The sequence below is a fragment of the Ruegeria sp. CDSA033 genome, assembly GCF_059612305.1.
This window is the reverse complement of record NZ_JBXWQI010000009.1, coordinates 1-112030: the sequence shown is the minus strand read 5'-3', so window position 1 is coordinate 112030 and position 112030 is coordinate 1. Positions and strand designations below refer to the sequence as shown.

The window sequence follows — 112030 nt, the reverse complement described above, 5'->3', positions numbered from 1 at the left end:
GATAAAGACCTGCCCCAACCGATCGAGATCAGTGTTCAGCGGAATACGCTCGGACGACCGCGAGCGGCGAATCCTGAGTTTTGGATGTGACCCCGCCAATGCGCTGGAGACCGCCCGATCAAGGATCGAACCAAGGGTATCCCCACCCATATTCAGGCTCACACGACCACTTTCCAGAACGCTCAGGTCCAGCAAATCGTCCAGCAGGCGAGTCAGCCGTAGCGCCTCATCATGGATAATCGCGGCATAGCGCGTTTGCTCTTCGGCACTCAGACCGTCCGTATCGCGCATGATCTCGGAAAAGGCTCGGATTGAGGTCATCGGCGTCCGCAATTCATGGCTGACCTGACTAAGGAACCCGTCTTTTTGTTCCGAGATCTGCGTCAGCTTGGTATTCGCCTCCCGCAATTGGCGCGCGGTACGGCTGAGCTCGGCGGATTTGGCCTCAAGCTGGCTGGAATATTCCAACAGTTCCGCCGACTCGTCAGCCACCGCAAGCAAGTCCTCAACCGAAACGGACGATCCACCGACAATCTGCCCGATCATCGCATGGGCCGTGGCCGCGCCGACCGAGCCGCTGAGTTCACGTTCCAGTCTTTCCAAAAAACCCGGCGTGGGTTCCGGCAGGCTTGTCCGTCCACCCTGTGCTTCGGCCTCGTGCTGAAAGAACTCCTGCGCCGGGCCAGAGCCCAGAATGCGCTGTGTCATGATCATCAGGTCTTCGCTTTGCGCCACCGACCCGGTCCAACCAGCAGGTGAGACCGAGTGGTCAAAAACATTGACGAACTGCGCGCCCTGAAGACGCTCCAACGGGCTGGGAAAGCTCAACAATGACGCGGCGCAGAACGCAGCCGTATTCAATGCCAACGACCACATGACCGAGTGGACCATGGGGTCCATTCCTTCGATCCCGAAAAGGGCCCTTGGGCGCAGCCAGCCCCACCCGAAGGGACCGTTCTGCAACACCGAGTCGGGCATTATTGCCCCGCCCATCCCCGGTAGTAACAAGGTGTAAATCCACAGCACAAAACCAACCGTCAGCCCCACCAACGCCCCGGTTCGCGTGGCCCCGCGCCAGAACAACCCTCCTACCAGCGCTGGCAGGATCTGGGAAATGCCCGCGAAGGCCACCAGCCCGATCGACGCCAGTGCAGCCCCACCGCCCGACAAGCGGTAGTAATAGTAACCCAGCGCCATGATGACCGCGATGGACACGCGCCGCGCCATCAGCACCACGTTGCGCACATCACCCGAGACCGAACCCGCCCCCCCTTGCGTGCTTAGCCAGATCGGCATGACCAGATGGTTCGACACCATGGTCGACAGCGCCATTGCCGTCACGATGACCATAGACGTGGCCGAGGAAAACCCGCCGATAAACGACAGCATCGCCAGCCAGTCGTTCCCCTGCGACAAGGGCACCGTCAGCACGAACAAGTCGGGATTCGAGCCTTCGGGCATCAAATCCAAACCCACGACGGCGATGGGCACGACAAACAGGCTCATCAACAGCAGATATAACGGGAAAGCCCAGGCAGCGGTTCTCAGATGCCCCTCATCCGCATTTTCAACGACCATCACCTGAAACATCCGCGGTAAACAGATGAAAGCGGCAGCCGAGAGGAAGATGAAGGTCGTCCAACGTCCGGCATCCACATTCCATTGCCCGATTTCTGAGGCATCGATGCGATCCATCATCGGGCCGATCCCACCCGCAACCCCCCAAACCACGAAGACACCAACCGCAAGCAAGGCGAACAGTTTGACGACCGATTCCAACGCAATGGCGGTGACCACGCCGTGATGACGCTCATTCGCGTCCAGATTTCGAGTGCCAAATAGGATAGCAAATACCGCCAGGCCCGCAGCTACCCAAAACACACTGGAACCTTCTCGGTAGAGGCCCGAGGGATCAGCCTCGGCAAAGATGGAAAAAGACAGTGTAATGGATTGCAGCTGCAACGCTATGTACGGCGTTCCGCCCAAAACGGCCAGAATGGTCACGCAAATGGCCAGCGTGTTGGATTTTCCATATCGCGACGAAATCAAGTCTGCGATGGATGTTACCCGCTGGGTGCGTCCGACCCGCACGAGCTTGCGCAACCCCCACCACCAGCTGAGCATCACCAGCGTCGGCCCAAGGTAGATCGTGACAAACTCCAACCCGGACCGTGCAGCATTCCCAACGGCGCCGTAAAAGGTCCAGGCCGTGCAATAAATCGACAGCGACAAGGTATAAATCAGCGGAGACCGCAACCACGCCCCTCGGCCAGCGGCCGCCATCCGGTCAGCGGCAAAAGCCACCCCGAACAACAGAACGACATAGCCGAGGCAAACCAGGATCAGAACGTTTAGTGTGGCCATCAATCCGACTCTGCCTCGGCATCGTCACTTACAACCATTCGTCTGGCTGCAAATCCAAAGATCAGGCTGAATACGATCAGCAAAGCCCAGCACGTGAAGATATACAGAATTGCTGAAGACAGCGGCACACCATCTTCAGATGAGCCTTGGCTTGGCCACAGCAGGGGAATGGCAACAAGAGCGGCCCCCAGAATAGGCAATAAGCGCGCGGCATCCATCAACCTGCGGCGGCGATAGCTCTGACGCTCGAGAAATAGCGAAGGCCGGACCCCTTGGGGTTTACGATCTTCGCCCGTGTTCATGACCGCGTTGCCTGCGCGTGCAGGTCTCGCACCGCTGTCAGCACTTCGGCGTTGGAAAACGGTTTGGTCATAAAGCGGCTGACCCCGGCATTTTCAGCCATTTCCCGGTCGCGCGATTGCCCGCGCGCGGTCAGCATCAAAACGGGCAAATGCTGCATGCCCTCAAGCTCGCGCAGGTTGCGCAAAATCTCCATCCCGCTTTTGCCGGGCAGCATAACGTCCAGTATGACCAGATCAGGATTTGCGCCCTGGATGACTTCTATCGCATCCGACCCTTCTGCGTGCGTTTCAACGTGCCATCCCTCGCGGGTCAGCAAAAATCGAATGGCCTCAGCGATGTTGGGCTCATCCTCAATTAACAGAACCTTGCGGCTCATATGTTCCATCCCTCCCCATGACAGGTTCTGTCCGTGAACCTGTCGGCGTCAGCTTAAGCCTTCTGTCAGGAAACTGTCAAAAACCTTCGCTCAAAATCGACGGCTCGCGGCGCGATGCGCAGGCGTCATTCGGACAGACCCGGCAGCTTGGGCCGACCCGGGTCGCGGATTGCGCGCTCGGAGCCCCCTCGTCCACCGCTCGGACAAGCATGACTGAATGATAGGCGGGCGCATCGTCATATCCTGAAACCGCCTGCGGCCACGCGTAGGCATAGCAGTCGAACTCGGCCGCCGTTCGCCCCAATTGCACAACACGTTTGCGGATCGGAACCAATGGTCTGTTCAGCGCCTGAAAGATGGGCCAGAACGGGCAGGCTTCGCCAAAGCGTGGCATGGCGAAACCCGGCACGGATTTGCTGAACAGGATACTGCCCGACGCGTCACAGACCACAAGCCCGGTTGGCCGCCCCAGATATCCTTCGGGCAATGTCGCCAGCCGCCGCAGGACTGTCGGAATATCTACTGAAAACCGTGCCGCCAGAGCCAGCGGATCAGGCTCGGCCTCGGTCAGCGCCTTCTGGACGTCGTCCAGGGGCATGGCTCTGACATCTGCGGCGTAGGTATCCAGATATCCCTTGGTCACAGTCCGCGCTGCCGCCGATTCAATCGCGCTTAGGTCAATGTCCGCGCCGCTTCCGCCTGCTTCGATCTGCGGGAAATGGTGGCTGTTGGCTTGAAAAAAAGCCTCAGCATCCTCCGAGGGCACACCGCGACGGTCGTCGGCCGCGTCAGAATCATCCAAATATGCCACCAGAGACTTGGAACTGTCGGCCAGCCGTTCAGCATCCTGGTGCAGGTTACGGTGGAACCGATCGCGCCACTCGGGCTCGATTTCCTGCGTGTCGGCCAGAATCCCTGCCGTTGAACGAATGGCAGCGGCCGTTGACAGCACCTCGTGCATCGACGCGGCAAGATGTGGATCATGCGTCAGTCGGTCGGACAGAGTTTCAACCGTGCGCTCAAGTGAGACGACCCGGCGATGCATCTGCGCCAGAACTCCGGCCCACCCGGGAAACCGGCCTGCGAACTCTTCCAGCGCATCCACTTCGGCCTGCTGTCCAACCGCATCTGCGGCAGCCTCGCGCAGCGCCGAAATCAGCGTAGCCTCAATCCCTTGGGTGAGCAGCGAAGGCTCAACAGACAGCGCATTGGCGATATCCACCAGCAGCTTGCCCCCGATCCGGCGGCGATTGTGTTCGATCAAATTCAAGTAAGACGCCGAGATCCCAACTTGACGCGCAAGCTCGGCCTGCCGCAGACCTGAGATTTGTCGTCGCTCGCGAATGCGGCTACCCGTCAGCGTGTCGCGCATGTTCCATCACCCAATTTGATCCATTCTTTTCAAAACTCCTATTAAATTTCTAGAACTTAAAGGCCAATTTTCATAGCCCATTTACAGCATTCACAACTGTGATTATGGATGGCCCTTGCCTTCCACCCCACCAATCTGTGCCCAATCTGCCAAATCTGAATCCACCCTCTTCTAATTTTCCCGAATTCCTTGCACGATAGCCGGATGAGCGACCCAGCTTTCGAATATGCCCCTATCGGATTGGTCGAGTTGGAAAACCGCATCATCCGACGCTGCAATCTGCAATTCGCCCGCACCTTTGGCGGCGAGGAAGCAGAGTATCGCAATATGCCTCTGCTGCACCTCTACCCCTCGGTCGCGGATTGGGAGAGGATTGGACAGCGCGGCCTGAAAGCGATGCAGGACACAGGATATTATACCGACGAACGGGTCATGCGCCGACGCGACGGGGACTTGTTCTGGTGCCGTGCACGCGGACGATCCCTGACACCGGACGACCCGTTTCGCCATGGCATCTGGAGCTTTTCCGACATCTCAGAAGACCGCCCGCTGGTCGAACTGACAACCCGCGAACGCGAAGTTGCGATCATGTCCTGCCGTGGCCTGTCCGCCAAGGAAATCGGCGTCGAGCTGGGGCTGAGCTATCGCACAATCGAGGCTTACCGCGCCCGTTTGCTAGAGAAGTTCGGCGCACGCAAACTACCGGAACTTGTGGCAAAACTCTCAGGCATGCCCCTCTAATCCGTTTCCCCCTCGAAATATTGGGCAAAACCCCCATCTGACATGCCGAGACTGCGCTTTTCATGACCGTGCGCATAGCTTATAACGCTGCGTAATCAGACCAAAGCCCGCGAGAACAGACGGGCCAAAGGGGAACCGTCGAGGACACTCATGACAGATACCAAACACGAAGCGGATGTGGCATTCATCAAGGCACTGGCCGAACTGCTGCGCGAAAATGACCTTACCGAACTGGAAGTCATGCGCGAATATGGTGACGACGACAGTTTGAATGTCCGCGTCAGCCGTATGTCGCAGGTCGCGCCCGCCCCTGTTCAGATGGCCGTACCGGCAGCGGCACCAGCACCCGTGGCAGCAGCCGCTGCACCTGTCGAAGCCCCAGCGGCACAGGAAGATCCGGCCAGCCACCCGGGCGCTGTCACCTCGCCCATGGTAGGAACCGTTTATATGCAGCCCGAACCGGGCGCACCTTCCTTCATCAGCGTGGGCGCATCGGTGTCCGAAGGCGATACTCTGCTGATCGTCGAAGCGATGAAAACCATGAACCACATTCACGCGCCCAAATCCGGAACCATCAAACGCATTCTGGTCGGTGACGGTGATGCGGTGGAATTCGGCACCCCTCTGGTCATCGTTGAGTAAGGCGGTCCCATGTTCGACAAGATCCTGATTGCCAACCGAGGCGAGATCGCCCTGCGGGTCATCCGCGCTGCCCGCGAGATGGGGATTAAGACGGTCGCCGTCCACTCCACCGCCGATAGCGACGCGATGCATGTGCGCATGGCGGACGAATCGGTCTGCATCGGCCCTCCGCCCAGCCCGCAAAGCTACTTGTCGGTGCCCGCGATCATCTCGGCCTGTGAAATCACTGGCGCACAGGCGATCCACCCCGGCTATGGCTTCCTGTCCGAGAATGCCGAATTCGTGCAGATCGTCGAAGACCACGGCATCACCTTTATCGGCCCCACCGCCGAGCACATCCGCGTCATGGGCGACAAGATCACCGCCAAGGACACGATGAAGGCGCTGGGTGTGCCTTGTGTTCCGGGTTCGGACGGCGGCGTGCCAGATCTGGAAACCGCCAAGAAAATCGGCGAGGAATTTGGTTATCCCGTCATCATCAAAGCCACCGCTGGCGGCGGCGGTCGCGGTATGAAAGTCGCGATGAGCGCGGATGAGATGGAAAGCGCATTTATGACCGCACGTGCCGAGGGCAAAGCCGCCTTTGGCAATGACGAGGTCTATATCGAGAAATACCTGACCACGCCCCGCCATATCGAGATCCAGGTCTTTGGAGACGGCAAGGGCAAGGCTGTGCATCTGGGCGAACGCGACTGCTCGCTGCAGCGCCGCCACCAGAAAGTGTTTGAAGAGGCACCCGGCCCCAGCATCACCCCGGAAGAACGCGCCAAGATCGGTAAAGTCTGCGCGGACGCTGTGGCCAAGATCAACTATATCGGTGCCGGAACCATCGAGTTCTTGTATGAGAATGGCGAGTTCTACTTCATCGAGATGAACACCCGCCTGCAGGTAGAACACCCAGTGACCGAGGGCATCTTTGGTGTCGATCTGGTGCGCGAACAAATTCTCGTCGCAGCTGGCGAACCGATGTCGTTTGGTCAGGACGATCTTGTGATCAACGGCCACGCCATCGAGGTCCGGATCAATGCAGAAAAGCTGCCGAACTTCTCACCCTGCCCGGGTAGGATCTCGGCCTTTCATGCCCCCGGCGGTCTGGGTGTGCGGATGGATTCGGCGCTGTATGATGGGTATTCGATTCCACCATATTACGACTCGCTGATTGCCAAGTTGATCGTACATGGCCGCGACCGAGCCGAGGCGCTGGCACGACTAGATCGCGCATTGGGCGAACTGATCGTGGACGGTATCGATACAACCGTGCCGCTGTTCCATGCGTTGCTGCAAGAGCCGGAAATCCACAACGGTGATTACAACATTCACTGGCTGGAACACTGGCTTGCGGCGAATATGGCCCAATAAAACCAAGGGACCAGAGGGCACTTGCGCTCTGGTCCCCGGGTATCGCGCATGAGCCTGACCCCTGAACTTTTGCTACACGGCTATTCCATTGGAATTTTCCCGATGGCCGAACACCGCGATGACCCGGAACTGTTTTGGGTCGATCCCAAGTTTCGTGGCGTTTTTCCGTTAGATGGCTTTCATATCTCGCGCAGCCTCGCACGCCGCATTCGAAAGTCCGGCTTTTCCATCAGCATCAACCGCGATTTTGCCGGAGTGGTCGATGGCTGCGCTGATCGGGCAGACACCTGGATCAATGCAGAATTGCGCCACCTTTATCAGCAACTCCACCTCGCGGGCCGGGCCCATTCGCTGGAGGTCTGGGATGAGGACGCACTGGTCGGCGGCGTTTATGGCGTTACGCTGGGTGCGGCGTTTTTCGGCGAAAGCATGTTTTCCCGTCGAAAGGATGCCTCGAAAATAGCGCTGGCCTATCTCGTGGATCGCTTGCGCCAAACCGGGTTTCGCTTGTTTGACACCCAGTTTCTGACCGCTCATCTGGCGTCTCTGGGAGCGATCGAGATTCCGCGCACGCAATATCGGAACACGCTTGAAGAGGCGATCAATGCCAGTGCAGATTTCGTGGCAGCAGTGCCTCAGTCGCCCGATGCAGTGATACAGCGCATCACCCAGACGTCATAACGCGCATGGTCCAGCGCGTTCAATGCGGGCGACGTGGCAATCATCCAACCGTCAAACAGTTGATCTGTCCTGCCTTTTTCCCAGATCGTCAGATAGGCAAACGCATCACCGGTTGGGTTGTCCGCTGGATAGCGACAATCGCCCAAGGCCACATCCAACCCAAAAACCGGCAGTGTCTGACCATTCCGCATTTCAACATCGACGGTCTGACCGCTGACCTTGTCCAAACCACGCAGCATTGCGCCAGGACCGGATTGGGCTTTTTGCTGGGCCGTGGCACCCGTCGCGACCAGCAACGCTGCAATCAAGGCAAATCGCTTCATTCGCTTCCGTCCCCGGCGACAAACTTGACCAGCAGGGAAATCAGACTGACGGCACCTTGCGTATCTTCGACCTGATCGCCCGCTTCAAAGTAGAACGGCGAACCACCCGGCATAACCTCGACAAAGTTGCCGCCCAGCAGCCCTTCGGATGAGATGACAATCGCGCTGTCGTCCGGCACCAGAATTCCGTCAGAGATCGAGAAGGTGGTATCGGCGCGATAGGTTTCGGGATTCAGGTCTACACCGGTTACAGTGCCAATCTTGACCCCAGCAAGGCGTACGTCGGTGCCGACGCCTACCCCTTCCAAGGAACGGAAAGAGGCGCCCAGTTCATAGCCGCCACTGCTTTGCGACAGGCCGGTGGATTGGCTGGCGTAAACGCCAAATGCGACGGCACAGGCTAAGACGACCCCACCGACCAGAACTTCGGTTGCATTATAACTCGACATTGCTCGCCTCGTGTTATTCCGGGCTCCAGGCCTCGTAGTCCTTACGCTCGACCGGGTCCGGGCGGCGCAAAGAACCTGCTGGCGCATAGGCCAAAGCAGAGCCTGTCAGGTTTTCCTGATGCGGTTTTTCCCAGGATTTGTGTTTCAGCGGTTTGTCCGTCGGCGGCTCATCCCAGGTGCGGTGCAGCCAGCCATGCCAATCCGGATCAACCCGGCTCGCCTCAGCCTCACCATTGAAAATCACCCAACGTCTACTGTCGTCAGCATTGTGGTAAAACACGTTGCCTTCGTCGTCTTCACCGACCTTGATACCCTTACGCGATGTGTAAATCTGCGTGTTCAATGTGGATCCGTTCCACCAGGTCACGGCCCGCAAAAGACTGTTCAGGATTCCCATCAGTTGCCTCCGGCATTTCTGTACCCGCAGATATGGACCAAAGGCGTCCCAAGGTCCAGTGTCACGAGAACCGCACGCCTTATTTCGGCAGAACCGCGGTCACTTCAATCTCGATACGGTCTTTTGGCGTTATGAGATTGCATTCGACAACTGTCGCTGCAGGTGGGTTGTCACCAAATGCGTCAACCAACAACGGCCAGCAAAGTTCAAACTCATTCATGTCCGGCAAATAGTAATTGACCCGAACCACGTCCGCAAAACCGGCTCCTGCCTCGGCCAGCGCTTTTCCAATAGCCTCCAGGGACGATTTGCACTGTGCCACGATATCATCGGGCACGTCATCACCTTGGGCACAGGTTCCGGCCACGAAGACGAAGCCATTTGCAACCACAGCGCGACAATAGCCAACCTTGGCCTCGAATTCTCCGCCAGATGAAATGCGCCTGATTTTCATGCTTCCCTCCAAATGAAAACGGCGCGGTCAATGCCGCGCCGTCTTGGTAATTCTTGTTGTGCCTTATCCTGCCGAAGCTGATTCCGCGGCATCCGCGTAGATGATCAGGGGCTGCTTGTCAGACGACACCGCCTCTTCGTTCACCACCACTTCGGTTACGTTCTTCATGCCCGGAAGTTCGAACATGGTGTCCAGAAGGATATCTTCGAGGATCGAGCGCAACCCGCGCGCGCCGGTTTTGCGTTCAATGGCCTTCTTGGCGATCGACTTGAGCGCATCATCGGTAAAGGCCAGCTCCGCATCTTCCAGTTCGAACAGACGCTGATACTGCTTGACCAGAGCGTTCTTGGGCTTTGTCAGGATGGTCACCAGTGCATCTTCGTCCAGATCTTCCAGCGTAGCCAGAACCGGCAGACGTCCAACGAATTCCGGAATAAGGCCGAACCGCAAAAGATCCTCGGGCTCGAGATCCTTGAAAATCTCCCCCACGCCGCGTTCATCATTGTCTCGTACGTCCGCGCCAAAGCCCATGGCCGAGCCTTTACCGCGCTGTGCGATGATCTTATCCAAACCTGCAAAAGCACCACCGCAGATGAACAGAATGTTCGTGGTGTCCACTTGCAGGAATTCCTGCTGCGGATGCTTGCGCCCGCCTTGCGGCGGCACACTGGCCACGGTGCCTTCCATCAGCTTAAGCAGCGCCTGCTGCACACCTTCACCCGATACATCGCGCGTGATGGATGGGTTTTCGGATTTGCGCGTGATTTTATCGACCTCGTCGATATAGACGATGCCGCGCTGCGCGCGTTCAACATTGTATTCGCTGGACTGCAGCAGCTTGAGAATGATGTTTTCAACATCCTCACCCACATACCCGGCTTCGGTCAGTGTAGTTGCGTCTGCCATGGTGAACGGCACGTCCAGAATACGCGCCAGCGTCTGCGCCAGCAGCGTCTTACCGCAGCCGGTTGGGCCGATCAGCAGAATGTTGGACTTGGCCAGCTCAATATCGCTGCCGGCCTTTTGGGCGTGGTTCAGACGCTTGTAGTGGTTGTGCACAGCAACCGACAGAACCCGCTTGGCGGTGGCCTGACCGATAACGTAATCGTCCAGCACCTCACAAATGTCTTTGGGCGTCGGAACGCCATCGCTGGACTTCAGGCCGCTGGCCTTCGTCTCTTCGCGGATGATGTCCATACACAGTTCGACGCATTCATCGCAGATGAAAACGGTCGGGCCGGCAATCAACTTGCGCACCTCATGCTGGCTCTTGCCGCAGAAGCTGCAGTAGAGCGTGTTTTTGCCGTCACCGCCTGAATTCGTCGCCATGTTCTACCTTTCGGGCTTCGTCCCTGCGGTCCGTGTCGGACCGCGCATGCCACATGTTGGTGCAGCTTAGGCCACCACCGGGGCGGCTACAATCTCAAAAATGGCCCCCACGCCTGGGACGTGGGGAGATATTCTTAGGCCTCGTCACCGTCCATTTTGGCGCGATTTTCGACGATTTCGTCGATGTGACCCCAGTCTTTCGCCTCTTCCGGGCTCATGAAATTGTCACGGTCCAGCGCTTTTTCAACCGCCTTTTTGGTCTGACCTGTATGACGCACGTATATGTCATAAAGGCGATCCTTCAGCTTTTGCGTCTCGGCCGCGTGAATCATGATGTCGCTGGCCTGGCCCTGATAGCCACCGCTGGGCTGGTGCACCATGATCCGGCTGTTGGGCAGCGAGAAACGCATTCCCTTCTCGCCACCGGCCAGCAAAACCGACCCCATCGAGGCTGCCTGACCGATTACCAATGTCGAACATTTGGGCTTGATATACTGCATTGTATCGTAAATCGACAAACCGCTGGTAACCACGCCGCCAGGCGAATTGATGTAGATCGAGATTTCTTTGTTTGGATTTTCGGCCTCGAGATGCAGCAATTGCGCGACGATCAGGTGGCTCATCCCGTCGTGGATCGGACCGTTGATGAAAATGATCCGCTCTTTCAGAAGGCGCGAGAAAATATCATACGCGCGTTCACCCCGGCTGGTCTGCTCGACGACCATGGGAACGAGCGTATTCATATAGGTGTCAACGGGATCGAACATGAGAACCTGCCTGTTTTGCTATGGATCGGGACATTACCCGAAGAAACGTTACCCGAGTCTTAGTGTCGGCACGGGGGGGCTGCAAGGGGGGCTCAACAGATCGCACTCCAACCGTCCAAAATAGGTGGATAGTCTGATGTCGAACGCACCGAGGCCGCCGATGTCAATGCGCGGTTTGATGCTCTAAACAATAAGTTCCCCTTTTCCCATCACGGCATTTTGATCCATGCATATGGAAATTCATGCACAGAACGTGTAGCAATGCGAACCGCTTTAGCGAACCACTCACAAAAGTGCCCACTCACAAAAGTGCCCCCACACCAGGGCCCAAAAGGAAAACAGCAATGGCATTGCCTCAGATTTCACAGAATATGACGTCTGACGATTTCGACCGGATGGCGGGAAATGCGACCCGCGCATCGAATTTCCTCAAGGCGATCAGTCACGAAGGCCGATTGATGATCTTGTGCCATCTAGTCTCTGGCGAAAAATCCGTGACCGAGCTTGAGGATCTACTGTCCGCACGACAGGCTGCTGTTTCGCAGCAGCTGTCCCGCCTTCGTCTGGAAGGCCTTGTGATTCCCCGACGCGAAGGCAAAGCAATTTACTACCGTCTTGCTGATGACAGACCGCGCCGTATGCTTGAAGTGGTGTACGAGCTGTTCTGCGCGGGCGATAAGGACTGATTTCGTTCATCTTTCCACCGCACCCGACGCGCAAGTCCAATCTTTTCGATCGGAACGATCCGTCGTCGGTGCGGCCACGCCCCACCTTCACAATCCATGCGGTCAATTGGCTCGGCAGCTTCGTGTTTCTACGCCCGGTGCAAGCACGGTAAAATACTGGTTCCAGCAAATAAAAGCTGCTACGCCATGTATAGAAAATCAAATGGAGGTACTGATGATCCGAGCAATTCTAGTAGGGCTGGCAGTGTTTACCCTTGCAGCGTGCGAGACGACCAAGGGTGCAGGCAAAGATATCGAAAAAGCAGGCGATGCCATCCAGGAAGCCGCGACTGACGTTCAGCAAAATATCTGACGCAATTCAGGATGTTGTGAAGGCGCAACTTCCACATACAAGATATGGTTGAAGATTGCAGCCAACCAAGGTACACTCCTTGGCACAGGTGCATAGACGCGGCATTGCATATCTGACACTTCGGGGTTCTTGTGCATCCACAAGAACCCCGTTCCCGTTTTGCGGGGGGGGCAGAGTGGTAGCCTGGATAGACCTGAGAAAAGGAAAAGGCGTCAGGTGCGCAGACGCGGTCCATGCATGTACCCTCACGGATACTCCTGACGCCTTGCCGGGTCGATGCATCCGAGGGACGCCCCGATCCAGTTGCCCTGACCCTGTTACAGGCCACGGCCGCTGCTCGGCATCCTAAGATGCTTTGCAGCACGCATCGACCTTCTGAGAGTCTGATCGTCTGACCCGGGTCTGACACCCAATTCAGCTGACCATCCACCGGTAAGCCTTTGCACATAAAAGCCAATCCTAAGACTTGCCTTTATTGCCTCGACCCCCTTTGGCCTTTGCGTCCCACCCTGGTTCCTAAGAACCGTTGCGGTAATAGGACTGTTACATCCGGGTCATGTTCCGACAAGAAAATAGCACTGCAGCATGAGAATTAGGCGGGGATAAAGTGTTGATATCCGCCGGGAGAAAATTGTGGATAACTCCGGAAATCGAAACGCCGTGCGGCCTTGGCAATGGAAAACGCTGAATTCGACGAAATGACCCGATTTTCCTGACTTTCTGCACCTGCAAAGGCCATTTCGTTGCCAATTACGGGAATTCACAGCCTCAGAGCATCGAATCAGGCAGATCCGCGTTTGGCTTTGCCTGGCCAGAGATGATCAGAGTAACTGGGGCCGGACAGCCCTCAGACCGCAAGCAAAGCCGCGCTGAAGGTTCGCGAGACCCTAAACCACTTATGCCAGGGAACGCCGCAATCCGGCACCGTGTGTTCAGGGCCCTGTCGCTTGCAGCCGAGATGCCGCCCGACCCGTCCCCCCTGAGGAGACGCTGTGTCCATTTATGAGAAGCGTTCCGACCCGACCGAGTTTACCAATTACGCGCGGCACCTCAGTGCTCCCTGTACCCCCTAAAGCCGATCGGGCCGGAAACGCTTCAGTTCACCTGACGTTCGAGCACAACGCTGTACGTTGTCCCGCGACGCAGGCTACGGAAATCCGCGTAAATCTTGCCGTCCTGATAGCGCGCATCCACCAACGCATTCACACCCACCTGCGGATCGGCCGAGCTTTCGACGATGCCGATGGTGCCTGACCCATCCAGACTGATGGTGCCGGTGGCGTCAAACACGCGCCAATCTGTGCCAGCATCCGGTCGCCACATGCTGGGCCCCCAGAACAGGTTGTCCTGCTGCTGCTGAATATCCAGAAGCCACTCTCCCTGATGAAAGCGCGGCGCGTCTCCGGTGGCCACCCGAGACGGGGAGACCTTGGTATAGGTGCCCGTCCAGGCACCGCGCAGATCGGGTGTGGTCTCGGCCATCGAGGCCGTGGCAAGGCTGAGGCTTGTCGCCAGAGCGGCTGCTCCGGCAGTCATATATCTGGTCATGGGCTCTCCTCCATAGTTCAGGGCCGTTGCTGGCCTGTTGAACAGATTGGAAGGAAGTGCGCGGGTTGCAACTTACCTAAGGGAAACTTCACAAACCGGTAATGTTTGCCTCAGGCCCAGGCCAGCGCGGTACCGAGGATGACCAGTCCAATGCCTGCCGCTTCGCGATACGAAAAGTTTTCGCCAAACAGAAAGAACGAGGCGATGGCGATCAGAACAACCTCAGCCCCCAGAATACCGGTATAAATGATGCCCAATCGCTCCTCGCGCAGCGCGGCAAGCTCCAGCGTTGCTCCGGCCAGCAGGGTCGCAACGATCAGCAGGCCGAGACCTACGCCGGGGAGTTTCCACCAGAACTTCATCGAGATCATGGCCACGGAATAGAGACCCGCCGACCCGAGGGCGATAAGGGGGATCATGGATGTGGACATCTGCGCCTCCTGCTGAGGTTGCCGTGGGGTCAATCTTAGCAGGTGGGAGGGGTTGGGGCTGTGAGGTGGGTCACAACCTTCGGCTAGAACACAATCGCGATGAGTTCGGCCAGTCCGATCAGGCAGAGCAGTGCATTCGACGTCAGGACCAGCCCTTTCAAATTCCGCGCCTTTAGCCCACGGGCGAAACTGGTCTGCGCAAATTCTTCGGTCATGTCATCCCGCAGGTTTTCAACGTCTTCCAACGCGGTCTTGCCCGCCAGAACGCCATAGGCCGTCACCGCAATCACCAACACAATCAACGGCAGAGCAAGCCCTTCGGGCCCAAACCCGATGATCGCGGCGATAGCGACATAGGCAAAGATCGAGGTGCGCATGATGTCGTAATAGTGGTCGAGACGGCTCATCGAAATCTGAGAACGCAGCTGTGGGTCCATAACTCTTCCCCCTATGAAAAACTTGTTTGGAATGAGGGGAGTGTATCACTTTTTGCGGGATATAAGAAACTTGGAGGCTGGGCTGGATTGAGGGCAGCGCTGGCCCGAGGGGGTGAGGCCCGTCTCGGAAATGGTCCAATGGACCGATGCAAGGCCGAACGGACGGAACCGCGAGGCGCAAACGCGCTTGCAACGGTCGATCAGCAGAACTGAGGGCCGCGACCGACCCAAGGGGTGACGCAAACGCGCCGCCCCATGGGGGCGGGTCGGCGCGGCCCGGCGGTGCCGCCGGGCGGGTGAGTTGATCGAAAGATACCTGATTTGAAAGTAAGTAGTCGGAGTTAGAGCATAGTTGCCCAAAAGTTGGTAAAAACTGAGAGCCATGATAGCAAATTACTTATTGCTAATTCAGTTTGGAGCGAATCTCATGCGGATATTCACCGCTATTCTATTTATACTAACTGCGTTTCCATGCGTAGCAGACGAAGAAAACCTGCGTACAGAGGCGCTTCGGTCAAGCATCGCAATATGTAGCCAAGGAAAAGTGGAGCGGAACTTCGCAGACGCCGATGTTGAAGGGTTTGTAAGTGCACTGTGGCGAAACCTAGGTGGCGCGGCGGCAGATGCTCAAGTTGGCTATGGTCAAGAGGAAATAGGCGCGATCTTGGACAAAACAATTTCTGAGGATAAGGCATTCGAAGTTCACGAATTATATCAAAAATGCCTGATTGAATTTATTCTCCCACTCGTTAACGGCAATCTGGATGCGATCCCTACCATTCAGGAAACACAATACTATGTTCTAATTGGACGCTCAGCGACGGTCGTAGAAGACCTAGTTCTAGCTGAGATCAGCTTGTCAGGAAAAAGAAACAACGGCTATAGTTGGTTCGAGCTCGAACCTGCTTCATTTAGAGGCATGGCCAAAGCTGATACAGACGGCAATACTGCCGTCTACAAGTTAATTGATACGGGCGGACTTCAAAAATTCAACTTAAACCGCGAAGACAACTACAACCTTCTGTTTACGTTTGAGAAAATCGCAGGGACGCCACCAGACATTGAAGGCGCTAGCCATTTTAGTTTCACCGGAGTGTTGAACTTCTTTGTCAACAACAACTCAAAAAGTGGCTACCAACTGGGAGTTCGAAAAATGCCTGTTAGTTTCTAATTAGCTGTCCATTTTTAAGGCGCTAATGAACGCCTCCTGCGGAATATCGACCTTCCCGAACTGGCGCATCTTTTTCTTCCCCGCCTTCTGCTTGTCCAGCAGTTTGCGTTTCCGCGTGGCGTCGCCGCCGTAGCATTTGGCGGTTACGTCCTTTCGCAGCGCCGACAGGGTCTCGCGCGCGATGACCTTACCTCCGATGGCGGCCTGGATCGGGATTTTGAACATGTGGCGTGGGATCAGATCTTTCAGCTTTTCACACATCGCCCGGCCCCGCATCTCGGCCCGGTCGCGGTGAACCATGGTCGACAGCGCATCGACCGGTTCGTCATTGACCAGCACCGACATCTTGACCAGCGCGTCCTCGGTATAGCCGGTCATCTGATAATCAAACGAGGCATAGCCCTTGGTCACCGATTTCAGGCGGTCGTAGAAGTCAAAGACAACCTCGTTCAGCGGCAGGTCATAGACGACCATGGCACGGCTGCCCGCATAGGTCAGGTCCATCTGGATACCGCGGCGGTCCTGACACAGTTTCAGCACGTCACCGAGGAATTCGTCCGGCACAAGGATGGTCGCCTTGATGCGCGGTTCCTCGATATGGTCGACCTTGGACGGGTCGGGCATGTCGGCGGGGTTGTGCAGCTCGATCATCTCGCCGTCTTTCATGTAGACGTGATAGATCACGGAGGGCGCGGTGGTGATGAGCTCGATATCATATTCGCGTTCGATGCGGTCGCGGATGACCTCAAGGTGCAGAAGCCCGAGGAAGCCGCAGCGGAAGCCAAAGCCAAGTGCGGCCGAGGTTTCCATTTCAAAGCTGAAGCTGGCGTCGTTCAGGGCCAGCTTGTCGATCGCATCGCGCAGGTCTTCGAATTCGGAACTGTCGACGGGGAACAGGCCACAGAACACCACCGGTTGGGCGGGTTTGAAGCCGTCCAGCGCGATTTCGGTGCCGTTGCGGTCATTGGTGATGGTGTCGCCGACACGCGTGTCGCGGACCTGTTTGATCGAGGCGGTGAGAAAACCGATCTCACCGGGGCCAAGGCTATCGACCATTTCCATCTCGGGGCGAAAGACGCCGACGCGGTCGACATGGTGCAGGGTGTTGTTCGACATGAACTTGACCCGCATGCCCTTTTTCAGCGTGCCGTCCATGATGCGGACCAAAACGATGACGCCGAGATAGGCATCGTACCACGAATCCACCAGCATCGCCTTGAGCGGCGCATCAAGCGTGCCTTGCGGCGCGGGCAGATGGGTGACGATGGACTCCAGTGTCTCGTGGATGCCCTGCCCGGTCTTGGCGCTGACCTGAATCGCCTCGGACGCGTCAATGCCGATCACATCCTCGATCTGTTCCGCCACGCGGTCACAATCGGACGCAGGCAGGTCGATCTTGTTGAGCACCGGCACGATCTCATGATCGGCGTCAATGGCCTGGTAGACATTCGCCAGCGTCTGCGCCTCGACGCCCTGCGTCGAGTCCACAACCAGCAGCGATCCTTCGACCGCGCGCATCGACCGCGAGACCTCATAGGCAAAGTCCACGTGGCCGGGTGTGTCGATCAGGTTTAGCACGTATTGCTCGCCATTGTCGGCGGTATAGTCGATGCGGACGGTGTTGGCCTTGATGGTGATGCCGCGCTCGCGCTCGATATCCATGCTGTCGAGCAGCTGTTCCTTCATGTCACGATCCTTGACCGTCCCGGTCTCTTGGATGAGCCGGTCAGCAAGGGTGGATTTGCCATGGTCGATATGCGCGACGATGGAGAAATTGCGGATATGAGCGAGGTCTGTCATGGGTTGGGGATATGTAGGGGAATCGTGGGTTGGTCAAGGTGGTACGTTTAGTGCGTTTAGGGCCTAGTTGGACCCAATGGGATTGAAATGTCAGAAGTTGACTACGTTGAGCTGTTTCGCTCAGAATTTGAGAGGAAAAGTGTCCAAAAGTGTATTGGAGTGTCGTTACGAGCGGCACTTAGGGATTTGCCGCCAGTCAGCTTAAAAGGTAATGCTGATGCAACTAGGGGCCTGTTGTTTCCGAGCTTACGATTGTTGATAGCATCTATCGTCCATTGGCGATTTGACTGCCAAGAGTCGTTTGAAGCTCTCGGACGAACGCTCAAGACGATCAAGCCTGGTGATCTCCTGCTAAATGACAACTCGGCACACTTAGCAGCACAAGCGGCCCTCATTCGCGACGCCGAAACTGCCAGAAGAACCGCCGCAGAAACAATAAACTCCTTTGCTCAAGCAGTGGATTCAGATGAGTTTCTTTATGCAATGGCGCCGGGGAATAGGTCGACGAAACGGGCGTCCGACAAGGCTGCAGAAATTTTAACAATGCAATGTCTTAGTGATCTCAACACGCCCTCTGATCAGGTTTTTGATCAGCCGCTTTGGCGTGAAGAGGTGCGACTGGTTGTTCCTTTGGACGCCCGCGATAGGTTCGAGGAGTTTTTTCGAGGCCAAAGCTTTCAATTCTGGCGAGAATGGCGTCAGGGTTTCATTGATGGTCAACCTCTAGATTGGGAGCTTCAAAGGCGGGTTGCCTTGGTTGAGGACAGCATCTGGAGCGCAGGGCCCGAAGCTGTCGCCTATGAAATCGAACGGATTCGAACCCGGTTGGAGGTCGAAAGAGCCTTATCTGGCCTGATCGATGACCCAAACATCCAAACCTCTGCGCGCCTCGGTATTGGAGGGAACAACCCTCCTGAGAGCATTTACGATGAGCGTTTAACCGGCCCAATAACATTGATCTGGGAAGCCGCCGAAGAACTCTCGACTGCTTTGGAAGAGGAAAATCCGCCTTCAGAGTGGATTAAAGCAATCTTAAAAAAGCTCAAAGCAGGGTTGGCTGATCTGCTCAAATGGAGTGCTCTAACAGTCAAGTTGGCGGTAGGTACAGTTGTCGTGATAAGCTCCAAGAGTGTCACGACCGCTGTAGTGGATACATATATTGCTAAACATCCAGAGAAAATTGGGGGGTTAATAGAAGCTTTAGAGCGGTGGCTGCCCTTTTTATCTTGAACGGCGCCGGGCTGAAGCCCGACCTACAGGTATTGGGGGGGTAAGGTATCGTTGCCGTCTCGTGTATTCACTTTTTCGAACCACCCAATTGATCCAGACTCCACTTTGATTCATACTCCGCCGCAGACCGAGAGGGGCATCAGACCCGTCCGGGCAGGCAAAAACGAGGCATGAGCATGAAAAAGTTCCTCTTAATCGCATTCTGTGCCACGTCGATGGTGGCGGTGGCTCCGGTTGTGGACGCGGCGCAGATCAAACGGGCGTGTCTGGCGTCTGACCGGTCGGCAGCGACGCGGGATCGGTGCAGTTGCATTCAGCGGGTGGCCAACCAGGCGTTGACCCGCAGCGATCAGAAGACCGTTGCCAAGTGGTTCCGCGACCCGCATCAGGCCCAAGAGCTCAAGATGTCACAGACCGCGCGCGACGATGCGCTGTGGGATCGGTATCGGAACTTTGGCCAGATGGCGCAGGCGATCTGCAACTAGGCTGATCAATCCTTGACCTGACCCGAACTGCGCCCCAGAAAGGCGCAGCGAAAGGGATATCTGATGGTTATGAAAGGGCTGACCCTGCGCGGCCTCGAAGTATTCGAGGCGCTGGCGCGGACGGGATCGGTGGCGCAGGCTGCCGAAATCACAGGGCTCAGCCAGCCGTCAGTGTCCCAGCAGTTGCGCAATCTGGAAAAGGCGGTGGGCACCGATTTGGTGGATCACGCACGACGTCCAATGCGTCTGACCCAGGCCGGGCGCAGCTTTCTGGCCCGCGCGCAGGCGGTTCTGGCCGAGCTGCAGATGGCCCAAAGCGAGCTGACCGTGATGGACCTGGGTCACCTTGCAACCCTGTCTGTTGGCCTGATTGACGATTTCGACAATGACCTGACCCCGCGACTGGCCACTCTGTTGGCCGAAAGTCTGACGCGGTCAAAGTTCAAACTGATCACACTGCCCAGTCTCGACCTGTTCGAAGAACTTGAGGCGCAGCGCCTTCAGCTTGTGGTGTCAGCCCATAGCGGCGAGGTGCTGGAAGGCGTTGTTGAATACCCGCTGGTTCGCGATCCCTTCATTCTGGTGACGCCCAAAGGGGCCGAAAACGCCATGCAGGATCTGCCCTTCCTACGCTATGCCCGCGAGCAGTTGATCAGCCGCCAGATTGAGGCCCATCTGGCGCGCCAGCAGCTGGAATTTGAAGAACGGTTCGAAATCGGTTCACATCTGGCGCTGATGGCAATGGTCGCGCGCGGCCTCGGCTGGGCGATCACGACGCCGCTGGGTTATATGCGGGCGGCGCGGTTCCATGACGGGCTTGAGGCACACCCTGCCCCGATCGGAGATGTTTCGCGGACGATTTCCCTGTTCACCCGCACCGACTGGTCGGGTCAGGTTCCGCAAGAGGTCGCAGGCATGATGCGCCGCCTTATGGGCAGCCAGATTGTTGACCCGGCCCTTGCACAATTGCCGTGGTTGAATACTCGCCTAAAACTGATGAGCTAGCTGCGCAGATGCGCGTCGAGACCTTCGACCGCTGCCTCGATTAGATCCAATGCTCCAGCGAAGTCACGGGTATAGTACGGGTCCGGGACGTGGTCTGTGCCGATATGTGGTGCAAAATCCGTCAGCAGACGCACTGGGGTTTCGTTCCCGGCTGGCCTCAATGCCTCAATATCCGCGAGGTTGTCGGCATCCATCCCGATGATCAGATCGAACCTGTCGAAATCCGCGGGCACAAATTGGCGCGCCCGCAAATCATCCAGTTTTATGCCACGCGACAGAGCTGCCATTTGCATCGGCCCATAAGGTGGGTCGCCAATGTGCCAGCCAGAGGTCCCGGCACTATCGGTAGCGTGATGCGGCGCACGGGCGCGAAAGGCGCCCTCGGCGGCGGGAGAACGGCAGATATTGCCCAGACAGACGAACAAGATACGGTGGGTCATGAACCACGGTGTAACGCGAAGGGCCAAGATGGAAAAGATCGTCATTCTGACAGGGGCCGGGATTTCCGCCGAAAGCGGGTTGGGCACGTTCCGCGACGAGGGCGGTTTGTGGGCCCAACACCGGATCGAAGACGTTGCCACGCCCGAAGGGTTCGCGCGTGATCCTGCGCTGGTGCACGGGTTTTACAATGCCCGCCGCGTACAGGCCGCCGAAGCGCAACCTAACGCGGCCCACGATGCACTTGCCCGACTACAGCAGGACTGGCCAGGCGAGGTTGTGATCGTCACACAAAACGTTGACAGCCTGCACGAGGCAGGTGGCGCGCAGGATGTGATCCACATGCACGGAACGCTGGCCGGAGCGCTTTGCGCGGCCTGTGGCCACCGTTGGACGGCACCGCCCGAGATGGCCGTGGGCGAGCCCTGCCCCGCCTGCGCGTCCCCCACTGCGCGTCCGGATGTGGTCTGGTTTGGTGAGATGCCTTATCACATGGATGCCATCTATGATCATCTGGCAGGCGCAAGCATCTTCGCCGCCATCGGCACTTCAGGTCAGGTCTATCCCGCCGCGGCTTTCGTGCACGAGGCCATGATGTCCGGAGCAAGAACTGTCGAACTGAACCTCGAGCCGTCGACCGGCGCATCCAGTTTCGACGAAGTCATACTGGGCCCCGCAACAGAAGCCGTTCCGCGCTGGGTTGATCAGATCCTGAACTCGCAGTAGGGCGATACCCGCAGACAAGCGGCGAATTTCCTTGCTATACTAGGGCCCTAACAACCCGAGAGGTCCCCATGACAGACCCAAAAAACCAACAAGGTGAAATCCTTGACGATGACAGGCTCGATACGCGTGGCGCCCTTGGTGATCAGCTAACAGACCTGTGGTGGACATTCCTGCTGCGCGGAATTCTGGCCGGTGCGCTCGGGATCGCAGCGCTATTCTGGCCGACGGGCAGCATCTCTTTGCTGATCCGTCTGGTGGGCCTGCTGTTGGTCCTCGATGGTGGCCTGACGCTGCTGGGGTTTGGCCGGCGTGGCCTGATCGGCGGTTTCGGCATTGGGGCGCTTCTGATCGGGCTGATCCTGCTGATCTGGCCGGAAGGCGTCGCGCGCCTCGCGTTCTTCCTGCTGGGTGCCTGGGCTTTGATTGTCGGGATTGGCTCGTTGATGGCGTGGCGGCAATTGCCCGATGCACATCCGGACGCATCCACCATGCGCAACTCCGGCATTGTCGCGCTGTTGATCGGCCTTGTTTTATTGTTCTGGCCCGGCAGCGGCATGGTGGCGCTCGGTTGGGCGATTGCCTTCTCGGCGCTGGCTGTTGCTGCCGTGATGCTCTGGCTGGCCATGCGCTTCAAACGCGCCCATGACCGCGTGGCGATGCGGGTGGTCAACCGCTGAACCTTTTCCACAACGACAACAGGCCGGGAATATCCCGGCCTGACGCATAGATGACGGTCGCAGCGCGGCCCGAATTCAGGCGCAGCTCTAGTTCGAATGCGAACCGTGACCGCCGGTGTCCTTACGCTCCAAATCCACCGGAATTTCGATCTCGACTTCGCCTGCTGTCTCGAAGATCAGCGTAACGGGAACCATTGCATCCTGCTCAAACGGGGCTGTCAGGCCCATGAACATCACGTGGTCGCCACCGCGCTTCAGCATGTGCGTTTCACCCGCCGGGATGGCAATGCCCTCTTCGACATGGGTCATTTTGGCAACGCCATTTTCGTCGACAATATGGGTGTGCAGCTCGACCCGAGCTGCGGCGTCCGATTCCACGCCGATCAAACGGTCATCGGTCGCGCCGGTGTTCTGGATCATCATGAAGGCTGCGCCAGCTTTGGCTGTTTTGCCAGATGAACGGGCGTATGCGTCATCAACGGTGATGGTGTCCTGCGCAAAAGCAGCGGTAGCAATGGTTGCGGCGGCAAGGGTGGTCAGCAGTCTGGATGTGAGGGACATAGCGCCTCTCCTGTAGTTTGGTGTTTGATAAGAATTTGTATGAATCAAACACTTGCAGGAGGTGCCCGGGCTGGTTGAGACGGTATAGGCAGAGCAATCAGATTCTCCGCCATACGCGACGGCATGGGTCGGTCGATTCCCGGGGCTACGGGCAAGGACGGCTCCGCAATGCTCACCGCACCTAACAGGGTCAACGCATAATCCGGACAGAAGTGCGGGGCCTTTGTCGGCTGCCCTTCGGCATCCATAAAGACCACAACCGGCCCCGAGCCGGTGCACAACACCATATGTCCGACCGCCCGGTCCATACCACGTGATGCAGCAACGCCCTGCCCGGTCAAAACGACCAGCAGCGACAGCACAAACGGCAGAACTTTGTTCAGAACGGGTTTCATCCTGTCCCCGATATAGGCCAGAGACAAAACGGGCTTCAAGCGCAATCAGACACGCCTGAAGCCCAGGGCCGGGAGGACAATGTCAGCGGTCCAGTTCCGGACGCTTGACGGACCCTTTTGTCAGGCTTGTATGCAGCCGATTCACCCGACGCTGCATCCGCAGACATGCCCCAAACGTTTTGCCGAAAAAGCCGGCCAGTAGGGAGAAAGAAGGTAATGATTTGAACGACATGAGGTTGAACTCCGCCAGATGAATATGCCTAAACATAATACGGGTAGAGCAAACGGTATGTGAACAATTTCACCCAATGCGAAAATTTAATTCCAAATTGAGAACAGCACTCTGCACAAAACGAAAAAGCCCTGCACCAAAAGGTACAGGGCCAGAATTCTTGCAGGAAAAAGGTCTTAGGCCGAAGCTTGCGCCTTGGCGATTTCCTTTTTCACTTTCAATGCGTTGTTGGACAGCTCATCGTCCTTGGCTTTCGCCAGGAACGCGTCCAGACCACCACGGTGGTCCACCGAACGCAGGGCAGCCGCCGAGATGCGCAGCTTGACGCCACGGCCCAGCGTTTCCGACTGCAGCGTAACATCGTTCAGGTTGGGCAGAAAACGACGACGAGTTCTGTTTTTGGCATGGCTGACATTGTTGCCAGTCATCGGGCCTTTTCCGGTCAGTTCGCAGCGGCGCGACATGGTTTCTTCCTTTGTTTCTGGAGGCCAGGCATTACACCCTCGGCCAAATCACAAGGGGCACAACCCGAAGTCGCGCCCGAAAACTGGTTGGATGCATGTAGTGGGAATCACAGACGGGGTCAAGCCATATGCCAAGGATTCACAGCACCAAGTTTTCATTTAGTTCTCCCAGCCATTTCAGGGCGTGATTTTCCAACTCAGGGCGACCTGTTTTTGCCGCTACGGCCGCCAGACGCGCCCAGTAATGGGGGCTTTTCAGTCGTGCTGCACGATGCAAATGCGCATACCCCGCCTGTATGAAAGTTGCCGCTGACCGGGGTTCCGAAAACTGTCCCGGATCAGACACCCGGTGGCGAAAGGTGACATACAAGCGAGACTGACCTGGATTGAAAAGCGTGGCACGCAGTCGATTTCCATCAAAAATCCGACATTGCTGCATTCTTCAACTGCCCTTTTTTGACCAGAATCGCCTGCCTGATCGGGTTATTTCATTCAGTCACGTATTCAGAGCGGGTTCTACATAACTGCTTTTTTGGGATTTAAACATCCAAGGGGCATTTCCCTATATGTCATAGCCCTGCAGCAGTGGCTTTTCATTCTTCAGGTGCCGAGCCACGAGGCGCGCTTGTTGGGGGCCTTTGGGGATGTACCGGGCCGGGTTGGGATTGTGGTTCATATCCGCCAATTCCGGAAAGATATCGAATATTTCACGTCGGGCTTCCAGGCTAAGGGTCTTGAGCGCCTCAGGCCCGGTAAACAGGCTTTCGCTTGGGGCGTTTTCGGCAAAGATAACCTCGTGCCTGTCAAAAAGCAGGTGGTAATATTCGACACTGTTCACCGTATCATCGACGAATATCCCTGGCAGCGCGGTCAGTTTTATCGCTGGGATCAAAACTTCGGGCTCACCAAACATCCGTTCAGCGATTTTCGACTGCACCAGCATTCTGTGCTGCCGCGACACCAGCAGATCCCGTTTGGGCAAACCGTTGCCCAACGCGCCAGCCAATATGCGGACGGGGCGACGTTTCGGAGCGCCTGCCAATGCCACTGAGTCAAATTTGCGGCGCCCGATCCAACGGATCGGCTGCATCCCGTTGCCCTGCGTTGGGATCATATCCCCCTGCCGAAGATCCTGAATAAGGACCGGACCACGTTGCGCCTGAATTACTGTATCACGGGTAAAGCACAAGAAACCTGTGCCGGATTCAAACCCGCTATAGTTGACCACGATCCCCGAGGGCAATTCGAAGCTGCCGCTGGACAGCGAATAGGATTGCCCGACAACAACGGTGAACGTTCCGAAATTTGCGTCGGTTACAACTGTGCCCACCGGAAGGTTCAGCGCGTCCTGCCCGCCGCCGCCCTGAACATCCCCGGCGACTTGGGTTCGGATAAAGTTCAGGGTGTCATTGCCTTGCCCCAAACGGATATTTCCGACACCTACGTCAAAAACCGTGACAGTATCCGCATCGCGGCCCGCATTGATCTGCCCATCGATCTGAGCGTTGAACACGGTGATTTCATCATTTCCGGCGTTGCCGCGTACACTCCCGGAAATAGTACTGCTTACAATCGTGATCTCATCGTCACCGCCACGGGCGCGAATATCATCAATGGGCGTGCCTTGGGGCGTGCCGTTCAGCGTACCTTCGTCGCCGGTGACTTCGATATCGTCGTCACCATTTGTCCCACGTATATTGGGCATGTACGGCTATCTCCGACGCGTTCATTTGTTGACTTGCGCAACAACGAGACTATCGCCTTCCTCTCGAAATAGCACAATCAGGAATTGTATCCTTGCCCATAATACATGATTTTGGCGCACCCTCCACCTCTGACGCTAAAAGGCGTCTAGTGTGTTGCCAGGATACTAAGCATTCGTTCCGCAGCCGCCGTCGGGCTGAGATTGCCTGCACCAACATCGGAACCAAGGCGATCCATTTCTGCGCGCGCGGTCGGCGTATCCAACCGAGATAGCAGCGCGTAACGCACCTCCTGATCGAACCAGAACCGCGCCTGTGCCGCGCGGTTGCCATCCCAGTGGCCGCTTTCACGCCGCCAGCCTGACAGGGTGGTCATTTCGTCCCAGGCTTGGTCAAGCCCATGTTCCTCGACCGCCGAAACGGTCATCGCTTTGGGAAAACCTTCTGGGTCCTGCTGGCGTTTTCGCAGCAGGCGCAAAGCCCCCGCGTAGTCGGCACAAGTGCGGGTGGCCGTGGCTTTCAGATCCCCATCCGCCTTGTTGACAAGGATCATGTCGGCCATTTCCATGATGCCGCGTTTGACCCCCTGCAATTCATCCCCGCCCGCAGGCGCAAGCAACAGAAGGAACAGATCCGACATTTCTGAAACGACGGTCTCGGATTGCCCGACCCCTACGGTTTCAATCAGCACGACGTCGAATGCCGCTGCCTCGCACAAGGCAATCGCCTCACGTGTACGGCGAGCCACGCCGCCCAAATGGGATTGGCTTGGGGATGGGCGGATAAAGGCGTTCTTCTCGCGACTCAGCCGCTCCATCCGGGTTTTGTCGCCCAAAATAGAACCACCTGAACGGGTCGAGCTGGGGTCGACAGCCAGAACCGCAACGCGCAGGCCCTGCTCGATCAGCATCATGCCAAAGCTTTCGATAAAGGTGGATTTGCCCACCCCCGGAGTACCGGACAACCCAACGCGCAGGGATTGCCGCCCGGCTTTGGCCAAATGCGCCAGCAATTCAGATGCCTGCGCCCGATGATCGGCGCGGCCACTTTCTACCAGAGTGATTGCCCGGGCCAGCGCACGCCGGTCTCCGTCCAAAATCTTATCACCTAGGCTGTCCATATCCATTCCGACCCCGATCTTTTGCGGCACGACTACTTGCCGCCCCGACGGGTGATTTGTCCAGACCGGACCGCGCAGGAAACCTGCCCGATACCTGCATTTCGCAACTATGTGTTGCTGTTGATCCTCTTTGACCGGACCGCCGCTGGCTCTATGCCGCAGCGGCGCGATCATCGTCATTGGGAAACAGCGGAACTGGACGTTGCGCCGTGGTTGGCTGATAAAGCGCCAATGACAACACACCTGCCCATTGATGACGCCATCCCCGAATTGCTTGACGCCCTGAAGGCCAATGGCCGGGCCGTTTTGCAAGCCCCTCCGGGCGCAGGCAAGACAACGCGGGTGCCTCTTGCGATGCTCGAGGCCGGGTTGCGCGACGGCAAGATCATCATGCTCGAACCCCGAAGGCTTGCTGCGCGTGCCGCGGCAGAGCGGATGGCTGAAACACTGGGACAACGTGCAGGCGAAACCGTTGGTTACCGCGTGCGGGGCGATGCGAAAACCTCAAAAACAACCCAAATCGAAGTGGTGACCGAAGGTATTCTGACCCGAATGCTGCAATCTGAACCGGATCTGCCCGGCGTCGGCGCAGTGATTTTTGACGAGTTTCATGAACGATCTTTGAACGCGGATCTGGGACTTGCCCTGTGCCTTGAGGTTACGGGCGCACTACGCGACGACCTGATCCTACTGGCCATGTCCGCAACCCTGGACGCCGAACCCGTCGGCCAACTGATGGACGCGCCGGTGGTGACGTCCGAAGGGCGCAGTTACCCGGTTGAAACCCGTTGGCTGGACCGGCCACTGGGTGCACAGGCACGACGGCTGGATGCACTAATAGATCTGGTCGCCAAGGCCGAGCGTGAAACCGAGGGCGGCATGCTCGTGTTTCTGCCCGGCGAGGGCGAAATCCGCAGGGCCGAGGCCGCGCTATCCAAACGGTTGCCCGGCAATTGCGCAATTAAACCTCTGTTCGGCGCAATGCCCTTTGCCGCCCAGCGCGCAGCGATCTCGCCAGCCGAGACAGGGCGCAAGGTCGTGCTCGCAACGTCAATCGCCGAGACCTCGCTGACCATTCCTGACATCCGCGTGGTTGTGGATATGGGTCAGGCGCGCCGGGCGCGGTTCGATCCGGGTTCTGGCATGTCGCGGCTGGTCACGGAACGGGTGACGCGGGCCGAAGCAACCCAACGCGCAGGTCGTGCGGGGCGCGTCGCCGAGGGCGTGTGTTACCGGCTTTGGTCCAAAGGTGAAGAAGGTGCGCTGGCCGCCTACCCCCCTGCCGAGATCGAAGCGGCCGACTTGACGGGCCTTGCGCTGGAACTGGCGCTTTGGGGGGCCGAACCAGATGACCTGGCCTTTTTGACACCGCCACCCGAAGGAACGATGGCCGAGGCCCGCACATTGTTGAACATGCTGGGTGCCTTGGATGCCAGGGGGCGGATCACCGACCACGGACGGGCCTTGGCTGCGCTGCCGCTGCATCCTCGGCTGGGGCATATGCTGGTGACGGCCGGGACCGGTGCCGCTTCGCTGGCGGCGCTGATGGCGGAGCGGGATCCGCTAAAGGGCGCTCCGGTAGATCTGCTGCTGCGGCTCGAAGCGTTGCGTGATGCCCGCGCCTTTCAACGCAACCGGGTGTGGCAGATCAACATGGGCGCGTTGGAACGGATCAAAGCCGAAAGCAAGCGGCTGAAAACACGAAGCAGCAAGACAGACCTGAGCCCAGCCGCTATGGCCGCATTGGCCTATCCCGATCGCATTGGGCAACGCCGCAAAGGCGATGTGCCGCGTTACGTTCTGTCCGGCGGCAAAGGCGTCGTGCTGGACAGCGGTGACACATTGGCGGCCGCGCCGTATCTTGTTGTGACAGATACGGACGGAAACCCGCGCGAGGCCAAGGTGCGCATGGCCGCACAAATCTCAGAGCGTGAAATCCGGGACCTGTTCGCGGATCAGATCGAATGGGTAGACAGCTGCGCGTGGTCGAAACGCGAACGCCGGGTCATTGCGCGCACGCAGGAACGCCTTGGCGCGATCACTCTGGATGACCGTATCTGGAAGGACGCGCCGGACGAGGCCATCGCCCGCGCCATGCTGAACGGAGTGCGTGATCTGGGATTGCGGCTGGACGGGGCCGCGGCACGATTGGCGGCACGGGTGGAACTAGTACGCGCCGAAGGGATCGACCTGCCGGACTTTTCATTGGGCGGGCTGATGGGTGCTTTGGACGACTGGCTGCTACCCATGCTGTCAGGTCAGCGCAGTGCAGACGACTGGAAAAAGTTCGACCTGCTGCCCGCCCTGCGCGCGCGGCTGGACTGGGTCCAAACGCAGGAATTGGACCGTCGCGCGCCGGGATCGTTTGAAACACCGCTGGGCCGCAAGGTGCCGATTGATTATGGCGGGGCGGCGCCCGAGATTTCGGTCCGCCTGCAGGAACTGTTCGGTGTCACCCGGCATCCGGTTATCGGGGGCGAGGCACTCAAGATCACTCTGCTGTCGCCTGCACGGCGCCCAATCCAGATCACGCGCGATCTGCCGGGATTTTGGGCCGGATCTTACGCGGATGTGCGCAAGGACATGCGCGCGCAATATCCCAAACACCCCTGGCCCGAGGATCCGACGCAGGCCGATCCAACCTTGCGGGTCAAGCGGCGTAGCTGACGTTCGTTTGCTTCAGAAAACGCGTTCGTTCAATAGATGCATTGAAGCCCTGCCTTATAGTTGTTATGTCACGTTTCCTTGAACCTTAGAAAAGTACTGGCACTTAATAGATGGCATCTTGGCTGAACAATATCTGGGAAGAAGTTGGCAAACCCTTCTTCCAACGCCCACACAGGGTACAGTTTGCAGCCTTGTGCGTGCGCGGAACCGGCGACGACAAAAAAGTTCTGTTGATCACCAGCCGTGGCACAGGTCGCTGGGTCATCCCAAAGGGATGGCCGATTGACGGCATGGACGGGGCCGAGACTGCCAAAGAAGAAGCATGGGAAGAAGCCGGTGTAAAAGTGAAACACCTGGGTCGCAAGGCGGTGGGCCATTTCACCTATGACAAGATCCTGGATGACGGAACGGCCCAACCCGTGCGCACCAATGTGTATCGCATAGATGTCAAAGATCTGGCCGAGGAATTCCCCGAGGTCAGCGAGCGTGAACGGCGCTGGTTTTCGCCGAAAGAGGCCGCAGAGCTGGTGCAAGAGCCGGAACTGCGCGAAATGCTGCGGCAAATGTAACGCTTTCGCAACAAACTTCTGTGAGGCCGGTTGCCACAAGACCTGCCAGCCGTTAACCGCGCCGGTTAAACCGTATCACCCACAGAAAACCGATGTCGAACACGAACGAAAAAAACCGCTGGCAAGCCCTGGACAGCGACCTGCACCGAATTTCCCGCCTTGAGCATGCGAACGTGCACGTGGCGCGGCCGTTGCTTGCGCCGGGCATCGCTCTGGCATTCATAGTTATCGCCGGATTGATTGCTGCGATACTATTCGGCCGGGCAGACGGCGGGCTGATCGTCATCGCGGCTGCCGGTTTTGGTGCCTACATGGCAATCAACATCGGTGCCAACGACGTTGCCAACAACATGGGCCCTGCGGTCGGTGCCAACGCCCTGACCATGGGTGGGGCAATCGCCATCGCCGCAGTCGCGGAAAGCGCGGGCGCCCTGCTGGCCGGCGGAGACGTTGTCTCGACCATCTCCAAGGGCATCATCGACCCTGCCTCAGTCCAGAACAGCAATGTCTTTATCTGGGCGATGATGGCGGCGCTGATCTCATCGGCGATGTGGGTCAACCTGGCAACTTGGGTCGGCGCGCCTGTTTCCACAACCCATTCGGTCGTGGGCGGCGTGATGGGGGCTGGTATCGCTGCAGCAGGCCTTAGCGCGGTCAGCTGGGGCACGATGAGCGCGATTGCCGCCAGTTGGGTGATCTCTCCGGTCCTGGGCGGCGCGATTGCTGCCGGATTTCTGGCGCTGATCAAGGCGAAAATCCAGTATCAGGACGACAAGATCGCTGCAGCCCGTCGCTGGGTTCCTATTCTGGTGGCTGTGATGGCTGGCGCATTTGCGACATATCTCTCTGTCAAAGGCCTGAAGCGGATCGTGAAAATCGATCTGGAAATCGCGCTACTGATCGGTCTGACCTCGGGCATTCTGGCTTGGGCCGTGACCGTGCCTTGGGTTCGACGTAAATCCGAAGGGCTGGAAAACCGCACCAAATCTTTGAAAGTTCTGTTTGGGTTGCCTCTGGTCATCTCAGCCGGGTTTCTGAGCTTTGCACATGGTGCCAACGACGTCGCCAATGCTGTCGGCCCGCTGGCCGCGATTGTGCACGCCGCTGAATTTGGCGATTTTGCCTCGAAAGTCACGATACCGACATGGGTAATGGTGATCGGTGCCTTTGGGATTTCGTTCGGCCTGTTCCTGTTTGGCCCCAAGCTGATCCGGATGGTGGGTAGCCAGATCACCAAACTGAACCCGATGCGTGCATTCTGCGTCGCTTTGTCGGCGGCAATCACAGTGATTGTTGCAAGCTGGCTTGGGCTGCCGGTCAGCTCGACCCACATCGCGGTGGGTGCGGTGTTTGGCGTCGGATTTTACCGTGAATGGAATCAGGATCGCCGACGCAAGCAAAGTAATGATCGCCGCCCGCCCGAGTTGCGTTTGGCCCGTGAAGAGCAGCGGCGGCGCAAGCTGGTGCGGCGGTCGCATTTCATGACCATTATAGCCGCCTGGGTGATTACCGTCCCAGCGGCGGCTACAATGTCAGCCGTGATCTTCTGGATTTTGACTGCGTTCACCTGAATGTGGTCAGATCAAGGGAAGATCTGATCCGGTGACAGACTTACATCCGGCTTTTGTTCGATCAGAGCCTGTACCCTAGCGCAAATCGGCGCAGGCCGCCTATGTTGCTTGCCCAGTCGGACAATCTCACCTTGCAGACTGTCGATTTCCGTCACGCGCCCCGCCGCGAGGTCATAGGCCATCGACGTGCGCGCGCTTGGGTCGATGGTCAGCATCCGGGCCGCGATCCGCGTGAATAACGGCGTTGGCAGACGCAGGATATGCGGCGTCATCCAAGCGGGCAAAGGCGTGGTTGATGCAACAGGGTCGCCTGCGGCCTGAAGTACCCCCAAAGCCTCGGCCATCTGGTCGGCCATCAGGCGACGCCACTTGCGATCCAGCAATTGATCCTTCAACGTCAGCCCCGACAACGCGTTCAATGCGTTGTTCAGGTTGATGACCAGCTTACCCCATTGCACGGCTTCGATCTCGTCGCTTTCGGTCACCGGCAGGTTAGGTGAGCTAACTGCCTGCCCCAAACCGCCCGAGCCGGACTGGATCACGATATAGCCAGAAGTGGCGCGGTGAAAGCTGGCGGGCTGGGGCGGCACTACGTTGAAGGGCACCATTCCCGCGCGAACGTCATGATCCGGAAGCGCCGCCCGCAGCACCCGGGCGTTTTCCATCCCGTTCTGCCAGGACAACACCGGCGCAGAGGCCGGGGCGAACCGCGCGATCTGTTCTGCCATATCCGCCGTGGCCGCGGCCTTGACGGCCACGATCACCAACTCTGCGTCTTTCAGGCAATCCGGGGTTTCGGACATCGTCAGCGTCTCGGCCGCCACATGTAGATGCAGGCCGGAAAAATCAGTGACAGTCAGGCCCTCCTCACGAATTGGGTCCAGAATGTGTGGGCGGCCCAACAGCGTGACCGAATGACCGGCATCAGCCAGGAAAGCTCCGCAATAACATCCAATGCTGCCCGCGCCTGCGATTACGATCTTCATGACAACCCTCCCGTTGAGGCGAGGATTGCCGGTATCGCAAGTTCGGACAAGGCCCCCTGACGTCTGGTTAACGTGCCCGTCTTGGGCTTGTGCGCTCCAACTCGTCGGAAATCGGAATGAACTCCTGATCATCGCCCGGGGGCAGGTGGAAGGCACCGTTGGCCCAATCCGCGGCTTTCCATTCGCGAGTGGCGTTTTCGATTTTTTCCTTCGAAGAGGACACGAAATTCCACCAGATATAGCGATCCTCGTTCAGTGTGGCCCCGCCCAGCAGCATCAACCGCGCGCCAAACGGACCCGCCTTGACCGAAAGACGATCGCCCGGGCGGAACACCATCATGCGACCTTCCTCGAACGCGTCGCCCGCAATCTCGACCGACCCCTGAATGACATAGACCCCGCGATCTTCGTGGTCGTCGGGCAAAGGAAAGGCGGCGCCGGGTTCAAGTTGCACGTCCAGATAGAAGGTTTCCGACAGCATCGTCACCGGGCTGGTTTCGCCATAAGCCGAACCAAGGATTAGCCGGGCTCTGACGCCATTGTCTTGGATATGCGGCAGCGCAGCCTGCTTGTGGTGCTCAAAATCCGGGGCCATGTCCTCGTACACCTCAGGCAGTGCAATCCAAGTCTGAACACCGAACAGGCTGTGCCGCTTGGCCCGCGTTTCCTCACTGGTACGTTCCGAATGGGTCACGCCGCGACCGGCCACCATCCAGTTTACCTCACCTGGATAGATCATCTGATGGGTGCCAAGGCTGTCGCGATGCTCGAACTCGCCCTGATACAGATAGGTCACTGTACCCAAGCCGATATGAGGGTGCGGCCGTACGTCGATGCCACCGTCGGTGATGAACTCGGCGGGGCCCACCTGATCAAAAAAGATAAACGGTCCAACAAGCTGACGTTTGAGCGAGGGCAACGCGCGCCGCACCTCGAAACCGCCCAGATCACGGGCACGAGGAATGATCAGCGTCTCCAGAGGCGAATTCTCAGGGTGTTGGGTGGGGTTCCAACTCATGACTGCTCTCCTGTGATCGGTCCGTTCAGTTCATTGATACAGAATAGGCCTGACAAACCAGTCATTCAATTTGCAGGAATGCACAGAACTGGTGCGAGCCCGGTCCTTAAATCAGACAAGACCCAGCCCGCGCGGCCAAAGCTGCGGGAAAAACGCCCCATCAATTCGATCACCTTCACGATATCCTTCGGCTTCGAACTGCGCCCGTTCATCCTTGGCCCAATCCCCCCGATACCGGAGCCTGCCATCCGGAGCGGTCATCCGCAGCGTAAAACGGCGTACGGTTTCCGTTGGGGTGACTGATGACAGCCCACCGTGCAAGGTGCGCATGTCGAAGAAGATGCAGTCGCCCGGATTCATATCCCATTGCAAAAGATCGAAAGCGCCCGGATCGGCATTGACGTCTGGCGGCGGGTGATAGGTCAGCCCCGCAACCTCGGTGGGTTCGTAGCTGGGATGCCCGTCGGCGAACCTGACCCGCATGAACAGCTTGTCCCAAAGATGCGAGCCTTTGACGAAGGCGATGCCGTTTTCCTTGGTCACGGGTTCAAGCGGCAACCACAGGACGCACATCGTGCCTTCGAAGTCGAAATAGGACAGGTCCTGATGAAACGGTGGACGCGAAATTGATCCAGCCTCGCGCAGGAACCAGTTGTCCATGACAAGATTGATCGATAGTGCACCCAGCAACTGTGCGGCAAGCGGAGCACAAGGTGAGTTGTGAACGAATTGCGTGAATTGCGGGATTTTATTCCAAGCCCAGTAGTCCTCGAAATAGGCAGGTGCGCGAGGATCCTTGGTATGGCGGGTGAAATTATCGGTTGGGCGGGCCAAATCCGCGTCGATGCCGTCTCGCAAAAGTGCCAGCCAATCCTCTGAGAACCTGGAGCGCAGCACAACCGCACCGTCGCGTTTGAACGCCTTGATTTCTTCGTCTGAGACAACGTCTTCGACAATCATATTGCAGGACTCCTCGAACTGACGGATTTCAGGATGGCACCCGCGCGGGGGCACGGTCAAAGGAATTCACAATTTGTCACCCCCCGCCGCGCGACCCCTCGGAAACTGAAACAATCGTGCTATCTTTCCGCTCAAAGAATGCCCGGCATCGCCGAGGCGTGGTGAAACGTTTGAAAAGAGAGGTTTGTATGGCTGGTGTTACGTTCTCTCGTCGTTCTTTGATTTTGGCGTCTGGGGCCGCTTTGGCAACGGGTGCGACAGGCCTGTTGGTGCCAGCGCGCGCAAGTGGCATGGCCCCCACCGCATCCATGCGCGGAGGGTCCAACAATTACCGTCCCGGCGCGCCCATCGTTGACCGGATTGGCGGCGGCGGGTTCTGGATGACCGGAACAGTGCGACGCGCCGGGGACGGTGCCCCCCTGCCCGGTCAGCGCATCCAGATCTGGGCGCATACGACAGAAGGCCACGAACGCGATCCGCAGAGCCACGGCGCAACTCTGACCGATGCCAATGGCGAGTTCCGACTGGAGATGCCGCAGATCGTACCCGCCTTTGGCCAGCCACACGGCCATCTAGCTTATGACAGTGGTGAGTTCGAAACGGTTTTCCTGCGCCCAATCATGGGCAGTTCCAAGGACAAGACCTTGGCCGCGCATTTCGTTCTGCAGCCTGCCTAACCACAGTGCGTCGAAGCCCAGTAATCTGGACCTTTGTGATCCTAGCCATAGCCGTACCGATTATCGCGGCGGCGGCGAGCCCTCAGCTGGCATGGCGTGAACCGATCTACATCACGGCCGGATTTGCCGGTGTTATTTCAATGTGTCTGCTGTTGATGCAGCCGCTACTTGCGGGCCGTTTGTTGCCGGGGCTGACCCCGGTTGCCAGCCGCCATTGGCATAGGTGGTGTGGGCTGGCATTAGTTGCAGCCATTCTGATCCATGTCGGTGGTTTGTGGATCACCAGCCCGCCCGACGTTATTGACGCTATGTTATTTGTATCACCGACACCGTTTTCGGCATGGGGTGTGATAGCGATGTGGGGCGCGTTCTTGGTGGCCTTGCTGGGTCTTTTTCGTCAGCGCATGGGCCTGCGGTTTCGGGTCTGGAGATTGGGGCATACGGGACTTGCGACCGTTACCATCATCGGCAGCGTTGTGCATGCCCTGCTGATTGAAGGTACGATGGAGGTCACGACCAAATGGGCACTATGCGGTCTGGTCGTGTTGGCGAGCGTCGCGACGCTCGCCAAATTGCGGATTTGGGATATCAGGCGCCCCACCTGAACAACACAGGATCTGTGACAACCGGACACTGGCTATGGCCCGGCCACCCGTTTCGCGTAGGAAGCGCGGTTCATCTGAACGTCTTGCACTGTGATACTGCCAACCTCGGGCAAGGCCGCCGACAGAACCTCTAATATGGCCACGGTAAGCTCAGAGCGCGTCGCCTCGTCACGCCCCTGCATCAGCAGAAGCGTGGCATGGACGAAGCTTTGGGGATCAGTGCCGATACGGTAGTATTCTACCGGTGTCGCGCGGATTTTTATCGTTTCAGCGTCGAATTCACGATGTTCAGCCAGCAAGGCAAATAGCTGATCGCAAATTGCCTGAACATCATGGACCTGCTCTATGCCTTTCGAAAACTCCAGTGTGACATGGGGCATGATGGACTCCGTTCAGACGCCCAGACACCAGCGCATCACGGCCTTTTGCGCGTGCAGACGGTTTTCGGCCTCATCGAAGATGACCGAGTTGGGGCCGTCCATCACTTCGGATGTCGCTTCTTCTTCGCGGTGGGCAGGCAAGCAGTGCATGAACAGCGCGTCCGGTTTTGCGTGTGACATCAGCTCGGCGTTGACCTGGTAGGGACGCAGCATGTTGTGGCGGCGTTCCTTGGCGGACTGGGAATCGTGCATTGAAACCCAGGTATCAGCGACCACCAGATCGGCACCCACAACCGCTTTATACGGGTCTCGTTCGACCACGATTTTCGAGCCCTTTTGACGGGCAAGCCCCATGAACTCTTCTTCCGGATCAAGCTGGGCCGGGCCGGTAAAAGTGAAATCAAACCCGAACTGACCCGCAGCATGCAGGAACGAGGCGCAAACATTGTTGCCGTCGCCGGTCCAGACTACTTTCTTGCCCGCAATCGGGCCGCGGTGTTCCTCAAACGTCAGCACATCCGCCATGATCTGACAGGGATGGGTGCGGTCAGTCAGGCCGTTAATGACCGGCACGTCCGAATATTCCGACATCTCGGTCAGAATGGTCTCATCGAAGGTCCGAATCATGATCATATCGACATAGCGCGACAGGACGCGGGCGGTGTCGGCGATGGTTTCGCCGTGGCCCAGTTGCATGTCTTTGCCCGACAGCACCATGGTCTGCCCGCCCATCTGGCGCACACCCACGTCAAAGGACACGCGCGTTCTGGTGGATGGTTTTTCGAAGATCAGCGCGACCATGCGGTCTTTCAGAGGCTGTTCGTCATCAAGTGCTGCCTTTGGGCGGCCCAGGCGCGCCTGTTTCATAGCGCCCGCCTGATCAATCATGGTCCGCAGATCGCCCGCGTCGGTTTTATGGATATCGAGAAAATGGTTCATTTCTGTTCACTTTTCATTCGGGTGTGTCTTAGGCCGAGGCCATTGACTCTTCGACCTGCGCAGCGGCTTTGTCGAGGCGGATCACGGCCTGGGCGATGTCATCCTCGGTCAACGTCAGCGGCGGAAGCAGGCGGATCACGTTATCGGCGGCTGGGACGGTAATGACCTCATTGTCATAGCCGGCGTTGACCATGTCGATATTGGGCGCTTTGCACTTCAGGCCCAGCATCAGGCCGGTTCCGCGCACTTCTTCGAAGACCTCCGGGTGCTCGGCGATTAGTCCTTCGAGCTTCTGGCGCAGCATGCCGGCCTTACGGTTGACGCCATCCAGGAATGCTGGTGTCGCCACCTGATCAATTACCGCGCAGCCCACGGCACAGCCCAGCGGGTTGCCGCCATAGGTAGAGCCATGCGTGCCTGCCGTCATACCGCTGGCGGCATCTTCCGTGGCCAGAACAGCACCCAGAGGGAAGCCGCCGCCGATGCCTTTGGCGACCATCATGATATCAGGGGTAATTCCAGCCCATTCATGGGCGAACAGCTTGCCGGTACGGCCTACGCCACATTGCACCTCATCGAGGATCAAAAGCAGGCCGTTGTCATCGCAAATCTGGCGCAGGGCCTTGAGTTCGGCGTCTGGAACCGGACGGATGCCGCCCTCGCCCTGCACGGGTTCGATCATGATCGCGGCGGTTTTATCGGTGATCGCATTAGTGACGCCATCGAGGTCGCCAAACGTGACATGAACAAAGCCCGGCAGCAGTGGACCGAAGCCCTTGGTCATCTTCTCAGACCCGGCAGCGGCAATACCAGCCGACGACCGGCCGTGGAACGAGCCATCAAAGGTGATGATCTCGACCCGTTCAGGCTGATCCTTGTCATAGAAGTACTTGCGGGCCATTTTCACGGCCAGTTCGCAAGACTCGGTGCCCGAGTTTGTGAAGAACACGGTATCGGCAAAGGTGTGCTCGACCAGTTTGTCGGCCAGCGCCTGCTGCTGCGGGATGTGGTAGAGGTTTGAAACATGCCACAGCGCGTGCGCCTGCTCGGTCAGGGCATTGACCAGTGCGGGATGGGCATGGCCCAGCGCATTCACGGCGATCCCAGCGCCCAGGTCCAGAAAACGTCGGCCATCCGCCTCGGTCAGCCAGGCGCCCTCACCCTTCACGAAAGTCAGGGGCGCGCGGTTATAGGTCGGCAGAACGGACGGGATCATGGGATCATCCTTTTCAGGTAGTTTGAGCCTTGTGAGTGATACACTCGGCCTGTGTTCGTCAACTGATTTGGTAGAAATTGCGCCGATTTGAACAGCGCAAATAGATCAAAGAGGCCGGTTACGCGGCGAAGCGTCGGCGTCGGAGTCGCAGGATATGTGCGTTTTTGATCATAAGCCGCCGTATAGCGCTGCCCGAAGCATCTGAAAACCCTGAAATTGGCAACCAGCGAAAATACTTGGCGCGACGCATTTGCCGCTTGCCATTTGACATGCGCTGACGCACCGCTGACATATGTTTGTCGCCAAAGCCCACAATCCGCCTCTTGCGGCCGTGCTGATCACCGCCGCCAGTGCGTTGCTGGCCGGGACCACCCTGCTGGCCAAAGCCTTGGGGACGGACACGTTGGGTCCCGCGCTGCATCCAATGCAGATCAGCCATGGGAGGTTTCTGTTTGCCTTTATCGTGATCGTCACCGCCGTCGGCGTGATGCGGCCGCGCCTGCAGCGTCCGCATTGGGGCCTGCATATTGGGCGTACAAGTTTCGGCTGGGTCGGGATTACGCTGATGTTCGCCTCGGTCGCGTTCATTCCGATCGCGGATGCGACGGCGATTTCCTTTCTGAACCCGGTCTTTGCAATGGTGTTGGCAATCCCGCTGCTGAAAGAAGGCGTCGGCCCTTGGCGCTGGCTGGCGGCAGCGGTGGCGTTGGCTGGGGCGCTGATACTGTTGCGCCCGACACCCGATAGCTTTCAGCCAGCAGCCCTGTTGGCACTGACGGCAGCCGCAGTCATCGGGATGGAGCTGATATTCATCAAGAAACTCTCCGGTCGAGAAATCCCGATCCAGATTTTGCTGATCAACAACGCAATGGGCCTGACGATTGCCTCTGTCGCGGTGAGCTTTGTTTTTCAGATGCCAACTCTAGAACAATGGGCAGCGCTGGCGGGTATCGGCGCGCTGATGGCCTGCGCGCAGGCGTGTTTTGTGAACGGCATGGCCCGGGCAGACGCCTCATTTGTTGCCCCGATCAGCTATGCGACGCTGATTTTCGCCGCTTTCTACGATTTCGCGATATTCGGCGTGATTCCGGACAGGATCAGTATGATCGGCTCAGCCATAATTCTGACCGGCGGACTCATTCTTGTCTGGCGAGAAGCGCGGGCGCGGCAGGCCTGAAACTCTAAAAAGTTTTTCTGACATAGGCCGGGGGCGACCTGTATGTCGCAAACTCCGAAGAACGCGGATTGATCCGGCGCAATGTAACCTCAGTTGATTTGAGAGTTTACCCATGCACGAACGCCGTATCCCCGAATGGGTGCGCCATGCCCCAGCACCTTCAGTCCGCGATTTCGGCATCCTGGCCGGATTCGAGGCCATTGTCCGCGGCATTCTGATATCGGTCTTTCCACTGGCCATGTACCGAGCATTGGGTGATGCGTCTTCGGTATCTTTCCTGTATTTTCTGGTCGGCGTTATCTCGTTGATTGCGGGGCTGATGGTGCCGTTCCTGATCCGCTTCATACCGCGCAGATGGGCGTACACTGTTGGTTGCCTCATGTTCATCGGCGGTGCCCTTCTGGCGATTGAGGGCAGCCCGACGGCAGTGGTCGGTGCGCTTGCCCTGAACACGGTCGCGACAGTGGTCACATTTATTTGCTTCAATGCTTATGTTCTGGATTACATCAGCAAGATCGAGCTGGGCAAATGCGAGACCAGCCGCATGTTTTACAGCGCCCTCGGCTGGGCAGGCGGCCCGATGGCCGGCGTCTTATTGCTGGAGGTATGGCCCCCTGCCCCCTTTGTCATCAGCGCGGTGGCAGGCGCGGTCATGCTGATCCAGTTCTGGCGCATGCGGTTGGGCAATGGCAAGTTGATCACCAAGGCGCGAGGCACCGCGAAAAACCCGCTGGCCTTTCTGCCGCGCTTCTTTGCGCAACCCCGTCTGGTCGCGGGATATCTTTTCGCCATGATCCGATCCTGCGGCTGGTGGATCTACGTGGTGTATCTACCCATTTTCGCCATTCAAAACGGGCTGGGTGAGCAACTGGGCGGCATCCTTCTGTCCACCACCAACGCGATGCTGTTCGCGGCTCCGCTGATTCTGCGCTGGGTGCAGGGGCGTTCGATTCGCACAGCAGTCCGCGTGGGTTTTGCTGCCTGCGGAACCTGCTTTGTCACCGCTGGAGCCATCGCGGGTTGGCCGGTCGCGGCGGTTGCGGCGTTGGTTCTTGGGTCCATCTGGCTTATCGTTCTGGACATTTGCGCCGGTCTGCCTTTCCTCATGGCAGTGAAACCGTCCGAGCGCACCGAAATGTCAGCGATATATTCCAGCTACCGCGACGTTTCCGGCATTCTGACACCCGGAGTTGCATCACTGGTCCTTCTGATCTCACCCGTCGCCGGGGTATTCGCGGTCGGAGGGTTGGCTCTGTTCGGGGCCTGCGCCGTGGCCGCAAACCTGCACCCGCGACTAGGAAAACCCCGAATGACCTTTCAGCCCGGCTCCTTAGCCGAGACGGTTTAAGCCTTTAGGCGATACCCCGTCCGCAACATCTGCCAAGTCAGCGCGCCGACCAGCAGCGTGGCGCCAGAGCAAACGGCAATTCCCAACCAGGGTGAACTGTCGGACACGCCGATCATCCCATAGCGCAGGCCGTCGATCAGATAGAAAACCGGGTTCACATGACTCACCCGGTTCAGGATCGGAGGCAGCGCCTGGACCGAGTAAAACGTACCCGACAGGAAAGCCAATGGTGTCACGATGAAGTTCGTGATGGCCGCCATCTGATCAAACTTGTTGGCAAAAATACCGGCGAACAGGCCCAAGGCCCCCATGAATGCGCCACCCAGAACAACGAAGATCAGGGCAAACAACGGGTTCTGCGGGTAAATCCCCAAAACCAAAGCAAGTGCGACCGCAACCACACAAGCGATCAGAACACCCCGCGCGACGCCACCGGCCAGATAGCCCAGCAGGATCTCAAGCGGGGACAAAGGCGGCATCAACGTATCGACAATATTCCCCTGCACTTTGGCGATCACCATCGAGGATGAGGTGTTGGCGAACGCATTCTGGATAACGGTCATCATCATGATGCCCGGCGCCAGAAAGGTCAGGAACGGCACCCCCATCACATCCGGACGCCCCGGACCGATGGCGATATTGAAGATCAGCAGGAACAGCCCGGCCGTCACAAGCGGCGCCAACAGGGTTTGAGTCCAAACCGCCAGAAACCGCAGCGTTTCACGCTGGGCCAGCGTGTAAAGCCCCATCCAGTTAACTGTTCCGAAACGCCGTTCGCTCTGATCTGCGGAAATCTGCATCACCTGCCCTCATCCTGATTCGAGAACCGCTTGTAACTCGGCTCGCAGTGATTAAAATAGGGGGCTGAGACGAATTCCCAAGGCGGCCCGAATCCGGGGCCGCTTTCCGCTTTTGAAAGGCAAATGATGTCCTGGACTGACGAGCGCGTAGAACTGCTGAAGAAAATGTGGGGCGAGGGCCAGTCGGCCAGCCAGATCGCCAAGGAGCTGGGCGGCGTGACCCGCAATGCGGTGATCGGCAAGGTGCACCGTCTGGGTCTGTCGAACCGCGCAACCGGTGCCTCGCCGGCCAAATCCGAACCCAAGGAAAAACCGGCACCCGCGCCCAAGGCCGAGACCAAGCCAAGGCCAGCGCCCAAGACCGAACCGGCGCGCCCGGCCCCGGCACCTACAGCTGAAGCAAAACCTGCTGTTCCGGCCCGCCGCCAGATCATTCCGGCCGGTCAACCGTTGCCGCCACAGCCATCGGCCAATGAAATCAGCCCCGAGGCATTGGCCAAGGTCAACGAGGTCGAGAAAAAGGCCAAGAAGCTGACGCTGATGGAACTGACCGAGAAGACCTGCAAATGGCCAGTAGGCGACCCCGCGACCGAGGATTTCTGGTTCTGCGGCCTGCCGGTTGAAGCGGGTAAACCTTATTGCGAAGCGCATGTTGGCGTGGCCTTCCAGCCAATGAGCTCGCGTCGCGACCGCCGGCGGTAGAAGTTTAGTTATGCACGTTGCATTTACGGCGTGGCGTATCCAATTTTTTTAGCTGCCCACCCGCTGAAAGACGGGTGGACAGTTAATTTTTTGACCAGAGAGATTTCGCTATTCAGCCGAATCTAAAATACAAAGCACTGTTTGGTGCCTATGCCGTGCTGATCTTTGCCGCCTACATGCAGCCCGTAGATCCGTTTCTGTTTGAAGCCAAAACGGACAGGAAAGCGCTGCTTTTGCTCTTTCAAATCCTACTCCTAATCTTGTGGCTCATACCCGCTATACCCGCATTCATCGGCGGCCTTGCTTTGTTGGGAAAGTGTCCTATCCCGCGACTTCTTGCCAGAATTCTTGCGGGTTTCTCATTCGTTCTGGGGCTGTTTCTGACCCTAGCATCTGGCGTTTTTGGACCCTTTTCTGACACTCAAGCCTTGCACGGTATCAGTTTGACCCTCGCCATCGCATCCAGCTTTCTCATCTGGTCCGGTCGCGGGGGTAAACCGCAACCTTCATGGGCGGCAAAGGTTGGCATATCGGTTTCAACCCTGACTGCGCTTTGGTCTTTGTTTACGGTTCCAATGGTTCTTGTTCAGGCGCGCATGATCTCAAATGGCGCGCCATATTGCATCGCTGTACATGCAGAGAATTCTCCAATTGAAGACCTGTACGAATTGCGCGGATTTTCGTTCTACACAACAAAGACCGGATACAAGTCCACATCCGTTTGGTACTTTCACGGTTTGATGGTGGTAAACTATCCCGAAGAGCAGAGGGTGTTTAACTGGTCGCCAAGACATTGGCGTTTCGATCTTGTTGAACGTCCGGATAAACTGATCGAACCGGTCAGAAATGTCTGCGTTCCGAAGTAAGTTCTACTGCGCAGGATGCGACGGCAAATCCGGCATCGGCACCCAGCGTGGCAGTTCATCCGGCGAGACCGAGACATGGAGCTTTTCTGACCGGTCGCGGCCCACTTTGCGGTGCTTCCGCAGCAGGAAAATCTTGCCCCAGCCACGCCACGTTCCAACAGAACGGGCGGAGGTATCCGTCGGGAACCGATCACGCCAGCCTTCGGGCAAAGGCAAACCGTGCAACTCGGCCTTATCCAGCATCCAGACCAGAGAAATGTTACTGAGGGGACGGGCCTCTTCAAAGCCGTTCAACTGGCCACCCACATCGCCGTGAGTGCCACGGAACCAAACCTGTTCGACATGGCCTTTGAATTCGGGGGTACATTTCCACAGGACCGGCTCGAACACTTCGCGAGTCTCGTCCAGTGCCATTGCGTGGTACCCGTGGCGCGTCGCCGGTCCAAGCTGGTGGGAGTGAAAGGCGTGACGCTCTTCGGCCCAGCGCCACAGCAGCGGCAGACGCATGCCCAGCGCTTTGACCGTATCCCAGACGCCAACCATCTCAATCGCCACATCTTCGTGACAGAATTGCCTCCGGAACTCGGCCGCAGCCGACCCGCTGGCATTGCATTCATAGTGCCGGTAGGCCTGTTTGATGTTGCGCACAGTGGCATGTTCGGCCTTGAGCAGACCGATCATGTCAATCACACCAGCCAAGCTGCGCACACCGTAAGCGCCGCGTGAATAGCCGATGAAATAGATACGGTCGCCGGGTTTGTAGCGTGAAGCGAGATAGCCATATGCGCGGCGGATCTGGCGGTTGATGCCCCGCCCCATCATCACGTCTAGCGAGGACTTCCAGTTTTCCCATTGCACACCAGATTCGTAAAAGACGGACACTTTACTGCCCATTTCGCGGCATAGTCGCAGGGTCTGGCCCGCATGGGTTTCGTAGCCCGGCTCCAACGTCGACATGGTGCCGTCTAGGATAATCACATGGCTGACGGGCTCGCGGTGAAGCGCCTCGGCGGAATGCTCGGACCGTAAGGGCCGTCCGAGCCATCCCAGTACCTTTCTACTCAGCCGCGACAGAACCATGCGTCAACAATTCCCATACTTTGTAAGGTGTGAAAGGCATATCCGCCTGCCGCACCCCGTAATCCCAGAGCGCATCCTGAACCGCGTTTGCCACCGCGGCCAGCGCGCCCACGGTGCCGGCCTCTCCGCATCCTTTCATCCCCATCGGGTTGGAAGTTGACGGAACCGGTGCCGAGGTAAACTTAATCATGGGTATCTCGGCCGCGCGGGGCAAGGCGTAATCCATCAACGAAGCCGTGAGCAGTTGCCCCTGCGCATCATGCACAACGTGTTCCGTCAGCGCCTGACCAATGCCCTGCACCACCCCGCCATGCACCTGCCCTTCGGCCAGCATCGGGTTGATAAGATTACCGAAGTCGTCGACGACAGTATAGCGATCCACCCAGGTTTCACCGGTGTAAGAATCAATCACGATTTCGGCAACATGTGCGCCATTGGGATAACTCCGCGCATCCAGATTGGCGCTGGCCTCGTGACTCAGCAGGTCGGCGCGCCCATCGGCGCGGGCCATCTCCGCAGCCTCGGTGAGCGTAGGTGTCAGGTTTGTTCCCGGCGCGCGGAAGGTTTCATGGTCGAAACGCACATCACTTTCCTCCACCCCCATCTTATCCGCCAGATACGGCGTGAATGCGGCGATCATGACGTCAATTGTCGCCAGCGTGGCCGTACTTTGCACCGTGACTGAACGTGACCCGCCAGTCCCGCCACCATGTGGCAACTGATCGCTGTCACCCTGGACCACTTTGATCTGGTCCATCGGAACTCCGGTTTGGTCTGACAGGAATTGCGCATAGACCGTCTCATGCCCCTGCCCGTTCGATTGGGTACCGACATAAAGGTTCACCGTGCCATCCTCGCAGAACTCGACTTTCGCGTTTTCCGAAGGGTCACCCAAAATGCTTTCGATATAGTAACACAAGCCCCGCCCCCGGATCAGGCCACGTTCCGCATCTGCAGTTTTTCGCGTCGTGAATCCATGGGTCTGGGCACCTGCACGGGACAGGACCATATCGAAATCACCTACGTCATAGATTTCGCCGGTCGCGGTTTTGTAGGGGAAGTTTTCCGGCAGGATGAAATTCCTGCGGCGCAACTCCCAAGGATCGACGCCCAGTTGGCGCGCGGCGCGATCCATGACACGTTCCAGAACATAGATCGCCTCGGGCCGCCCTGCCCCCCGATAGGCATCGACTTGCGTGGTGTTGGTATAGAACCCCTCAACCCGCAGATACGTCGTTTGAACGTCGTAAACCCCCATCAACACCTTGCTGAAAAGACTGGTCTGGATCGCTTGCCCAAAATGACTGCTATACGCACCCAGATTTACCTTGCTGCGCACCCGGTAGGCCGTGATTTTCAGGTCCTCGTCAAAGGCGAGCTCAGCCAATGAGGTCAGGTCGCGACCGTGGTGGTCCGACAGCATCGCCTCGGACCGGTCAGACATCCAATGAACAGGCTGCCCGAGTTTCATCGCAGCAACTGAGACGCAAAAATACTCAGGGTACGGCATGACCTTCATGCCGAATCCGCCACCCACATCCGGGGTGGTGACACGGATCGCCTCGGGTTCCAGCTTCAGCTTTTGCGCCAACTGCCCCCGCATCGCCCAGACGCCTTGCCCACCATAGGCAAAGTGCAAACGACCATCGACCCAATTGGCCTGACATCCCCGTGGCTCGATTGAGGTGATGATCACGCGGTTGTCGGCCACATCCAGCGAAACGGTATGCGCGGCAGCCTGAAAGGCGGCATCGGTTTCTGCCTCGTCACCCAACCCCCAATCAAAGGCGCGATTGTCGGCGACCTGATCATGCAGCGGTTCGCCACCGGCTTCGACATCCAGCTTTGCGGGCAGATCATCCGTGTCCATCCAGATCGTCTCAACCGCATCTCGCGCCTGCAACAGCGTGTCCGCTATCACGACAGCCACAGGTTCGCCAACAAACCGGACGCGGTCTTGGGCCAGCATATGCCTGTCGGGCGCAAGGGTCTGAGAGCCATCGCGATTCTGCACAGTTGCTGCGTTCATCACAGTGTCGATCCCCGCCGTCGAGAGATCATCCAGCGTCATAACAAGGCGCACCCCTTCCGCCTCACGCGCGGCATCCAGATCCAGCGCCGTGATCCGACCATGGGCAACCGGGCTGCGAAAAAAGGCAGCGAACAGAGCGCCTTCGGGCACATCATCGTCCATGTATCGTCCGTGCCCGGTCAGAAACCGCTGATCTTCTGTCCGTTTGACGAGCTGGCTTTTGCCGAACTTTTCCATGCGATGATCCTCCTGCGTTGGCGACCGTAGCCCAGCCCAAGGCGATGTCCAGTCGAACAGCCAGCTTCCCCGTGTTTTGCCAGTCTTTTTTCGGTTAACCTACAGGTCATGACATGGGCACATGATAGCGTTTTTCCATTCACTGCCCCGCTGACCAGCGGCGGCGAAGCCACCCACGACGTGTATGTCGGTGGCGGCGGTCCTCCGATCTTGATCCTGCAGGAATTGCCCGGGATCGGACCGGAAACGCTGGATCTGGCGCAGCGTCTGAACACAGCCGGGTTTCGCGTCTATCTGCCCCATATGATCGGAACATATGGAAAGGTCACGATGGCCAAAAACGCAGCGCGCCTTTTCTGTGTCCGGCGTGAGTTCAACATGTTTCTCAAGGGTCACCAAAGCCCTATTGCCCATTGGATGCAAGCGCTGGTCGCCGAGATCAAGTCCCGCGACAACGCCACCGGTGTGGGCGTAATTGGCATGTGCCTGACCGGCAGCTTTGCTCTGACCCTGATGGCCGAGGATGCCGTATTAGGTGGCGTCGCCAGTCAGCCTGCCATACCGATCTTTGGCGGGGACAGCCTGCACATGAGCCCACAAGAGGTTGGCAACGCCCGCGCGGGCATGGCACGGAAGGGCCCCGGCCTGGCCATGCGCTACGCCGATGACAAACTGGCCTCAGAAAGGCATATGGGCGCCCTGAAGGATGCTTTCGGTGTTCATCTTGAGACGGTGGAATTGACGGTAACGACCACTCATTGCGGGCTCTGGATTTTCATCAACCGGCCTACCAGCGTGTTCAGGACTATTTTCGCGCGCGCTTTGCCCAAGCCGAATAGCATACAACCCTTCCCCTTCCCTTACGCATTCGCTATTGCAGGCGCTGACCCGAATTTGTTGACGCAGGACGCATCCTATGGCGATGGAAAAGACATTCAACGCGGCCGAGGCTGAGGCCCGCATTTATGAGGCCTGGGAACAGGCCGGGGCCTTCAAGGCAGGCGCGAACAGATCGCGCGACGAAAGCTTTACCATCATGATCCCGCCGCCCAACGTGACGGGTGCGTTGCACGTGGGCCACGCCTTCAACAACACGCTGCAGGACATCCTGACCCGCTGGCACCGGATGCGCGGCTTCGACACGCTGTGGCAACCCGGTCAGGACCATGCCGGTATCGCCACCCAGATGCAGGTCGAAAAGATGCTGGCCGCCACCCAACAGCCCAGCCGAAGCGAGCTGGGTCGCGAGGCTTTTCTGGACAAGGTCTGGGAATGGAAGGGCGAATACGGCGGCACGATCATCGAGCAGCTGAAACGTCTTGGTTCCTCCTGTGACTGGTCGCGCAATGCCTTCACCATGGCTGGCGCGCCGCGTGATCCGCGGACCGGGCACGAGAACTCGGCCAACTTCCACGACGCGGTCATCAAGGTCTTCGTCGACATGTATGAAAAGGGCCTGATCTATCGCGGCAAGCGGTTGGTCAACTGGGACCCGCATTTCGAGACCGCGATCTCGGATCTGGAAGTCGAGAACATCGAAGTCGCCGGCCACATGTGGAACTTCAAGTATCCGCTGGCCGGTGGTGAAACCTATACCTACGTCGAAAAGGACGAGGACGGGAACGTCGTTTTCGAAGAAGAACGCGATTACATTTCGATTGCCACGACCCGCCCCGAAACCATGCTGGGTGACGGCGCGGTTGCGGTTCATCCGTCGGATGAACGGTATGCGCCAATCGTTGGGAAACTCTGCGAAATCCCGGTTGGTCCGAAGGAGCATCGTCGCCAGATCCCGATCATCACCGATGACTACCCCGATCCTGATTTCGGCTCGGGTGCGGTGAAGATCACTGGTGCACATGACTTCAACGACAACATGGTCGCCAAGCGCGGCGGCATTCCGATGTACCGCCTGATGGACACCAAAGGCGCGATGAGGGCTGATGGTGCGCCCTACGCCGAAGAGGCGGGCAAGGCGCAGGAATACGCGCGTGGGCGTGAGTTCACCGAAAACGAGATCGACGCGATTAACCTCGTTCCCGACCATCTGCGTGGGCTCGACCGGTTCGAGGCGCGCGCGAAAGTGGTCGAAGAAATCAACGCGGACGGTCTGGCCGTGATGACCCGTGCGGACGATCCGGTTCTGGGCACCAAGCTGGGCGAGGATGAAGATCCTGCCGCACTGGTGCCGCTGGTCGAAAGTAAACCGATAATGCAGCCGTTTGGCGACCGATCCAAAGTGGTGATCGAGCCGATGTTCACCGACCAGTGGTTCGTCGACGCCGAAAAGATCGTCGGCCCCGCGCTGGATGCGGTCAAAGACGGCACGGTCAAGATCATCCCTGAGTCGGGCGAAAAGACCTATTACCACTGGCTGGAAAACATCGAGCCCTGGTGCATTTCGCGTCAGCTTTGGTGGGGGCACCAGATACCGGTTTGGTATGGTCTCGATCTGTCTGCGGAAGACTTCATCGATGACGAGAACGACGGAGACCTTGATTTAGTCGAATTGGGTCGTCTGCTGAATGAAGGTGGCATGCTGCACCGTGGCAATGTCATGGAATGCGCAACCAGCTTGGATGCAGTCACTGAGAAGTTCCTGGACGACAACGCCAACATTCCCAGCCCGCTGAGCCACGCCACAGTTGTGGAAGTTGCAGATAAACATGAGGCGATCCATCGGTTTGCCGAAAGTCTCGCTCAGTATGCGGTCGAACAAGACCCAACCAAACTGATCTATCCGGTCTGGCGCGACCCCGACGTCCTCGACACCTGGTTCTCCTCCGGCCTGTGGCCGATCGGCACACTGGGATGGCCCGAACAGACCGAAGAGATGGAGCGCTATTTCCCAACCGATGTGCTCATCACCGGCGCAGATATCCTGTTCTTCTGGGTCGCCCGGATGATGATGATGCAACTGGCCGTGGTAAACGAGATACCGTTCCACACTGTCTACCTGCACCAGCTCGTTCGCGACGAGAAGGGCAAGAAGATGTCCAAAACCACTGGCAACGTCATCGACCCGCTTGAGATCGTGGACGAATTCGGCGCCGACGCGCTGCGCTTTACCAATGCCTCGATGGCGGCGATTGGCGGCGTGCTGAAATTGTCCCGCGAGCGCATCACCGGTTATCGAAACTTTGGCACCAAGCTGTGGAACGCGGTCCGATTTGCCGAGATGAACGAGGTCTTTACCGACGCCGTTCCTCAACTGGATGTGGCCGACCTTAAGCCCAAGGCAGCTGTGAACCGCTGGATCATCGGCGAAACCGCCCGCGTGCGCGAAGAAGTCGACGCAGCGCTGGAAAGCTATCGCTTCAACGACGCGGCCAGCGGGCTTTACGCCTTTGTCTGGGGTAAGGTCTGCGACTGGTACGTGGAGCTGTCCAAACCGCTGCTGCAAGGCGACGATGCCGAGGCGCAGGCCGAAACCCGCGCCACGATGCGCTGGGTCCTGGATCAGTGCATGGTCCTGCTGCACCCGATCATGCCCTTCGTCACCGAAGAGCTGTGGGGCTTGACCGACAACCGCGCCAAAATGGTCGTCCACGCCGACTGGCCGACCTATGCCGCCACCGACCTGATCGACGCGGATGCGGATCGTGAGATGAACTGGGTGATTTCGGTCATCGAAAACACCCGCTCGGCCCGTGCACAGATGCGGGTTCCGGCCGGTCTTTACGTGCCGATGCTGGTGACCGAGATCGACGCCAATGGCCAAGCCGCATGGGACCGCAACGAAGCGCTGATCAAGCGCCTTGCGCGGATCGACAGCCTGACCAAGGCGGATGAACTGCCCAAAGGCACCATCTCGATCGCTGCCCCTGGCGCGTCCTTCGGCTTGCCGCTGGCGGATATCATCGATATCGGCGCGGAAAAGGAGCGGCTGGAAAAAGCCAAGGGCAAGCTGGCCAAGGAACTGGGCGGTCTGCGCGGACGTCTGAACAACCCCAAATTCGTAGCGTCGGCCCCGGAAGAGGTTGTCGCGGAGGCCAAAGCCAACCTTGCCGCCCGCGAAGAGGAAGAAGCGAAACTGAACGAGGCCCTCGCCCGCTTGGCCGAAATCGCCTGATCTTCATCTTTTCGCAATTACTCAAAATCTAACACCCGCCGCTCATTCGGCGGGTTTTTTTGTTCGGTGACGCATTTCACCTTGTTTCTATCCGCTTGCGATTGTTAGCAATCTCTGCAGACAACTCCGAGGAAGTCATGGCGCGTCTTTTCCCTCCTGTGCAGACAATTTCAACCGGGCTTGTGGTGGCCGTTGTCGGATTTTTCAGCTCTTTCCCAATTGTGCTGCAGGGCCTTGTAGCAATGGGTGCCTCGGAGGCTGAGGCGGCCTCTGGTTTGATGATGGCGGCAGTTGCAATGGGGGTGACAGCGATTGTGGTCAGCCTTTGGTACCGGCAGCCGATCAGCGTGGCATGGTCAACACCTGGTGCCGCCCTGCTGGCGGTCTCGGCGACCCCATTGGTCGGGTTTTCTGATGCAGTTGGTGCATTTCTTTGCGCCGGAGCCCTGACTGTTGTTGCCGGATTGTGGCGTCCGCTTGGACGGCTTGCGGCCGCTATCCCGACAACACTTGCACAGGCCATGCTGGGCGGGGTTTTGCTGCCCTTGTGCATCATTCCGTTCAAGGCGGCAGTTGAGCTGCCCTGGCAAGCGCTGCCGGTCATTCTGACGTGGTTTATCGCCGGGCGGATCAATCGGTTGATCGCAGTTCCTGCCGCAGTGGTTGCCGCGGCAATCGTCGTTGTATTGAACGCCGGTGACGGTTCGGTCCGACCCGAGCATCTGGTCGCCGCCCCTGTCTGGACTATTCCGACATTCTCGATCGCATCGGCGATCGGGATTGGCATCCCCCTGTTCATCGTCACCATGGCTACGCAAAACATACCCGGCATCGCCGTCATGCGCAGCTTTGGGTATGCGCCAATTGCTGGCAAGTTGTTCTCAGCCGTCGGAGGAGCCAGTATTCTGTCTGCCCCCTTTGGCGCTCCGGCCACGTGCCTTGCCGCGATTACCGCTGCGATGTGTTCAAACGAAGACAGCTACCCGGACCCGAACCAGCGTTACTGGTCAGCGGTTATGGCAGGCCTATTTTACTGCGTATTTGGCGTCTTTGCCGTGGCAATCACCGGGTTCGCGGCCCACGCGGACCCATTGCTCATGGGTACACTGACCGGCATTGCCCTGATTGGTGTGATGGCAAATGCGACCTTTGCTGCGTTAGAGGTTCCCGCCGAACGCGAAGCGGCGATTCTGACATTCGCCATAACCGCATCAGGAATCACCGTCTTCGGCCTGGGTGCTGCAGTCTGGGGTTTGGCCGCAGGTGGTATCGCCTATCTGGTTACCAACCGATCCAGATGACAGCTTTCCCCCGCTGTGCTGGTCGGGTACTACGAACCTATGTTTGGATCGCTCGGAAAACTGGTCGAACGCCAGATCAAAAAGGCGCAAGCCGAAGGTCAGCTAGAGGGGCTGGAGGGCGAAGGACAGCCGCTGCCTGACCGTTCGTCCGAGGCTCAGACCGATCCGGCCGTCGCCGCCGGTCATCGGATCATGGCGCAAGCAGACGTTCTGCCCGAAGAGTTCAGCATCAAGAAAGAATTAGATGCCGCCCGCAAAACCTATGCGTCGCAGTCCGATGCTGACGAGCGTAAAGTGACTATGGCTAAGATCGCCGAGCTTGAGATGCGATACAATATGGCCCGTGATGCACGACGGGCTTTTATGCGTTAATTACCGGGCGCAAATGCCCTGCTTGGCACGGAAATCGAGTTTCCCGACGGATCCTTGGCATTCGCGAAACTGTAGCCATCCGCTGTGTGGATCGGACCGAATCTCAGCCCGTGCTGCGCGGTTTGTTTGCAAAACTCGGCAACGTCCGCGACATCAAAAACGATTTTGACCGCCGCTTGCCCCTGCCGGGCGGCCTTGCTGGCCGGATGCAACAACAAGCGCAAGCCGTTTTCGTCCGGCACAAGCTCTACAATCCGGTCCCCTTCGAGTTGGCGGGCAGAATAACCAAAATGCGTCTCATAGAAATGCACCATCTTGTCGATATCCTTGGCGTACAGGATCAATCGTGTGACAGGTGCCGAGATCATTTGAACTCTGGCTTGCGACCTTGCAAATTCGCCGCAATGACCTCCATCTGGTCGGGTTTGCCGATCAGCTCCGCCTGCTCTGATGACTCCTCCAGCAGCACCTCTGTGCGAGGTTTGGCTTCCGCAACCTCGATCAGGCGCTTGGCCGCGCGGATGGCCGAAGGGCTTTGACCAGCGATGTCTTCGGCCAAGGCCAATGCCTCGGTCAGTGGGTCATCCGACAGTTTGGTAACCAGCCCCCAGTCCGCCGCCTGCGCGGCACCGATGGGGCGGGCCGAATAGGTCAACAGGCGTAAGACGTCCGACCGGACCAGCTTGGGCAGCAAAACCATCCCGCCCATGTCGGGGATCAGACCCCACTTCATCTCCATCACGGCGAGTTTAGCCTCGGGATGTGCTATCCGGATGTCAGCGCCCAGCGCAAGTTGCAAACCGCCGCCATAAGCAACACCCTGAATGGCACAAATGACGGGAACGGGCACGCGTTGCCAAACCAGGGCAACTTCCTGCACCTCATTGGCGTCCTTGTGGCTGCGGGTCATCAACCATTCGGTCGGGTCAGTTTGCGCCATGCTCGCAAAGCTGGCCATGTCCAGACCCGCGCAAAAGCTTTTGCCTTCACCCGATAGCACCACCGCACGGGCATCCGAGGCAGCGACCTCCTGCCCCGCAGAAATGATGGCCTTTATCATCGCATCATCCAGCGCATTCATCTTGTCGCCGCGCGTCAGAGTTACGTGCGCGATGTGATTTTTGTATTCGACGGATACTCGTGACATCTCAGGCCTCTCAATTCCGGTTAGGGGTACAATGCCCCGATGGATCAGGCAGTTCCACCTCAACGTTAGGGCAGATTTGACGCAGGCATGCGCCCGAACCAGGGCGAATCCAATGTCATGACGTAGAAATGTCCCCCGGCCAACTTGCCACCCGTGGTGATGCCCAGCCGACCCCCGGGGTCTTGCAAGGTCTGCAGGATGTTCCCGTCGCCGTCAAACTGCACCATCATCCCGCGATGGATCGGCGCAGGCCGCACCGTCGGCCCCAGTCGCCAGATCACCTTGCGCAAGAACGGGTATGGCATCAGTGCCTCGCTTGGCACGCGCGGGCTGGCAAAGGCCATCCAATACGTACCATCGCCCTGTGCCTCGATGTTGTCCGGATAACCGGGCAGATTGTCCATCAGGACCTCTTGCTGCCCGGCCTTCGGGCCTGTCAGCCAAAGCTTGTGCACCCGGGCGCGCCCGGTTTCAGCGATCAGCAGAAAATCCTCACCCGGCGACAACGCGACGCCGTTCGTATAGACAAAACCTTCGGCCAGTTTCTCGGTCGTGCCATCGGGCGCGTGGCGGGCAACGTAACCTGTGTCCGATTGCTCCCAGATGGTCAGTACCGAAGTCGGTTTGGTCCCGCCCATCGTTTCGGGATCGAACCGATCGGACGAGTTTGAGAAATAGATCGTCCCGTCCTTCGCCACGTCCAATTGATTTGCATAGATCACCGGCGCGCCGTTTATCTCGGACACCACTGGCTGCAGCGTACCGGGGCCGGTCCATCGCATGATGCCTCGGAAACTGTCGGCGATGTAAAGCGCCCCATCCGGACCGACCGTCAGGCCCAAGGGACGACCACCGAGATCGTCAACTTTCACCGGGGCCTCGTCGTCTATTCGGTACAGAGCCCCGGACAAGCTGGTCGTGTACACGGACCCGTCCGGCATGATGGCAATGTCTTCGGGGCCTTTCTCATCGCCAGGCAACGAGATCAGCTCCAGTTGGTCCAACGCATTGTTCTCCGCGAAGTCACCAGTGAAACCCGGTGCTTCGGGTGGGGTCCATGCCACCGGTTGAACCGGGACCGGCCAGAAAACCAGATAGGCGAGGCCGACAATCAACAAGCCCAAAACAATGCGCATGCGCGCTCCTCCCTTTAATCCTTACGCGAACAATGCGGAGCAGCATCCTGCAACGCAAGCTTGCCTGTCGTATGACCTTACGTTTATCTGCCCCCATGACAGAGCCACGCTATACCCCGCTTGCCCAATCCCTGCCTGCAACCGTGCCGTTTGTTGGCCCCGAAACGCAGGAACGCCAGCGTGGCGCGCCATTTGTGGCGCGGCTGGGCGCAAATGAAAGCGTGTTTGGACCCTCTCCGCACGCCATAGCGGCAATGGCAGAAACGGGGATCTGGATGTATGGCGATCCGGAAAACCACGATCTGCGCGCTGCATTGGCGGATCACCATGGAGTCGGGTCGGAAAACATCGTGGTTGGCGAAGGCATCGACGGGCTGTTGGGTTACCTGGTGCGGCTACTGGTCGGATCCGGAGACGCGGTTGTCACCTCAGATGGGGCATATCCGACTTTCAACTACCATGTGGCTGGGTTCGGCGGAACGCTCCACAAAGTGCCGTATCGCGACGACCACGAGGACCCGGTGGCGCTGTTTGCCAAGGCGGGTGAAGTGGATGCCAAGCTGGTGTATCTGGCCAATCCTGACAACCCGATGGGTAGCTGGCATTCCGGAGCGGATATCGTGGCAACGCTAAACGATCTGCCTGACGGGTGTTTGCTTGTATTGGACGAGGCCTATGTGGAATGTGCGCCTGAAGGCACCGCCGCCCCTGTGGCAGCAGACGATCCGCGGGTGATCCGGATGCGAACTTTTTCCAAGGTGTACGGCATGGCGGGCGCGCGGGTTGGCTATGCCATAGGCGCACCCGGCCTGATTTCAGCTTTCAACAAGGTGCGCAACCATTTCGGAATGAACCGAGCCGCGCAGGCCGGTGCGCTGGCCGCACTGAATGATGCCGAGTGGCTAAATCATGTTCAGACAAAGATTACCGAAGCGCGTGACCGGATTGGCCATATTGCACGAGAGAATGGTTTGGCGCCCTTGCCCTCGGCCACCAACTTCGTTGCCATTGATTGCGGGAAGGATGGGGCCTTTGCCAAGGCGGTTCTGGACTCGCTGGTTGCGCAGGGCATTTTCGTGCGTATGCCCTTTGCCGCACCGCAAAATCGCTGCATCCGCGTCAGCTGTGGCGAGGCAGCCGATCTGGATGCCTTTGCCACAGCATTGCCAAAAGCGCTTGCCGAGGCGCGGCGTTAGGTCTTCGACGCAAGCACCGCAGCTGCAGCTTCTAACGCGCCTTTGCCGCGAGGGATATCCAGCGCGGCCAAGGCTGTTTCCACGCTGCCCAACGTAGCCATAACCATCTGGCCGTTGACGTGGCCCATGTGTCCAAGACGGAAGCATCCGTCCCAGTCGTCCATCCCAAGACCAATGCCAAGGGTCAAACCCAGTTGGTTTTCAGTGAACTTGCGCAATGGCGTGCCGCGCCCCTCGGTCAGTCGCAAGGCGGTGACAGCGTGGCTGCGGTAATGACGATCAGCAACATTCAGATGCAGCGCGCCACCTTGCGCCCAGATTTCACACGCTTCCCAGATCGCCTTAGCTAGGCGTTCGTGACGCGCCCAAACCTGCTCCATCCCCTCGGCATGGATCATGTCCAGCGCCGAACGCAAACCGTAGAGGTGATGGGTTGGCGCGGTGCCGTTGAAATACTGATAGAACAGCTCGGGGTTGGATCGTGGCTGCCAGTCCCAATACTGCGAAACACGTGGCATAGCGGCCCGTTTGGCCTGTGCTTTGTCATTGAAAAACACGAATCCGGTGCCAGCGGGTGTCATCAGCCCCTTCTGACAGGCCGTAACTGTGACGTCGACGCCCCAGGCATCCATTTCGAACCGGTCACACCCCAGCGAGGCAATGCAATCCGCCATCAAAAGCGCCGGGTGGTCCAGATCGTCCAACAAGGCGCGTAGTGCTGGAATGTCGTTCCGGATTGAGCTTGACGTGTCCACATGAACGGCCAGTACCGCCTTGATCATGTGGGCTTTGTCGTCACGCAATGCCTCGGCAATACGGTCAAAATCCCAGGCCGAGGACGAGCCGAAGTCGATCAATTGAACCTTGGCGCCGATACCCTCGGCCATCTCGGCCCAGCCATGGGTAAATCGGCCAGATGCGGGGGCTAGAACCGTTTCACCGGGTGCGATGACGTTGGACAGCGCGGCTTCCCACGTTCCGTGGCCGTTAGAGATATAGATAGCAACATTATGCTCGGTCCGCGCCACGCGACACAGATCGCGGGTCAGCGACGGCATCATCTCGATCAGCTCGCCCTCGTAGATATTCGGTGACGGGCGGTGCATGGCCTGCAACACCGCGTCTGGAATGACCGAAGGTCCTGGAATCGCCAGATATTCGCGCCCTTGCGCCAGGGAAATGGAGTTTGTCATGGGATCAACCTGTATGAATTGTCGCCCACCCTAGCGCAGCTTTAAGCGGCGTCAATCCATCAGCTTGGAGGCCGCGCGCGCAAGGTTTTCGATACCGGCCCAATCCCCATCAATGACCATCTTTTTCGGCGCAACCCAGCTTCCGCCCGCGCAAACCACATTGGACAAGGACAGGTAATCCTTTGCATTTTCGGGGGACACACCACCGGTCGGGCAAAACTTGATTTGCGGCAACGGCGCGCCGATCGCCTTCAACGCCGGTGCACCACCCGATGCTTCGGCCGGGAAGAACTTGAGCATGTCATAGCCGTGTTCCAACAGACGCATCGCCTCACTGGCTGTGGCGGCGCCGGGCAACAAGGGCAGGCCTTCGGCCTCGCAGGCCGCGATCAAAATGTCGGTGGCACCGGGCGAGACCCCGAATTGCGCGCCTGCCTCTTTCGCGGCGCGCACATCTTCGGGCGTTACCAAAGTTCCTGCGCCGACGACGCCGCCCGGCACATCCGCCATAGCGCGGATCGCGTCCAGCGCGGCGGGTGTGCGCAGGGTGACCTCAAGCGCGGGGAGGCCACCTGCGACAAGCGCCTCGGCCAATGGGCGCGCCTGAGCCGTGTCATCGACGACAAGGACAGGAACAATGGGCGCAAGTGCGCAGATTTCACGGGTGCGTTGGGTTTTGGACATGCGTCAAACTCCGAAAATACTGGCGCCGGTGTCTGCTGATCCGACATTTTGGCGGAAGGTAGCGAAAAGGTCACGCCCCACGCCGTGTTGGTTGGCCGACAGATCAGCAGTAGCGGGGGCACGGTCCAGAACCCCGGGGGTCAGAATCTCCAACTCACCACTCACCGCATCGACGCGCAAGATGTCGCCATCCTGCAGGTAAGCGATCGGCCCGCCATCCAGCGCCTCGGGGCAGACATGGATCGCCGCAGGGACTTTGCCGGACGCGCCGGACATACGACCATCGGTTACGAGCGCCACCTTTTGCCCACGGCCCTGCAAGATCGACAGGATCGGCGTCAGCGAATGTAGCTCGGGCATGCCATTTGCTTTGGGTCCCTGGAACCGGACAACAACGATGACGTCGCTGGTGAACTCTCCGGCCTTGAACGCGGCTTTCGCCTCATCCTGATCATGGAACACGCGTACAGGTGCTTCGACAACCTGATGTTCCGGGGCGACGGCCGAAACCTTCATCACGCCGGTGCCCAAATTGCCAGTCAGGCGCGACAACCCACCAGTGGGTTGGAACGGGTCTTTCGCCGGGCGGACGATTTTTTCGTTCAGGCTGTGGCCAGCCCCGTCTTCCCAAACCAGCTCACCGTTCTTCAGCTTCGGTTCTTTGGTATAATTGTGCAGACCCTGCCCCGCGACGGTCAGAGTGTCGGGGTGCAGCAGTCCGTCTTCCAGTAGCGTTCCAATGCAGTACCCAAGACCACCCGCTGCGTGGAAGTGGTTCACGTCTGCCAGACCGTTCGGATAAACCCGCGCAACCAAGGGAACCACGGCGGAAATGTCAGAAAAATCCTGCCAATCCAGTAGGATACCACCTGCGCGCGCCATTGCGATCAGATGGATCAGCAGGTTGGTCGACCCACCCGTGGCCATCAGACCTACGATGCCGTTCACAAACGCCCGTTCATCCAAAACCTGATAGACCGGCGTGTAGTGATTGCCCAGCGCGCTCAGCGACAGGGCGCGGCGCGCCCCTTCCTCGGTCAGCGCATCCCGCAGAGGCGTGTTGGGATTCACAAAGCTGGAGCCCGGCAGGTGCAGGCCCATGAATTCCATCAGCATCTGATTGGTGTTCGCGGTGCCGTAAAAAGTGCAGGTGCCCGGTCCGTGATAGGCGGCCATTTCCGCGGCCATTAGCTCGTCGCGGCCGATCTCTCCTGCGGCAAATTTCTGGCGAATCTTGGCTTTTTCATCGTTGGGCAGACCGCTGGTCATCGGTCCGGCTGGCAGGAAAACAGCGGGCAGGTGGCCGAACGCCTGTGCGCCGATAATCAAACCGGGAACGATCTTGTCACAGACGCCTAGGAAAACAGCCGCATCGTAGGTGTTATGGCTCAGCGCCACTCCGGTCGCCAGGGCAATCACGTCGCGGGAAAACAGAGACAACTCCATCCCCGCTTCACCTTGGGTGACGCCGTCACACATGGCTGGCACCCCACCCGCAACTTGTGCGGTGCCACCTGCGGCTCGGATCGCATCGCGGATCAGACCGGGATAACGCTCGAACGGCTGGTGGGCGGAAAGCATGTCGTTATAAGCGGTGACGATGCCCAGATTACCGGCCGTATCAGTGGCCATCGCTTGCTGATCCTCACCCGCACCGGCATAGGCGTGGGCTTGACCACTGCACGACAAATGCGCGCGCGCTGGTCCCTTGGATCGGGCATGTTCCATACGCTCAAGATGCGGACCGCGCAGTTCGGCGCTGCGGTCGATGATGCGTTGAGTGACGTCGGTGATGACTGAATGTACCATGATTACCCTCCGATCTGACGCCAGCGGCGCCCATCGCGATGCATCAGCATCAGCGCTTCTTCTGGGCCGGAACTGCCCTGATCATATTTTGCGGGGCGATCTCCACGCTCTTCCCAACTGTGAATAATGGGATCAACCCAGGCCCAGGCGGCTTCGGCCTCGTCCCCGCGCATGAACAGGGTTTGGTCGCCGCGGATAACGTCCATCACCAAACGCTCATATGCATCCGGCGATTGTGCTTCGTCCCCAAGCGCCTCGGCAAAACTCATGTCCAATGCAACATCTGAAAGGCGGAATCCACCCTGCCCCGGTTCTTTGATCGTCGTGCGCAGGGTAATACCCTCGTCCGGTTGCAGGCGTATCACCAGCACGTTGCCGTGCAGCGGGCCGACATTGGGGAAGATCGTATGCGGCGGATCCCGAAAAAACACCGCGATTTCGGATTCGCGGGCACGCAGGCGTTTTCCAGTTCGCAAATAGAACGGCACACTGGCCCAGCGCCAGTTGCCGATATGAGCCTTAAGAGCGATGTAGCTTTCGGTGCGGCTCGCGGGGTTGCCAACATGATCCAAATAACCGTCGCCGCCCTTGCTCGAACGATATTGGCCGCGTGCGATGTCAGACGGCGCAACGGGCTCCAGCGCCTCGATCACCTTGACCTTCTCGTCACGCACGGCGTTGGGCGAAAATTTGGACGGAGGTTCCATCGCAGTCAGGCACAATAGCTGAACCAGATGGTTCTGCACCATGTCCCGCATTGCACCGGACTGATCGTAATAGGCTCCGCGCCCTTCGACGCCAACAGTCTCTGCCACTGTAATCTGAACATGATCGACATGCGTCGCGTTCCAGAGAGGTTCGAACAGGGAATTGGCAAAGCGCAGTGCCATCAGGTTCTGCACGGTTTCCTTTCCCAAGTAGTGGTCAATCCGATATATCTGATGCTCTTCAAAGCAGGCTCGCAGCCCGGAGTTCAGCGCCTTGGCCGAGGCGAGGTCGTGGCCAAATGGCTTTTCGACCACGATACGGCTGTCGGGCGTCGCCATGCCATGATCGCTCAGCCGTTTTGCGATACCCGAGAAAAGGCTGGGGCCAACTGACAGGTAGAACGCGCGTACAACGTCAGGACGCAAGGTATTGGCAAGGTCTTTCCAACCGGAATCTCCCAGTGCGTCAACGGGAACATACTCAACATGGCTTAGAAACTGATCCAGAACTTCCTTTTTGAACGCAGGTGCGAACTCTTTCATCGAGGCGCGTATTTGGTCCCGGAACCCGTCGCTGTCCATGTCGGACCGCGCCGTGCCGATGATCTTTGCGTCTTCGGGCATCTGGCCAACTTCGAACCGATGATAGAGCCCGGGTAAGATCTTGCGCTGCGCCAGATCGCCGGTCGCGCCGAATAGCACCAGATCGAACGGGTCTACCGGGATTACGCGTGAAACCATCTATGGGCTCCTTCAAATCTGCTGGCATCACTCAGGCGCAGTTATCACTGGTCCTTGTGATGCAAGCATTGTTACCGCTAACATTCAGCCACTGAATAGGGAAGCGCAACTGGAAAATCAACCCTGATTCCGCAACCACTCCATTACCGAGGATCGAACCGATTGGTCTCCACGATGGCGGGCGTCAGCGATGATCTTACGCAGTGACTGCAGATCGGCGCGCAACAACACGCTTTTGACCGGGCCTATCGACGCCGGGCGCATGGATAGGGTCCGAATACCCATGGCTGCCAGACAAAGCGCCTCAACCGGTCGCCCGGCATCCTCGCCACAGAAAGACAACGGCGTGTTCGAGATATTGCAGCGTTCGACAATCCGTTCGATGAAGGTCAGGAAGCTGACATTCAGCGTGTCATAGCGTCGGCGCACCAGCTCGTTTTCGCGGTCAGCGGCAAAAAAGAACTGTTTCAGGTCGTTGCCCCCGATCGAGACGAAATCGACCTCGTCAAAGAACTTCTGCGGGGCAAAGGCGAGAGACGGCGTTTCCAGCATTGCGCCAACCTCGATCGATTCTGGCAGCACATGACCAAGGCGCTTTTCGCGTTCAATGGTCTTGTTCACTTCCCAACGAGCTTCGCGGTATTCTTCGGCCTGCGCCACGAACGGGAACATGATTGTTAATGGCCGCCCATTGGCTGCACGCATCAACGCCTGCAATTGCATCCGCATCACGCCACGTTTGTCCAGACCAACGCGAATAGCCCGCCAGCCCAGTGCGGGGTTGGGCTCTTCCACATGTTTCATATAGGGCAAAACTTTATCCGACCCGATATCCAGTGTGCGGAACACCACGCGCATGTCGCCAGCAGCATCCATGACGCGTTGATACTGTGTAACAAGCTCGGACCGCTTGGGCATCTGATTGCGAATCAGGAACTGAAGCTCGGTGCGGAACAGGCCCACACCCTCGGCCCCGGAATTGCCCAACGACGGCAGATCCGCCATCAGGCCTGCGTTCATAACCAGATTGATCCGTTCACCATCGCGCGTCACTGTCGGAGTATCGCGGATCGAGGCATAGCGTTCCTGCGCTTTGGCCTGCATTGCGATTTTATCGCGAAACGCGGAGACAACCGTATCTTCCGGACGCAGTTGGACCATACCCTGATCGCCATCGACCAGAATATGGTCTCCGTTCAACGCCTCGGTCGTGATGTGCCCAACGTGAACCACCAGTGGAATTGCCAGGGCGCGAGCCACAATCGTCGCGTGGCTACCGACCGAGCCTTCCTCAAGAACGATCCCTTTCAACGAGCGACCATATTCCAACAGATCCCCAGGCCCGATATTTCGGGCAACCAGAATCGGATCCGGTGGCAGGTCGGCCCCGTTGGTGCCCCCCTGCCCGGTCAGAATGCGCAGCAGCCGGTTGCTGAGGTCATCCAGATCTGCCAGCCGTTCCCGCAGATAGGGGTCGGTAACCTGCCCCATGCGCGCCCGCGCTTGAGACTGTTCTTTCTCAACCGCAGCTTCGGCGCTAAGGCCCAGGGCAATGTCCTCTTCCATCCGGCGCATCCAGCCTTTGGAATTGGCAAACATGCGATAGGCTTCCAGAACCTGCAATTGTTCCTTGTCACCGCCCTGCGAAATCTCAAGCATCTTGTCGACGCCCACGCGCAGTTCATCCACGGCCTCATTCAGACGTTCACGTTCGCGGTGGGGATCGTCAGCAATCGGGTTGGTGACGACAACACGGGGTTCATGCAACCAGACATGCCCTTCGGCAGATCCTTCCTGTGCTGGTCCCCCCTCAAATTGCACCGATTGCTGGTGGCGGGGTGAAAGCGCTGCGCCCTCGCCCACAAAGGCACCAAGCTCGGTCATCTCGGCCAGAACCATGGCGACCACTTCCAACGCATAGACCTCGTCAGCAGAATACACGCGCGCATCACGGGATTGCACGACCAGTACGCCCAGCTTTTCACCCAAACGCTGGATCGGCACCCCGATGAAGGACGAGAACCTCTCTTCGCCGGTTTCCGGCATATACCGAAACCCCTTGGTCGAAGGCGCGTCTGCGGTGTTCACAACCTTGCCGGATTGCGCAACATGACCCACAAGCCCTTCACCCAACCGCATACGTGTTTTGTGAACCGCCTCTGGCGACAACCCTTCAGTCGCGCAAAGCTCAAGGGTGTCGGCATCCCGGAACAGGTAGATCGAGCACACCTCGGCCCGAATACTGTCGGCAATCAGATGCGTGATCCGGTCAAGACGTTCCTGACCGGCGGCTTCACTCGCCATCTCTTCGCGCAGCCGCCCCAGCAGCTTGCGGGATTCAGTTTCGGTGCCTTCCGCCATATCCCACCCAAATTACGGAATCAGGCGAGACCTTTGGCTGAAATGCTCAGGCCGCCTTGTCCAATTCAAAGGCATCATGCAGTGCCTGAACAGCAAGTTCCATGTATTTCCTGTCGACTAGGACGGAAATTTTTATCTCAGAGGTTGTAATGACCTTGATGTTGATCCCCTCATCCGAGAGTATCTTGAACATCTTGGCCGCCACGCCCGACTGCGAGCGCATACCGATACCCACGACTGAGACCTTGCAGACATCCTGATCCGCGACCAGTTCGGCATAATTCAGCTCACCCGCATCCTTGATCGCCAGCAATGCCTGTTCGGCGCGGGCCACCTGATCGGTGGGGCAGGAAAAGGTCATGTCCGTGCGCCCTTCGTCCGAGATGTTCTGCACGATCATATCGACATTCACGCCCGCATCGCTAAGCGCGGTAAAAATGATCGACGCGATGCCCGGGCGGTCAGCCACCGAGACAACGGTCATCTTGGCTTCGTCGCGGGAATAGGCCACACCGGCCACAACATTGGATTCCATGATATCCTCCTCATCGCAGACCAGCGTACCAGCCTCGTCGGATTGTTCCTCAAAACTTGAGAGAACGCGCAGTTTCACCTTATACCGCATCGCCAATTCGACCGAGCGGGTTTGCAGTACCTTTGCCCCCAACGAGGCCAATTCCAGCATTTCCTCGAACGAAATTCGGTCCAGCTTGCGTGCCTTCTCGCAGATGCGCGGGTCGGTGGTATAGACACCGTCAACATCCGTGTAGATGTCGCACCGCTCGGCACCGAAGGCGGCGGCAAATGCCACGGCGGTGGTGTCCGACCCACCCCGGCCCAAGGTCGTGATACGGCCTTCGGGGCTGATGCCCTGGAACCCGGCGACAACGGCAACCTTCATGCCCTCGCCAAACTTCTGGTTCAGGTTATCGGTCGGAATTTCTTCGATCCGGGCCTGGCTGTGGGCGCTGGTGGTCATCAGCGGAACCTGCCAGCCCTGCCAACTGCGTGCCGGGACATCCATTTCCTGCAGCGTCAACGCCATCAGACCAGCCGTGATATTCTCACCCGAGGAAACGACGGCATCATATTCACGCGCATCATATAGCGGTGAAGTTTCATCGACCCAGCCCACAAGCTCGTTCGTCTTGCCGGACATGGCCGACACGATGACGATCACGTCATAGCCCTTCGCCACTTCGACGCCGATGCGCTTGGCTGCGCGGCGGATACGGTCAAGGTTGGCCACCGAAGTGCCGCCAAATTTCATCACGAGTAAGGGCATGGGGGCAAGTGTCTCCGCGCCTTGGATTTCTGGTCCCGTGCGTCTTATGCGAGGGGGGCCGCAAGGGCAAGAGTTCAAAACCAGTCGGATGGCCGCACCTGATCGCTTTACAACCGACCAAGAGGCTGTCAGCCTGCAACTCGCATTTATTCCCAGAGGTTCTCCATGATCCGCGCTGCCGCAGCCCTCGTCCTTTTATCCTCATCCGCCTTTGCACAGGTCTCAACGCTGGCTGCAACCGACGGCAAGAATGCACTGGGTACGGTGCCCTGTGCCAAAGGCGGAGCAGCGCTGAGCAGCTGCCACGCCGAGCTGCGCCACCATGACGACGGAACCACGACACTTGCTGTCGGATTGGGCAGCGCCGAAGTACGCAGCATCTATTTCACGGATGGCGTACCGACCTCCAGCAGCTCACCGGCCCGGATCAGTCACGAAACACGGGGTGACCTGACAGTGGTCTTCATCGACCCCGATGAAGTTTACGAAATCCCCACGGCAGCGCTGAAACGTCAATAATCGTGCGGCTGACCGTCCCAGGTTTCAAAACACCCGGTCGTGGCCAGTGACAGTGACTCAAAGCGGCAAAGCAGCCCATTTGTTGCCTGATCCACAGTGATCTCAGCCTGAGTGCCGCCCATATCCGTCTGCACCCACCCCGGATGGTAGATGCCCACCGATATACCATCTGCACGCAGATCAGTGGCCAGATTCCGCCCCAAATTCAGGGCTGCTGCTTTGGACGCGCGATAAATATAGCTGCCACCGGGCGCGCGTGTGTGCGACGCCATCTGCGACGACAGGATCACAACTTTGCCTTGCGCTGCCCGAAGATTGGGCAAAAGCGCCTGCACGGTTAGAAACACGCCCGTCACATTGGTCGCAAAACTCTGCGCCCACATGTCGGCCGGATAGCCGTCTATGCCGTGGCCTTTGTCCAGATAAACCCCGGCGTTGCAGATCAACAGATCAACCGGACGACCCGCAAGCCCTTCTGCCATAGAAGCCTGCTGCTTCGGGTCTGTCACATCCAACACAAGCTGCGCACTGGAATCCCGGGCGGTTCCGGTTACGTCATGTCCCTGCGCGCGGTAACGATCTGCCAGAGCTTGCCCAATTCCGCGATTGGCCCCGGTGATAACGATATGCATGGGTCAGTTCGTTTTACGGGTGGGTAGGAAAGGCAACGGCGAAACGGGCACGCCGTCTTCGATCAGCGCTTTGGCCTCGTCGGGCTTGGCTTCGCCATAAATCGCGCGTTCGGGCGCATCGCCCAAATGGATCTTACGCGCTTCTTTGGCAAAATCCTTACCGACATAGTCCGAGTTTTCCTCGACCTTGCGACGCAGATCGGCCAGCACCTTCTCGATATCTGGCGACGGCGTCGCGACATCCACCTGTTTGCTTTGTGGTTCAGTTGTCTGCGCATTGCGGGCCGGACGAACGCGAGGGGTCATGATAGCCTTATCTACTTGCACGTCACCACACACAACGCAGGTCACCATACCTGCGGAGGCGAGTTTGTCGTAAGCGGCGGCCGATTGGAACCAACTGTCAAATGTATGGTCGCGGCTGCATTTCAGCGAATATTGAATCATGGTCCGTCCATTTTCCGGTAGGCAAATAGATACCGACAGACATGGCAAGATCAAGCCCTTCGAAAGGCGAGTCAGTGTAGAATCGGGCCAAGACTGCGTAACAAATGGGACAGTTCCGGCGATTTCACCAGAGAGGCCGCTTTTTTAGGCGAAACCCACTTTCGCTTTCGTTGGGCCCGTTCAGGAAATTCTGGCGCAATCGACGTAACACAGAGGGGAAAGACATCCACCAGACACACCATAGGGGTCATACTCGAGCGGGATTTCAGGTATGTGAAACGGCCCATGGGCTTGTTTGCACAATCGCCTTTGACCCCAGCCTCTTCCCAAGCTTCTCGTCTGGCGGATTGCGACGGTGTCATATCCTCGATCAGCCAGCCCTTCGGTACGATCCAGCGCTTGGATTTGCGCGTTGTGATCAGCAAAACCCTGAGCTTTCCGTGTTTGATGCGATAGCACAGGGCCGCCGATTGATGCTTAAGCCGCAGGTGCTGTTCGCTTCCCTGCAGACACGTCGGTTGCCTCGCACCGATCACGCCGCACCACCTTTCAAACTGCTTTCATCCTCAATCGCCGACCTTTGAGGTTTTTATACATTTAGCGGCCGGCTGGGGTCAGAATACCATATGGTGCGGTTTCTTCCAAGCATTTAGGTCGGTCTCAAACGCGGGCAGCCAGCTTCCGAACCAGATCTTCATGCGGGATATCGGCATCGATTGCCAGTCGCCGCAACCCGAAGTGAACACGCGCCACCTGTTGATAATATCGGGTGTAGACATAGTTTGTTCCACCACCTGCGATCGCACCCAGAACCGGTATCGATTGCGCCGCCAGCTTCTGGCCCAGTACAATGGACAGACGCGGCGCTACCGCTGAAATTAGCTTTTGCATCGCTGGGCCAGTCAACGTCAGGCGGACCGAAAAGAAGCCCAGATCTGCGCCATCGTCAAAAGACAGTGGTCCGGCTGCAGACAGGACCCGAACGCAATCAAATTTGACGCCTTCCTCGGACGGATCGAACCCTTCGCGGAACGCCGCACCCTGAATGGCACGCAATAGCATGGCCGTTGTTGCAGGCAATTCCATCAGGGCAGTCGACACGCCACCCATGCCACCGGCCGCCCCCATCGCCGTTGCGACAGCCGTGTTCACCCATGGCTTTTGATCCGGAATGGCACGACGCGAACCCTCGGCTGCGTGCATCGCTAGCCAAAGCGCCTGTTCCGTGGCCCCTGTCAGCCCCTCCCGCACAGATAGAGGAAGTTGTTCCATTAGCGATTCCGCCGAACCCCCCAAACTGTTCAACAGTTTAACGCCGGGACCTCCGGCGGTTCTGTAATACTTGGCCAACCGATCCAATTCGGCATCGGTATCCAGCTTTTCGACTAGAAGCACGTCCTGCATGTAAGCCCTCCTGCCGTTAAACATCGGGGCTGAACGGCAGGGTTTCAATAGCTCAGCGGGTCCAGCGGGTCACCTCGCCACGCACATTCAACCATTCACCGGGGCTCAATTCCGCGCCTAAGACCCGGTCTGGGTTTGTTGGCGGGGGCATTTCCACACCGGAAAGTCGTGTGAACCCGAAACGCGCATAATAAGGCGCATCGCCCACCAGCATCGCCCTTTGCCAGCCTATTTCGCGACCGGCCTCAAGCCCCTGATGGATCAGGAATCCCCCCAGACCTTCGCCCTGATGGGTTGGGTGCACGGCCACGGGACCCAGCAACAGGGCGTCGTGATCGCCCACATGCACGGGCCAGAAACGGATCGCCCCGGCCAGAATGCCCTGCCCGTCGCGCGCAACAAGGGAAAGACCCGACACGGGCGGAACATCATCGCGCAGACGATACGAGGACAGCGCCTCACGCCCCGGCGCAAAGCACAGGTCGTAAAGTGCCTCGACCTCCCACCAATCATCCGGCTCTTCCGGCCTGATCACGAACTGCTGCACCCTGCCCTCTTTTCCTAGCTGGCAATCGCCCTAGCACTTCGGTACGCCTTGGGCAAACGCTTGGAGACCATATGTTCTATCGCCCCGAAGACGGCCACGGCCTGCCGCACAATCCATTCAACGCCATTATCACGCCGCGGCCGATTGGCTGGATCTCGACACGTGACAAGGATGGCGTCAACAATCTGGCGCCCTATTCGTTTTTTAACGGGGTTGCATATACGCCGCCGCAGGTAATGTTTGCCTCGACCGGAACCAAACACGATCAGGACGGCACAAAAGACAGCCTCGCCAATATCGAAGCCACCGGGGCGTTCTGCGTCAACGTTGTGGCCCATGCACATCGGGATGCTATGAACGCAAGCTCAGCTGGTCTTCCCAAGGACGTGGACGAATTCGGTCATGCCGGGCTTTCGCCGGTGGAATGCGAAACCATCCCCTGCGCCCGGATCGAAGGGACACCAGCGGCGCTGGAATGCAAGCTAACCCAGATCGTGTCCCTTCCGGGCGAGGCCAATCGGGTAGTGTTCGGAGAAGTAACCGGCGTACATCTGCGCGACGATTGCCTGAAGGATGGCATGTTCGACGTCACAACATTCCAACCGCTGGCAAGGCTTGGGTACCGGGACTATTCCGTGGTCACCGAGCTGTTCAGCCTTTCAAGACCGGATGACTAATGCCGTTTCCTGACCCCTTACGCAGATACCCGATCACGCTCCCTGATGGCTCTGATCACAAGGGCACGGTTTTCCTGTCTGAAGCGATTGACCATCCCAGGTTTAAGGCCGGAGCTTTCAGCTATGCTTCGGACTTCGATGCGCCCGAGGATTGGGCGCAACGACTTGCCCCGTACCTGTTTCCGTTTTCGCAAGAAAAGCTAGTGCTAGGGAAGTTCTGTCAGATCGCCCATGGCGTACGTTTCATCACATCATCGGCCAATCATTCAATGGATGGATTGACGTGTTTTCCGTTTCCAGTGTTCGACCCGGACGGAATGACCGGGTTTCAACCGGACACGCGCGACACTCTCATCGGCCACGATGTCTGGATTGGGTATGGCGCAATGATCTTGCCCGGTGCGCAGATCGGTTCTGGGGCAATTATTGGTGCCGGATCTGTCGTTCGCGAAGACGTGCCGCCCTATGCGATCATTACCGGAAACCCTGCCGAAGTGCGGCGGTTCCGGTTCGAAAAGGACACCATCGACCGGCTTTTAGCATTGAACTGGTGGGATTGGCCCGCCGAGAAGATCGCCGAAGCCGAAGAGGCGCTTCTGTCTGGTAATATTGAAGAATTGGAACGGATTGCTCCAAAGTAAAAGGCGGCCGAAGTGGCCGCCTTTTACAATCAATGCCCGCCCAGCACACCCGTGCGGACCGAGTAATCGACGGCCAATTCGTAGTCCGGGTCATCGTCGCTATCGACCATAAGGTGGCCGGCCTTGTTCAGCAGTTTATGGCAATCCCGGCTGAGGTGGCGCAGCATGACGCGTTTGCCTGCGGTCTCGTATTTGCCAGCGATGTTCTCGATGGCCTGCAGCGCGGACTGGTCTACGACGCGGCTTTCGGCAAAGTCGACGATTACGGTGTCAGGGTCATTCTGAACATCGAACAGCTCGGTAAAACCATCGGATGAGCCAAAGAAAAGCGGCCCCTGAATCTCATAGACCTTTGCACCTTCTTCCGTGGCAGACTCACGCGTGACGGCATGGATACGCTTGGCATTGTTCCAGGCATAGGCCAGCGCTGACACAATCACACCAACAACCACGGCAACCGCAAGGTCTTCCATCACGGTCACAACAGTCACCAAAACGATGACAAACGCATCCGTCAGGGGCACCTTGCGCATGATCTTGAACGAGTTCCAGGCAAAGGTTCCGATTACCACCATGAACATCACACCCACCAGCGCGGCCAGCGGAATCTGCTCGATCAGGGGTGAGGCGAACAGGATAAAGATCAACAGGAAAAGCGCCGCAGCAATCCCGGCGATGCGTGTACGACCGCCCGATTTCACGTTGATCATCGATTGACCGATCATCGCACAACCGCCCATGCCGCCGAAGAATCCAGTCGCCACATTGGACACACCCTGCGCAATGCATTCTTGCGAGGCCCCTCCGCGCTTGCCGGTGATTTCACCAACGAGGTTCAGGGTCAGCAGAGATTCAATCAAGCCGATAGCGGCCAGAATGACAGCGTAAGGCAGGATGATCTCAAAGGTCTCCCAGTTCAGCGGCACCATCGGGATGTGGAATGCGGGCAGACCGCCCTCGATTGAGGCCAGATCGCCGACGCGCGGCACATCAAGACCAAAGCCAATCACCAGCGCGGCAACGACAAAGATACCGGCCAATGGTGCGGGCACGATCCGTGTAATCCGCGGCGTGACCCAGATCACGGCCATCGTCAGGGCGACCAGACCCAGCATCGTATACATCTGCAGACCCGAAAGCCATTCGCCACCACTTAGGCCGTGACCGGTGTTTTCCATGGTGCCCGGAACCTTGAACTGGCCCATCTGGGCCAGAAAAATCACGATGGCCAGACCATTCACAAAGCCCAGCATCACCGGATGCGGCACCAATCGGATGAACCGGCCCCAATGCATCGCGCCTGCAATGACCTGCAAAATGCCCATCAAAACCACAGTAGCGAACAGGTACTCGACCCCGTGTTCAGCCACCAACGCCACCATCACAACAGCCAGAGCACCGGTTGCGCCGGAGATCATGCCCGGCCGACCGCCGATCAGCGCCGTGATCAAACCCACCATGAACGCGGCATACAACCCGACCAAAGGGTGCACACCTGCGACAAAGGCAAATGCTACCGCTTCGGGCACAAGAGCCAACGCAACGGTCAGGCCCGACAACAGCTCAATCCGCAAGCGCGAGACCGTTAGCCCCTCGTCCGGCATCCAGCGGAGATCGGGTTTGGCTATACGATTGGCAAAGCTTGCCAGCATGGCTCGGGGCATGAGACGTCCTGTGGGGTTGTTTGTTCGCGCGAAAGATGCCTTTTACCTGTCACACCTGACATTAGATACTGCACCCAGCGGGACCCTGATATGCGTAAACCGCATAGCTAGCAAGCAAGTTACACAAACCCTTGAAGCCACTTGCCAAACCCGCGGCTGCCACGCAGAACTTCCCAGACAGTTTTTTTCTTGTGGAGAGCAGCCATGACCCAGACCAAAATCGCCATCATCGGCGGATCAGGCATTTACGACATCGACGGTTTGGAAAAAGCGGAATGGGTCACAGTCGAAACGCCATGGGGCGATCCTTCGGATCAGATCCTGACCGGATCCCTGAACGGCGTGGACATGGCGTTCCTTCCTCGTCACGGGCGTGGTCACGTACATTCCCCTACTGAAGTGCCTTACCGCGCCAATATCGACGCGCTGAAGCGACTGGGCGTGACGGATGTGATCTCGGTTTCGGCCTGCGGGTCGTTCCGCGAGCATATGGCACCGGGCGATTTCGTGATCGTCGATCAGTTCATCGACCGGACGTTTGCGCGCGAGAAAAGCTTTTTTGGCACCGGCTGCGTCGCCCATGTCAGTGTTGCGCACCCCACCTGCCCGCGCCTGTCGGACGCGTGTGAGACTGCCGGTCGAGCGGCAGGGATAACCATCCATCGCGGGGGCACCTATCTGGCGATGGAGGGGCCGCAATTCTCGACATTGGCGGAATCCAAGATGTACCGCGAACACTGGGGCTGCGACGTGATAGGCATGACCAACATGCCCGAGGCCAAACTCGCCCGCGAGGCCGAGCTTTGCTATGCCTCGATCGCGATGGTCACCGATTACGACAGCTGGCATCCAGACCACGGCGAGGTGGACGTCACCGCCATCATCGCCACGCTGACCGGCAATGCCGAGAAAGGCCGTGCGCTTGTTAAAGGTCTGCCCGATCTGCTGGGCGCTGATCGCGCGCCCTGCCCTCATGGCTGCGACCGGGCACTGGAATATGCCATCCTGACCGCACCGGAGAAACGTGATCCCACCGTGTTGGCAAAACTGGATGCTGTTGCTGGTCGGATTCTCTGACTGGCAACCTTAGTTGGCTGGCAAAGACTGTTGAACCTGATCCCACAACCCATGCGACCAGAGGTCGTTGTGTGCGCCGTCCGGGATGACATAGATCTGCGCGGTATCCCCGGCCATCGCGGCCAAAGCTTCGCCGTGATGCAGTGGAACCGTTTCATCCTCGGTCCCGTGGAAGATCAAAGTCGGAACGGTGACGTTCCCGATCAAATCACGGGTCGCGAACTGATCCCGCATCAGGGCATGCACCGGTAGCCAGGGATATCTTTCCGCCGCGACGTCCACCGTGGCCGTAAAGGGTGCCTCAAGCACCAGCAGCTGTGCATTTGGGCGCTGTTCGGCCACCGCGGTTGCAACGGCTGTTCCAAGACTTTGGCCGTGCAACACAACGTCCGCGCCTTGGCGATCCAGCTGGTCATACATCTGGATGCCGTCGGAAATCAGCGCCATCTCGGACGGTTCGCCCTCGCTGCCCGGATATCCACGATAGCTGGGGGCCAACAGGCCGAAGCCACTGTTGAGGATCTCTCTCATCCGGTCGGCCCGGTCGCCCAGGTTGCCCGATTGGCCATGAAAGAACAAAACCGTCGGCGCATCATCGGTCGCGGGCGGGGCGGACCACGCGGTCAGCGTAACGCCATCGGACATTGTGAAGGAAACGGACTCCACATCAGCCAACCCTACCGTGTTGGGCGCTGGTAATTCTCCGTCCGGTTTGAACAAAAGCGATTGCTGGTTCACATACATATACCCAACGATGCCCGCATAGATCACTGCGAGGACCGGAACCAAAAGGATCAGCGCGCCCTTTACGTGGGCAAGCCGCGAGTGGCTGGTTTCAGGTGCCGCGTTCGCGCGTGTATGATCTGTTGGAACCATCGGCCTCTCCGAAGTGTTGAGTCAGGTCCAAGGTCGGTGACCCGCTAGACCAATTCAAGCCGCGCGGGGCACACTTAATCCAATCTTAAAACTTGTTGCCGCGTTGCACGGCACTGGTTCTTTTTCGCCCAGCATCTTGAAAAATCGCCTGTAGTGCACCGATCTATGGTTCGCACGATACCGTCAAAATGCTGGCGAAACAGAGGGATAGCATGAAACGACTTGAGGCATTGGACGCAGCCCGGTTTCTGGCGTTTTGCGGAATGGTTCTGGTAAATTTCCGCATTGCCGCTCAGGTCGCCCCTGGCAATGACTGGGCCTCGACCCTGATCGATTTGCTTGAAGGCCGCGCGGCCGCATTGTTTGTCATCCTGGCCGGTATCGGAATTGGGTTGTCCTCTGTTTCAGCATCGGTGCTGCTGCGGCGCGCGGTGTTTTTGTTCGTGCTCGGTCTGATCAACATGACTGTATTTGACGCCGATATCCTGCATTTCTACGCGGTGTACTTCGTTGTTGGCGCCGCTTTCCTGACGGCACCAACCCGTGCATTGTGGTTGGGTTCAGTTGGGGTGGTGGCGCTGGCTGTCCTCGCCGTCATGATTTTCAACTACGACCTTGGCTGGGACTGGGAAACGCTGACATACACCGACCTTTGGACCCTGCCCGGTTTTTTGCGCAACCTGTTTTTCAACGGCTGGCACCCGGTCCTTCCCTGGGCGGCGTTTCTGTTGATCGGAATCGCCATTGGAAGATCCGAACTGCACACGATCTGCATTCAACACAGGCTGATCATGTGGGGGTTCGGAGCTGCCGTGTTTGCCCTGTTTCCGCAAATGTTGGCCTCGGACCCTGATCTGGTGATCTATCTGGGAACCGCGTCCATCCCACCGGGACCGTTCTACATTATTGCCGGAACCGGCTCGGCTTGCGTGGTGATCGGATTGCTGTTGAAGCTGTGGCCCAAGATCGAAAAGTTGCGCATCGGCCCAGCCCTAACCGCGCCCGGTCGGCAAAGCCTGACGCTCTATGTGGCGCACATCCTGATCGGCATGGGCATACTGGAGGAGGCCGGGTTGCTGAACGGGTCACTGAACGCCCCGCAGATCGCGGGTTACGCTGTTGCGTTCTGTGCCGCGTCCTCGGTCTTTGCCCTATTGTGGTCCCGCAAAATCAAACGCGGTCCGCTCGAGGTGCTGATGCGTCTGACAACGCAACCATACAGGGCTTGACCTTGCGCGCTGGTCCGGGCTTGCTGCGGGAAACGTATTCACAGGATTTCCGATGTCCCTTGACCTTTGGCTCGCCTTTGTCGCTGCATCCACCGCCCTACTATTGATCCCAGGCCCGACGGTCCTGCTGGTTCTCAGCTATGCTCTGTCCAAGGGGCGCAGCGTGGCTGTCGCCTCGGCGACGGGTGTAGCTGTTGGAGATCTGGTGGCTATGACGGCCTCTCTTTTGGGGCTTGGCGCGCTGGTCCTGGCCTCGGCTACCCTGTTCACGGCCCTCAAATGGGTCGGTGCCGCCTATTTGGTCTGGCTGGGGATCAAACTGTTACGCAGCGCACCATCAGGCGGGCTTGAGACTGTGGACACCGGGCGCAATGTCACCGCACACAGCGTTTTTGGCCATGCTGCCGCCGTCACCGCGTTGAACCCGAAATCTATCGCGTTTTTTATCGCTTTCGTTCCTCAGTTTCTGCGCCCGGCTGACCCGCTCGGACCGCAATTTGCTATCCTGATCGCAACCTTCGTGGGTCTGGCATGGCTGAATTCGCTGGCATACGCCCTGTTGGCGGACCACCTGCGCCAGATGATCGGCCGTTCAGGCGTCATCACCGCTATGACCCGGTTCGGAGGGCTGGCATTAATCGGGATGGGTGTGGCCACGGCTGTCCTGCGCCGCCCGGCCTGAGGGCTCAGCCCTCAGCGTGTTCCTTCATGAAACCGCGAATGAACCGCCGGATTTCTCGCGCGGCCGAAGTGTCCAACTCTTTGCAAAGCTGAACAAACTCGTCCCGTTCATCCTTGTCCAGCCGCAGGACCAACTGACTGTTTTTCTTCGTTGAAATCTTACTGTCTTTCGTTCCCACGCGTCCCGTTCCCATCAAATTCCCAGGCCTGTAAGATAGGCTTTGTATATACTTCGCATATAGTTTGTAATTCACGAGCACCTAACAACAAAAGAAGGTTATGGCAACGAACCTTCATGTCGCTCAGGCGATTTTTGAAAGATCAGGGCAAGTGGCACAATCCTTACCTGACGTGGATGCCCGATACACTGAACCGCGACTACGGCCAGTCGAAACGCCCCAAGTAAGGGGGCGGCAATCTTTCCTTGCATGACTCACACCAATGGGCCAAACAGCCCAGCGTGTTTTGACGCCAGAGGGGATGGCCATGTCCAGAAACAAGTCGGTCAAAGATTACATTCGGACCATCGTGGATTTCCCACATGAAGGGATCATGTTCCGGGACGTCACGACCCTGTTCGCGGATCCGCGCGGTTTCCGCATGGCGATTGATCAAATGCTGCACCCCTATGCCGGTGAGCGCATCGACAAGGTTGTTGGCCTTGAGGCGCGCGGCTTTATCCTGGGCGGCGCAATCGCGCACCAGCTAAGCGTCGGTTTCGTGCCCATCCGTAAAAAGGGCAAGCTGCCGGGAACCACGATCAGCCAGGACTACAAGCTGGAATACGGCGAGGCGATTGTCGAAATCCACGACGACGCCATCCAGCCGGGTGAAAAAATCCTTGTCGTCGATGATCTGCTGGCGACAGGTGGTACCGCTGCCGCGGGCATCAAACTGATCGAACGTTTGGGGGGCGAGATCGTCTCATGCTCGTTCATTATCGATCTGCCAGAGTTAGGCGGTCGCAAGGCATTGGAAGACATGGGGATGGATGTCCACGTCCTGTGCGAATTCGAAGGCCTCTGACGTCCCGTGCAATCACAAATTCGTGAGTGGAAACTTGGAACCGCGCTGGCTTAGCGCGGTTTTTTATTGGATCAACCCGAACTTATCGGCACAAACAGTGATCTCTTTTCAGTGATGCAGCGTACCCCGATTGATGCCACCAAGGGCATTCCAACCAGGGAAATCATACCATGTTTCGCAATCTCGCAATTGCCGGTGTCGCAAGCCTATTCGTCTCAACTGCGGCATATGCTGATGGCCATTCCAAAGATATTGTCGACACCGCCGTCGGCGCAGGCAGCTTTGAAACCCTCGTCGCAGCCGTTCAGGCCGCAGAACTGGTTGATACGCTGAAAGGCGAAGGTCCGTTCACCGTTTTTGCTCCCACGGATGAGGCGTTTGCCGCCCTTCCCGAAGGCACAGTCGAAACCCTTCTGAAGCCCGAGAACAAGGATCAGCTGGTTGCAATCCTGACCTATCATGTGGTGCCCGGAAAAGTGATGTCAGGCGATCTGTCCGATGACATGACGGCCGCGACCGTTCAGGGTGGAGAAATCAAGATCGATCTGGACAACGGCGTGATGGTCAACGACGCCAACGTTGTGCAGGCCGATATCGAGACGTCGAACGGCGTCATCCACGTGATTGATAAGGTTATTCTGCCTGGATCGTAATATCGGCGCGCGGCCCATGCGAAGTGGGTCGCGCCTACGTCTTTAGAACGGCCCCTGGATTCATGATCCCCTTTGGATCAAGGGCAGCTTTGATCGCACGCATCGCAGATAGCTTTACCGGATCGCCATAGCTCTCCAAATCATCCGTTTTCAAACGTCCTATGCCGTGCTCGGCGCTGATCGACCCACCGAACTCATGCACCAAATCATGCACCGCGCGCTTTACACTATGCCGTTGGGCATCATATTCCGCGCGGCTGTGCCCCTGCGGCGGAAACACGTTGTAGTGCAGATTACCGTCACCCAAATGCCCAAAGCAATTGATACGGAATGTCCCCAACGCCTTCACCACCTCGGACCCACGCTGGATGAACGCTGGGATATCCGAAATCGGGACCGAGATATCATGGCTTGAGACCGAACCGATCAACCGATTGGCCTCAGGTATCTGCTCACGTACGGCCCAAAACTCCAATCTTTGCGCTTCGCTTTGGGCTATGACCGCGTCACCTACAAGCCCGCGCGCCTCCGCTGTTTCGAACAGCGCCTCCAGTGCATTTGACGGTGACGCACCGCCAGAAAGGCCCAATTCAATAAGCACCATCCATTCGGGCTGGACGTCAAAGGGCTGGCGGATATCGGGCAAAACCTCGGACAGGAATTGCAGGCCTTGCTTGTGGATCAGCTCAAAGGTGCTGGCCCCCTCGCCCACCTGATCGCGTGCCAGCGCCAGCAATTCAATGGCAGCATCCGGAGAGGCCACCTGGAATATCGCGGTGCCGGTCTCGGCCGGACGCGGGTACAGCTTCAACGACGCGGCAGTGATGATCCCCAGCGTGCCTTCCGCCCCGATCAGAAGGTTACGCAGATCGTACCCAGTGTTGTCCTTGCGCAATCGGCTGAGGCCGTGCCAAATTTCACCATTCGGAAGAACTGCTTCCAACCCAAGACACAGGTCACGCGCATTGCCATAGCGCAATACATTGACCCCACCCGCATTCGTCGCGAGATTTCCACCGATCCGGCAAGACCCTTGCGCTGCCAATGCCAACGGGAACAATCGATCAGATTCTTCCGCAGCGGCCTGAACATCGGCCAGAATGGCACCGGCCTCGGCGATCAGAATGTTCTCGGTCGGATAAACCGCCCGGATGGCTGACATCCGCTCCAGCGAAACAAGCAACGGAGCCGGGCCGTCGGTCATCACCTGCCCGCCGACCAATCCGGTGCCGCCGCCATAAGGCACGACAGGAACCGAAGCATCCGAGGCGAGCCGAACGAGCGTCGAAACCTGTTCTACCGACTTCGGCAGCGCCAGAACGCCGACACGGCCTGCGAACCTGCGGCGCGGCTCTTCCAGGTATCGTTCCTCGACAGGGTGCAGAATATCATCGCCCAGCGCAGTGCGGATTGATTGAGCAAAATTGTCATCGGCAGGGTTTAGTTTCATACCCTTTCCTTGCCCAAGCCGCCGCATCCCCACAAGCCCTATTCCAGCTCAATGAGGTATTGAGGCTCAAGCACAACAACGGTCGGGCGATCAGGTAACGTGCGCAGAGACACGGTGATCTCGGAAACGCCTTTGCGCTCAACGGGGAAGTCGTTGCGAATATCGACCAGAAATCGGTCCAGTGAGAAACTGGAAAACCAGTGCATTGGAATGATGACAGAGCTTTTCAGCCGCTTCAAAACCGTGATCATTTCCGGCAGCGGCATCGTCGTTCCACCATCCACCGCAGCCATCACAACATCCAAACGCCCCAGGGCGGCAAATTGTTCATCCGATGGCACGTGGTGCAGATGACCTAGATGGCCTATGCACAACCCTTCAACCTCAAACACAAAGATCGAATTTCCGCGCTCTTCCACACCGCCATAAGAGGATCGGATATCGGTCGAGACATTGCGTATCAGCATCTCTCCCAGATCAAGATAGTGTTCGATCCCCTGCCCGAACTCGCCCCACCCCGGCAACACATTTGGGATGGCAGGATCCGGATGGGCGGTCCAATGGGTGCCGTGGGCATGGTTCATCGTCACCACGTCCGGGATCAGATCCGCGCTGCCGATGAAACCGGTGAAGTCCGTCACTGCGTTCAACCCGCCCTGCGTCTGGATCATAAACGACGCATGAGCAATATAGCTGATCCGAACCGAAAACTCCGGCACCGGATCCTGCCAGGCTGCTTTGTGAATGTATTCTATCCCCGGTGCGGCATCCGCTATGGCAATGCAATGGCTCGGCCGCCGCTCCTGCGCCACAGCCCCGCCTGCAATCATCATCAGCCCTACAACAATCCACCGCATGTCCGGATTGTAGCGCAAGCGCTCGCTAAGTCATGCCCCTTGTTCATCTGGCTAAAAATATCCCGGGGAAGACGCGGCTTGCCGCGGCGGGGGCAGAGCCCCCCAATGACACCGCAACGGCGCCTACCCTGCGTCCGTCTTTCCGCGCCGGTCCGACCGCAAACTGGCATACAGCACATGCGTCCGCCACCGCCCGTTGATCTGCAGGTACGACTGCGCTACGCCCTCGTATTTGAAACCCGAGCTTTCCAGCAACCCGCGCGATGGTTTGTTTTCCGGCAGGCACGCCGCCTCAATCCGGCTGAGATCCAACCGGGTAAAGGCGTGATGAACGACTGCACCGATGGCTTCGCGCATATAGCCCTGACGGGCAAAAGACTGGCCCGTCCAATATCCCAGTGTCCCTGCCTGCGCCGGGCCGCGGCGGACATTGTCCAGCGTGATTGCCCCCAACAGCACGTCATCCGTGCGGCGGAACAAAAACAGTGGGATCGCCGTTCCACCGGCCACGGAGCGCTGCGCCCAATAAACCCTGTTGGTAAAGGATTTACGGCTCAGGTGATCCTTGGCCCAGATCGGCTCCCACGGGGTTAGGTATTCCTGTGACGCGCGCCGTAGCGCCGCCCAGTCGTTAAAGTCGGAATGCGCGGGCGGGCGCAAGCTCAGGCGCTCGGTTTCAAGTTTCAGCTTGCGTCTGCCCAACAGCATCACGCCGCACGCCTCTCCTGCAATTGCGCCAGCGTGGGTGCGCCCGAGACAGGACCGTAAAGCGCCAGCGCAGCAGGGGCCTGCACTGCCATCTGTTCGGCGAATGCACGCACATCTTCGGTGGTGACGGCGTCGATCTTGGCCACAGCATCCTCAAGCGAGGGAACCCGGTCCCAGATCTGCACCAAACGCGCCAGACGTTCCGCCCGGTTCGACGGGCTTTCCAGCCCCATCAGCATACCGGCTTTCATCTGCGCGCGGGCGCGGGCAACCTCTTCGGCGCTCATGTCTTCGGCGGCGCGCTTCATCTCATCAATCGTTATGCTGGCCAGCTCTGCCACCTGATCCGCCGACGTTCCGGCGTAAATCGTCGTCGTGCCGGTATCGGCATAAGCTCCGGTCTGCGCAAAGATCGTGTAGCACAACCCGCGTGTTTCGCGCACTTCCTGGAACAGGCGAGAGGACATGCCTCCGCCCAGCGCAGTCGAATAAATCTGTGCGGTATAGATCGCATCGTCGCGATAGCCGGGGCTTTCCAGCGCCAGTGCGAAATGCGCCTGCTCCAGCTCTTTCTCCTGCCGCGCTTCGCCGCCAGTGAAACGGGCGGTTTCCGGGATCAGCCCCTTGCAGGGTTTAAGATGGCCAAACAACGCCTCAGCCGTTTTCATCAGCGCATCATGATCAACGGCACCAGCAGCAGAAAGGATCATCTGCTCAGGCCCGTAATGCTCGGCGACGAAACCGGAGAGATCCTCTCGGGAAAACGCGCTGACACGTTCGGTCGGGCCCAGAATGGTTCGACCCAGCGGTTGATCGTGATAGCTCTGCTCTTGCAACCAGTCAAAGATCACATCGTCGGGCGTGTCATAAGCCTGACCGATTTCCTGTAGGATCACACCGCGTTCAACTTCGATCTCACGCGGGTCGAAGATCGGGTTCAGAACAATGTCACCGATGACATCCATCGCCAGCGCCACATCGTCTTTGAGAACACGCGCGTAATAAGCCGTCACCTCGCGCGACGTGTAGGCGTTGATATACCCGCCCACGTCCTCAATCGCCTCGGCGATTTGCAAAGCTGAACGGCGCTTGGTTCCCTTAAAAGCCATATGCTCCAAGAAATGCGCAATACCGTTCTGTTCAATCCGCTCGTGCCGCCCACCGGCGGTCACCCAGATGCCGATGGCCGCCGATTGCAACCCCGGCATATGTTCACTGACGATACGAAATCCGTTCTTCAGTTGGTCTTGTCTGACAGTCACTCAGCGATATGCCTTCTGATATGATCCTCGAGAGTGCCCAGATCGTTGGCGATGCGGGTCACCCGTTCCGGACGTTCATATAGATCAGACATGCGGGATGGAAGAGGCGGATGCGCGCCGCTTGCCTTCTCGACCGCTGCCGGGAATTTTGCAGGGTGCGCGGTGGCCAGTGTGATCATCGGAACGTCAGCCGCGCGATGTTCTTCTGCAACCTTGATGCCCACGGCGGTATGCGGGCAAACCAGTTCCGCACTATGGGTCAGAGTGGACTTGATTGTCGCCAGCGTCTCTTCTTCAGAGACACGGTCCGAGTCAAAGCTCTCGCGCAGCGCTTCCATTGCGCCCTGGCTGACATTGAAGCCGCCGTTCTTCAATTCATCCATCAACTGCGCGACAGCCCCGCCATCCTCACCATAAGCATAGTATAGCGCACGCTCAAAGTTCGAACTGACCTGAATATCCATCGACGGGCTGATCGAGGGGATGGTGTCGCCCTTGAAGTACCCCTCGCCCGACAGGCAACGATGCAGAATGTCGTTCTGGTTGGTTGCGACAACCAGACGATCAATTGGCAGGCCCATGCGCTTGGCAAGGTAGCCCGCGAAGATGTCACCGAAATTGCCGGTCGGCACCGTAAAGCTGACCTTGCGATGCGGTGCGCCGAGGCTGACAGCAGCGGAGAAGTAGTAGACAATCTGCGCCAGAACACGGGCAAAGTTGATCGAATTCACGCCAGCCAGCTTCACGCCGTCGCGGAAGTCGAAATCGTTGAACATGTCCTTTAGCGCGGCCTGACAATCGTCAAAATCGCCGTCCACCGCCAACGCATGCACGTTGCGGTCCGCAGGTGTCGTCATCTGCCGACGCTGCACTTCCGAAACTCGGCCATGCGGGAACAGGATGAACACGTCCACGGCGTCGAGCCCCCGGAACGCTTCAATCGCAGCCGATCCTGTGTCACCGCTGGTCGCGCCAACGATGGTCACACGGTCGCCACGGCGCTTCAGCGCCACCTGAAACAGTTGACCGATCAGCTGCATGGCGAAGTCTTTGAAGGCCAAGGTCGGCCCGTGGAACAGCTCCAACAGGAAGTGGTTTTCGTTCAACTGCTTTAATGGCGCGCGGGCGTCATGGCCGAAGCCTTCGTAGGCGCGGCCGATGATCTCTTTGAACTCACTCTCACCGAAAGATCCGCTGACATAGGGCCACATCACCCGGAACGCGATTTCCTCAAACGGCAGTCCGGCCAGTGCCGCGATCTCATCCTGCGTCATCACCGGGATCTCGGCAGGCAGGTACAGACCACCGTCACGAGCCAATCCGGTCAGCATCGCCTCTTCAAACGTCAGTTCGGGCGCCTGCCCGCGGGTCGAGATGTATTTCATGTCGCGTCACTCTCAGAAGGGGCGCGGCTGCGCCACAGAAAATATCCGGTCATCGCGGCCCAGACCAAAGCCAGGCCAAACCATGTTATTGCATATTGCAAGTGATCATTCGGGATACCCGTCACCGAAACAGGCAAGGGTGTGATGTTGGGGTCGGTTTGCGACCGCGCGATTAGCAGTACTGGCTCAGCCCCAAGTGCGGCGGCCAGGTTCGGAACATCACGGGCAAACCATATATTGTCGTCAATATCCGGCTCAGGCGTGTAGCCGTCAATTTCGTCCGGCCAGTGCAGATTTCCAGTGATCACCATCGGGCCGTTCAGCCTTTGATCGTGCTTCGCGGTCACAGGAACAAAGCCCCGGTCCACAAGAATTGTCCGGTCATTTGTGCTGAAAGACTGGATGATGCGATAGCCCGCCCCAACCTGTTTGACCGAGACAAGAACGTGGATCTCGCCCGGCTCCATCTCGCCTGTAATCGTAACCGGCAGATACTTGTCAGCATCCCGCGACACGGTGTCAGGCAAATCAACCGGATCGGCTGAAATCCGATTTTCGATTTCGGCTAAAACGCCTTGTTTCCACGCCAACCGCTGCATTTGCCAGACACCCAGCGACACAAGGACCGCCAGACCGGCAATGCCAAAGATCATCAGAAAGAGAATGCGGCGCATGTCAGGACCAGGTTGTGTTGTTCGAAGGCTCTGCAAGAGCCGGCGTCTTGTTAAGGGCTGCAGCCGCAGAAAGGCAACCTTGCAATTGTATGGGGCGCAATCTTGCGCCCAGAATAGAGAAAAAGCCGCCCCGAAAGGGCGGCTTTTGCAATTTGTTCGCCCGTCTGGCGCTACATCAGTGGCGCTTGGCCCCAGATGTATACTGCGAAGAACAGGAACAGCCAGACAACGTCAACGAAGTGCCAGTACCAGGCAGCCGCCTCAAACCCGACGTGTTTCTCAGGCGTGAAGTCACCCTTAAGCGCCCGGATTAAGCATACCGACAGGAAGATGGTACCGATAAGAACGTGGAACCCATGAAAGCCGGTTGCCATGAAGAAGTTCGAATAGAACTGATCACCGCCGAATTTCCAGCCCTCATGCGCCAGCAGCTCATAGTATTCAAATGCCTGCAGACCGGTGAATGCGACGCCCAGAGCGATGCCGATGGCCAGCCCTTGCACCAGCGCCTTTCGATCATTGCCATGCACCAACGCGTGGTGCGCCCAGGTGATTGCACAGCCCGACAGCAGCAGGACCAGGGTGTTGATCAGCGGCAGGTGGAACGGGTCAACCGCATGAATGTCAGGCTGGATGTATTCGGTACCGGCATAGTCGTACATCGGGTACATGCGATGTTTGAAGAACGACCAGAACCAGGCAAAGAAGAACATCACCTCGGACATTACGAATAGGATGAAGCCATAGCGCAGGCCGATGCGGACAACCGGTGTGTGATCGCCCTGGCGGCTTTCGACCACAACCTCGGACCACCATGCGAACATGGTGTAAAGAACGGCCACCAGACCGGCCCAGAACATCCACGAGGTAACCCCGTGCATCCACAGGACGGCTCCGAACAGCATCACAAAGCCGCCGATCGCGCCGATCAGAGGCCAGATCGACGGGGCCAGAATGTGATAATCATGGTTTTTTGCGTGTGCCATCAGCGTCCCTCACCTACAGGCGTTAGTTCGTTGTTATATCAGCCTGCGCCTCAAGGGCGGCAACGCCCTCGGGCAGGTCAATTTCGTAGAATGTATACGACAGTGTAATCGTATGAACATACTTAGCTTCAAGATCCTCGACCATTTCAGGGTCGACGAAAAAGGTGACCGGCATCTCAACACGTTCACCGGGTTGCAGCACCTGCTCTTCAAAGCAGAAACAGGCGATTTTCTGAAAGAACCCGCCGGCCGAATACGGTGTCACGTTGTAGGACGCCTGCCCGGCAATGGGGCGGTCGGTCGGGTTGTAGGCCTCGTAAAAGGCCAGTCCGGTTTCGCCAATGCGCACTTCCATCTCGCGCGCGACCGGCTTGAATTCCCATGCCATGTCTTTCGCCTTCGAGGCGTCAAAGCGGATGGTAACCTTGCGGTCCAGAATGTCTTCGGGTGCAGTCGCGGCCACGCCAGTGGTTCCACCAAAACCGGTGACACGGCAGAACCAGTCATAAAACGGAACAGAAGCCCAGGCCAGGCTGCCCATGAGGACAACCACGCCAACGGTCTGCGCAACAGTTTTCTGGGGACCCGTCAACGCCATCAGTACTGAACTTCTTGCGTTGCCAGACTGAAATCCGTGCCCGAAACCTTGACGATCGTCAGGCCGAAGATGATCACGATAAAGGCAGCCAGCGTCAGACCGACCCCTAGGTTACGACTGAACCGGCGTTGGTGCAGTTCGTGGCTCTTACGCAGGCTCATGACCAACCTCCTAACCCATAGGGTTTCAGTAGTGCTTCGACCAGGATAGCACCGAAATGCAGGAACAGATACAGCAGCGACAGCTTGAAGAACGCGCGTTCGACCTTGAAATTGTCGGCCTCGGAATCATCCTCGTTGCGGCGCGAAATCTGCCACGCTCCGCGCAGGAACAGCGCGTTCAACACCACCGCGACAGTCAGGTAGATCGGACCGCCAATGCCCGAGAATGCGGTTCCAACAGCCAGTATGGCCAGCAGCCCGGTATATACCAGAATGTGCCAGCGCGTGGCGCGACGACCATGCGTGACGGTCAGCATCGGAACACCCGCATCGTCGTAATCCGAGCGCATGAACAGCGCCAGCGCCCAGAAATGCGGTGGGGTCCACATGAAGGTCAGGGCAAACATCAGCCACGGCTCGATGGACATAGACCCCGTTGCGGCAACCCAGCCGATGACCGGCGGGAATGCCCCGGCCGCGCCGCCGATCACGATGTTCTGCGGCGTCGAGCGTTTCAGCCACATCGTATAGACGACAACGTAGAAAAAGATCGTGAAGGCCAGGAAAGCGCCAGCAAACCAGTTGGTCGCCAGACCCAGCATAATAACGGACAGCCCCGACAGGGCCAGCCCGATTGCCATCGCCTCACCCTCCTGGACTTTGCCGGAGGGGATCGGGCGGCCTTTGGTCCGCTTCATCACGCGGTCGATATCGGCGTCCCACCACATGTTCAAAGCGCCGGATGCGCCGCCGCCAATGGCGATGAACAGGATGGCGCAAAAGCCCACGAATGGATGAACAGGAACCGGTGCCGCAAGAAGGCCGACCAAAGCGGTGAACACGACCAGCGACATCACGCGCGGCTTCAGCAAGGCAAAGAAATCACCAAAGCTGGCCTCATCCGCGTGGGATTGGGCGCTCACTGTGCTGGCATTGATGCTTGCGTCGCTCATTTCCGGTCCTTCTGGGGCGAAAGCTGCGCGAAAAACGCGCAGCCTGCGTTACTCTTGGCGCGAGCGTTTAGCTCGCGCGGGTCATCACTTCGATGCAACCTGATAGGTTGCCGGTTGACCTGCATATTCTTCCAGTGCGCCTTGCAGCCACTGCTCATATGCTTCTTCGCTGACCACTTTGACGGTGATTGGCATGTAAGCGTGGTCCTTGCCGCACAGTTCGGAACATTGACCGAAATAGATGCCTTCTTTCTCGGCTTCGAACCACAGCTCGGCCAGTCGACCTGGAACACCGTCCTGCTTTACGCCAAAGGACGGGATGGTCCACGAATGGATCACGTCCGAAGCGGTAACCTGCATGACGATGACCTTGCCAACCGGAACGACAACGGCGGTATCGGTGGCCAGCAGCCATTCGTCATCGCTGTAGCCCGCATCCGCCAGTTTGGCACGCATCGCATCGTTCAGAACAAATGGGGTTACGTCAGCATCGGCCGGGCGTGCGCCTTCGTCCAGTGTGGCCGGGTGGCCCAGCAGATAGCTGTCAAAGGCGAAATCGTGATCAACGTATTCGTAGGTCCAGTACCACTGGTTCCCAACGACTTTGATGGTGATGTCGCCTTCGGGGATTTCCTGCTGATTGAACAGAACCGGCAGCGAGAAGGCACCGATAAAGACCAGAATCAGGATCGGGCCAAGGGTCCAGGCGATCTCAACCGGGGTGTAGTGCGAGAATCGCGCCGGTTCAGGGTTGTTACGCGAATTGTAGCGAATGATGCAGTAGATCAGCAGACCCGCAACAAACAGGCAGATCGCGGTGATGATCACCAGAATCATATCATCCAGCCGGTGAATCCCCGAGGCCAGACTGGTGGCCGCGGGCTGGAACCCAAGGCCGCCATCAACCGGCTTACCAATAATCTCAAGCTCCTGAGCCATTGCGGGAAGGCTGGAGAGGGCTGTCATCAACCCCGAAAGCATCAAAGCATTCTTCATTTTCTGTCCTGATCGTCTGATCTTTGCTTCTCTGGCGAAAAGGTGTGAATCAGTCGCACCTCTCCCGTTGTCTTTGGCCGCGTTAAAAACCATATTCCGTCGGGTAGATAAAGCAAAATGCTTGCGTCAAACAGACGCTATTTTTGATCTGGATCAAACTCGGAAGGTCCCAACAGATGTCCAACGACCCGTTTCGCCCATTTGATAGCGCTATTCCGCATGACGAGGCGCTTGCGGTTTTGCGATCCGCCACCTGTGGGGCAGAAGACGGAGAGCTGTTTGTCGAACGGCGAAAATCCGAGGCTTTGGTCTTTGACGACGGGCGCTTGAAGACAGCATCTTATGACGCATCCGAAGGGTTTGGCCTGCGGGCGGTGCAGGGCGAAGTTGCTGGGTATGCGCATTCCACCGACGTCTCAATTCCGGCGCTGAAGCGGGCAGCCGAGACCGCGCGCCTGGCTGTTGGCGACGGTGGCGGCACGCTGGCCGACGGTCCCCGCGCCACCAATACCCGCCTTTATACGGACGAAGACCCGATTGAATCCGCTGATTTCCCGGTCAAGATCGAAACGCTGCGCGAGATCGACACCTATGCCCGCGACATGGATCCCCGCGTCGTGCAGGTTAGCGCGACAATCGCCGCAGCCGTGCAAGAAGTCGAGATTTTGCGCCCGGACGGCGTACTGATGCGAGACGTGCGGCCAATGACCCGCCTCAATATCTCGGTCATCGTCGAACAGAACGGTCGCCGCGAAAGTGGCTCGGCCGGGGGTGGCGGGCGCGTTGGGCTCGACGGCCTGATCGATCCGTCGGATTGGCAGGACAAAGCGCGCGAGGCGTTGCGGATCGCCTTGGTCAATCTCGACGCGATCCCGGCCCCTGCCGGCGTGATGGAGGTCGCGCTTGGCCCCGGTTGGCCGGGCATCCTGTTGCACGAAGCAATCGGACACGGTTTGGAGGGGGATTTCAACCGCAAGGGAAGCTCGGCCTTTGCCGGTTTGATGGGACAGCAGATCGCATCCAAAGGCGTGACCGTTGTTGATGACGGCACGATACCGGATCGTCGCGGCTCGATCTCTTTGGACGACGAAGGCACACCCAGTTCGCGCACGGTTCTAATCGAAGATGGCGTCCTGACCGGCTATATGCAGGATCGTCAGAACGCGCGCCTGATGGGCGTGGCCCCCACCGGAAACGGGCGGCGGCAAAGCTATGCGCACAAACCCATGCCGCGGATGACGAACACGGTGATGCTGGGGGGCAGCGCCGATCCGGCCTCTTTGGTTGCGGACATCAAGGACGGTATCTGGGCCGTTGGTTTCGGCGGCGGTCAGGTGGATATCACCAACGGCAAATTCGTGTTTTCGTGCACCGAGGCGTACCGCGTGGAAAACGGTAAGATCGGGGCACCCGTCAAAGGCGCGACCCTGATCGGCGATGGCCCATCCGCCCTTAAACGCATACGGGGATTGGGCAACGACATGGCGCTGGATCCGGGCATGGGCACCTGTGGCAAAGACGGCCAGTGGGTGCCGGTCGGCGTTGGCCAGCCTACCGTTCTGATGGATGGCCTGACGGTCGGCGGATCGGCCGCATAACCGGGAATCGCTTGGCGGGCAATCGAGAGCGCAGGGTTAACACTGCGCTTTCAGTCCGCCTGCGCCTTAACATCCTGTCAGGCGACCGCGTTGAAGGTAGTTATTTTTATCTCATACATTTCAACGCACTAGATAACTCTGAATTATAAGCGCCGAAAATTATCCGGATAATTTGAAGAGATTCACAAGCTGTTAACCCCGGCAATCGTAAACCAGTTCTGCAATCAGGCGGAGCATCGGATGACCGAAGAGCAGCATTCTTCCTATCACCCCACACTCCCACCCACCACGGAAGAGGATCGGTTTTCCTGGCTTCGTCTGTTGCGCTCTCGCAAGGTTGGTCCGGCGACGTTTCGTCGGTTGCTGCGGGAACATGGCTCGGCGCAGAACGCGCTGGCCGCGCTGCCGGAAATGGCACGCGCTGCCGGAATTGATGGGTATGAAGTTTGCCCCCCCGGCGTGATTGAGGCGGAACTCAAGGCCGCAAAAGCCGCGAACGCGCACCTTTTGTGCCTTGGCTCCGCCGATTATCCAGATGCCTTGAACGATCTATCCGACGCCCCGCCGATGCTTTGGGCGATTGGAGATAATTCTCTGCTGCAGCGCCGGTCGATTGCACTGGTCGGCGCGCGGAATTGTTCGTCCCTGGGGGCGCGGATGGCGCGGGGGCTTGCCACAGATCTCGGCAAGCAAGGCTATGTCGTTGCGTCCGGCCTGGCACGCGGCATTGATACAGCGGCACATATGGCTGCGCTTGAAACGGGCACCGTCGCAGTGATGGCAGGCGGCGTGGATGTCGTCTACCCCACCGAAAACACTGTTTTGGCGGAAAAGATTGGCCAAACCGGATTGCGTGTCTCCGAACAGCCTATGGGCGTCACACCGCAGGCCCGGCACTTCCCGCGCAGAAACAGGATTATATCAGGTCTGGCGCAGGCGGTTGTCGTCGTCGAAGCTGCCGCAAAATCCGGCAGTCTGATTACTGCGCGGGACGCCTTGGATCAGGGGCGCGAGGTTCTGGCCGTACCCGGGCACCCTTTCGATGCACGCGCTGCCGGGTGCAACATGCTGATCCGGGACGGCGCGATATTGGTGCGAGCCGCCGAAGACGTCATTGAGGCGCTTCCGAAACGGGCACTTACAGGTCAGATCGAGACCCCCGCCGTGCCCGACGTTGTAGCCAAACCGGTGATCGCAGGGGCCGCGTTACATCGTGAAATCCTGTCGCGATTGGGCCCCTCGCCAATTGCCGAAGATCAGTTGATCCGCGACATTGCCGCAACGGCCGAAGAAATCGGGCCCGCATTGATTGATCTGGAACTCGAGGGACAGATCCAGCGGCAGCCCGGCGGCCTCCTGTCGCTGTCAGCATAATCTTCATCGCTGAGGCCTGGTTTCTGCCCAAGTCCTTTTTATGCACAGGTTACGTGGTTGAAATTACCACATAATTCCTGTGTTCAAAGGAACGCATTGACAATTCGCCCTTGCCCTCCACATCTTGCACGATCATAGAAGGCGCCAATTCCGTCGAGCGAGGTTTCCCCTTAAATGCCTGTAGTTGTTGTAGAATCCCCTGCCAAGGCCAAAACAATCAACAAATATCTTGGCCCCGACTACACGGTGCTGGCCTCGTATGGCCATGTCCGGGACCTGCCGCCCAAGGACGGATCCGTCGATACCGAGCATGAATTTGAGATGAAATGGGAGGTCGGCAACGACAGCCGCAAACATGTCAAAGCCATCGCCGATGCGCTGAAAGAAGACAACGCTCTGATTCTCGCGACTGACCCTGATCGTGAGGGTGAGGCCATCAGCTGGCACCTGCAAGAAGCCCTGACCAAGCGCCGCTCGATCAAGAAAGACACGCCCGTCAGCCGCGTGACCTTCAACGCGATCACGAAGGATGCGGTGACCGAGGCGATGCAGAACCCGCGCCAAGTCGACATGCCTTTGGTCGAGGCCTATCTGGCCCGCCGCGCGCTGGACTATCTTGTGGGTTTCAACTTGTCACCGGTTCTGTGGCGCAAGCTGCCCGGCGCGAAGTCTGCCGGTCGCGTTCAGTCAGTCTGTCTGCGCCTGATCGTCGAGCGCGAAATGGAGATAGAAGCATTCAAGCCGGTTGAATATTGGTCTGTGAAGGCTGTGTTCGAAACACCGCGCGGCCAGACTTATGAGGCACGCCTGGTCACGCTGGCCGGTAAGAAACTGGACAAACATGATCTGGCCAACGCCACGCAGGCCGAACTGGCGGTGCAGGCCATCACCAGCCGCGCGCTGAGCGTTACTTCGGTCGAGGCCAAGCCCGCCGCGCGCAACCCCAGTGCGCCCTTCATGACCTCTACCTTGCAGCAGGAAGCAAGCCGCAAGTTCGGAATGGGCGCGCGTCACGCGATGCAGGTTGCTCAACGCCTCTACGAGGCCGGCTACATCACATATATGCGGACCGACGGCATCGACATGGCGCCCGAGGCCGTGGCGGCCACCCGCGAAACGATCGCCGACCGTTACGGTGCAGAATACGTGCCGGACAGCCCACGTATCTATAAAAACAAGGCCAAGAACGCCCAGGAAGCGCACGAATGTATCCGCCCGACGGATATGTCCCGCGATACCAAGGCCCTGAAAGTCACAGATGAGGATCAGCGCAAGCTGTACGACCTGATCTGGAAACGTACCATTGCCTGCCAGATGGCTGCGGCCCGGCTGGAGCGCACGACGGTCGAGATTGGCAGCGATGACGGCCAGGTCGGCCTGCGCGCCACCGGTCAGGTTGTTCTGTTCGACGGGTTCATGCGCGTTTATGAAGAAGGCCGCGACGACGTGGCCGATGATGATGAAAAGCGCCTGCCGCAAATCATGCAGGGCGATCCAGCTCGGTTTGCCAAAACATCCCTGCGCGATCAGTTCACCAAAGCGACCAGCGAGGGCACTGAAAAAGCCGCGAAAGAGGCCATTCTGTCCGAGAACGAATCTGTACTGGCCCTGCAGCACCACACTCAACCGCCGCCGCGCTACACCGAGGCTACGCTGGTCAAGCGGATGGAAGAGCTGGGGATCGGGCGACCGTCGACCTATGCCTCGATCGTGACCACGATTCAGGACCGGGAATATGTGCGCAAAGACAAGAACCGGCTGATCCCAGAGGAGAAGGGCCGGATCGTTACGATCTTCCTGCTGAACTTCTTCCGGCAGTACGTGGGGTATGAGTTCACCGCCAATCTGGAAGAACAATTGGACGACGTCAGCGCCGGTGGGCGTGACTACAAGGAGTTGCTGAGCAAGTTCTGGCGCGATTTCTCGGCTGCTATCGGCGAGACGTCCGAATTGCGGATCTCCGAGGTTCTGGACAAACTCGACGAAGCCCTGGCGCCGCAGCTTTATCCGCCGCGTGAAGACGGCTCGGACCCGCGTGTCTGTCCGAAATGCGGAATGGGTCAATTGCACCTGAAAACATCGCGAACCGGCGGGTTCGTTGGGTGTGGAAACTATCCTGAATGCACCTATACCCGCCCCATCGCCGGCGAAGGTGCCGAAGGCGAGGAACGTCTTCTGGGCGAAGATGCAGGGGAAGATATCTGGCTGAAGTCCGGCCGCTTTGGCCCCTATGTTCAGCGCGGCGAACCGACGCCCGAGAACAAGAAACCCCCGCGTGCGTCTCTGCCGCGTGGCTGGAGCAAGGATGACATTGATCTGGACAAGGCGCTGACGCTGTTGTCCTTACCCCGTCAGATTGGTGAGCATCCAGATGGTGGCATGATCAGTTCGAATTTCGGGCGGTTTGGTCCATATCTGATGCATCAGTCGGCAGATGAGGCCAAGCCGGTCTACGCCAACCTCAAAGACCCCAACGACGTGTTTGAGATCGGCATGAACCGCGCTGTCGAGTTGCTGGCCGAAAAGCGTGCCAACCCCGGGCGTGGCCGTCGCGCAGCGGCCAAGGCGTTGAAGGAATTGGGCGAGCATCCAGATGGCGGCGCGATGCAGGTTCTGGATGGGCGTTATGGGCCATACGTGAAATGGGAAAAGGTCAACGCGACCATTCCCAAAGATATCAAGCCCGAGGACGTGACACAGGAAATGGCCATCGAACTGGTCAACGAACGCGCAGCCAAAAAGGGCACCAAGAAAAAAGCGGCCCCTAAAAAGAAAGCTGCGGCTAAGAAAACAACCAAAAAGGCGGCCACCTGACAGGGGGTTAGGTAGAAATACCACCCACCCCTTGGTTTCATTGACTTCCCCGTGACGTGGCGGCACAACCTGCGCCATCACCATGTCATTGGGGGAGTTTTCCATGAAGAAAGTCTATGCCAATGCCACCGAGGCACTCGATGGAGTGATTTCGGACGGCATGATGATCGCGGCAGGCGGTTTTGGCCTGTGCGGTATTCCCGAACTGCTGCTTGAGGCGATCAAGAACTCGGGCGCTCAAGATCTGACGTTTGCTTCGAACAACGCCGGCGTCGACGATTTCGGTATCGGCATCCTGCTGCAGACCAAGCAGGTCAAAAAGATGATCAGCTCTTACGTCGGTGAAAACGCCGAGTTCATGCGCCAATATCTGGCCGGAGAGCTGGAGCTGGAATTCAACCCACAAGGAACTCTGGCCGAGCGTATGCGTGCAGGTGGCGCAGGCATCCCCGGGTTCTACACCAAAACCGGTGTGGGCACCGTGATCGCCGAAGGCAAAGAGCACAAAGACTTCAATGGCGAGACTTACATCTTGGAAGAAGGCATCTTTGCCGATCTGGCCATCGTCAAAGCCTGGAAAGCCGATGACACCGGCAACCTGATCTTCCGCAAGACCGCGCGCAACTTTAACGTACCTGCTGCGACCTGTGGCAAGATCTGCATCGCCGAGGTCGAGGAAATCGTGCCGCGTGGTTCGCTGGACCCCGATATGATCCACCTGCCCGGCATCTATGTGCATCGCATCATTCAGGGTCAGCATGAAAAGCGCATCGAACAACGCACCACCCGTAAGAAGGAGGAAGCATAATGCCCTGGGATCGCAATCAGATGGCCGCACGTGCGGCGCAAGAGCTGGAAGACGGCATGTATGTAAACCTCGGCATCGGTATTCCGACGCTGGTGGCAAACTATGTGGGCGACAAGGACATCACCCTGCAATCCGAGAACGGAATGCTTGGCATGGGCCCCTTCCCCTTTGAAGGCGAAGAAGACCCGGATCTGATCAACGCTGGCAAGCAGACGATCACGGAACTGTCCCGCACCGCCTATTTCGACAGTGCCACATCGTTCGCCATGATCCGCGGCGGTAAGATTGCGGCCGCCGTTTTGGGCGCGATGGAGGTCGATGAAGAAGGCGATCTGGCAAACTGGATGATTCCGGGCGTGCTGGTGAAGGGCATGGGTGGCGCGATGGACCTGGTTGCAGGTGTTCGTCGCGTGATCGTCGTGATGGATCACACCAACAAGCACGGCAAGTCCAAGCTGCTGAAGAAGTGCACCCTGCCCCTGACCGGCAAGAAGGTGGTGAATCGCATTATCACCAACCTTGGCGTTCTGGACGTGGTTGATGGCGGCCTGAAGATCATCGAGATCGCCGAAGGCGTGACCGAAGACGAGATCCGCGCCGCGACCGAAGCCAACATCGTCAACTAATTCACACCAATGAAAAGGCCCACCGTTTCGGGTGGGCCATTTTCAGTTCAGCGATTGGAATACACACCCATCCGTAATCAACTGAGGCGGTGTCGAACACAACGCCCGCGCCACCTGAAACGCTGCAAGAACCTTGGGTATGTAGTCACGGGTCTCTGCGTAAGGTGGGACACCCTCGTGCTTACGTACGGCCCCTTCCCCGGCGTTATACCCCGCAAGGACGAGGATCGGGTCGTTCCCGAATTCTTCCATCAGCCAGTTCAGGTACTTCACACCGCCCGCGATGTTTTGCGACGGCTGCGTACTGTCCTGAACCCCAAACCGTTTGGCGGTTGCAGGCATCAGTTGCATCAACCCCTGTGCCCCGGCCGAGCTTACAGCGTCGGTGCGCCCAGCGGACTCAACGGAAATTACCGCCAGAACCAATGCCGGTGAAACATTTGTTCCAACGGTCGAGCGCAGAATATCCACACGGCGCCTTTGGGCGATGTTTTGCAGGGTCTGTAAACGGGGTGCCGCGACATTGATCGCAGCCAGCGCATTCATCGCATCATGCAGTCGTCCCGACCCGGCCTCGGCCAAGGACGGCGACACCCTTTCCCAGAAAGCCTTGTATGAGCCAACCGGTTTTTTTCCCGCACCGGGAAGAGTTGGCGGTACGACACGCGTGCGCGCAATGATTTCAGGTTCGACTAATTCTACGCCTGTACTAGGGGCAGACGGGGTCTTCGCATGCTCATCGGGCGTGATCTGGACCGTGACGCGCGGTCGTGTGCCGGGCTTAGGGGCCTTGACCCTTTTGTAGACGCCTCTTGGCTCAACCTCGTTTGCCACGACTGGCACAGGGCCAGACAGCATCAACGCCGCCAAACCGGCGCAAGTCATTGCGAGCCGGAGATTCATTTGCCTGCCTCATGTTTTTCTTTTGGTTGATTTGAACCTCGAATCTGCCCGTAAGGCCAGAAAAACCACGTGAAATGGGGCAAATTCGCCTCATTTGCCGCAAATTTGCATCGGGGCGAACGGGCAACCTCTGCGAGATGCGATTTTTTACTGTTTTTTTTCAATAGCTTAGAAAAATAACTACCAAAAAGTTAAACTTCGTCAAAAAAAAATAGGGTTTGGCCCAATTCCTGCCACGCACAGCGGTCAATCATAGTGCCATACCGAGACGATCGGGAGCGGACTGAGAGAGAAAGCTCTGATAGACGCCGAGGTTTAATTGACTTTTTTGATCCTTTAGGAGGGACGTAACATGATCAAGTTCATCAAGAACTTCCGCAAAGATGAAGACGGCGCCGTAACAGTAGACTGGGTCGTTCTGACCGCAGCAATCGTTGGCTTGGCATCTGTCGCCTACACCCAAATTGGTAACGGCACTCAGGCAGTTTCGAACGAAGTTGGCGCAGCCCTACAAGGCGCGGCGACAGCTACAGCAGACGTCATCCCAGTCACCCCGGGCGGCTCAACCAGCGGCGGCTAAACAAATTGTCACTTTGACTTTCTTTTTCGGGGCCGGGTTGTTTGACCCGGCCCCGAAATCATTCATGGCCCAAAATTGGAAACAATATGCTCAAAAGAATATGCGTATTCAGCAAGTTTGAAGACGGGGCCGTGACGGTTGACTGGGTTGTTTTGACAGCCGCAATCGTGGGAATTGCCGCTGGTGTTTTCGTTGTATTTCATCAACCGGTCCGAGACCTGGATGCCAGATCAGGTGCAGCCCTTAGTGGGATCGATGTTGCGGACGAAATTTCCGTGCGTTTCGACGCTCCGGATTCGTGAAGTCGCAATTGCCTAAATGTCCAAAAAAACAAATGGACGCAAAAAATTTCAAATATTGTCCCCCTTTTCGACACAATCTCTCTTTAATCAAAGTTGATCTTCGTCGTAGAGCCTATGGCGAAAAAACTGGAATAGAATGATACGAGGGGACGCGAATGCGTTTAGTATTTGGACTTGTCCTGATTATCGGGGTCGCCCTGGCCGGCGGTGCCGTCTACATGGCGCGGGATTACATCAGTCAAACTCAAGCGGAGCTTGAACGGGAAAGACTGGCAACTCAAAACGCGCTCGCAAATGTTAAGACCATTCCAACAGTCTCTGTCACGGTCCTAAACCGGGCCGTGAAGTACGGGGAGCGTCTTGCGCCGGAAGATGTGCGCATCGTGCAGTGGCCTGAGGACGCGATTCCCGAAGGGACTTTTTCGGACATGGCCATTTTGTTTCCAGAAGATGGGAGAGGCGACCGGTTTATCCTTCGTGCAATCGAAAAAGACGAAGCCCTTTTGGAAGTCAAAGTTACCCAACCCGGCGAGTCGGCTGGCCTGACGTCACGTCTTGAGAAAGGCATGCGCGCTTTCGCAATTAGCGTAGATGTTGCATCTGGTGTATCTGGCTTCCTGCGCCCAGGCGATAACGTCGACGTTTACTGGACCGGATCCCTAAGAGGTACTGGCGGCGAGGGAGAGATCACACGTCTTATCCAGACCAACATCGAACTGATCGCAATTGATCAGACCGCAGGATCGGACGTAACCGGCACAACTATTGCCAGGACGGTTACGGTTGCCATTACCCCGGAACAGGTCGCCGCGCTCGCCCAGGCACAGAACACCGGGCGGTTGTCACTGGCGCTGGTCGGTGCCCAAGATGAGACCATAGCAACAGCGATTGAAGTCGACCAAAGAAAACTGCTGGGAATCGAAGAAGCAGCACCCGCACCAGTCAAAGTCCAGAAAAGGGTTTGCACAGTCAAAGCGCGCCGCGGCGGCGAGATCGTCGATACAGGAATAGTAACACCCTGCACAAACTAGCGTAAAATCAAAACGTTAAAGCCGCAAGCCGCGCCATCAGCGCGGCTTGTTCCGTTTCGATTGTTGCGCATTACCCACATAAGGAAAATTCCAGAAACCATTGATTATTGCAATAAAATCGTAATTCGCGCAGGGTTGTCACACATAAGGCGTTAGACCTAAAACGAGGCGTGATCGGAGAGGCAGGTCACATGAAAATAATATCTTGGTTCAACGCAACCCTTCTGGGGTTGGCGTTAGTTATCAGTTCGGCCAGCACTGCTGTCCAGGCTGAAACACTTCGCGTGGTTAAGAACGGTACGGCGGAAACGCTGGACGTTCCGATGAACCGCGCAATTGTCGTTGAAAGCGAAACACCATTTGCGGAACTCAGCATCGCCAACGCAGGCATCGCTGACATTTCGTCGCTTTCTGATCGTACCATCTATGTATTGGGTAAGGCACCTGGCCTGACCACGCTGACTTTGTTCGATGGGGCTGGCAACTTGCTGGCCAATGTTCGGGTCCGTGTATCGCCGGATGTGTCCGAATTCAAAGAGAGATTGCGGCAGATTCTGCCGAGCGAGCCAATCGAAGTGCGTACTGCCAACGACGGCATCGTTCTTTCTGGCACAATCTCCAGCTCGGCTAAATTGGCCCGTGCTCTGGAACTTGCAGAACGTTACGCGCCCGAGCGGGTGTCGAACCTGATGTCCGTTGGCGGCGTTCAGCAGGTCATGCTGAAAGTTCGCTTTGCCGAAATGAACCGATCCGTTGCAAAGAGCCTGACCGCATCGTTGGGCTTTGGCGGCGGCGACACAACGGGCGGCTTCAACACGTTGAACAACGCTGGCGCGTTGGCTAACGCACTGAACAACAACATTCCCATCCAACAGACGAACACGGGTGCGATCCTGTTTGGCTTTGGTGCAGGTTCCACGCAAGTACGTTTGTTGTTGGAAGCGCTTGAAACCAAGGGACTTGCTCGCACTCTTGCGGAGCCCAATTTGTCAGCCCTTTCGGGTCAGGAAGCCGAATTCCTGGCAGGTGGCCAAGTCCCAATTCCAGTTCCTGCGGACGACGGCAACATTGCAATCGAATATCGGAATTTCGGTGTACAGGTTCTCTTTACGCCTCGCGTAGTGGATGGTGATCTGATCAACCTCGAGTTGGGAACATCGGTCTCAACTATTGACCCGAACTCCAACTTTACGATTGCAGGCAACAACGTGCCGACATTCATTGCCCGTCAGACAAAGACGACAGTTGAATTGCGGGACGGAGAGAGCTTTGCGATTGCAGGGTTGATTCAGGACAACTTCGCGGACCTGAACAGCCAAGTGCCATGGGTCGGCGACATCCCTGTGCTGGGTGCATTGTTCCGCAGCGCGGAATATCAGCGTCAACAAACTGAACTTGTCGTCATCGTCACCGCACATCTGGTGTCACCCACCCGTGGTGAAGCTCTGGCCCTGCCGACAGACCGCGTCAAACCGCCTACCGAGTTTGACTTGTTCCTGAATGGAAAAACGGCGCGGACCACTCGCGTTGGTTCGGGTGGCGCGTCTGAAGTCGCCAAACAGGACTTTGGCAGCTCATACGGCTACATCCTGGAATGATTGAGAGGATAGGACCAATGCAGAAGTGGATCATCACACTGGGTCTGTCGGTTGCCGTGGCCGCGTGTACACGTGAGGCCGGATACGAAATCGACCAAGGCGCCTTTGGCAACGCAACCCTAAACAACGTTCAGGTCATGAACGGTGAACTGACATACGCCCAAATCCTGGGTCGGCGGTTCGCTGCAGAAGTACCGACCCAGATCAATTTTGCGTTTAATAGTTCTCAGCTGGACGCTCAGGCGCAGCAGGTCTTGTTGCGGCAAGCGGCATGGATCAAGCAGTTCCCCGAAGTGCGGTTCCGCGTTTACGGCCATACTGATGCCGTCGGCTCTACCGGGTATAACCAGTCGCTTGGGCAACGTCGTGCAAACGCAGCCGTTGCATTCCTGACGCAGCAAGGAATCTCACGGTCGCGCTTGGAAGCTGTTGTTTCCTTTGGGAAAACGCGGCCTCTGATCGACACTCCGAACCGAGATCGCCGCAACAGACGTACTGTGACGGAAGTGTCGGGCTTTTTGGATCGCAACCCGCTGGTGCTGGATGGCAAATACGCCCAGATTATATATCGCGAATACGTCGATAGCGCCACGAGAGCGAGCTACATCCAGCGCGAAGATGCTGGCGGCAGCGGCGGTGAATAATCTATAAGAAATGGGCGGCATCGTCGCCCATTTCCCTACAATTGGTTCTTTTGCGTCAAATTCTTGCCTAAGTTCCAAGCCATCTTTTCAACAATTAGGTGAAGTGCGGCCCGAATTGGCCGCGACCGGGCAACAGCGAACTGAACCGAACCAGACACGTTCGGGCAGCGAGCAGGCCCAGACGACGAGGATTGTGTGAATGACAAGCGCCAAAACGCATGATGACGGAACTGCCATTCTGGCCTGCACGATCAGCCGTGACGTCCAAAACTTTGATCTTCTGATCGAGGACATGGAAACCATTTTGGGCGAACGTTGGGGCGACCTTGGCTTTGCCGAAGCCTTGGCATTTTTCAGCCAACCAGAGGCGGAAAGCCTTGAATTCGTTGCGCTTGCCATTGACGGAGAAGATGAAGACAACCTTTCCCTGATGGGTGAGATCATCTCGCAGGCCAAAGAAAAAAAGATCAAGATCGTTCTGATCGCCGAAGACGTAACACCTGCATCTCTGCACCAGTTGCTTCGTAAGGGCGCGGACGAGTTTGTCCCCTACCCTCTTCCCGAAGGAGAGCTGCAGGAAGCCATCGAGCGCATGAACAAACCCGATCCGGTAGTAGCGACGGCAGTTACAACAGCTCCAGTCGCTCACGGTGATTCGAAAGAAGGCGCGCTGTTTGTTGTCCATGGGCTGGCAGGCGGCGTGGGATCAACGACTATGGCGGTCAATCTCGCCTGGGAGCTGGCAACTGCGTCAGACAAAGAGGCACCTTCTGTGTGCGTCATCGACCTGGATCTGCAATATGGCAGCGTGTCGACATATCTGGACCTTCCTCGACGCGAAACCGTATTTGAGATGCTGTCGGACACAACTTCAATGGATGACGATGTTTTCTCGCAGGCCCTTCAAACCTATGAGGAAAAGCTTGAGGTCCTGACTGCACCGTCTGATATGGTTCCATTGGACCTGATCACCCCCGAAGACATCGAGCGCGTCATCGAAATAGCCCGCAGGAAATTCGACTACGTGGTCGTCGACATGCCGACGACCCTTGTTCATTGGTCGGAAACGGTTCTTCAGGCTGCGCACGTGTATTTTGCCATGATCGAGCTGGACATGCGATCCGCTCAGAACGCGTTGCGGTTGAAACGCGCCCTCCAGGCCGAGGAACTGCCGTTCAACAAACTTCGGTTCGCTCTGAACCGTGCCCCAAAATTCACTGACTTGAATGGCAAAGGCCGGGTCAAGCGCATGGGCGAAAGCCTGGGCATTTCAATTGACCTGCAATTGCCGGATGGTGGCAAACCCGTCATGCAAAGCGGTGATCACGGATTGCCGCTGGCCAAATCCGCCGCCAAAAACCCGCTACGTCGGGAAATCGCAAAACTTGCAAAATCGCTTCACAGTTTGGGCAGCAGCAGCGCCGAGGCCGCGTAACTGTATTTCAGAGGGGTAGTCGCCGTGTTTTCAAGATACAAGAAGCAGCCAGCAGCGCAGCCGGTCGAGGTTGCTCCAACGCCCGAGGCTGCGGCACAAACGCCTGCTCCGAAAAAAGCATCCACCGACAGCGCCGTCGCCCGCCGTCCAATTCAAAAGAAGGCCGCTGAACCAGTCGGCTCGGACCGGGATCGCAAGCGCAAAGAGCGCCTGGGTGAAATCAAGATCGAGATGCACCGGGAACTGTTGGAAAACCTGAATCTTGCGGCACTTGAAAAGGCCGGAGAATCTGAACTTCGGGCGGAAATCAGCGCAATCTCGAGCGAAATCCTTGAATCCCGTGATATCGTTCTGAACCGCGAAGACCGGTCACAGTTAAACAAAGAACTGTATGACGAAGTCACTGGTCTGGGGCCCCTTGAGACGCTTCTTCAAGACGACAGCGTCAACGATATCTTGGTAAACGGCCCTCAGCAGATTTTTGTTGAGCGTTACGGCAAGCTTGAAATCAGCGACATCACATTCAAGGACGAAAAGCACCTGATGCGGATCATCGACAAGATCGTATCCGCCGTGGGTCGTCGTGTCGATGAATCCAACCCTTATGTTGACGCGCGTCTGGCTGACGGTTCGCGTTTCAACGCAATGGTGCCGCCTATCGCCGTAGACGGGTCTCTGGTTTCCATTCGTAAGTTCAAAAAAGACAAGCTGGCCATTGATGATCTGGTCAATTTCGGTGCCTTTACAGAGGAAATGGCCGCCTATTTGCAGGCAGCTGTTTCTACGCGTCTGAACATCATCGTCTCGGGCGGTACAGGCTCGGGTAAGACGACAACGCTGAATGCTTTGTCCAGCTTTATTGATGACGCCGAACGCATCCTGACCATCGAGGATACGGCGGAACTTCAGCTGCAGCAGACCCATGTAGGCCGGATGGAAAGCCGCCCTCCTAACGTGGAAGGCAAAGGCGAAGTCAGCCCGCGTGACTGTCTAAAAAACGCCCTTCGTATGCGCCCTGACCGCATCATCGTGGGCGAGACGCGTGGTGCCGAGGTGATCGACATGCTGCAGGCTATGAACACCGGCCACGACGGTTCGATGACCACGATCCACGCCAACTCGGCCCGTGACGGGATTTCGCGTCTCGAAAACATGATCGCAATGGCCGGAATCGAGATGCCTCTCAAAGCGGTCCGCAGCCAAATCTCATCAGCTGTGAACCTGATCGTTCAGGCCAGCCGCTTGCAGGACGGCTCGCGTCGGATGACCTCGATCACCGAGATTACAGGGATGGAAGGTGACGTGATTTCGATGCAGGAAATTTTCAAGTTTCAACGCGTTGGTCTGACGCCGGACAACAAGATCATTGGCCATTTCACCGCGACCGGAGTGCGCAGCCACTATTCCGAACGCTTCCGTCTGTGGGGCTTTGATCTACCGTCATCCATCTACGAACCTACGACCGTCTAAGGAGATCCGGATATGCAACTGCCCGTAGAGGCTCTTATCTATGTTGTGATCTTCGTCGGAGTTCTTCTCCTGGTCGAGGGCATCTATCTTGTGGCATTTGGCAAGTCCATCAGCCTGAACAGCCGTGTGAACCGGCGTCTGGATATGCTTGAAAAAGGCGTCGGACGCGAACAGGTTCTAGAACAGCTGCGCAAGGAAATGCAGCAGCATATGAAATCCCAGAGCATCCCGCTCTATTCGCTTTTGGCCGACAAGGCACAAAAAGCTGCTATCGCCTTTTCACCTCGCCAATTGATCATGATCATGATGCTGGTTTCTGGATTTGCCTATGTAGGCTTGAGCATCGGCACAGGAACCGAGATCGTTTTGCGGATTGCGCTTTCGATCGGGATTGGCGTCGGTGGTGTCTATGCTTGGGTGAATCACAAAGCTTCGAAACGCATGGGTTTGATGGAAGAACAACTGCCCGACGCCGTTGAGTTGATGGTGCGCTCTCTTCGCGTTGGCAACCCATTTGTCTCGACAATTCAGATTGTTGCGAATGAGGTACAGGATCCTCTTGGAACGGAATTTGGCGTGATTGCTGACGAATGCGCCTATGGTCGTGACGTGGGTGACGCCCTGAAGGACATGGCCGAACGTTTGGGAATGCAGGATCTGCGTTTTTTGTCTGTCGCTGTCGGCATCCAGCAACAGGCCGGTGGCAACCTGGCCGAGATTTTGGCGGGTCTGGCCCAGGTTATTCGTGCTCGGTTCCGCCTGTTCCGCCGCGTTAAGGCGATCACAGCCGAAGCCAAATGGTCCGGCAAGTTCCTGTCTGGCTTCCCCCTTTTCTGCCTGCTGTTCATTTTGGTGAAAGATCCGGGTTACTACGACGACGTTGTTGACCACGAGTTGTTCATTCCGATGTGTTTCTTTGTTGGCATTATGCTGACACTGAACCTGATCGTCATGCGCATTCTTACGAATATCAAAGTCTGAGGGCTTGAGTATGGAATTTCTGACCCAAATCAATGCAGTCCTGACCGAGCATTTGGGGCCGTTCGGACCACTTATCGTAGTCGGTGTTCTGGGGTTGTTTATGATCCTGGTGGCTTTGCCACTGATGCTGAACCAGCCAGAGGACCCTCTCAAGAAACTGCAGCGTTCAAATGCGGCACCCAAGGACAGCAAGAAAGGCAACAAGGACAAACTGCGACAAGCCAGTCGCAACGAGCAGCTTCAGAAATTCGCGAACTTCCTGGAACCGCAGAATCAGGAAGAGCTTTCCGCGATGGAACTCAAGCTGCGCCAGGCGGGATATCAGTCCAAGGACGCAGTCCGCTTTTTCCACTTTGCCCAATTTGCTCTTGGTTTGGTCGGTGTGGCGATTGGTGTTCTGTTAGTCACGGTTTTTTCCGGTGGTCAGGAATTCACACCGACCCAAACGGCCACCCGCGTCTTGATCCCGGCATGTGCATTCTATTTCCTCCCCCGCTATTGGATCACGCGGCGCGTAGCCGAGCGAGAAGAAGCCATCGTCGCAGGGTTTCCTGATACTCTGGACCTGATGCTGGTGTGCGTAGAAGCGGGTCAGTCACTGGATCAGGCAATCGTTCGGGTCGCAGCAGAGATGAAGGTCTCATACCCGGATATTGCCTTGGAGTTCGAAGTTGTCGCGCACGAATTGAAGGCAGGTAAGGACAGGGACAGCGTTCTCAGAGACTTTGGCACACGTTGCGGCGTTCAGGACGTTAGCTCGTTCGTGACTGTTATGATCCAGTCGGCCACATTTGGTACATCAATCGCCGAAGCCCTGCGGGTTTATGCCGGTGAAATGCGTGACAAGCGGGTGATGCGCGCCGAAGAAGCCGCGAATAAGTTGCCAACCAAAATGACACTTGCCACAATGATGCTGACGGTGCCGCCGTTGCTGGTCATTCTGGTCGGCCCCTCGGCAAAAGGCATCGCAGACTTTGCAAGCGGGGGATAGCATCCCGATGACATTTAACTTCAGGTGTATCCGGTTCAGGTTACGCCACATGTTTCAGGCCACCTTGGTTCTTGCCATGGTGGCCTCTTGTACAGAAACTAGCCTTTCAAACGGTCTGGACGCTCCGGGCGTTGACGCCAAAGCCGAAGCTGTTGACCCGATTACGGTTGGAAACCGACTGATGGCATCGGGCGAATATGAATTGGCGCTGACATCCTTTTCCCGCGCCGCGCTGGATCAGGGGATGACAACGGAACTCCTGACTTCGATGGGCACCGCAAATCTGGGTCTCAGGCGTTTGGGGCAAGCAGAAGAACTGCTGCGCCGCGCGATAGAGGATGAACCCGACTGGCCCATCGCGTGGAATAATCTGGGTGTTGTGCTGATGGAAAAGGCCGAATACCCCGAGGCAGAGCAGATGTTCAGGCGCGCCTTTGCTTTGGACAATGGCGAAAGTGACGCAATTTTGGACAATCTGCGCTTAGCACTCGCAAAAATGGAAAATCCTGTTAATACTAACCCGGAAAAACAAGAATATAAACTGGAGCAGCAAGGCGACGGGCAATTCATGCTGCGCAAGCTCCCGTAACATTGGCAAGAGCAGTAAGGGACGCAAAAAATGCGCCAACAATTCTTGATTCCGACGATGGTGATCTGCGGGATGGTCCTGTCCGCCTGCGAGAAAGAAACCGAAGAAGAAAAGGTCGAACGCACCTATCAGGAGGTGAACGTCATTGACGAAACCAACCTGAACGAGGTTCTTCTGACCGCGGCTGACCCAAACGAGGCTGTGACCTATTTCAAAGGGGCCGCCGCAAAAAACCCAGGCCGGATCGACCTGCAACGGGGCCTCGCGATTTCTCTTACGCGCGCTAAACGCACGACCGAGGCCGCTTCGGCGTGGAAAAAAGTGACCTCGATGAAGGGCGCAAGCAACGTCGACCGGGTCGAATACGCCGCCGCTTCGGTCCGCGCAGGTGACTGGTCAACAGCCAAGTCGACGCTGGATTCCGTTCCTCCAACCTATGAAACGTTCCAACGTTACCGTCTTGAGGCTGTCGTCGCAGACTCCAGCAAAGACTGGAAACGCGCGGATCACTTTTACGAAACAGCCGTCGGTCTGACCACGCGCCCTGGCAGCGTTATGAACAACTGGGGCTACTCCAAGCTGTCGCGCGGTGACTACGCCGATGCCGAAAGATTGTTTTCCGAAGCAATCCGTCAGGACAAATCGCTGTTCACCGCCAAGAACAACCTAGTGTTGGCCAGGGCCGCACAGGGAAACTATAATATGCCCGTTGTTCCTCTGACGCAGGTTGAGCGGGCCATGCTGCTGAATACAATGGGTATTTCTGCGATAAAACAAGGCGACATAACAACGGCTAAGAACCTGTTCCGCGAAGCCATCGCAACCCATCCCCAGCATTATGAGGAAGCCGTTCGATCGCTTCGCGCGCTTGAAGAGGCCTGATCCATGAATATCCCTGCGACGGCAGCCGCGTGGTTTTTGCCGTTTGTGTTGCCGATCTGCTTTTACGTGGCGTTCACCGATCTGCGTAGCATGCTGATCAAAAATCACGCCGTGATTGCTCTGGCTGTGGTTTTTGCCATTGTCGGATTATTTGTGCTGCCACCCTGGGCCACCGAGTGGACGACCGGAGGCGTAGGGCCGATTACCCTGACACTTCCGCCCTATCTATGGCAATTGTTGCACATCGTGGTCGTTCTGTTTTTTGGCATCCTGTTCAATGCGGCTGGCGTCATGGGGGCAGGTGATGCCAAGTTCCTGGCTGCCGCCTCGGCCTTTGTCTGGGCTGGTGACTATCTGCTTGCGACGCTGATCGCCACTTGTGCCATGCTTGGCGCATATGTGACGCACAGGCTAGCTAAGCACACGCGCCTTAGGGCAATCGCCCCGGATTGGGAAAGCTGGGATCGGGGCAAGCATTTTCCGATGGGTTTTCCACTGGGGGCCAGCTTGGCGATCTATCTGATTTTCGGAACTGTTTCCGGCTCATAAACTATCATCAGTCCGCCTTTTCAGTGCCTTGGTGCTGACACAAATCAGGTTAAGATTTTATGCAAGTGGCCCGTGTGGGGCTTTTGGCGTGATTAGTGGATAGACGGGCAACGCTCATGAATATGCAGACGACCTCGGTTATGGCCCCCCCTGCCCCCAAGGGTATGGCCGAAATGAAACTGCCCATCGTGATGATGCGGGACATTCTGCTTAAGACGATATTCCGAAAGAACGTGGATACGGTCACGGAAATCGCGGAAGCGATCTGTTTGCCGGGTGCCGTCACGCAAGAACTTGTAGACATTGCACGCGAACAGAAACTGCTCGAAGCGACGGGCACACTAAACGCCAACAGTGGCAACGAGATGGGCTATCAGCTTACCGATGCCGGCAAAGCCCGTGCACTGGACGCGCTGAGCCAATCTGAATACTTCGGCGCTATGCCGGTTCCGCTGGACGTATACCGGGAACAGGTCAAGCGTCAGTCAATCCGAAATATTCAGGTGACCCGTGATCAGCTAACTGGTGCGATGGGACATCTTGTTCTGCCCGACAGCCTACTGGACCACCTGGGCCCCGCAGTCAGCGCCGGCCGGTCAATTTTGATGTATGGCCCTCCGGGTAACGGTAAATCCTCAATCTCGAACGGTATTCGCGACGCGCTGGGGGACAACGTCTATGTTCCCCGTGCCATCGAGTATGCAGGTCAGGTCATCACGGTCTATGATCCGATCGTCCACACAGCGATCGAGCAAGAGGCGGATGACCCCAACAGCCTGCGCCGCCGCAAGCGGTTCGACACCCGCTATGTTCAGTGCGAACGCCCGACCGTGGTAACGGGTGGTGAACTTTCGCTTTCAATGCTGGATCTGGTCTACAACCCGACTGCACGTACCTATCAGGCGCCACTGCAGCTGAAATCAACCGGAGGCATCTTCATCGTGGACGACCTTGGTCGTCAGCAGGAACCGCCACAGGCGCTGATCAACCGCTGGATTGTTCCTTTGGAAGAGAACAAGGACATTCTTGGCCTGCAGTCTGGCGAAAAGTTCGAAGTGCCTTTTGACACACTGGTTATCTTCTCGACCAACTTCCACCCAAATGAGATATTCGACCAAGCGGCCCTGCGCCGGATCTTCTTCAAGATCAAGATCGGTGGTCCCGTTCAAGAAGACTTCCTAAAAATCTTTGCAATGGTGGCGCGGAAACGCGGCATGCCGCTGGATGAATCCGCTCTGGTGCATTTGCTTAAGGTCAAATACCCGACCATCAACAACGTCTATGCCAACTATCAACCGATCTTCCTGATCGACCAGATGATCTCGATCTGCGAATTTGAGGGCATCCCCTATCAGATGAGCCCCGACTTGATCGACAGGGCCTGGGCCAACATGTTCGTCAAAGACGAGATAATCGTAAATTAACGCCGTGCCATTTCCGGGACGGGCCGGGTAGTCTGCGTTCATGACGCAGATTCCCCCCCGGATCACGGATTGGTTTGACGCCAAAGGCTGGTCCATCCATCCACATCAGCAAGAGATGTTTGACCGGGCTGCGGACCCGGCAACTTTGCTCATTGCGCCGACCGGCGGTGGCAAAACGATGGCCGGTTTCCTGCCGACACTGGCCGAACTGGCGGAAAATGATCGCCCCGGCCTGCACACTCTCTATGTTTCCCCACTCAAGGCTTTGGCCGCCGATATCCGCCGCAACCTGCGCGGCCCGGCGGACGATATTGGCCTGCCCATCCGCATCGAAGACCGAACAGGCGATACCTCGGCCACGCAAAAGAAACGTCAGCGCGTGGACCCTCCGCACATCCTGCTGACCACGCCTGAAAGCCTGGCCTTACTGACGTCGTACGAAGACGCCCCGCGGATGTTTGCAGGCGTCCAACGCGTGATCGTGGACGAAATCCACGCCTTGGCCGAAAGCAAACGAGGCGATCAGTTGATGTTGGCGCTGGCCCGTTTGCAGAGCTTGTGCCCTGACCTGCGACGCGTTGGCCTGTCGGCCACAGTCGAAGACCCCGATGCCATCGCGCAGTTTTTGGCCCGCCACCCCGATCCTTGCAAGATCATTCAGGCTGATCCCGGCCCCGACCCCGATATCCAAATGCTTGAGACGCAAGAGATGCCGCCCTGGTCCGGTGGAGGGGCGGCCTATTCGATCCCTGCGGTGCTGGATCAGATCAAACAACACAAAACCACGCTTATCTTTCACAACACCCGCGCGCAGGCCGAAATATTCTTTCACAACATTTGGCTTGCTAATGATGACGGGCTGCCCATTGGCATTCACCACGGCAGCCTGGATCGGCAACAGCGCGAACGGGTCGAGGCTGCAATGGTCCGCGGTGACCTACGCGCCATTGTTTGCACCGGCAGTCTGGATCTGGGCATCGACTGGGGCGATGTGGATCTGGTGATCCAGATTGGCGCGCCCAAGAACGTCAAACGTCTGGTTCAGCGCATTGGTCGTGCCAACCACCGTTACAACGCCCCGTCCAAAGCCCTATTAGTGCCAGCGAACCGGTTTGAAGTGGTCGAGTGCGTCGCCGCGTTGGAGGCGGCAAAGGCCCATGATCTGGATGGCGAACCGCGCGGACCGGGCCCAAGGGACGTCTTGTGCCAGCATATGCTCATCGCCGCTGCGGCAGGTCCGTTCGATGCAGAAGCCCTGTTCACCGAAATGACGGCAGCAGGGCCATATTCTGATCTCAACCGCGCTGAATTCGACGCTTGTGTGGACTTTTGTGCAACCGGCGGCTACGCGCTGCGCGCCTATGATCGCTGGCAGCGGCTGTTGCAGCGGCCGGACGGGAAATGGCAGCTAAGAGACCCACGGACAGCACAGCGTATTCGCATGAACCTGGGCACAATACAGGACACAGACACGCTGAAAGTCCGCTTAAAGCGCAATCGCGGGGGCAAACCGCTGGGTGAGGTCGAGGAGGCATTTGCAGCCTCTCTGACGCCCGGAGATACGTTCCTGATCGGCGGACAGATCGTACGGTACGAGGGGCTGCGCGAAATGGTGGTGGAAGTCAGCCGTCGGGCCGACAAGAAACCCAAAATCGCCACGTTCTCGGGCACCAAGTTCGCGACCTCGACCCAACTCAGCGACCGTATCCTGCGCATGTTCGCACAGCCAGACTGGCCACAACTACCTGCTCACACGGCCGAATGGTTAGCGTTGCAGCGGGATATGTCCCGATTGCCTCAACGGGATCGCTTGCTGATCGAAAGTTTTCCCAATGACGGTCGTGAACACCTGTGTGTTTACGGCTTCGCTGGGCGCAATGCGCAACAGACCCTTGGGCTTTTATTGACCAAACGGATGGAGGAAACCGGGTTGGAGCCGCTTGGTTTTGTTGCCACCGACTATGCGACGCTGATTTGGGGATTGGATGCTGTGACCGACCCAAGCCCTCTGTTCCAACTGGACGAACTGCGTGACGGGCTTGAGACATGGCTGGCGGGCAACGCTGTCATGAAACGAACCTTTCGCGCCTCAGCCACCATTGCAGGCCTGATCGAGCGCAATACAGGCGGGCAACGCAAAAGCGGGCGTCAGGCTACGTTTTCTTCGGATATTCTTTACGACACGCTGCTGAAATATGACCCCAACCACCTTCTGATGCAGATCACCCGCGAGGAAGCAATGCGCGGACTAGTGGATTTTGGACGTATCGAGACAATGATTGAACGAATTGGTGACCGGATAGATCTGGTTCGGCTGGATCGGGTCTCTCCCCTCGCCGCGCCGTTGTTTCTGGAGGTTGGCAAAGTACCGGTCAAAGGTGCCGCCGAAGAACGCCTGTTGGCCGAGGAAAGCGCCCGGTTGCTACAGGCTGCGGGACTAGACGCGAAGTAATTCAGCTTGCGCCAAGGATCAAAACAGGCAAAGAACGTACCATGAACGAGTTGGCGTTTTCCTTTGCTGAACAAGACCTGCGCGCTCTGGGAACTGGTGCGTTGTGGTGGCCAAGCCGGAACCTGTTATGCGTCAGCGATCTGCATCTTGGCAAATCGGAACGTATGGCGCGACGCGGTGGTCCCTCTTTGCCGCCCTATGACAGTCAGGACACTCTGACCCGGCTGGCAGCCGACATCGACAGAACCGGCGCGCAAATTGTCATTTGCCTGGGCGACAGCTTTGACGATTTGGATGCTTTGGCGGCGTTGGGCACCGCCGAGAAGCTTTCGTTGACGGCCCTGCAAGCAGGCCGGCAATGGATTTGGATCGAAGGAAACCACGACCCAGGTCCATTAGATCTGGGCGGAATACATCTGGTGGAATACGCTGTAGGTCCGCTGGTTTTCCGACATATCGCCCAACATGGTGCGCAAGGTGAAGTCTCGGGTCACTACCATCCCAAGACCCGCATCAGGGCACGCGGTCGGACGATCACACGCCCGGTTTTTTTGCTGGATAATTCAAGGCTTATCCTACCGGCCTATGGCACCTATACAGGCGGGCTGCGAAGTTCCGAGAAAGTTCTAAGTGACTTGATGAGCGACCGGGCAATGGCCATCCTGACCGGCCCTCATCCACAAATCATCCCAATGCCACGCTGAGATCATATCAACCCGTCGTCCTCAAGCATCGGCTTGTACTTACGGCTAACAGGTATCAAGTCACCGTTCACCAGCTTCAAATAGATTCTGTCGGCCACCTTCTCAGTGCCTATGACTGCGTCATCCACGATCCAATGGGACCGGTGCGCACAATGCCCGCGCAAGGGCTCCATTTCCCCAACCGCATCAGAGAGCCGTAACCGGATCGCAAAGGTGCCCAATGATGTGACCACATCCACATAGTGATTGCGCGAGCTCAGGCGATAAATCTGTCCCTGAAAAGACGCAGGCAACCGTCGCGCAAGCCGCGGTGCCGGGGATGATGGTGGAGCGCTTTTGGGTTCCGCCCGACTGGTCAGAACCAGGCCAGCGGTAAACAAGGCGCTATACCCAATAACCCGCGGGATGCCGGGTGCGGAGTGGCCCCCAATGGAAAACAGAACCACGGCCAGCAACCAAAGGGACGGGATAAACAACAGCAAAACAAACAGGGCGATTGCCAGGTCACGCACTGGCAGGTTCAGAACAGTCCCGGTTTCGCGGATCAGCCTTCGTGCCATCCAGGTCGACGTCACAGCGATGCCCATCACTCCGAACCAAAACAAGAACCTTATGACAAACGGCAAATCAGACATCTGGAACGGCGGAAAAGCGTAAGCCAGCATAGGAAGGAAAAACGCTCCGGCCACCACACGTTGTGGGCTGCACAGGCTTAAGATGGGTCTTAGCTTTGAAGTCATACCATATCAAAAACCACTTTCAGGGACCCAGCCAAAAGCCCCGGAAAGCTAACATTCACAAACTGTAAACGGCTGGGATATCCCGGCTACCACGCCCCATTCAGACATTCAAACCTTAAAGGGGGGAATTTTAGCCCGTTGACATCATGGTCAAATTTGGCGCTTGGACAATTTACCGGTTTCGTTGAGGCGCATTTTTTGCGCCCCAACGGTATGCTCAGGCTGTGAGGCCTTCTGGTTCTGGGAGTTTGTTTGCGCGGCAGGCGGCGGTGAGTGTGTTGGCCAGCAGGCAGGCGATGGTCATGGGGCCTACGCCGCCGGGGACCGGGGTGATGGCGCCGGCGCGTGCTGCGGCGCTGGCATAATCGACGTCGCCGACCAGTTTGTTCTTGCCTTCACCTTTTTCGGGCGCATCAATGCGGTTGATGCCCACGTCGATGACGGTCGCCCCTTCCTTGATCCAGTCGCCGGGCACCATTTCGGGGCGGCCAACGGCGGCCACAACGATATCGGCGCGGCGCACCACGTCGGGCAGATCCTTGGTGCGGCTGTGCGCGATGGTCACGGTGCAGCTGTCGCC

At 57.8% G+C, this 112030-nt stretch carries 113 protein-coding genes and 1 pseudogene (1 of these 114 cut by a window edge); 54 read left to right on the top strand and 60 right to left on the bottom strand.

The window, feature by feature from the left end; all coding sequences use genetic code 11:
• From AC2FLA_RS13455 to AC2FLA_RS13440, 4 genes are all read right to left on the bottom strand, one after another.
• A protein-coding gene (locus AC2FLA_RS13455; RefSeq protein ID WP_282169167.1) for an ATP-binding protein crosses the window boundary here: on the bottom strand, positions 1 to 2364 show its 5' portion. Its footprint begins 315 nt before the window's first position; 2364 of the gene's 2679 nt are visible here — the first part of the coding sequence; it begins with the start codon at positions 2362 to 2364; the stop codon falls past the left edge of the window.
• Positions 2364 to 2666 (bottom strand): hypothetical protein, encoded by a 303-nt coding sequence (locus tag AC2FLA_RS13450; RefSeq protein ID WP_496722787.1) that lies wholly within the window; start codon positions 2664 to 2666, stop codon positions 2364 to 2366. The genes AC2FLA_RS13455 and AC2FLA_RS13450 overlap by 1 nt, the downstream gene beginning before the upstream one ends.
• Entirely contained in the window at positions 2663 to 3043 is a 381-nt protein-coding gene (locus tag AC2FLA_RS13445) for a response regulator transcription factor (RefSeq protein WP_113788253.1), read from the bottom strand. Before AC2FLA_RS13445 ends, AC2FLA_RS13450 begins: the two co-directional genes overlap by 4 nt.
• 76 nt (positions 3044 to 3119) lie before the next feature.
• The gene (locus AC2FLA_RS13440) at positions 3120 to 4415 is read right to left on the bottom strand and encodes a helix-turn-helix domain-containing protein (protein ID WP_496722785.1); all 1296 of its coding nucleotides are present in this window, start codon (positions 4413 to 4415) and stop codon (positions 3120 to 3122) included.
• Between the two features lie 204 nt (positions 4416 to 4619).
• Here AC2FLA_RS13440 and AC2FLA_RS13435 point away from each other — a divergent pair, with 204 nt between their 5' ends.
• The 4 genes from AC2FLA_RS13435 to aat all read left to right on the top strand — a co-directional run bounded on the left by AC2FLA_RS13435 (position 4620) and on the right by aat (position 7838).
• On the top strand, positions 4620 to 5156 hold the full coding sequence (locus AC2FLA_RS13435) for a LuxR C-terminal-related transcriptional regulator (RefSeq protein WP_058272193.1): 537 nt from the start codon (positions 4620 to 4622) through the stop codon (positions 5154 to 5156).
• 150 nt (positions 5157 to 5306) lie between these two features.
• Positions 5307 to 5798: an acetyl-CoA carboxylase biotin carboxyl carrier protein gene (gene accB / locus AC2FLA_RS13430; protein WP_058272194.1), complete on the top strand. Its 492-nt coding sequence runs from the start codon at positions 5307 to 5309 to the stop codon at positions 5796 to 5798.
• 9 nt (positions 5799 to 5807) lie between these two features.
• Positions 5808 to 7157, top strand: a complete 1350-nt coding sequence (gene accC / locus AC2FLA_RS13425) for an acetyl-CoA carboxylase biotin carboxylase subunit (RefSeq protein ID WP_058277013.1) — start codon at positions 5808 to 5810, stop codon at positions 7155 to 7157.
• Between the two features lie 48 nt (positions 7158 to 7205).
• The gene (gene aat / locus AC2FLA_RS13420; protein ID WP_058277012.1) at positions 7206 to 7838 is read left to right on the top strand and encodes a leucyl/phenylalanyl-tRNA--protein transferase; all 633 of its coding nucleotides are present in this window, start codon (positions 7206 to 7208) and stop codon (positions 7836 to 7838) included.
• On the opposite strand, the gene AC2FLA_RS13415 is transcribed toward aat, so the two are convergent.
• The 6 genes from AC2FLA_RS13415 to AC2FLA_RS13390 form a co-directional block, all read right to left on the bottom strand.
• The gene (locus tag AC2FLA_RS13415) at positions 7793 to 8161 is read right to left on the bottom strand and encodes a DUF2155 domain-containing protein (protein WP_108861789.1); all 369 of its coding nucleotides are present in this window, start codon (positions 8159 to 8161) and stop codon (positions 7793 to 7795) included. The genes aat and AC2FLA_RS13415 overlap by 46 nt on opposite strands.
• A complete protein-coding gene (gene mlaD, locus AC2FLA_RS13410; RefSeq protein WP_058272198.1) occupies positions 8158 to 8610 on the bottom strand; it encodes an outer membrane lipid asymmetry maintenance protein MlaD in 453 nt (150 codons plus the stop codon). The genes AC2FLA_RS13415 and mlaD overlap by 4 nt, the downstream gene beginning before the upstream one ends.
• 13 nt (positions 8611 to 8623) lie before the next feature.
• Complete coding sequence (locus AC2FLA_RS13405; RefSeq protein ID WP_058272199.1) at positions 8624 to 9007, bottom strand: NADH:ubiquinone oxidoreductase subunit NDUFA12; 384 nt, start codon at positions 9005 to 9007, stop codon at positions 8624 to 8626.
• Between the two features lie 79 nt (positions 9008 to 9086).
• Entirely contained in the window at positions 9087 to 9461 is a 375-nt protein-coding gene (locus tag AC2FLA_RS13400; RefSeq protein WP_058277008.1) for a RidA family protein, read from the bottom strand.
• Positions 9462 to 9524: 63 nt separating this feature from the next.
• A complete protein-coding gene (clpX, locus tag AC2FLA_RS13395; protein ID WP_058272201.1) occupies positions 9525 to 10790 on the bottom strand; it encodes an ATP-dependent Clp protease ATP-binding subunit ClpX in 1266 nt (421 codons plus the stop codon).
• Positions 10791 to 10924: 134 nt separating this feature from the next.
• Positions 10925 to 11557: an ATP-dependent Clp protease proteolytic subunit gene (locus AC2FLA_RS13390; protein ID WP_108861785.1), complete on the bottom strand. Its 633-nt coding sequence runs from the start codon at positions 11555 to 11557 to the stop codon at positions 10925 to 10927.
• 344 nt (positions 11558 to 11901) lie between these two features.
• On the opposite strand from AC2FLA_RS13390, the gene AC2FLA_RS13385 reads away from it, so the two are divergent.
• Positions 11902 to 12243 carry an ArsR/SmtB family transcription factor gene (locus AC2FLA_RS13385; RefSeq protein WP_109313386.1) on the top strand — a complete coding sequence of 114 codons (342 nt, stop codon included), beginning with the start codon at positions 11902 to 11904 and terminating at the stop codon, positions 12241 to 12243.
• A gap of 214 nt (positions 12244 to 12457) precedes the next feature.
• Positions 12458 to 12595, top strand: a complete 138-nt coding sequence (locus tag AC2FLA_RS13380; RefSeq protein WP_186437378.1) for an entericidin A/B family lipoprotein — start codon at positions 12458 to 12460, stop codon at positions 12593 to 12595.
• A gap of 1095 nt (positions 12596 to 13690) precedes the next feature.
• On the opposite strand, the gene AC2FLA_RS13375 is transcribed toward AC2FLA_RS13380, so the two are convergent.
• The 3 genes from AC2FLA_RS13375 to AC2FLA_RS13365 all read right to left on the bottom strand — a co-directional run bounded on the left by AC2FLA_RS13375 (position 13691) and on the right by AC2FLA_RS13365 (position 15011).
• The gene (locus AC2FLA_RS13375) at positions 13691 to 14143 is read right to left on the bottom strand and encodes a hypothetical protein (RefSeq protein WP_496722783.1); all 453 of its coding nucleotides are present in this window, start codon (positions 14141 to 14143) and stop codon (positions 13691 to 13693) included.
• Between the two features lie 110 nt (positions 14144 to 14253).
• Positions 14254 to 14574, bottom strand: a complete 321-nt coding sequence (locus tag AC2FLA_RS13370) for a hypothetical protein (RefSeq protein WP_496707120.1) — start codon at positions 14572 to 14574, stop codon at positions 14254 to 14256.
• An 83-nt stretch (positions 14575 to 14657) separates the two neighbouring features.
• Positions 14658 to 15011: a hypothetical protein gene (locus AC2FLA_RS13365; RefSeq protein ID WP_496722782.1), complete on the bottom strand. Its 354-nt coding sequence runs from the start codon at positions 15009 to 15011 to the stop codon at positions 14658 to 14660.
• Between the two features lie 427 nt (positions 15012 to 15438).
• Here AC2FLA_RS13365 and AC2FLA_RS13360 point away from each other — a divergent pair, with 427 nt between their 5' ends.
• A complete protein-coding gene (locus AC2FLA_RS13360; RefSeq protein WP_496722781.1) occupies positions 15439 to 16182 on the top strand; it encodes a hypothetical protein in 744 nt (247 codons plus the stop codon).
• On the opposite strand, the gene lepA is transcribed toward AC2FLA_RS13360, so the two are convergent.
• Positions 16183 to 17982, bottom strand: a complete 1800-nt coding sequence (lepA, locus tag AC2FLA_RS13355) for a translation elongation factor 4 (RefSeq protein WP_496722779.1) — start codon at positions 17980 to 17982, stop codon at positions 16183 to 16185.
• A gap of 87 nt (positions 17983 to 18069) precedes the next feature.
• Between lepA and AC2FLA_RS13350 the strand changes: the two genes are divergently transcribed.
• From AC2FLA_RS13350 to AC2FLA_RS13340, 3 genes are all read left to right on the top strand, one after another.
• Complete coding sequence (locus AC2FLA_RS13350) at positions 18070 to 19212, top strand: hypothetical protein (protein ID WP_496722778.1); 1143 nt, start codon at positions 18070 to 18072, stop codon at positions 19210 to 19212.
• A gap of 176 nt (positions 19213 to 19388) precedes the next feature.
• Positions 19389 to 19697: a hypothetical protein gene (locus AC2FLA_RS13345; protein WP_496722776.1), complete on the top strand. Its 309-nt coding sequence runs from the start codon at positions 19389 to 19391 to the stop codon at positions 19695 to 19697.
• A gap of 63 nt (positions 19698 to 19760) precedes the next feature.
• Complete coding sequence (locus AC2FLA_RS13340) at positions 19761 to 20702, top strand: LysR family transcriptional regulator (RefSeq protein WP_496722774.1); 942 nt, start codon at positions 19761 to 19763, stop codon at positions 20700 to 20702.
• On the opposite strand, the gene AC2FLA_RS13335 is transcribed toward AC2FLA_RS13340, so the two are convergent.
• Positions 20699 to 21142: a low molecular weight protein-tyrosine-phosphatase gene (locus tag AC2FLA_RS13335; protein ID WP_496722844.1), complete on the bottom strand. Its 444-nt coding sequence runs from the start codon at positions 21140 to 21142 to the stop codon at positions 20699 to 20701. The genes AC2FLA_RS13340 and AC2FLA_RS13335 overlap by 4 nt on opposite strands.
• Positions 21143 to 21170: 28 nt before the next feature.
• On the opposite strand from AC2FLA_RS13335, the gene AC2FLA_RS13330 reads away from it, so the two are divergent.
• Positions 21171 to 21866 (top strand): NAD-dependent deacylase, encoded by a 696-nt coding sequence (locus AC2FLA_RS13330; protein WP_496722772.1) that lies wholly within the window; start codon positions 21171 to 21173, stop codon positions 21864 to 21866.
• Positions 21867 to 21934: 68 nt separating this feature from the next.
• Complete coding sequence (locus tag AC2FLA_RS13325; RefSeq protein WP_472724183.1) at positions 21935 to 22543, top strand: HdeD family acid-resistance protein; 609 nt, start codon at positions 21935 to 21937, stop codon at positions 22541 to 22543.
• Between the two features lie 87 nt (positions 22544 to 22630).
• On the opposite strand, the gene AC2FLA_RS13320 is transcribed toward AC2FLA_RS13325, so the two are convergent.
• The 5 genes from AC2FLA_RS13320 to meaB form a co-directional block, all read right to left on the bottom strand.
• The gene (locus tag AC2FLA_RS13320; protein WP_472724685.1) at positions 22631 to 23104 is read right to left on the bottom strand and encodes a copper chaperone PCu(A)C; all 474 of its coding nucleotides are present in this window, start codon (positions 23102 to 23104) and stop codon (positions 22631 to 22633) included.
• A gap of 44 nt (positions 23105 to 23148) precedes the next feature.
• Entirely contained in the window at positions 23149 to 23544 is a 396-nt protein-coding gene (locus AC2FLA_RS13315) for a hypothetical protein (protein ID WP_496722770.1), read from the bottom strand.
• 363 nt (positions 23545 to 23907) lie between these two features.
• A complete protein-coding gene (gene rpmB, locus AC2FLA_RS13310; protein WP_058272217.1) occupies positions 23908 to 24195 on the bottom strand; it encodes a 50S ribosomal protein L28 in 288 nt (95 codons plus the stop codon).
• A 562-nt stretch (positions 24196 to 24757) separates the two neighbouring features.
• Positions 24758 to 25900 carry a Hint domain-containing protein gene (locus AC2FLA_RS13305; protein WP_496722768.1) on the bottom strand — a complete coding sequence of 381 codons (1143 nt, stop codon included), beginning with the start codon at positions 25898 to 25900 and terminating at the stop codon, positions 24758 to 24760.
• 146 nt (positions 25901 to 26046) lie between these two features.
• The gene (gene meaB / locus AC2FLA_RS13300) at positions 26047 to 27024 is read right to left on the bottom strand and encodes a methylmalonyl Co-A mutase-associated GTPase MeaB (RefSeq protein ID WP_496722842.1); all 978 of its coding nucleotides are present in this window, start codon (positions 27022 to 27024) and stop codon (positions 26047 to 26049) included.
• A gap of 225 nt (positions 27025 to 27249) precedes the next feature.
• Here meaB and hrpB point away from each other — a divergent pair, with 225 nt between their 5' ends.
• The 3 genes from hrpB to AC2FLA_RS13285 all read left to right on the top strand — a co-directional run bounded on the left by hrpB (position 27250) and on the right by AC2FLA_RS13285 (position 31825).
• Positions 27250 to 29685, top strand: coding sequence for an ATP-dependent helicase HrpB (hrpB, locus tag AC2FLA_RS13295; RefSeq protein ID WP_496722767.1), 2436 nt, complete (start codon positions 27250 to 27252; stop codon positions 29683 to 29685).
• 110 nt (positions 29686 to 29795) lie between these two features.
• Positions 29796 to 30254 carry an NUDIX hydrolase gene (locus AC2FLA_RS13290; protein ID WP_108861772.1) on the top strand — a complete coding sequence of 153 codons (459 nt, stop codon included), beginning with the start codon at positions 29796 to 29798 and terminating at the stop codon, positions 30252 to 30254.
• 92 nt (positions 30255 to 30346) lie between these two features.
• A complete protein-coding gene (locus tag AC2FLA_RS13285; protein ID WP_496722765.1) occupies positions 30347 to 31825 on the top strand; it encodes an inorganic phosphate transporter in 1479 nt (492 codons plus the stop codon).
• 11 nt (positions 31826 to 31836) lie between these two features.
• On the opposite strand, the gene AC2FLA_RS13280 is transcribed toward AC2FLA_RS13285, so the two are convergent.
• The 3 genes from AC2FLA_RS13280 to AC2FLA_RS13270 all read right to left on the bottom strand — a co-directional run bounded on the left by AC2FLA_RS13280 (position 31837) and on the right by AC2FLA_RS13270 (position 34789).
• Positions 31837 to 32811, bottom strand: coding sequence for a 2-dehydropantoate 2-reductase (locus AC2FLA_RS13280; protein ID WP_496722763.1), 975 nt, complete (start codon positions 32809 to 32811; stop codon positions 31837 to 31839).
• A 67-nt stretch (positions 32812 to 32878) separates the two neighbouring features.
• Positions 32879 to 33829, bottom strand: coding sequence for a pirin family protein (locus tag AC2FLA_RS13275; protein WP_496722761.1), 951 nt, complete (start codon positions 33827 to 33829; stop codon positions 32879 to 32881).
• A 111-nt stretch (positions 33830 to 33940) separates the two neighbouring features.
• Positions 33941 to 34789 (bottom strand): phytanoyl-CoA dioxygenase family protein, encoded by an 849-nt coding sequence (locus AC2FLA_RS13270; protein ID WP_496722760.1) that lies wholly within the window; start codon positions 34787 to 34789, stop codon positions 33941 to 33943.
• A gap of 188 nt (positions 34790 to 34977) precedes the next feature.
• On the opposite strand from AC2FLA_RS13270, the gene AC2FLA_RS13265 reads away from it, so the two are divergent.
• Entirely contained in the window at positions 34978 to 35466 is a 489-nt protein-coding gene (locus AC2FLA_RS13265) for a twin-arginine translocation pathway signal (RefSeq protein ID WP_496722758.1), read from the top strand.
• Between the two features lie 35 nt (positions 35467 to 35501).
• On the top strand, positions 35502 to 36071 hold the full coding sequence (locus AC2FLA_RS13260) for a ferric reductase-like transmembrane domain-containing protein (protein WP_496722756.1): 570 nt from the start codon (positions 35502 to 35504) through the stop codon (positions 36069 to 36071).
• 32 nt (positions 36072 to 36103) lie between these two features.
• On the opposite strand, the gene AC2FLA_RS13255 is transcribed toward AC2FLA_RS13260, so the two are convergent.
• Genes AC2FLA_RS13255 through AC2FLA_RS13245 form a run of 3 tightly spaced genes read right to left on the bottom strand, consistent with a single transcriptional unit; the run spans position 36104 to position 38606 of the window.
• On the bottom strand, positions 36104 to 36451 hold the full coding sequence (locus AC2FLA_RS13255) for a 5-carboxymethyl-2-hydroxymuconate Delta-isomerase (protein ID WP_496722755.1): 348 nt from the start codon (positions 36449 to 36451) through the stop codon (positions 36104 to 36106).
• Between the two features lie 12 nt (positions 36452 to 36463).
• Entirely contained in the window at positions 36464 to 37390 is a 927-nt protein-coding gene (gene argF, locus AC2FLA_RS13250; protein ID WP_496722753.1) for an ornithine carbamoyltransferase, read from the bottom strand.
• A gap of 28 nt (positions 37391 to 37418) precedes the next feature.
• On the bottom strand, positions 37419 to 38606 hold the full coding sequence (locus AC2FLA_RS13245) for an aspartate aminotransferase family protein (RefSeq protein WP_496722751.1): 1188 nt from the start codon (positions 38604 to 38606) through the stop codon (positions 37419 to 37421).
• 292 nt (positions 38607 to 38898) lie between these two features.
• On the opposite strand from AC2FLA_RS13245, the gene AC2FLA_RS13240 reads away from it, so the two are divergent.
• Positions 38899 to 39783 carry a DMT family transporter gene (locus AC2FLA_RS13240; RefSeq protein ID WP_472724190.1) on the top strand — a complete coding sequence of 295 codons (885 nt, stop codon included), beginning with the start codon at positions 38899 to 38901 and terminating at the stop codon, positions 39781 to 39783.
• 112 nt (positions 39784 to 39895) lie between these two features.
• A complete protein-coding gene (locus AC2FLA_RS13235; RefSeq protein WP_496722749.1) occupies positions 39896 to 41131 on the top strand; it encodes an MFS transporter in 1236 nt (411 codons plus the stop codon).
• On the opposite strand, the gene AC2FLA_RS13230 is transcribed toward AC2FLA_RS13235, so the two are convergent.
• Positions 41128 to 41931, bottom strand: coding sequence for an ABC transporter permease (locus AC2FLA_RS13230; RefSeq protein ID WP_496722748.1), 804 nt, complete (start codon positions 41929 to 41931; stop codon positions 41128 to 41130). The two genes, AC2FLA_RS13235 and AC2FLA_RS13230, sit on opposite strands and share 4 nt — an antisense overlap.
• Before the next feature lie 126 nt (positions 41932 to 42057).
• Here AC2FLA_RS13230 and AC2FLA_RS13225 point away from each other — a divergent pair, with 126 nt between their 5' ends.
• Together AC2FLA_RS13225 and AC2FLA_RS13220 are read left to right on the top strand one after the other, a co-directional pair.
• Positions 42058 to 42633, top strand: a complete 576-nt coding sequence (locus AC2FLA_RS13225) for a GcrA family cell cycle regulator (RefSeq protein ID WP_496722746.1) — start codon at positions 42058 to 42060, stop codon at positions 42631 to 42633.
• Between the two features lie 443 nt (positions 42634 to 43076).
• Positions 43077 to 43499 carry a hypothetical protein gene (locus AC2FLA_RS13220; RefSeq protein ID WP_496722745.1) on the top strand — a complete coding sequence of 141 codons (423 nt, stop codon included), beginning with the start codon at positions 43077 to 43079 and terminating at the stop codon, positions 43497 to 43499.
• Positions 43500 to 43502: 3 nt separating this feature from the next.
• On the opposite strand, the gene AC2FLA_RS13215 is transcribed toward AC2FLA_RS13220, so the two are convergent.
• Positions 43503 to 44579, bottom strand: a complete 1077-nt coding sequence (locus AC2FLA_RS13215; protein WP_109313412.1) for a T6SS phospholipase effector Tle1-like catalytic domain-containing protein — start codon at positions 44577 to 44579, stop codon at positions 43503 to 43505.
• On the bottom strand, positions 44557 to 46848 hold the full coding sequence (locus AC2FLA_RS13210; protein ID WP_496722743.1) for a xanthine dehydrogenase family protein molybdopterin-binding subunit: 2292 nt from the start codon (positions 46846 to 46848) through the stop codon (positions 44557 to 44559). The genes AC2FLA_RS13215 and AC2FLA_RS13210 overlap by 23 nt, the downstream gene beginning before the upstream one ends.
• A 108-nt stretch (positions 46849 to 46956) precedes the next feature.
• On the opposite strand from AC2FLA_RS13210, the gene AC2FLA_RS13205 reads away from it, so the two are divergent.
• The 4 genes from AC2FLA_RS13205 to AC2FLA_RS13190 all read left to right on the top strand — a co-directional run bounded on the left by AC2FLA_RS13205 (position 46957) and on the right by AC2FLA_RS13190 (position 52593).
• Complete coding sequence (locus AC2FLA_RS13205; protein WP_496722741.1) at positions 46957 to 47802, top strand: dienelactone hydrolase family protein; 846 nt, start codon at positions 46957 to 46959, stop codon at positions 47800 to 47802.
• On the top strand, positions 47765 to 50920 hold the full coding sequence (locus tag AC2FLA_RS13200) for a valine--tRNA ligase (RefSeq protein ID WP_496722740.1): 3156 nt from the start codon (positions 47765 to 47767) through the stop codon (positions 50918 to 50920). The genes AC2FLA_RS13205 and AC2FLA_RS13200 overlap by 38 nt, the downstream gene beginning before the upstream one ends.
• Positions 50921 to 51057: 137 nt before the next feature.
• Positions 51058 to 52221 carry a benzoate/H(+) symporter BenE family transporter gene (locus AC2FLA_RS13195; RefSeq protein ID WP_496722738.1) on the top strand — a complete coding sequence of 388 codons (1164 nt, stop codon included), beginning with the start codon at positions 51058 to 51060 and terminating at the stop codon, positions 52219 to 52221.
• Positions 52222 to 52260: 39 nt separating this feature from the next.
• Positions 52261 to 52593: a DnaJ family domain-containing protein gene (locus tag AC2FLA_RS13190; RefSeq protein ID WP_496722737.1), complete on the top strand. Its 333-nt coding sequence runs from the start codon at positions 52261 to 52263 to the stop codon at positions 52591 to 52593.
• Here AC2FLA_RS13190 and AC2FLA_RS13185 read toward each other — a convergent pair.
• The 3 genes from AC2FLA_RS13185 to AC2FLA_RS13175 form a co-directional block, all read right to left on the bottom strand.
• Positions 52590 to 52961 carry a VOC family protein gene (locus tag AC2FLA_RS13185; RefSeq protein WP_496722735.1) on the bottom strand — a complete coding sequence of 124 codons (372 nt, stop codon included), beginning with the start codon at positions 52959 to 52961 and terminating at the stop codon, positions 52590 to 52592. The two genes, AC2FLA_RS13190 and AC2FLA_RS13185, sit on opposite strands and share 4 nt — an antisense overlap.
• Positions 52958 to 53740, bottom strand: a complete 783-nt coding sequence (locus AC2FLA_RS13180; protein WP_109313418.1) for a crotonase/enoyl-CoA hydratase family protein — start codon at positions 53738 to 53740, stop codon at positions 52958 to 52960. Before AC2FLA_RS13180 ends, AC2FLA_RS13185 begins: the two co-directional genes overlap by 4 nt.
• Positions 53741 to 53805: 65 nt before the next feature.
• Positions 53806 to 54876 (bottom strand): SMP-30/gluconolactonase/LRE family protein, encoded by a 1071-nt coding sequence (locus AC2FLA_RS13175; protein WP_496722733.1) that lies wholly within the window; start codon positions 54874 to 54876, stop codon positions 53806 to 53808.
• Between the two features lie 95 nt (positions 54877 to 54971).
• Here AC2FLA_RS13175 and AC2FLA_RS13170 point away from each other — a divergent pair, with 95 nt between their 5' ends.
• Positions 54972 to 56072: a pyridoxal phosphate-dependent aminotransferase gene (locus AC2FLA_RS13170; protein ID WP_496722731.1), complete on the top strand. Its 1101-nt coding sequence runs from the start codon at positions 54972 to 54974 to the stop codon at positions 56070 to 56072.
• Here AC2FLA_RS13170 and AC2FLA_RS13165 read toward each other — a convergent pair.
• The 6 genes from AC2FLA_RS13165 to AC2FLA_RS13140 all read right to left on the bottom strand — a co-directional run bounded on the left by AC2FLA_RS13165 (position 56069) and on the right by AC2FLA_RS13140 (position 64852).
• Complete coding sequence (locus AC2FLA_RS13165) at positions 56069 to 57265, bottom strand: pyridoxal-phosphate-dependent aminotransferase family protein (RefSeq protein WP_496722730.1); 1197 nt, start codon at positions 57263 to 57265, stop codon at positions 56069 to 56071. The two genes, AC2FLA_RS13170 and AC2FLA_RS13165, sit on opposite strands and share 4 nt — an antisense overlap.
• Positions 57266 to 57316: 51 nt before the next feature.
• A complete protein-coding gene (locus AC2FLA_RS13160) occupies positions 57317 to 57949 on the bottom strand; it encodes a bifunctional 4-hydroxy-2-oxoglutarate aldolase/2-dehydro-3-deoxy-phosphogluconate aldolase (RefSeq protein WP_496722728.1) in 633 nt (210 codons plus the stop codon).
• A gap of 3 nt (positions 57950 to 57952) precedes the next feature.
• A complete protein-coding gene (gene edd, locus AC2FLA_RS13155) occupies positions 57953 to 59758 on the bottom strand; it encodes a phosphogluconate dehydratase (protein ID WP_496722727.1) in 1806 nt (601 codons plus the stop codon).
• Positions 59759 to 59760: 2 nt separating this feature from the next.
• Entirely contained in the window at positions 59761 to 61206 is a 1446-nt protein-coding gene (gene zwf / locus AC2FLA_RS13150; RefSeq protein ID WP_496722725.1) for a glucose-6-phosphate dehydrogenase, read from the bottom strand.
• Between the two features lie 117 nt (positions 61207 to 61323).
• Positions 61324 to 63567 (bottom strand): phosphoenolpyruvate--protein phosphotransferase, encoded by a 2244-nt coding sequence (ptsP, locus tag AC2FLA_RS13145; RefSeq protein ID WP_113790526.1) that lies wholly within the window; start codon positions 63565 to 63567, stop codon positions 61324 to 61326.
• Positions 63568 to 63613: 46 nt separating this feature from the next.
• Positions 63614 to 64852, bottom strand: coding sequence for an aspartate kinase (locus AC2FLA_RS13140; RefSeq protein WP_058272246.1), 1239 nt, complete (start codon positions 64850 to 64852; stop codon positions 63614 to 63616).
• A gap of 165 nt (positions 64853 to 65017) precedes the next feature.
• On the opposite strand from AC2FLA_RS13140, the gene AC2FLA_RS13135 reads away from it, so the two are divergent.
• On the top strand, positions 65018 to 65371 hold the full coding sequence (locus AC2FLA_RS13135) for a hypothetical protein (protein WP_496722723.1): 354 nt from the start codon (positions 65018 to 65020) through the stop codon (positions 65369 to 65371).
• Here the strand turns inward: AC2FLA_RS13135 and AC2FLA_RS13130 are convergent.
• The 5 genes from AC2FLA_RS13130 to AC2FLA_RS13110 all read right to left on the bottom strand — a co-directional run bounded on the left by AC2FLA_RS13130 (position 65365) and on the right by AC2FLA_RS13110 (position 68401).
• Entirely contained in the window at positions 65365 to 66003 is a 639-nt protein-coding gene (locus tag AC2FLA_RS13130; RefSeq protein WP_496699803.1) for an SDR family NAD(P)-dependent oxidoreductase, read from the bottom strand. The two genes, AC2FLA_RS13135 and AC2FLA_RS13130, sit on opposite strands and share 7 nt — an antisense overlap.
• A 3-nt stretch (positions 66004 to 66006) precedes the next feature.
• Positions 66007 to 66450, bottom strand: a complete 444-nt coding sequence (locus AC2FLA_RS13125) for a DUF1178 family protein (RefSeq protein ID WP_496722721.1) — start codon at positions 66448 to 66450, stop codon at positions 66007 to 66009.
• A gap of 71 nt (positions 66451 to 66521) precedes the next feature.
• Positions 66522 to 66986: an NUDIX hydrolase gene (locus tag AC2FLA_RS13120; protein WP_496722719.1), complete on the bottom strand. Its 465-nt coding sequence runs from the start codon at positions 66984 to 66986 to the stop codon at positions 66522 to 66524.
• A 124-nt stretch (positions 66987 to 67110) separates the two neighbouring features.
• On the bottom strand, positions 67111 to 67854 hold the full coding sequence (locus AC2FLA_RS13115) for an EcsC family protein (RefSeq protein ID WP_496722718.1): 744 nt from the start codon (positions 67852 to 67854) through the stop codon (positions 67111 to 67113).
• A gap of 52 nt (positions 67855 to 67906) precedes the next feature.
• Positions 67907 to 68401 carry a GNAT family N-acetyltransferase gene (locus AC2FLA_RS13110; RefSeq protein ID WP_058276957.1) on the bottom strand — a complete coding sequence of 165 codons (495 nt, stop codon included), beginning with the start codon at positions 68399 to 68401 and terminating at the stop codon, positions 67907 to 67909.
• Between the two features lie 71 nt (positions 68402 to 68472).
• On the opposite strand from AC2FLA_RS13110, the gene AC2FLA_RS13105 reads away from it, so the two are divergent.
• On the top strand, positions 68473 to 69078 hold the full coding sequence (locus AC2FLA_RS13105; protein ID WP_496722716.1) for a flavin reductase family protein: 606 nt from the start codon (positions 68473 to 68475) through the stop codon (positions 69076 to 69078).
• Positions 69078 to 69719 (top strand): CatB-related O-acetyltransferase, encoded by a 642-nt coding sequence (locus AC2FLA_RS13100; RefSeq protein ID WP_496722715.1) that lies wholly within the window; start codon positions 69078 to 69080, stop codon positions 69717 to 69719. Before AC2FLA_RS13105 ends, AC2FLA_RS13100 begins: the two co-directional genes overlap by 1 nt.
• Positions 69720 to 69748: 29 nt before the next feature.
• On the opposite strand, the gene AC2FLA_RS13095 is transcribed toward AC2FLA_RS13100, so the two are convergent.
• The gene (locus AC2FLA_RS13095; protein ID WP_496722713.1) at positions 69749 to 71383 is read right to left on the bottom strand and encodes a SulP family inorganic anion transporter; all 1635 of its coding nucleotides are present in this window, start codon (positions 71381 to 71383) and stop codon (positions 69749 to 69751) included.
• A gap of 204 nt (positions 71384 to 71587) precedes the next feature.
• On the opposite strand from AC2FLA_RS13095, the gene AC2FLA_RS13090 reads away from it, so the two are divergent.
• Entirely contained in the window at positions 71588 to 72460 is an 873-nt protein-coding gene (locus AC2FLA_RS13090; protein WP_496722711.1) for an S-methyl-5'-thioadenosine phosphorylase, read from the top strand.
• A 9-nt stretch (positions 72461 to 72469) separates the two neighbouring features.
• On the opposite strand, the gene AC2FLA_RS13085 is transcribed toward AC2FLA_RS13090, so the two are convergent.
• Complete coding sequence (locus AC2FLA_RS13085) at positions 72470 to 73336, bottom strand: alpha/beta hydrolase (protein WP_496722709.1); 867 nt, start codon at positions 73334 to 73336, stop codon at positions 72470 to 72472.
• Positions 73337 to 73548: 212 nt separating this feature from the next.
• On the opposite strand from AC2FLA_RS13085, the gene AC2FLA_RS13080 reads away from it, so the two are divergent.
• Both AC2FLA_RS13080 and AC2FLA_RS13075 read left to right on the top strand, forming a co-directional pair.
• The gene (locus AC2FLA_RS13080) at positions 73549 to 74565 is read left to right on the top strand and encodes a DUF418 domain-containing protein (protein WP_496722707.1); all 1017 of its coding nucleotides are present in this window, start codon (positions 73549 to 73551) and stop codon (positions 74563 to 74565) included.
• 52 nt (positions 74566 to 74617) lie between these two features.
• Positions 74618 to 75247 carry a LysE family translocator gene (locus AC2FLA_RS13075; RefSeq protein ID WP_496722706.1) on the top strand — a complete coding sequence of 210 codons (630 nt, stop codon included), beginning with the start codon at positions 74618 to 74620 and terminating at the stop codon, positions 75245 to 75247.
• Between the two features lie 4 nt (positions 75248 to 75251).
• Here the strand turns inward: AC2FLA_RS13075 and AC2FLA_RS13070 are convergent, their stop codons facing one another.
• Positions 75252 to 75425, bottom strand: coding sequence for a hypothetical protein (locus AC2FLA_RS13070; protein WP_200833260.1), 174 nt, complete (start codon positions 75423 to 75425; stop codon positions 75252 to 75254).
• 307 nt (positions 75426 to 75732) lie between these two features.
• Between AC2FLA_RS13070 and AC2FLA_RS13065 the strand changes: the two genes are divergently transcribed.
• Positions 75733 to 76272 (top strand): adenine phosphoribosyltransferase, encoded by a 540-nt coding sequence (locus AC2FLA_RS13065; RefSeq protein WP_058272309.1) that lies wholly within the window; start codon positions 75733 to 75735, stop codon positions 76270 to 76272.
• A 170-nt stretch (positions 76273 to 76442) separates the two neighbouring features.
• Positions 76443 to 76925, top strand: coding sequence for a fasciclin domain-containing protein (locus AC2FLA_RS13060; RefSeq protein WP_496722704.1), 483 nt, complete (start codon positions 76443 to 76445; stop codon positions 76923 to 76925).
• 34 nt (positions 76926 to 76959) lie between these two features.
• Here the strand turns inward: AC2FLA_RS13060 and AC2FLA_RS13055 are convergent, their stop codons facing one another.
• From AC2FLA_RS13055 to coxB, 11 genes are all read right to left on the bottom strand, one after another.
• A complete protein-coding gene (locus AC2FLA_RS13055) occupies positions 76960 to 78375 on the bottom strand; it encodes an FAD-binding oxidoreductase (protein WP_496722702.1) in 1416 nt (471 codons plus the stop codon).
• Between the two features lie 38 nt (positions 78376 to 78413).
• Positions 78414 to 79232 carry an MBL fold metallo-hydrolase gene (locus AC2FLA_RS13050; protein ID WP_496722701.1) on the bottom strand — a complete coding sequence of 273 codons (819 nt, stop codon included), beginning with the start codon at positions 79230 to 79232 and terminating at the stop codon, positions 78414 to 78416.
• Between the two features lie 123 nt (positions 79233 to 79355).
• Positions 79356 to 79940 (bottom strand): GNAT family N-acetyltransferase, encoded by a 585-nt coding sequence (locus tag AC2FLA_RS13045; protein ID WP_496722699.1) that lies wholly within the window; start codon positions 79938 to 79940, stop codon positions 79356 to 79358.
• Entirely contained in the window at positions 79940 to 81202 is a 1263-nt protein-coding gene (locus AC2FLA_RS13040; protein WP_496722697.1) for a M16 family metallopeptidase, read from the bottom strand. The genes AC2FLA_RS13045 and AC2FLA_RS13040 overlap by 1 nt, the downstream gene beginning before the upstream one ends.
• The gene (gene thrC / locus AC2FLA_RS13035; protein ID WP_496722695.1) at positions 81199 to 82587 is read right to left on the bottom strand and encodes a threonine synthase; all 1389 of its coding nucleotides are present in this window, start codon (positions 82585 to 82587) and stop codon (positions 81199 to 81201) included. The genes AC2FLA_RS13040 and thrC overlap by 4 nt, the downstream gene beginning before the upstream one ends.
• Positions 82584 to 83261 (bottom strand): SURF1 family protein, encoded by a 678-nt coding sequence (locus AC2FLA_RS13030; protein ID WP_496722694.1) that lies wholly within the window; start codon positions 83259 to 83261, stop codon positions 82584 to 82586. Before AC2FLA_RS13030 ends, thrC begins: the two co-directional genes overlap by 4 nt.
• A gap of 170 nt (positions 83262 to 83431) precedes the next feature.
• Positions 83432 to 84247, bottom strand: a complete 816-nt coding sequence (locus AC2FLA_RS13025) for a cytochrome c oxidase subunit 3 (protein WP_058272267.1) — start codon at positions 84245 to 84247, stop codon at positions 83432 to 83434.
• Between the two features lie 22 nt (positions 84248 to 84269).
• A complete protein-coding gene (locus AC2FLA_RS13020) occupies positions 84270 to 84845 on the bottom strand; it encodes a cytochrome c oxidase assembly protein (RefSeq protein WP_496722692.1) in 576 nt (191 codons plus the stop codon).
• Positions 84845 to 85006 carry a cytochrome c oxidase system small membrane protein gene (locus AC2FLA_RS13015; RefSeq protein WP_199528566.1) on the bottom strand — a complete coding sequence of 54 codons (162 nt, stop codon included), beginning with the start codon at positions 85004 to 85006 and terminating at the stop codon, positions 84845 to 84847. Before AC2FLA_RS13015 ends, AC2FLA_RS13020 begins: the two co-directional genes overlap by 1 nt.
• Complete coding sequence (gene cyoE, locus AC2FLA_RS13010; RefSeq protein ID WP_496722691.1) at positions 85003 to 85959, bottom strand: heme o synthase; 957 nt, start codon at positions 85957 to 85959, stop codon at positions 85003 to 85005. Before cyoE ends, AC2FLA_RS13015 begins: the two co-directional genes overlap by 4 nt.
• An 84-nt stretch (positions 85960 to 86043) precedes the next feature.
• On the bottom strand, positions 86044 to 86955 hold the full coding sequence (gene coxB / locus AC2FLA_RS13005; protein ID WP_282153549.1) for a cytochrome c oxidase subunit II: 912 nt from the start codon (positions 86953 to 86955) through the stop codon (positions 86044 to 86046).
• Between the two features lie 176 nt (positions 86956 to 87131).
• Here coxB and tldD point away from each other — a divergent pair, with 176 nt between their 5' ends.
• The 5 genes from tldD (at position 87132) to AC2FLA_RS12980 (ending at position 94175) form a co-directional block, all read left to right on the top strand.
• The gene (gene tldD, locus AC2FLA_RS13000; RefSeq protein WP_496722689.1) at positions 87132 to 88553 is read left to right on the top strand and encodes a metalloprotease TldD; all 1422 of its coding nucleotides are present in this window, start codon (positions 87132 to 87134) and stop codon (positions 88551 to 88553) included.
• Between the two features lie 240 nt (positions 88554 to 88793).
• Positions 88794 to 89927 (top strand): DNA-processing protein DprA, encoded by a 1134-nt coding sequence (gene dprA / locus AC2FLA_RS12995; RefSeq protein ID WP_496722687.1) that lies wholly within the window; start codon positions 88794 to 88796, stop codon positions 89925 to 89927.
• 174 nt (positions 89928 to 90101) lie between these two features.
• The gene (gene topA, locus AC2FLA_RS12990; RefSeq protein ID WP_496722685.1) at positions 90102 to 92741 is read left to right on the top strand and encodes a type I DNA topoisomerase; all 2640 of its coding nucleotides are present in this window, start codon (positions 90102 to 90104) and stop codon (positions 92739 to 92741) included.
• 103 nt (positions 92742 to 92844) lie between these two features.
• A complete protein-coding gene (locus AC2FLA_RS12985; RefSeq protein WP_496722683.1) occupies positions 92845 to 93549 on the top strand; it encodes a CoA transferase subunit A in 705 nt (234 codons plus the stop codon).
• Positions 93549 to 94175, top strand: coding sequence for a CoA transferase subunit B (locus AC2FLA_RS12980; RefSeq protein WP_058276937.1), 627 nt, complete (start codon positions 93549 to 93551; stop codon positions 94173 to 94175). The genes AC2FLA_RS12985 and AC2FLA_RS12980 overlap by 1 nt, the downstream gene beginning before the upstream one ends.
• A 42-nt stretch (positions 94176 to 94217) precedes the next feature.
• Here the strand turns inward: AC2FLA_RS12980 and AC2FLA_RS12975 are convergent, their stop codons facing one another.
• Positions 94218 to 95078 carry a lytic transglycosylase domain-containing protein gene (locus AC2FLA_RS12975; protein ID WP_496722681.1) on the bottom strand — a complete coding sequence of 287 codons (861 nt, stop codon included), beginning with the start codon at positions 95076 to 95078 and terminating at the stop codon, positions 94218 to 94220.
• A gap of 352 nt (positions 95079 to 95430) precedes the next feature.
• On the opposite strand from AC2FLA_RS12975, the gene AC2FLA_RS12970 reads away from it, so the two are divergent.
• From AC2FLA_RS12970 to pdeM, 15 genes are all read left to right on the top strand, one after another.
• Entirely contained in the window at positions 95431 to 95658 is a 228-nt protein-coding gene (locus AC2FLA_RS12970; RefSeq protein WP_496722679.1) for a Flp family type IVb pilin, read from the top strand.
• 86 nt (positions 95659 to 95744) lie between these two features.
• Positions 95745 to 95960 carry a hypothetical protein gene (locus AC2FLA_RS12965; RefSeq protein ID WP_496722678.1) on the top strand — a complete coding sequence of 72 codons (216 nt, stop codon included), beginning with the start codon at positions 95745 to 95747 and terminating at the stop codon, positions 95958 to 95960.
• A 155-nt stretch (positions 95961 to 96115) separates the two neighbouring features.
• Positions 96116 to 96991 carry a Flp pilus assembly protein CpaB gene (cpaB, locus tag AC2FLA_RS12960; RefSeq protein WP_496722676.1) on the top strand — a complete coding sequence of 292 codons (876 nt, stop codon included), beginning with the start codon at positions 96116 to 96118 and terminating at the stop codon, positions 96989 to 96991.
• Positions 96992 to 97182: 191 nt separating this feature from the next.
• Positions 97183 to 98589, top strand: a complete 1407-nt coding sequence (locus tag AC2FLA_RS12955) for a type II and III secretion system protein family protein (protein ID WP_496722674.1) — start codon at positions 97183 to 97185, stop codon at positions 98587 to 98589.
• Positions 98590 to 98606: 17 nt separating this feature from the next.
• The gene (locus tag AC2FLA_RS12950) at positions 98607 to 99233 is read left to right on the top strand and encodes an OmpA family protein (protein ID WP_496722672.1); all 627 of its coding nucleotides are present in this window, start codon (positions 98607 to 98609) and stop codon (positions 99231 to 99233) included.
• Positions 99234 to 99432: 199 nt separating this feature from the next.
• Positions 99433 to 100668, top strand: a complete 1236-nt coding sequence (locus AC2FLA_RS12945) for a CpaE/TadZ family protein (protein ID WP_496722670.1) — start codon at positions 99433 to 99435, stop codon at positions 100666 to 100668.
• A gap of 24 nt (positions 100669 to 100692) precedes the next feature.
• Positions 100693 to 102138, top strand: coding sequence for a TadA family conjugal transfer-associated ATPase (locus AC2FLA_RS12940; protein ID WP_496722669.1), 1446 nt, complete (start codon positions 100693 to 100695; stop codon positions 102136 to 102138).
• A 12-nt stretch (positions 102139 to 102150) separates the two neighbouring features.
• Entirely contained in the window at positions 102151 to 103119 is a 969-nt protein-coding gene (locus tag AC2FLA_RS12935) for a type II secretion system F family protein (protein WP_496722668.1), read from the top strand.
• 10 nt (positions 103120 to 103129) lie between these two features.
• A complete protein-coding gene (locus tag AC2FLA_RS12930; RefSeq protein ID WP_496722667.1) occupies positions 103130 to 104110 on the top strand; it encodes a type II secretion system F family protein in 981 nt (326 codons plus the stop codon).
• Between the two features lie 49 nt (positions 104111 to 104159).
• Positions 104160 to 104699, top strand: a complete 540-nt coding sequence (locus AC2FLA_RS12925) for a tetratricopeptide repeat protein (RefSeq protein WP_496722665.1) — start codon at positions 104160 to 104162, stop codon at positions 104697 to 104699.
• A 30-nt stretch (positions 104700 to 104729) separates the two neighbouring features.
• Positions 104730 to 105581 carry a tetratricopeptide repeat protein gene (locus AC2FLA_RS12920; protein WP_496722663.1) on the top strand — a complete coding sequence of 284 codons (852 nt, stop codon included), beginning with the start codon at positions 104730 to 104732 and terminating at the stop codon, positions 105579 to 105581.
• Between the two features lie 3 nt (positions 105582 to 105584).
• A complete protein-coding gene (locus tag AC2FLA_RS12915) occupies positions 105585 to 106130 on the top strand; it encodes a prepilin peptidase (protein WP_496722662.1) in 546 nt (181 codons plus the stop codon).
• 116 nt (positions 106131 to 106246) lie between these two features.
• Complete coding sequence (locus AC2FLA_RS12910; protein ID WP_108861713.1) at positions 106247 to 107554, top strand: DUF8689 domain-containing protein; 1308 nt, start codon at positions 106247 to 106249, stop codon at positions 107552 to 107554.
• A 40-nt stretch (positions 107555 to 107594) separates the two neighbouring features.
• Complete coding sequence (locus tag AC2FLA_RS12905; RefSeq protein ID WP_496722661.1) at positions 107595 to 110006, top strand: ligase-associated DNA damage response DEXH box helicase; 2412 nt, start codon at positions 107595 to 107597, stop codon at positions 110004 to 110006.
• A 41-nt stretch (positions 110007 to 110047) separates the two neighbouring features.
• On the top strand, positions 110048 to 110710 hold the full coding sequence (pdeM, locus tag AC2FLA_RS12900) for a ligase-associated DNA damage response endonuclease PdeM (RefSeq protein WP_496722659.1): 663 nt from the start codon (positions 110048 to 110050) through the stop codon (positions 110708 to 110710).
• A 2-nt stretch (positions 110711 to 110712) separates the two neighbouring features.
• Here the strand turns inward: pdeM and AC2FLA_RS12895 are convergent, their stop codons facing one another.
• Complete coding sequence (locus tag AC2FLA_RS12895; protein WP_496722658.1) at positions 110713 to 111375, bottom strand: LytTR family DNA-binding domain-containing protein; 663 nt, start codon at positions 111373 to 111375, stop codon at positions 110713 to 110715.
• Between the two features lie 292 nt (positions 111376 to 111667).
• Positions 111668 to 112030: pseudogene (locus AC2FLA_RS12890) on the bottom strand (bifunctional methylenetetrahydrofolate dehydrogenase/methenyltetrahydrofolate cyclohydrolase); the annotation flags it as partial.

Excerpts from the sequence above, each read along its gene's own strand:
- AC2FLA_RS12945 (WP_496722670.1), top strand. The coding sequence starts at position 99,433 with ATGACAAGCGCCAAAACGCATGATGACGGAACTGCCATTCTGGCCTGC.
- AC2FLA_RS12980 (WP_058276937.1), top strand. The coding sequence starts at position 93,549 with ATGCCCTGGGATCGCAATCAGATGGCCGCACGTGCGGCGCAAGAGCTG.
- AC2FLA_RS12910 (WP_108861713.1), top strand. The coding sequence starts at position 106,247 with ATGAATATGCAGACGACCTCGGTTATGGCCCCCCCTGCCCCCAAGGGT.
- cyoE (WP_496722691.1), bottom strand. The coding sequence starts at position 85,959 with ATGAGCGACGCAAGCATCAATGCCAGCACAGTGAGCGCCCAATCCCAC.
- accB (WP_058272194.1), top strand. The coding sequence starts at position 5,307 with ATGACAGATACCAAACACGAAGCGGATGTGGCATTCATCAAGGCACTG.
- AC2FLA_RS13215 (WP_109313412.1), bottom strand. The coding sequence starts at position 44,579 with ATGGTTCTGTCGCGGCTGAGTAGAAAGGTACTGGGATGGCTCGGACGG.
- AC2FLA_RS13135 (WP_496722723.1), top strand. The coding sequence starts at position 65,018 with ATGATCCGCGCTGCCGCAGCCCTCGTCCTTTTATCCTCATCCGCCTTT.
- AC2FLA_RS12975 (WP_496722681.1), bottom strand. The coding sequence starts at position 95,078 with ATGAATCTCCGGCTCGCAATGACTTGCGCCGGTTTGGCGGCGTTGATG.
- AC2FLA_RS13085 (WP_496722709.1), bottom strand. The coding sequence starts at position 73,336 with ATGGTTCCAACAGATCATACACGCGCGAACGCGGCACCTGAAACCAGC.
- AC2FLA_RS13390 (WP_108861785.1), bottom strand. The coding sequence starts at position 11,557 with ATGTTCGATCCCGTTGACACCTATATGAATACGCTCGTTCCCATGGTC.
- AC2FLA_RS13160 (WP_496722728.1), bottom strand. The coding sequence starts at position 57,949 with ATGTCCAAAACCCAACGCACCCGTGAAATCTGCGCACTTGCGCCCATT.
- AC2FLA_RS12965 (WP_496722678.1), top strand. The coding sequence starts at position 95,745 with ATGCTCAAAAGAATATGCGTATTCAGCAAGTTTGAAGACGGGGCCGTG.
- cpaB (WP_496722676.1), top strand. The coding sequence starts at position 96,116 with ATGCGTTTAGTATTTGGACTTGTCCTGATTATCGGGGTCGCCCTGGCC.
- AC2FLA_RS13190 (WP_496722737.1), top strand. The coding sequence starts at position 52,261 with ATGTTTGGATCGCTCGGAAAACTGGTCGAACGCCAGATCAAAAAGGCG.
- AC2FLA_RS13095 (WP_496722713.1), bottom strand. The coding sequence starts at position 71,383 with ATGCCCCGAGCCATGCTGGCAAGCTTTGCCAATCGTATAGCCAAACCC.
- AC2FLA_RS13245 (WP_496722751.1), bottom strand. The coding sequence starts at position 38,606 with ATGATCCCGTCCGTTCTGCCGACCTATAACCGCGCGCCCCTGACTTTC.
- AC2FLA_RS13020 (WP_496722692.1), bottom strand. The coding sequence starts at position 84,845 with ATGGCGTTGACGGGTCCCCAGAAAACTGTTGCGCAGACCGTTGGCGTG.
- AC2FLA_RS13030 (WP_496722694.1), bottom strand. The coding sequence starts at position 83,261 with ATGCGCCGCATTCTCTTTCTGATGATCTTTGGCATTGCCGGTCTGGCG.
- rpmB (WP_058272217.1), bottom strand. The coding sequence starts at position 24,195 with ATGTCGCGCCGCTGCGAACTGACCGGAAAAGGCCCGATGACTGGCAAC.
- AC2FLA_RS13445 (WP_113788253.1), bottom strand. The coding sequence starts at position 3,043 with ATGAGCCGCAAGGTTCTGTTAATTGAGGATGAGCCCAACATCGCTGAG.
- AC2FLA_RS13375 (WP_496722783.1), bottom strand. The coding sequence starts at position 14,143 with ATGACCAGATATATGACTGCCGGAGCAGCCGCTCTGGCGACAAGCCTC.
- AC2FLA_RS13305 (WP_496722768.1), bottom strand. The coding sequence starts at position 25,900 with ATGCCCAATATACGTGGGACAAATGGTGACGACGATATCGAAGTCACC.
- AC2FLA_RS13265 (WP_496722758.1), top strand. The coding sequence starts at position 34,978 with ATGGCTGGTGTTACGTTCTCTCGTCGTTCTTTGATTTTGGCGTCTGGG.
- AC2FLA_RS12905 (WP_496722661.1), top strand. The coding sequence starts at position 107,595 with ATGACGCAGATTCCCCCCCGGATCACGGATTGGTTTGACGCCAAAGGC.
- AC2FLA_RS13350 (WP_496722778.1), top strand. The coding sequence starts at position 18,070 with ATGTCAGAAGTTGACTACGTTGAGCTGTTTCGCTCAGAATTTGAGAGG.
- hrpB (WP_496722767.1), top strand. The coding sequence starts at position 27,250 with ATGACAACACACCTGCCCATTGATGACGCCATCCCCGAATTGCTTGAC.
- mlaD (WP_058272198.1), bottom strand. The coding sequence starts at position 8,610 with ATGTCGAGTTATAATGCAACCGAAGTTCTGGTCGGTGGGGTCGTCTTA.
- AC2FLA_RS13205 (WP_496722741.1), top strand. The coding sequence starts at position 46,957 with ATGACATGGGCACATGATAGCGTTTTTCCATTCACTGCCCCGCTGACC.
- AC2FLA_RS12985 (WP_496722683.1), top strand. The coding sequence starts at position 92,845 with ATGAAGAAAGTCTATGCCAATGCCACCGAGGCACTCGATGGAGTGATT.
- AC2FLA_RS13225 (WP_496722746.1), top strand. The coding sequence starts at position 42,058 with ATGTCCTGGACTGACGAGCGCGTAGAACTGCTGAAGAAAATGTGGGGC.
- AC2FLA_RS13065 (WP_058272309.1), top strand. The coding sequence starts at position 75,733 with ATGTCCAGAAACAAGTCGGTCAAAGATTACATTCGGACCATCGTGGAT.
- AC2FLA_RS13380 (WP_186437378.1), top strand. The coding sequence starts at position 12,458 with ATGATCCGAGCAATTCTAGTAGGGCTGGCAGTGTTTACCCTTGCAGCG.
- AC2FLA_RS13280 (WP_496722763.1), bottom strand. The coding sequence starts at position 32,811 with ATGAAGATCGTAATCGCAGGCGCGGGCAGCATTGGATGTTATTGCGGA.
- AC2FLA_RS13230 (WP_496722748.1), bottom strand. The coding sequence starts at position 41,931 with ATGCAGATTTCCGCAGATCAGAGCGAACGGCGTTTCGGAACAGTTAAC.
- AC2FLA_RS13210 (WP_496722743.1), bottom strand. The coding sequence starts at position 46,848 with ATGGAAAAGTTCGGCAAAAGCCAGCTCGTCAAACGGACAGAAGATCAG.
- AC2FLA_RS13290 (WP_108861772.1), top strand. The coding sequence starts at position 29,796 with ATGGCATCTTGGCTGAACAATATCTGGGAAGAAGTTGGCAAACCCTTC.
- zwf (WP_496722725.1), bottom strand. The coding sequence starts at position 61,206 with ATGGTTTCACGCGTAATCCCGGTAGACCCGTTCGATCTGGTGCTATTC.
- AC2FLA_RS13125 (WP_496722721.1), bottom strand. The coding sequence starts at position 66,450 with ATGATTCAATATTCGCTGAAATGCAGCCGCGACCATACATTTGACAGT.
- AC2FLA_RS13165 (WP_496722730.1), bottom strand. The coding sequence starts at position 57,265 with ATGACAAACTCCATTTCCCTGGCGCAAGGGCGCGAATATCTGGCGATT.
- AC2FLA_RS13285 (WP_496722765.1), top strand. The coding sequence starts at position 30,347 with ATGTCGAACACGAACGAAAAAAACCGCTGGCAAGCCCTGGACAGCGAC.
- AC2FLA_RS13235 (WP_496722749.1), top strand. The coding sequence starts at position 39,896 with ATGCACGAACGCCGTATCCCCGAATGGGTGCGCCATGCCCCAGCACCT.
- AC2FLA_RS13330 (WP_496722772.1), top strand. The coding sequence starts at position 21,171 with ATGGAAAAGATCGTCATTCTGACAGGGGCCGGGATTTCCGCCGAAAGC.
- clpX (WP_058272201.1), bottom strand. The coding sequence starts at position 10,790 with ATGGCGACGAATTCAGGCGGTGACGGCAAAAACACGCTCTACTGCAGC.
- AC2FLA_RS13090 (WP_496722711.1), top strand. The coding sequence starts at position 71,588 with ATGACCCAGACCAAAATCGCCATCATCGGCGGATCAGGCATTTACGAC.
- AC2FLA_RS13255 (WP_496722755.1), bottom strand. The coding sequence starts at position 36,451 with ATGCCCCATGTCACACTGGAGTTTTCGAAAGGCATAGAGCAGGTCCAT.
- AC2FLA_RS13015 (WP_199528566.1), bottom strand. The coding sequence starts at position 85,006 with ATGAGCCTGCGTAAGAGCCACGAACTGCACCAACGCCGGTTCAGTCGT.
- AC2FLA_RS13100 (WP_496722715.1), top strand. The coding sequence starts at position 69,078 with ATGCCGTTTCCTGACCCCTTACGCAGATACCCGATCACGCTCCCTGAT.
- AC2FLA_RS12930 (WP_496722667.1), top strand. The coding sequence starts at position 103,130 with ATGGAATTTCTGACCCAAATCAATGCAGTCCTGACCGAGCATTTGGGG.
- AC2FLA_RS13340 (WP_496722774.1), top strand. The coding sequence starts at position 19,761 with ATGGTTATGAAAGGGCTGACCCTGCGCGGCCTCGAAGTATTCGAGGCG.
- meaB (WP_496722842.1), bottom strand. The coding sequence starts at position 27,024 with ATGGATATGGACAGCCTAGGTGATAAGATTTTGGACGGAGACCGGCGT.
- AC2FLA_RS13195 (WP_496722738.1), top strand. The coding sequence starts at position 51,058 with ATGGCGCGTCTTTTCCCTCCTGTGCAGACAATTTCAACCGGGCTTGTG.
- AC2FLA_RS13440 (WP_496722785.1), bottom strand. The coding sequence starts at position 4,415 with ATGCGCGACACGCTGACGGGTAGCCGCATTCGCGAGCGACGACAAATC.
- AC2FLA_RS13080 (WP_496722707.1), top strand. The coding sequence starts at position 73,549 with ATGAAACGACTTGAGGCATTGGACGCAGCCCGGTTTCTGGCGTTTTGC.
- AC2FLA_RS13130 (WP_496699803.1), bottom strand. The coding sequence starts at position 66,003 with ATGCATATCGTTATCACCGGGGCCAATCGCGGAATTGGGCAAGCTCTG.
- AC2FLA_RS12955 (WP_496722674.1), top strand. The coding sequence starts at position 97,183 with ATGAAAATAATATCTTGGTTCAACGCAACCCTTCTGGGGTTGGCGTTA.
- AC2FLA_RS13345 (WP_496722776.1), top strand. The coding sequence starts at position 19,389 with ATGAAAAAGTTCCTCTTAATCGCATTCTGTGCCACGTCGATGGTGGCG.
- AC2FLA_RS12915 (WP_496722662.1), top strand. The coding sequence starts at position 105,585 with ATGAATATCCCTGCGACGGCAGCCGCGTGGTTTTTGCCGTTTGTGTTG.
- ptsP (WP_113790526.1), bottom strand. The coding sequence starts at position 63,567 with ATGGCGGAAGGCACCGAAACTGAATCCCGCAAGCTGCTGGGGCGGCTG.
- AC2FLA_RS13435 (WP_058272193.1), top strand. The coding sequence starts at position 4,620 with ATGAGCGACCCAGCTTTCGAATATGCCCCTATCGGATTGGTCGAGTTG.
- AC2FLA_RS13050 (WP_496722701.1), bottom strand. The coding sequence starts at position 79,232 with ATGCGGTGGATTGTTGTAGGGCTGATGATGATTGCAGGCGGGGCTGTG.
- pdeM (WP_496722659.1), top strand. The coding sequence starts at position 110,048 with ATGAACGAGTTGGCGTTTTCCTTTGCTGAACAAGACCTGCGCGCTCTG.
- AC2FLA_RS13045 (WP_496722699.1), bottom strand. The coding sequence starts at position 79,940 with ATGCTGTTGGGCAGACGCAAGCTGAAACTTGAAACCGAGCGCCTGAGC.
- edd (WP_496722727.1), bottom strand. The coding sequence starts at position 59,758 with ATGGTACATTCAGTCATCACCGACGTCACTCAACGCATCATCGACCGC.
- AC2FLA_RS13200 (WP_496722740.1), top strand. The coding sequence starts at position 47,765 with ATGGCGATGGAAAAGACATTCAACGCGGCCGAGGCTGAGGCCCGCATT.
- AC2FLA_RS13180 (WP_109313418.1), bottom strand. The coding sequence starts at position 53,740 with ATGTCACGAGTATCCGTCGAATACAAAAATCACATCGCGCACGTAACT.
- accC (WP_058277013.1), top strand. The coding sequence starts at position 5,808 with ATGTTCGACAAGATCCTGATTGCCAACCGAGGCGAGATCGCCCTGCGG.
- AC2FLA_RS13140 (WP_058272246.1), bottom strand. The coding sequence starts at position 64,852 with ATGCCCTTACTCGTGATGAAATTTGGCGGCACTTCGGTGGCCAACCTT.
- AC2FLA_RS12970 (WP_496722679.1), top strand. The coding sequence starts at position 95,431 with ATGATCAAGTTCATCAAGAACTTCCGCAAAGATGAAGACGGCGCCGTA.
- AC2FLA_RS13055 (WP_496722702.1), bottom strand. The coding sequence starts at position 78,375 with ATGAAACTAAACCCTGCCGATGACAATTTTGCTCAATCAATCCGCACT.
- coxB (WP_282153549.1), bottom strand. The coding sequence starts at position 86,955 with ATGAAGAATGCTTTGATGCTTTCGGGGTTGATGACAGCCCTCTCCAGC.
- AC2FLA_RS13025 (WP_058272267.1), bottom strand. The coding sequence starts at position 84,247 with ATGGCACACGCAAAAAACCATGATTATCACATTCTGGCCCCGTCGATC.
- AC2FLA_RS13450 (WP_496722787.1), bottom strand. The coding sequence starts at position 2,666 with ATGAACACGGGCGAAGATCGTAAACCCCAAGGGGTCCGGCCTTCGCTA.
- AC2FLA_RS13365 (WP_496722782.1), bottom strand. The coding sequence starts at position 15,011 with ATGGACCCACAGCTGCGTTCTCAGATTTCGATGAGCCGTCTCGACCAC.
- AC2FLA_RS13105 (WP_496722716.1), top strand. The coding sequence starts at position 68,473 with ATGTTCTATCGCCCCGAAGACGGCCACGGCCTGCCGCACAATCCATTC.
- AC2FLA_RS13185 (WP_496722735.1), bottom strand. The coding sequence starts at position 52,961 with ATGATCTCGGCACCTGTCACACGATTGATCCTGTACGCCAAGGATATC.
- AC2FLA_RS12935 (WP_496722668.1), top strand. The coding sequence starts at position 102,151 with ATGCAACTGCCCGTAGAGGCTCTTATCTATGTTGTGATCTTCGTCGGA.
- AC2FLA_RS13400 (WP_058277008.1), bottom strand. The coding sequence starts at position 9,461 with ATGAAAATCAGGCGCATTTCATCTGGCGGAGAATTCGAGGCCAAGGTT.
- AC2FLA_RS13320 (WP_472724685.1), bottom strand. The coding sequence starts at position 23,104 with ATGTCCCTCACATCCAGACTGCTGACCACCCTTGCCGCCGCAACCATT.
- AC2FLA_RS13060 (WP_496722704.1), top strand. The coding sequence starts at position 76,443 with ATGTTTCGCAATCTCGCAATTGCCGGTGTCGCAAGCCTATTCGTCTCA.
- AC2FLA_RS13075 (WP_496722706.1), top strand. The coding sequence starts at position 74,618 with ATGTCCCTTGACCTTTGGCTCGCCTTTGTCGCTGCATCCACCGCCCTA.
- argF (WP_496722753.1), bottom strand. The coding sequence starts at position 37,390 with ATGAACCATTTTCTCGATATCCATAAAACCGACGCGGGCGATCTGCGG.
- topA (WP_496722685.1), top strand. The coding sequence starts at position 90,102 with ATGCCTGTAGTTGTTGTAGAATCCCCTGCCAAGGCCAAAACAATCAAC.
- AC2FLA_RS13370 (WP_496707120.1), bottom strand. The coding sequence starts at position 14,574 with ATGTCCACATCCATGATCCCCCTTATCGCCCTCGGGTCGGCGGGTCTC.
- AC2FLA_RS13335 (WP_496722844.1), bottom strand. The coding sequence starts at position 21,142 with ATGACCCACCGTATCTTGTTCGTCTGTCTGGGCAATATCTGCCGTTCT.
- AC2FLA_RS13275 (WP_496722761.1), bottom strand. The coding sequence starts at position 33,829 with ATGAGTTGGAACCCCACCCAACACCCTGAGAATTCGCCTCTGGAGACG.
- AC2FLA_RS13405 (WP_058272199.1), bottom strand. The coding sequence starts at position 9,007 with ATGGGAATCCTGAACAGTCTTTTGCGGGCCGTGACCTGGTGGAACGGA.
- tldD (WP_496722689.1), top strand. The coding sequence starts at position 87,132 with ATGTCCAACGACCCGTTTCGCCCATTTGATAGCGCTATTCCGCATGAC.
- AC2FLA_RS12895 (WP_496722658.1), bottom strand. The coding sequence starts at position 111,375 with ATGCTGGCTTACGCTTTTCCGCCGTTCCAGATGTCTGATTTGCCGTTT.
- AC2FLA_RS13175 (WP_496722733.1), bottom strand. The coding sequence starts at position 54,876 with ATGCGCATTGTTTTGGGCTTGTTGATTGTCGGCCTCGCCTATCTGGTT.
- AC2FLA_RS13240 (WP_472724190.1), top strand. The coding sequence starts at position 38,899 with ATGTTTGTCGCCAAAGCCCACAATCCGCCTCTTGCGGCCGTGCTGATC.
- AC2FLA_RS13415 (WP_108861789.1), bottom strand. The coding sequence starts at position 8,161 with ATGAAGCGATTTGCCTTGATTGCAGCGTTGCTGGTCGCGACGGGTGCC.
- AC2FLA_RS13360 (WP_496722781.1), top strand. The coding sequence starts at position 15,439 with ATGCGGATATTCACCGCTATTCTATTTATACTAACTGCGTTTCCATGC.
- AC2FLA_RS13270 (WP_496722760.1), bottom strand. The coding sequence starts at position 34,789 with ATGATTGTCGAAGACGTTGTCTCAGACGAAGAAATCAAGGCGTTCAAA.
- AC2FLA_RS12920 (WP_496722663.1), top strand. The coding sequence starts at position 104,730 with ATGCGCCAACAATTCTTGATTCCGACGATGGTGATCTGCGGGATGGTC.
- lepA (WP_496722779.1), bottom strand. The coding sequence starts at position 17,982 with ATGACAGACCTCGCTCATATCCGCAATTTCTCCATCGTCGCGCATATC.
- AC2FLA_RS13325 (WP_472724183.1), top strand. The coding sequence starts at position 21,935 with ATGACAGACCCAAAAAACCAACAAGGTGAAATCCTTGACGATGACAGG.
- thrC (WP_496722695.1), bottom strand. The coding sequence starts at position 82,587 with ATGAAATACATCTCGACCCGCGGGCAGGCGCCCGAACTGACGTTTGAA.
- AC2FLA_RS13115 (WP_496722718.1), bottom strand. The coding sequence starts at position 67,854 with ATGCAGGACGTGCTTCTAGTCGAAAAGCTGGATACCGATGCCGAATTG.
- AC2FLA_RS13170 (WP_496722731.1), top strand. The coding sequence starts at position 54,972 with ATGACAGAGCCACGCTATACCCCGCTTGCCCAATCCCTGCCTGCAACC.
- AC2FLA_RS13385 (WP_109313386.1), top strand. The coding sequence starts at position 11,902 with ATGGCATTGCCTCAGATTTCACAGAATATGACGTCTGACGATTTCGAC.
- aat (WP_058277012.1), top strand. The coding sequence starts at position 7,206 with ATGAGCCTGACCCCTGAACTTTTGCTACACGGCTATTCCATTGGAATT.
- dprA (WP_496722687.1), top strand. The coding sequence starts at position 88,794 with ATGACCGAAGAGCAGCATTCTTCCTATCACCCCACACTCCCACCCACC.
- AC2FLA_RS12950 (WP_496722672.1), top strand. The coding sequence starts at position 98,607 with ATGCAGAAGTGGATCATCACACTGGGTCTGTCGGTTGCCGTGGCCGCG.
- AC2FLA_RS12925 (WP_496722665.1), top strand. The coding sequence starts at position 104,160 with ATGTTTCAGGCCACCTTGGTTCTTGCCATGGTGGCCTCTTGTACAGAA.